Here is a 115,343-nt window from a genome sequence, read left to right as displayed (position 1 = left end):
GCTTGCGATCGGCGACGATGGCAATCGAGCTTGGAAACGCTCCATGCCAGGACGAAGCGTCGCCGGACCGGTCATCGTGGGGGACCTTGTGGTTTCGACGAGTTCGTCCGGCCCCGATGAAGAGGATTTGTTCATCACCGGGTTGAACCTGTCCGACGGTGTGACCCGGTGGGAGCAACGTTTCCGCGCCACCGGTCGCCCCTATTTCCACCCCACCAGTGCCAACGCCGCTCCCTCGCCGGCCAGCGACGGGGAACGGATCGTCGCTTTTTTCAGCAGCAATGACCTGGCCTGCGTCAGCGTCGACGGTCAATTACTGTGGTATCGCGGCCTGGGTCGCGACTATCCCAAGACCGGCAATGACGTCGGCATGGCGTCTTCGCCGGTGATCGCCGGGGACACGGTAGTCGTCCAGGTCGAATGCCAGGGCGATTCGTTCGCCGCCGGGATCGACCTCGCGACCGGTGAAAATCTTTGGCGGATCCAACGACCTGCGATGTCGAATTGGTCGTCACCGGTCGCGCTATCGACGGGCTCGTCGTCACCGACCGTCATCTTGCAATCACGCGAAGATTTAATCGCCGTTGACGCCCGCTCGGGTAAAGTTCAATGGAGTTTCGACGAAGGACGCGACGCGATCGCGTCGGCGACCGTTGTCGGTGATCGTTTGCTGTCCCCCGGCGGGGATCTGATTGCTTACCGGCTCACCGGCAAGAACGAAACGCCGACGGAACTTTGGCGTGAAAATCAGCTCTCCCCGCGAAACGCGAGCGTTGTTTCGGACGGCGAACGGCTCTACTCGCTCAAAGGGTCGGTGTTGTTACGAGGTGATCTGGAAACCGGCGAAATCGTGTGGAAAACCCGGCTTTCAGGTCTCGGCTCGACTTGGGCGACCCCCGTCGTGGCGGAAGACCGAATCTACGTTTTCGACCAAACCGGGCTGGGGTTAATCATCCAAGACGGTGGCGATGAAGCCGAAATCACGACGAAAGTGCAATTGGAAGAGGGTGTTCTGGGAACGCCAGCGCTCGCTAACGGGAAATTGGTCGTCCGCAGCAAAACGATGCTGCATTGTTTCAAATAATCTGAATTTATTGATACAAATAACATGGATTGCGGCGGACATCGTCACCGCTCGGCCATTATAACAGTCACACAATCTTGGTAAGTGCTTCCGTTTTTGCCGACAATGTAAATTGGTTGGCAAGGTTGGGCGGAATCACGATCTATCTCAACGCTTTTGGAGTCCCTCATGAAACTGTCTCGAATGTTTGCTCTGGCCTCGGTTTGTTGCCTCGGTTTGGTCGCCGCCCCGGTATTCGCAACCGACGGTGCGTCGGTTGAAGGCGAAAAAACTTGCAACAGCAAGACTTGCGCGGACAAACTGGTCAGCACCAATGCCAAATCCGGCGAATGCCCCTCGGCGTGTGCCGTTCAAACCGCGATGGCCAAGTTGCCCAAGATGACATTCCTCGTCGGTGACCAAGAAACCTGCTGCAGCGAGTCGGCCGCCGCGTTGGCAAAATCCGCCGAACAACCGATCCAGTACAAGGTTGGTGACGACACCTTCAAAACCGAAAAAGAAGCGTTCACGACTTTGGTGACCAAGACCGAAGCGATGGTTGCCGCCTTCACCACGCCGTCGACCTGCCAAGTTTCAGGCAAAACGACGATCGCCGGAAAGAGCTGCCAGTGCCCCGTCGAAGCCGGAACGTTGGCCAAGAAAGTTGAAGAGGCAACCCAGTTGGTTTCGATGAAGTATAAGGTTGGTGAGGAAACCTGCAGTTGCCCGAATTCGGCCAAAGCCATGGCCAAGGAGGCCGGCGTGACGCCGACCTATGTTGTCAACGGAACCGAGACTCATTGTGAAATGACCGCTCGTTTGACTTTGGCTCGTGCCAAGTACGAAGCCGCCGTGAAGGCACTCGCTTCGACCAACGAAGCCGCCGAAGCCGGTTCGGAATCCTAGTCGATCAAGACACACTGTCGATCAACACGAAACGCGCGATCTTCCGATCGGGCGTTTTTTTTTGCGCACCTAACCAGTAACCGCATACCCCGATTAGCCGATGGGCGTGAGGGCATGTTGATTGAATCGTAACCCGAAGCGTGAGCGAGGGATTCATCGCCATTAAGTCCTTTGTATGTATCCCTCGCTCACGCTTCGGGTTTCGATGAGGACTAAATCAACAGCCCGGTGAGTGAGGGATTCATCGCCATTAAATTCTTTGTATGTATCCCTCGCTCACGCTTCGGGTTTTGATGAGGACTAAATCAACAACCCAGTGAGCGAGGGATTCATCGCCATTAAATCCTTTGTATGTATCCCTCGCTCACGCTTCGGGTTACGATGTGGACTGAATCAACACGTCGTCACGCGTCGGGTTACGATTAGATCAAAATCCCGCAAGCGCTGTTCGGCTATTGACCTCGTAATCGGTCCCAATTGACGAGACCGTCAAAAGTAAAGATTGGTGGAGCCTTGTTGGATTGGTAATCCGAAGTGAAAGTCGGGATTAGGCCAATCGCGTTCAATTCACGCGAATCGCTGCAATCACGGATGCAGCGTGAGTGCCGCGTCGACGGAAAGTCGACACCCCTTTCTATCCACGAAACAACATCAAGTCGGCCGCCAGGGTCACCTTCATCGCGTCGATCGATTCCAATCGCGATTGCTGCGAATGCCTGACGCCTCGATAGGTCATTGCCATCGCGTCGGCGATGGCGTCGGTTTGCAAGTTCACCGCTACGGCCCAGTTGATTTGCTCAACACATTCCAGCCCGACGTCGTACATCTCGTCGACGATGGCCTCTGCTCGACTGCGGCGATGCCCCGATTGCTGAACCCGTTCGCGTAGTTCGATCAAGTCTTCTTCGCCGGGCACTGCCACAATCAAATCCCCGCCCGGTTTCAACGCCCGGCGGATCTCCGTCACCGGTCGGCGACCGAACAGCGAAACAATTCGATCCACACTCGCATCGGCGACCGGTAATACTCGATCCGCGTTGGCCAGCACCCACGTGGCTTCCCGCCAATTTTGGACTGCCAACCGGATCGCCCGTTTGGACAAATCAATGCCACAATAGGATTGCGGAGAATTGCTAAATAGAGCCGGACCGAACGATCCTTCGCCGCAACCGAGGTCCAACGTTCGCTGATCGGGCTCTCCATCGTTCGTCCAATGACGAAGCGTTTCGATCAGTCCGTCGGCGTAACCACGTCGCAACCAACGATGCCGAGCCAAGACCGCTTCATCGCAATCGCCGGGATGTTTGGACTTGCGATCTTGCGGTTGCAATAGATTCCAATAGCCCTGCTTGGCGCGGTCGAAATGATGGCCGGCTTCACAAGTGGCCCCGGATTCGTTGCGTTGCAGAATGTGTTGACAATCTCGCACCGTACAACGCAGTTCAAACATCATTGGTTGGCTTGGCCTTTGATCGTTCGCTGGGCCACTTCCCAAGCTTCGAGGAGGTGTTCTTGGTACTCGGTCGGTGTCAACAAAACATCCCGATCCTTCGCATCGACCTCAAACTCCAACATCCAACCGTCGATGTACGGGGACGCATTGATCAGCGCCGGGTCGTCGAGGACGGCTTGGTTGATGGTGATCAATTGCCCTTGAACGGGCGAAAACAAATCGCTTTCCGCTTTCTTACTTTCGATCGAACCGATACCGCTACGAAGCTTGACCGGGCAAGGCGGTTGGACCGTCCAGTCCAAAAAATAAACATCTTGCAGCAACCTCACCGCGTACGCGGTCAGCCCGAATCGAAACATCGCGGGATGCTCAGGATCGGGTTCGCCGGACGCGGAAATCGGCAGCGCCCACATGTGATTCTTGGCATACTTGTAGTCGGCCGGAAAGCTCGCCTCGAACTCTCCCATCGCGAATGTAAATGAATCACTACTCATGGCGAGACGGTCGCCTCCACATCGGTTTCACCATGGACATACCCCTGTGGAAAGACACGTTCGAGCTTACTGCCGGGGTTTCGTTTCCAAAGTCCGGTGCGTCCGACGACGGTACCGATCCGCGTCACTTGCGTCTCCAGTGCATCGGGTGGTAAGTCGGCAAGGCGTTGCGCGTCGTCTGCGGAAACGGTGAAAATCAATTCAAAGTCTTCCCCATCGCTCCAAGCGTGTTGCAGCGGCGATCGACCGGTCGTTTGAGCCAACTCGTTCGCGGCCTGGGAAATCGGGATTCGTTCGATATCCATTTCGATGCCCACGCGACTGGCCGCGAGCATCCGGTCCAGATCCAAGCTGAACCCGTCGCTGACGTCGATCGCCGCGTGCACGTCGACGTGTTTTCGCAATTGTTCGGCCAATCGAATTCGTGGGACCGGCCGCAGGTGTCGCCCCAGGATACTGCCACCGAGCGAGCCCGAGACGAAAACAGCATCCCCTTCGACGGCGGCACTGCGGAGCCACGGCCCCGTCACCGTTCCGAGCATCGTAACACTGATCGACAATACGCCATCGTAGGTCGATAGATCGCCTCCCGCGATTGCGACGCCGTACTCTTGGCAAGCTTCCAAGATCCCCTCGTAGACTTCGCCGGCGATCTCGGTGGCGTTGTCTTGGGGAAGTGCCAACGTGACTAGCGCGGCGGTCGGGCGAGCCCCCATCGCGGCGATGTCGCTGAGGTTGATCGCGATCGATTTGTAGCCGATCGACGCGAGCGGTTGGGATTCGCTAAGAAAATCCACTCCATCGATGATCTGATCGGTGCAGGCAACCTGTTTCACCTCTGAATCACCGACGGCATAGACGGCTGCATCGTCGCCGATGCCAACGTCGACCTGGGGCAACCCGCGAGTGCGGCCGCGGAGATAGGCGAGGAAAGACTGTTCCATGAATTCAGACAACGAAAAAGCGGGATTCAGAGTAAACGAAAGCCGAACTCCCTTTCGGCAACCATCCATTGTGGCCCGAAGACGCTGAATTGACCACGGCCCATTTCGAGGTTGCGTTACCAGCCCCGTCGATTACGAGAGCCGCGTTGACCGGCGCGGCGGGCGTGATCGCTCATCGCGCCAGCGGCCGCGTGGGCCATCGCATTAATCATCACCTGGGTCATCGGATGGGTGGCGACCGACGTGATCTTGTCCATCGTGGTTGGTCCCCAGCTTTGCAAGCGCCGGATCGATTGCCAAAGGTCCTCGATGTCGGCGGCGTTGCGGGCTCGGTCGACGAATCCGGCGACGTCAAGCGATTCAGAGAATTGACAGTTTCCGCGATCGTAACCAGACGCCCGGAACCGCTGCGTCAAGCGACCGACCGCTTCATAAACTTCCTGTCCCAGTCGAAGTCGTTCGTCACACTCGTCGGTCGTTCGATCGGTGCGAGTCATCTCCGTTTCGATGCCGCGGAGTGAAGCGACGATTTGATCGTCCGTGATCTCGGGCGTTCGCCGCGCCTCTTGCCGCAAGTCATCGGACGTCGATTGCGCTAACATGTTGCGAAAAACACTGATCGCTTCGGCGTGAAATTCACATTGGGGGGCCTCTAAACGTGTCAATTCGCTTTGGGTCGTTTCGCATTGACGTGAGGCTTGATCCAGTTGCGTCACGATCGACTCCCGTTCTTGACGGAGCGATTCGGCCGTTTGGATTTGCGAGAGCAATCCGCACTGCTGAGCGGCTTCATCTCGGTGGCGATCCAATTCGTCCAAGACCGTGTCAAGAGCCAACCGGTCTTCGGCGATCACCGTCCGCATCGTCGCTGGCGTCGTGGTCAGGTAATCGTAGTTGCGTTTGGATTGTGGATAGTCGACTAGTTTCGCGATCCATCGATCCATCCGGCGGTTGACGCCTTTGTGTTCGTACTTCGGAGTTCCGTAATGGCGATCGAGCAAGTAATTAAAAAGACGACACGATTGATATGCCGGCAGTTTTCTCGCGGCGTCTTGGCTGATCTCGTCCAAGTTCGCTTCGGCCCGTTCCAACGCGGCTTCGGCCATCGATGCGTGTTGTGATAACTCGATGAATTGCGGGTTCTCGCGAAGTGCTTTTTCAACTTGGTCGGCAATCTCTTGTTGTTGCTTCTCGGCCTCGTCCAAACGTGTGTTGAGTCGAACGAGTTCGTCTTCGAGGTGGCTGCGGATGCGATTCTGGTCTTGCAAATCCGCTTCGTACTCACGAACGCGATTTTGTTTTCGCAGCAAAATTTCCCGCATCGTCGGACGGATCTCGGCCCACGTTTCTTGGATCGACTCGGGCGTCAGGTCAGGCAGGTAGTACGTCGCCAGCTTGGTTAGCGTGTGCTCACGGTCGTCCTCGAGTTTTTCGCGTTGGACTTCGATTTGGCCCAATTCACCTCGAATCCGTTCCAACTTGGCCGCCGTTTGGTGATAGGCCGAAATCAATTGTTGATGAACATGGGGTCCGGGAATCGGCATCGAGGCAAACCAACAGCAATGAAGAATGAAGCAGGAGCGTCCGGTGAACGGGAAAAAGACACGTATAGGTTAAAGGAACATCCAAGTAGGTTAAAGGAACATCCAAGACCAAGCGACGCCGAGGGCCACCGCCCCTGCGGCAATCCGATAGCGGTTGATCCAACAGTGAGCCAGAAACGTTTGAATACCTTTGGGTGGGCCTTGGTAGACGTGGCGACCGGCGAGATACTGGTCGATCGCGGCGTCGATTTCCGCCTCGGTGACTCGGTCGCCCGACAAGGCCGCCGTTCGCATTAATTTTTCACGAAGGCGGACGCGGACCTCGTCGTGGCGGAACATCTCTTCGGCGGTCTCACGCTGTTCCCGCATCTCGCGGGCGACGTCCATCACACGCAACGTCTCGGCGATCGTCATTTCTTCGCCAGGCATCTTGGTTTGCGCGCGGCGACGGTTCAGTTCCGACATCGATGCCGGCTTCTGAGTCGGGGCGGGAGCCTGGGCCTGAGCGGCGGAACCACCGGGACGTGTCATCATTCGGACTCGGGATTAAGTGAAGGGCCATCAGCGACAAAGCACCAAGATAACCCCAATGGCTGATTGCCTGCTAGCGTTGGGAAGTTTAACTTGTCAGTCTCAGTAAATTGATGGCCTCGACGACGAGGGACAGCCCCTTTTCGGATAGGCGATTCAAGTCACGTGTCTTCCACCGTCATACGAGAATTTGGACATGAGCTCGCAAGCACAAGCCAACGCGCCCGAACCCTCCGCCGCCGCTCAGTCAGCTCCCCCCCGAGAACAGCTTGACACGCGGTCGACTTCGATGCGTGATTATCTCGATCGGGCTCTCGACACGCTCAAGAAGTTCGGAAGCGAAAAAAACGAAGCCCCTCAAGAACTGATCAGCCTGCTCGAAGGCGTCAAGCATCTCGACGAAGCGAAGGTGCTCGCGATCGCCGAGGTGATCAAGCACATGAGTTCGTTCAACGCGTTGGTTCGCGAGAACATCGAAAGCGTCGAAATCGGTAACCGATACATGGACATCACTCAGATGTTCGATTCGATTCGCGACGACAGCAAACGCTTGATCGCTCAGCTCGACGACGGCAAGATCAGTGGCACCGAGAAGGTTTCGAACTGGTGGATGAAAATGCGACGTGGGACACCGAGTGATCGATTCGAACAAATCATCGAAGTCTACGGCGCGGTCGCCAAGGACACGAAAGATGCTTTGAAGACCGAAGAGTTGATCATGGACGCCTACATCGATTTCCGCTTCGCACTCAAAGAAGCCGAAGTCTTGTCCCGTGAGTTACTCGATCAGCAGGTGCCGATCCTCGAAGCGGCCAAGAACGGACTGTCCGACGCGCAGAAAGCTCTTGACGAGTACGCCGGACAAGACGAAGGTGGCAAGAGCCAATTGGAACTGCGTCGCGACGAAGCTCGTCACCGATTCGAAGAAGAAGACAAGACCTACCAACTGCTCAAAGACATCGCCGAAAACTTAGAGATCGGTTACGACGTCGGCGAAACGCTGATCACCAAATTGAAGCAGACGCACGATGTCAAGGAACGCGTCTTCCGCCGTGCCGTGACGTTCTTCACCACGAACGAACATGTCTTCACGATTTTGGGAACGGTCTACACTAGCCAACACGGACTCCACGAGGTCACCCAAGCGACCGAAGCGATGAAGGAAGGCGTTAACAAAGGGCTCGAAGACATCGCAAGTTTGGGACGAGAGCTCGAACGGGCGGCGCTCAAGGCGGGCTACGGCAGCACGATCGATCCGGAATCGGTCCAAAAGCTTGTCGACTCGATCAGCGGTTTCCAAATCGAATCGCTGCAAATGATCGCCGAGCTTCGCAAAGAAAGCGAAGAGAGCACCAAGGCCATCCGCAAGAGCGTCGAAGAGGGTAAGAAGAAGTACCAAGAAACACTCGGGCGTTACGCTCGGGGTGAATCCCTGGTCGGTTGAGGCCGCTTAAGCATCGCGTGAACAATCAGTGGCATAGGCTTCTAGCCTTTTTATATCCCACAAGTCCTCATGTATTGCTCCCCTGCCAGCTCGTCTGGTAGGAAGCCGAGGTGGGCAAGCTAGACATATTCACCCACGAGACGAGCTCGTGGGGGTCAAAAAAGATGTGGGGCATAAAGAGGCTGGAAGCCTATGCCACTTCCCGCGTCGAGTCATGAAGCACGTCTTGCATTTGGGATGCAAGGCGTTTCATGTTGCTTGATGTGAACGCGCTGGTAGTTATACCGTGCGCTCGTGCTGGTCATTCGCCCTGACGTTCATTGACGGTTCTTGTTTTCAATCGAGCCGCATAAACGCGAGCGATGTCGGCCATGTAGTGCGTCAATGGACATTGAGCGGCTCTGGATAGGTGCTTTTCCGCGATCGCAAGGTCGTTTTCGGCGTCGGCGATCAAGCCGATGTAGAGATCGCCGTAGAGCGATGCATTAACATAGCCAGACGTTCCCTGTGTTTTTTTGACCGCTGAATTGATTGCGTCGAAATCGCCCCCGGACAGTCGCTGAAGAATTTCTTTCATAGGGACTCGTGTGTCACCTGGGGCGGGCAACACGATCTTGCGAGCGGTGGCCACGTCGTTCGCTTTGGCCACACATAGAAAATGCCAAGCTGCGTTCTCGACGTCGCGCGGGTTGACGATTCGATGTTTCTCAAACAGGGCTTTGGCATCGTCGAATCGCCCGACGAAAAACAGTGCGATGCCGTGTTGCCAGAGATAGGGTTCCAACTCAGGCCGCATGTCAATGGCTCGTTCGAACTGCGTGACTGCCTGATCGCAATTGCCACCCCGCAGCAACGCATCGCCCAAGCGAACGATCGCGTCGGGGGTGTCGAGCGTTTGATTTTCGAGCGACTCGCGAGCAGCCTGGATTGCGGATTCATGCCGAGCTTGGTGTTCCGCCGATTCATCCGCGTGGGCGGCATCCACGACAACCCACCCGATCAAAAAAGCGACCAGTACAATCACGCGATAGGAACGAATCATCACACACCAACGGCTTGGGGACATGGAAGCCGGCAACCTCCGCCAGCTCGCTCAAAGGTTTGTCAGCATACCGTATCGCCAATGATCATCACAGAAAGAATCGGTCTCAAAGGATTCGCCAGTCGGAGTTGATTGCAAGCCAACACCGCCGGGTCCTGAAAATGGGTTAAGTCTCATCAGGGATGGGGGTTGTCCAGCAAGGCCTGTGCGCATCGGTCAGATTGAACCCCACCGATCACCGAGATCGACTGACCGGTAAGGCGGATCATTTCGACGCATCCAAGTTGAAGCGTTTGGTAGCCTGCCTCCGCCACGGTTTGTCGGCTGGCACCGAACACAATCGCATCGACGTTCGCATTGGCGGCCGTCGCCGTACACATGGGGCAGGGTTCTGCGCTCGATACAAGCACATATCCCGACAGGTTTGGTTTTCCGATCGACCGACAAGCTTGGTCGATCGCATTGATCTCTCCGTGCCGCGAAGGTTTCGACGAACTTTTCACGGTGTTGCATTCGAGCGATAAACGATCACCTTGAAGGGAAAACACTCCGGCCGCGAAGGGGCTTTGCTGGCGCATTATCCCGCGTCGCAGTTCGTCAAGTACCTGGTCCATCCACTCATTGAGCAGCCAATGATGGTTCTGCACTTTCCCTCGCTTGCCGAAACGAACGAGCGTTTGAAGGACGAGGTCGCACAGCGTCAAGAATCGCAACGACGATTACAGGAGGCCAAAGAACGTCACGATGCCTTACTCGAGGGGACTCGCAGTATCGTATGGACGACCGATCCGGCTGGTCGCTTCGTCGATCCACAGAACTCGTGGGAACGATATACGGGGCAGGCATTTCAAGATCATCGTGAGTTTGGTTGGCTCAATGCGATTCACCACGATGATATGCCGGACTTGAAACGCCGTTGGCAAGAGGCCGTTGACTCACAGACCCACTACCAATCAGGTGGGCGTATTTGGCACGCCGAATCACAAACTTATCGCTCTTTTGTCGCCGAGGCGGTCGCGATCAAGAATCAAGATGGGACCATTCGCGAATGGATCGGGACGGTCAGCGACATTGAGGACCAACAACAGGCGGAGGTGGCGCTCAGCATCGCACAGCAAAGGCTGTTGGAGCAAAAGCATGAACTGGAGTTGATCTATGAAGCTGCGCCGGTTGGTTTGTCTTTAATGGATCGCGAATACCGATTTCTCCGAGTCAACGAAACGCTCGCGAGGATCAACGGAATTTCAAAGCAAGAACATATCGGAGAACGGGCCGACCGCTTGTTACCCGATCTGCACGAAAAGCTCTTTCCGATTTATGAGGAAGTCTTTCGGACCGGCCGACCGAAGCTCAACGTCGAAATCGTGGGCAAGACGCCGGCGAGCGAAGAGCCGAAAACATGGTTGGCGAGTTATTACCCGCTTGAACTTCCAGGCAACGGTGATGACCTCAGCAAAAACGATCCGCACGGAGAAATCGCCGCGTCCCGATCGGTCAGGGCGGTCAGTGCGATCGTCCAAGACATCACTGATCGCAAGCGAACGGAGACTCGGTTGATCCAAAGTGAAGCGGCGGCGGGAGAGGCTCGAACGACTTCGAAATCGCATTGACCACCAGTGAACAACGCGTGGGATGTCGAACGCATTGACTTGACTCGATCGATTCGAAACAAGTGAACCGCGGATTGATCTTGATGCGAGAGCCTGTTTCGAGTTATCGCTGGAGATTGAAGTCCTTCGACCGTTCCACCTATCACGACGGAAGCCGCACGATGCGTCGGTCCTCGCTCCTGATTCCATTCTTGTTCTTGCTGACGTTCGGCACCTTGGGCCTGAATTCGACGCCGCTTCAGGCGGATGAGTCTTCCGAGGGCGGCCAAGGCGTGGTTGACGATCCGTATTTGGTCTTTGTTGCCGAAGAAACGGCTCATCTGCGATGCGGCCCGTCGGGTGAATATTATCGCACCGATCCGCTGCGACACGGACAAGAACTCGAGGTGTATGTGGAGACCGCCGAAGGTTGGCTGGGTGTCCGGCCGACGGACGACAGTTTTTGCTGGATTCCCGCTGAAACGGTGAAGTTGCTGAACGAACAAGATGCCGATTCTCGCGGCGTAATTCGTCCGACAGCGATCGCAGGAAAAGCCGTTCAAGCAGAGGTCATCGAGAACAAGACCGTCGCCTGGATCGGCACGAATCTGGGACGCGCTCGCCGATATCGATGGCAGGTTCAATTGGGCGAAGGTGAGATCGTTACCATCCTCGGGAGCAGCGAACGCGACGGTCCCGACGGACCACAAATTTGGTACCGCATCGTCCCACCGTCGGGTGAGTTTCGCTGGATCCATCGCAGTCAAACCGTCACAACCGCCGAAGAGTTGATCGCGGGCTTGCGAGATCCGGCAACGACACAAGCGAACGAACCGATCGAGTTCCTGCCCGCCGGTCCGACCGTCGTGCAAGCGAGTTTGGAAACCGATACCAATCCGGTTGAAATGCACCCGCGACCGTTGCGTCAGGTCTCCGATGAGCAACCAGAGTCGCGGGATTCAGACTTATCGATCGATGAAATCGAAGATCGCATTGATGCGCGACAGCGACGTCGTCTCGAACCGCTCGACCAACAAGCGGAAATCGATGCGATGCCGATTCAATCGAACCAACCTGAGCAAACTGGGCACGTGAATCATCATCCTCAGAGCTTTTCGCAACGAGTCACCGACGGGTTGTCGGCACTCATTAACGGTCGACGCGCCGACGGCAGCCAATCCGAACCGGCATCGCAACCCATGCCGGTAGGGCAATTTGAATCGAGTGAACGTTCTAGCCGCCGGGTCCCAGATCTGGTTCCGATCGGAAGCGGAGTTGTGGCCACCACCGCCCCTGACGCGACTACCGCTTTTCCGGCCGCTTCCTCGCCGATCTCTCCTGTCCAGCCAATGGTAACTCAAGAGGATTTGGCGTCATCGTCGACGCCGAAAACGGTCAACGCAACGGACCAGCCAGGATTGCGCTCGAATCAATCTCAAGTCGCGTTCACATCTGTACCGCGTTTAGTGACCCCCGCCAATACGCCCATCCAACCGACCGCAGCTTTCGCGGGCGATCAGTTTGCCGGCGATCAATTTACCGGCGATCTTCCTCGCGATCCTACCGTGGCGACGTTGGGAGTTCCTTCCGCGATGTCCGTTTCCGCTAACCCCACCGTAATAACACCCGGAAGTTTTCCACCTCCGGCCCGGACGCGAACGATCACCGCCGAGCAGCTCGATGCGGTTCGTCAAAGCGTCGCGACGGCGGCGACGGAATCGTTGCCGATGGAGCTTTCCAAGTTAATGGCTCGAGGTGCTTCGGCTCCGGAAATAGCCGTTGTTGCCGAGGCTGCTGAACGTCAGGGTAATCGCGAGTTAGCGATTCGAGCACGTGATTATCAGTTACTCGCCCGTCGCCGGGACGGTGACACCTTGATCGCTGGTGCGGCACTTTCGCTTCCTCCATCGGAGACAAATCGGGGTGTCATTTCGCAAACGTCCTTCACGCCGATCTTCTTTCCACCCCAACAATCCGTTCAACCCCATGAATCGCAGTCCGGTGCGTCCGCCGATCAAGTAGCCTTTAAGGCGACTGAACCAGTTCACCAGCAATCCGGACTCCTCGTCGAAGTGTATTCGGCGGATCCGAGTCGGCCGCCCTACGCGATCACCGATCGCGGAGGACGCACAATCGCTTACGTCACACCGGCTCCCGGCGTGGATGTCAAACAACATCTCGGAAGTGAAGTGCGTTTGAGCGGTGAGAGCGGTTATCTTCAAGGTCTCGACACGCCGCACATCCTTGCAATCGCGGCCGAACGTTTGATCCGATAGTCAGTGTGACCGGGTCAGTTCACCGAACCGATCGGCCGTGATCCACGAAAGATCTTTCCAATAGCCCGTGTCATTGGGTTGAGGCGGTCCGAGCGTCGTTCGGCCTCGCGTGATGATTTGATTGATCGCGTTGGTGAGCCGATCAACGACCTGTGGATGTTCCTTCATTTGATCGGACTGTTCGCCGCGATCAACGGCAAGGTCGTATAGCTCCCCTTTTTTCTTGGCAGAGAGCAGTATCAATTTCCAATTACCATCGGTGATCGAATAGCGACCGTCGTTGCCGTGATTGATCAGTGGCAATCGCTCATGTTTCGAGTCAGCATCCGTCAATACCGATGCAAAACTGTGGCTGTCTTCCCCGGCATTGTTTGGCAAAGGTACCGCGATCAATTCGGCGATTGTCGCTAACACGTCGATCTGTCCGACCGGACCGTCCCAACTTCGTGAGGGTTGTTTGATTCCGGCCGGCCATCGGACAAAGAATGGCACTCGGTGGCCGCCCTCGTAGACAGATCGTTTTCCTTCGCGTAGTCCACCGCGACTATCGTGGTTATGCTGTTTCTGATCTTGAGTCCATCGATTTTCGGGACCGTTGTCGCTGGTGAAGACGATCAGAGTGTTGTCATCGATCCCACCGCTTTCAAGGAATGCCAAGATCCGACCGATATGGTGATCGGTTTCAATCAAGAACTCCCCGTAGGCACCGCACTCACCCAGGCCGTGGTATTCCGGCAGGGGGCACACTGGATAGTGCGGCGAAGTATAGGGCAGATAAAGAAAGAATGGCTTATCGTGTTGGTCATCGATGGTCTTGCTTTTCATCCACTCGATGGCTTTGTCGGTGAACCGGGTTAGACATTGGTTGTCGATGAAGTCCGGAGCGACCTCGAATCCTTTACGTCCCAGGCTTTCTTGGGTTTGATCGGTCGTGACATCATAAGGCGGTGCGATTCGATAATCCAAATAGCGAGGGTTCGTTTTCTTGTTCGTCAAGAGTGTCGGTGGAGTCGCCGCATGACGGTTTTCGAACCAAGCTAAAACTCCGAAATTCAATGACGCGGGAACGCCATAGAAGTAATCGAAACCTTTGTCCAACGGCATGTCTCGCACCGGTTGAGACCAATCGCGACTATCGGCGGTTCCAGGAAAGTCCATGCCCAAGTGCCATTTGCCGACGATCGCGGTGTGGTAACCGTTTTGTTGAAGCAGTGATGCGAGCGTCATGCGACCATCGGCGATCAAACACGGTGCCTCGGCGCCGAATACGTTCTGTTTGAGCGTCGTCCGCCAACAGTAGCGGCCGGTCAGTAAACCATATCGTGACGGTGTACAAACCGAATCGGAACTATGGGCATTAGTGAACGTGATGCCTTCGCGAGCGAGGCGATCCATGTGCGGCGTTTGGAACTTCGCATTCGGATTCAACGCCGACACATCGCCGTATCCCTGATCGTCGGTGTATATGACGATGATGTTGGGGCGACGCCCCACCAAGCAATCGGAAGCTTCGTCCGCAAAACTGATCGTCTCAGACACGGTACACTGTCCAAGGACGCCGATTATCAACAAGATGCAAAAACGATAATATGGGAACCAATTCATGACTACGGAAAACTCGGGATGGGTTCAAGCGGGAACGAGCAAGCAAAACACCATGTTAACAAATCACCGAGCAAGGTAATCATGAGCGTTGAAACTGTATGAACATCGCAGTCATTGGGGGCGGGGTGATCGGATTGTCGGTTGCCCATCGCTTGGTCGGTTTCGGATGCAAGGTAACACTCTATTCGCCTCAACCGATTGAGCATATCACGTCATCCGTGGCGGCGGCGTACTGGGGGCCCGTTTGGATTGGCGAATACGACCGCCAATGGGCGGTCGATACTTTGGCCGAGTTTCAGCGACTCGCGGCTTTGGACGTGCCCGGAATCAGCGAAGTGGAGTTCGATAAATGGATGACCGACGACGCGGTCGAGGCGTTGAGTCTGACCACCGATCAAACGCATTGGTGGCGAGACCTGCCCGGAATTGATTTTCGAATCGAACCGTTTCCCTCCCGAACCAAGTTGCATGTCGATGGCGCGGATATCGCTTTCACTCATCGTATTCGTTTCCGCAGTATCGTCGCTCGTATGCCGGACTATCTTCGCTGGCTCGAGTCAGAACTGGTGTCATCAGGCCGGGTTGCGATCGAGCGACGCCGGATCAAATCGCTCGATCAATCTTGGGATGGATTCGATTATGTCGTCAACTGCACCGGCGCGGCCGCGAAATCCCTGTGTGCTGATGACCCGTCGACGGCGTCGATGAGGTTGGTGGCCGGCCATGCCGTCTTGGTGCATGCTCCAGGAATTCGCGTCGCCAGGTTGTTCGCCGGCGGACCGCTGGTGGGGCGACCGGTATACGTTGTGCCCCGTGCCGGTTCGGTTTCGGATGTTTTGGTCGGTGGAACAGCAATCGAAGTCAACGAGCCGATTGACTTTCGTGAGCCGATCACATTTCAGTTAGACGATCAATGCGCCGCCGTCATATCGCGAGCCCGGCAGTACGTTCCGGGATTAGAAGCAGTGGCCGAGCAAGCTCGTCTGGTCGGTTTGCGTCCGATTCGTGACGCAGTTCGCATCGAACGAGACTCGAAACGATGCAACGTCGTTCACTGTTACGGCCACGGCGGATCGGGGATGACGCTGTCGTGGGGGTCCGCAGATCGCGTTTGTGAAATAATTGATCTTGTCAGTTCGATAACTTGAGCGATACTTTGAAGTTGTCGGCGGTGATCCTTGGTGATCAGTCAAGATGATTCACCGCATCTACTTTGAATCCATGGCACACCAACCAACCACCCGCCATATTTTCTCTTTGGGATCGCTTCCCGATTGGCGTCGCCGTTTCGTCGATCGAACTTTGGTTTGTTTGGTTTTTCTGGCGGCGGCGATCCAGGTTCTTCCGGTCGGTTTGGCTTCATCGGCTACCGATCCAACCCAACTGGAATCAACGGCTGCGGATGGTCTGTCACTGACGAGAATCGTTAAGGTTGCCGGATCTTGGACCACTCTACCGACGTTATCCGCATGGTCGGTTGTTGCCCGCTGCATTGATGGTGAGCGTTTTCAACATTGCAGTGCGGCGTACCTGAGCCTGGCGGCGATTTCGAGTCGGCCTTCGTGCTGTATCGGGAAACTTAAGGTTGGCAGTTCAGCGATTTGTCGGCGAACTCTCGTGGATTTGAACGTGCGATTGCAGATTTAGGAACGATTGTCGTTCCTCATTTTTCAATCGACATTCATCTTCATCATTCACGAAAGTTAGCTCTATGTCTGCGCGCAACCACAACAACCCTTCTCAAGCATCATCGCGTTCCTCCTCCGGAGCCCGGCGATCCGGTTCTGAAGAAGCGGCACTTGATCCGGTGATCAAGCGAGCGGGACTTTTGATCCAGAAACACGATTATGCCGGAGCTGCCAATCTATTATCGGCGGCGGGGCGAGACTCTCAGTTTCGAAACATGCTCGGCGTGTGTTTGATGCGAATGGGGAAGGTCGATCAAGCCGTCGATGTTTACCGTTCGTTCGTCTTGGTCCCCGGAACCGTCTTGGAACGTTCCGACGTCAGCAACGCAAGCAAGCGAAACTACGCAACAGCATTGCTATTAAAGGGGTTCCCCAGCGGAGCGTTGTCCGTTTTGACCGAGATTCGTGATCCGAATCATCCAATGGCGGAGCGTTTGTATTTGGCGATCCGGCAATGGGAGCGAACGTTGACTTGGTTCCGCTGGCTGGACTGGAAACTCAATCGCGTCGAACCTGCGAAGTGTCGAATTCCACTTGCGTTTGAGCCCGGCGAGTTTGATTTCGAAGTTCAGACTCAGCCGCCCATCGGCCCGGAGAAATCTCGCAAGGCGTATTGGAAGCTCGCCGCATAACTTGGTATCGGGAATTAGACGTCGTCCCCACAAGGTCGCAAGACGCGGTACAATTTCCGCGTCACTTCCCGCTACCTAAACTGGAGACCCCATGGACGCCAAGACTTTGATTCGCCAAACCATCGCGACTACCGAGATGATTTGCAACACGTACTTAGCTGACCTGACGGATGAGGATCTGTTGCATCGTCCGGTGGCCGGTGCGAATCATATCAATTGGCAATGGGGGCACTTGATCGCTTCGGAGAAGATGCTCGGCGACCTCGTCAAACCGGGGGCGATGCCATCGTTGCCCGAGGGATTCGAAGAGAAGTACGGCAAGGAAACCGCTGCAGTCGACGATGCCGATCAATTCGCGACCAAGGCAGAATTGCAAGCGGCTCAGCAAACTCAGCGTGAAGCGTTGATGGCGTTACTAGACAATTTGAGCGTGGAAGAATTGTCCAATCCGGCTCCCGAACAAATGGCGGCGTTTTTCCCCAATGCGGCGTCGCTGATTCTGTCGGCTGATTCGCACTGGATGATGCATGCCGGCCAGTGGGCGGTCGTCCGTCGAGCACTCGGCAAGCCGCCGTTGTTCTAACGATTTCGGGTTCGTCTGCATCGTAACCCGACGCGTAAGGTTTGAACTTGCGTTTTTTTTTCGTAACCCGCTGCGTAAGCGAGGGGTGAGTCAATATCAATGATCCCTCGCTGACGCTTCGGGTTACGATTAAATCAACAGGCCGCTAAAGGCGAGCAACTGGGAAATTGATTTCCGATATTGGTGCCGGTCGGCCGTAGAGGAAACCTTGTCCGAGTTCGAATCCTAATTGACAACAGGTTTCGTGCTCGGCTTCGGTTTCAACGCCTTCGGCGAGAGTGGTCGTGCCGGCATCTTTCGCAATACGAATCAACGAACACAGAAGATCCTGGCGATTCTTTGAAGCGCTGTCGATGTCCCGGATCAGTTGCATGTCGAATTTCAAGACGTCCGGCGGGACTTCGACGAGTTCTAAGAGTCGGCCTTGTCCGGCACCGAAGTCGTCGTACGACAACCCCATTCCGAGTTCGGTAATGAGCTCGCGCAGCGCACGCATTTCTTCAAGCTGAGTGACGGCACCTTCGTGGACTTCGATCATGAAGTGGATACCGGGGAACTTCTCAGCGAGCGTCACCAGCGAATCCCTCAAACGTTCGGTACCGAATTCGACCGGGTGCGTGTTGAGATACACCTGCGAATCGAATCGATCGATTTGGGCCAATAGTCTTGCCGCCTCATCCCGCATCAACTCGCTCAGTCCGGCTTCCTGCCCCAAACGTTTTGCGACTTCGAACATGGCCGCTGGGTTTTTCAGTTCGGGCAAATTGCTTCGTGCGAGAACTTCATAGCCAGGTGTCGACAACCGGTCCATGGTGATAATCGGTTGCAAGTTGGGAACGACGGCTCGCTCGGATAGCAAGCGTTCGAAAGTTAAGAGCGTTTGGGCCCATGGGATCAAGCCTTCTTCCATGGTCCCGTCGACCACGTTGTCTTCCATCACACCCACGCGGAAAACCGCGTTGGCGAATTGCAGAAGATCGCCGTCTTTCAAAGTGGCGCGATGAACGGGCGACCCATTGTGGTGGGTGCCGTTAGTGCTGCCGAGGTCCTGCACGTGAAGGCAATCGTTCTCGGGCCATACCTTGGCATGCTGTTTGGAGATCGACGCAACCGCGATGCAAACATCCGCTTCGTCGGATCGCCCGATCGTTACCGGGCGTCCGGGTAACTTGATGGTGCGTTTTTGATGGTCGCCGCTTCCGTATTCGGTGAGCGTCCACGTGACATTGTTTTTGATTTCGTGGGAAAGAATCATATTCGCTTTACTCGCAAGTTCGGGCATCCTGGTAATGCCACCGATTCGATGGTGCTGGTTTCGTTTTGAAGTCGCTCGGCCACACTCGGATCGGTGTAGACGACCTCCGTAATCAACGTGTCGCCTCCGGCGAGTTCGGGAAGCGACATCGCCGCTCGGACGGTACCGCCGAAGTAATCGAGTTGATTGTTTTGGGTGGTGACGAGGGTTGGGCCGCTGTGAATGCCGATTCCTAGTTGGATACCCAAATGCGTATCCTTTTCAGTGATCGGTGTGTTCGAATCGGACAGTGCCACTCGAATTCGTTGAGTCGCGATCACGGCGTTGTCGCGGGAAAGGAAGCAAGCCAGCAGACTTTCGCCGATCGTCTTGACCACTTTGCCGCCACAGCTTTCGATCGTTCGATTCAAAAACTGGTGGTGTTCCAGGATCGCGGTGTAGGCTTCGGCGTCGCCCATCACGGCGTAGAGATCATCGACATTGTTGATGCACGTCGCCATGAACGTCATCGTTTCCGTTGCGATCGGATTGTCGCTCGCAAATTTTTGGTGAGGAAACAGCTTTCCAAACAATGGATTCGCTGACGCCATCGCGGCTGTGATGACATCATCACGAGGAATCATTCGCTCAACCCGAACGACATGCAGTTGATCGAAGTCATTCTCAATTGTGAATGTCTGGCGTCCCGCGCGCAGCTTAGGTGTATGCGTCCCGTGTCCGAGTGTCGACAACGAGATATCGAGCAATGAGGGTGCGGCCGTTGATTGCACCCGGATCGATTGTGTCTGGGGCAGTCTCGGTCCGCGGATGAGGTAGTCGCCCGAGGACAGGTCCAGTGACAGATTGAGGCACTCACCCGGCTCGATGCGGACTTGTGCGAGAACGTGAGGGGAATGCTCCGGTCCACCGATGCAGTATTGTCCGGTGTTGACCTCGCGGATTTCAGGATGTGCCTGGAATACCATCTCGATCGAGCCGGCGAGGTTTGATTGGAAGTCGACGTCACAAGCTTCGCAGTGGGTATGCGAGTTCACGGTTGCCAACTGGTCAACCGAAAGGGCCGAAACACGGCAGGTCGGACACAACACTTCCCAGCGTAGATTCAGGATTCCTTCTCCGGCGGCGATCAAGCACGCGTCAATGAATTCGCGGCTTTCAATGCCGAAACGATCGGCCAACGCGATCGGTCGTAACTGAGCAAGTTCTTGCGCTGAAGAATGTCGCAGTACGGATTCGAGGATCGACGCGACATCAGGTGAAACGCCCGCAGCGATCACTTTGTCGAGACGTTGTTGCAGACGAGTTGCGTTGGGTTTGGCGAGCGGTGGGATGGTTCGGTAGGCATCGATGCCCTGGTCTCGCGGAAGTCGTCCTTGCACGGAGCGATCCATTCGTCGATAGACGCGATCGAGATGACGAAATCCTTTCCAATCCGCCTCTATCTTAGTTAGCACGCGGCCGAGTAAATTGCGAGGCTCGATGCGAACCTGATGAGACAACACCGTGCCACCATCGGGACGTTCCTGCATGGTGACAATGCTCATGAACCATTTGAAGGGACCGGTTTCGAACTCACGCAAGATTCCCATGCGTTGGCCTTCGATCCATTCGAACGGATGTTCTTCCCATGCCACTTTGACTCCACCCAAGGTGAACGATCCGAACTTGCGAAGCCCCAGTTCGGGATCCTTCACCGTTTGATAGTCGACCGATGGCAGACCGATCGCTTCGTTCAAGCGTTCCGTGTTGGAAACCAGTGGCCACAATTGAGCGGGAGTGCTATCGAGATCCCATGTGACGGTTTTTTCCCAAACACGTCCATCGAGATGACTCGCGGGGAGCTTGGGATGCGCTTCCATTTGCGACGCTTCACCACGCAGGACCTGAAGTATTTCAGTCAGCAACTGCCCCGCATCTCCGAATCGATCGTTCGGATTCTTGGCTAGCGCCCGTTGCACGATCCGCGCGGTCGCATCACTGACGGTCGCGTTTCGTTTCTGAATCGAAGGTACCGGATCGAAGCAGTGCATCGCCGCCAGTTTCATGAAGTCGTCCGACTCGAACGGGACGCTGCCTGCAAGCATTTGAAACAAGGTGATGCCGATCGAATACACGTCGGTCGCCGGCCCAATCGCGCCAGTGGATTTACACTGTTCAGGCGACATGTATTTGGGCGTTCCGATCACCGATCCGGCAACCGTCATCTCCATCGATTCGCTTTGGTGAACGTGACGTGCGATGCCGAAGTCGGTTAGTTTCAGCGAGAAATCCTCGATCGGATGCTCGGCGAGCGGTTCATCGCCGAACGCTATGTCATTACGTAGTTTCAGTAGAACGTTTTCAGGTTTGATGTCACGGTGGATCACCTCGCGAGCATGTGCGTCAACGAGCGCTCGAGCGAGATCGGCGGTGATTTGCAGTGCGACCTGTTCTGGAATCGCCGACCGCTGCGCCAACCACGCTTTAAGATCAACGCCTTCGATGAATTCCATCGCCAAGAAGTGATGACCGCTGTCCTCACCCACTTCGATCAGTTTCGTAACGTGGTCGTTTTGAACGTCCGCCAACAATCTGGCCTCTTTGCGAAATCGACGAACTGATTGGGCGATGTCTTTTCCCGTGCTCCGCAGGACCTTCACGGCGACGGTCTCGCCGCTCGCTAAGTCGGTTGCTCGGAACACGGTCCCCATACCGCCTTCACCGATCTTATCGTCGATTCGAAACCGTCCGAGTTGATGGCAGACGGTCTCGACGGAGGAATGATTTGCCGATCCTCCGACATGCATACGGCTGGTTCCTCCTGAACCGATCGGCATGGGCGGGATGATCACCACGCCGGTTTGATCCATCGAAGGCTGTTCGTCTTGAACCGGCTTCAGGATGGATTTCCATTGCCTGAGCGTGGGCGCGTTCGCATCGTCGGTGGCGGCATCGGAATCTTTGATCCAACGTCGCAGTATCGCACGACTTCGACCGCCGATCAAATTTGCCGCTTCGGCGTCCGACGATTCGACGATGCTGAGCAACAGACGCCTCAACAACGTATGCAAATGTACTAGATCATTCTCGATCGAACATTCGCCCGCAATCACATCCTCGTTGAATTCGGTCGCCGTAAAGTCAATGAAGACTTGAGGATTGCGATCGGCGCGAGCAACAAGAATATTTTTGTCCGAGAAGTTCCCATGGCACAAACCAATGCGATGCGCTGCCGCGCAAGCATCGATCACCGTGACCGCAATCACGTATCGTTCGATGGAAGTGAGGTCGTCCAAATGAACAGACAAACGATCTGCCAACGGATCGAGCCCGATGGGAACGGCCAACTTGAACGAAGCAGGCGTGCCAGCGCAGTCATGCTCGACGACCGGTCGAATCGATGGGTGGTTGAGGAGTTCGAGTCGATTGAGTTGTGATTCGACCTCAGCGATACGTTCGATGGACGCGCTGGAGAGCACCCGAACCTCGACGCAAGTTCCGTTGGGATGATGTTCCAGCAAAGATTCGCCGTCGGTCCCTGTTGTCAGGGGCTTCAGACGCACGGGTAAGAATTCGACGTTGATCGTTTGATCGGCACTCATCCCAACTTCACTGATAATTGACCACGGCAATTTCGCTCGGTGAAGTGTTCGCCGAATTTGACGCCTGGGCAAAGAAATTGGCCTGACGCCGTGTCAATAATCGAGAGTCATTCTGATGCTAGGGAAGATGCCGGTTGCTTCGAATCACCCCGTAATATCCGTACACTGCTCAAGGAACGAGATCGACCGCGAACGATGTGGGCGCGGCGACGGAGAGAAATGGTGAGTACTGTCTTCGGTGAGCTACCTTGGCGTTGGTGAAGGGATACCACGCGATTCCGAAGAATGCGTCCACGGTTCCGGAGTCCGCAGGCAGGATGAGATTGGTTTCGCCGTAAAGGGCGAATGAATCATTCAATGGTGCCACAAAATCAGCGCCGATCACAGCGTCATTCTCGCGCGACGGTGCCGCGCCAAAGGCTGCATTGGACTCTCCGTGTTCGTCGACCAGTCCAAACCACCACGTCGATTGAACTCCCGTTTCAAAAAAGTGACGAACGAAGACACTACCTTGATTGATACTGCGCAGTGTTACCGGATTGCCTAAGTATTCTGCGGTATCATCGAAGGCACGAAAGCGACCGGTGACTCCGACCTGAGTTTGACAGGTGATGTCATAGCTTGCTCGCGCTCGAAACTGTCCCAGCGATGTCGTATCAAAGCCGTCTTGGTAAAGGTAATCAAAAACACCACCGAAACCCCATCGTCCGTGCCGCTGAAATAATCCGAACGTGGTAAAGCTTTGGAATCGGTTGGTGTCCTCTCCCATTAATTCAAAAACGCGAACCGCATTATCGGTGGTCGTGACCGCCGTTCCGATTTGATATCCGATGCCATAAGACTCGATCAGTGGCGCGGAAAAAGCGGCACGCAGTCGCACACCGAGATCCGCGTTAACACCAAAGTCTTGTGGCTGCTTGGAACCATCGATCGCCGCAAACAATGAGAGTTGCTCGAGAAAATTCGAGTGAGCCGATTGATGAGGCGTTGGTCGATGCCCCACTAATTGAATCGTATCGACCTGACTGCGACTCGTCGTCGGTGTGTCCATCAATGAGAGCCCGGTGGCGAACGTCTCATCGAGCAAATCTTCCGCGTTGAGACAGTAGCATTCCATGCACGCACCGAGGATGATCAACTTGACCAAGTGCATGCAAAAGATCTGAGAGCGTTTAGGTATCACGGCCAACGACCTGGTCAAAAGTTCATGGAATTGTCGACAGCGACGTTTGCCCGCTTTACTCGTTCGCTAACGATCAATTCGGCATATCCGATCGGGTGGTTTGACCGTCACAAAGAATCCGATGCAGCCAGATGCGAATCGGCCGAGCCAATCCGCACAACCGTCAAGCACGCCTGTGGTAGTTGGCCCGTGAATTTGAACTAGCTGAGCTTTTGAATACCGGCGGTTGGGTGGATCGTACGCCAACCTTTCTTGAAGAATTCTTTCATCGGCATCCGTTTCAAACAGGCGACCGCTTGCTGTTTGAAGCGATAGTTCACGCGTTGCCATTTCGAGTCAGTAATGATTCCGAAGGCAACTCGCGAAGTCGTTCCGGTTTGTTTTTGTTTGTACGGTTGTTCCCCGTAGCCCATGTCGATTCCGTCGATCCCGTGCAGGGTTGCCGCGCGTACTATTTCAGTAAAGAGCGCCGTCCCAGGCGAGCATCGCGAGAACGCAGGATCGTAGGTCGGAAACCAATAATGCAATTGGCCACGCTCGATCATGCCGATATGGGCGGCGACGACGTGGTCACCTGCCCGCAGCACCGATAGCAAGCCTCGCAATGACTCGTCGGCAAAGGACATTGAATCGCAGGATTGGGTACCCGCGAGCATTCCCGGTTCGTGGAGTACCTGTATCAATCGACGTGTCCAGTCGGGCAAAAACAGATCCAGGATATGAGTCCGCTGGTATTGAGCCCGCTTCCAAGTGATTGCTTGTTCGAGCACATCCGGACAACGGCAGTCGATTTCCAAACGAAGCGGACCGAATTCTCGTTCGAGCTTCCGTGTTTTTTGGCCTTGCTTGCCGATCGTGCGGTGTTCTCTTTCCAGCCTTCTCAAAAACGCCGGTGAATCACCTTCGAAGTCGGCCCGAAATGCCTTCACTTCCTGTAGTCGATAGTCGGAGATCCAAGAAGCTTCGGCCTGAATGATCGCGTGCAACTCGAAGGCAGCGACGTCACAGGCTCGCATCCACTGGGACCAATCGATCCGCTCGCTCGCCAAGCCGATCACGTTCTGAGCATCGTTCAGGAAGCGACCTACCGGCAATCCGATCCGCCCGATCCGATGAAACGGCAGGAACCCGATCGCATCAGCAGCATCGGATGAGCACGCGTCGGAAACCGGACCCGAAAAAGCCACGGCAACCAACACGTCGCCTCGGGCGGCCTGAACGGCGGAAGCAAACCGAGGTGAAAAGAACGGGTGGTCTCGATGACCGGATGATTCGGCAAGCGAGTCTCGGCGGACCGACTCCCATCGCTGAAGCATGGCCGGCGATAGTCCGGCGAAGGGAAACACACGGATTTGCGCCGCAGTAACGATTCCGTTGTCTGCGTAGCCTGCCCTTCGGACGGGGGGCGAAGTTCGTTGGATCGACACTCCGCCCAGTTGGTCGTTGTCGAGCTGGCCGATTCCCAACGACAAATCGCTCATTGCCGAAAAGCCAATGTTAGATAAGGGAGACCACTATCGACGTGTTTTTTTGACTTTGGCACCGCCTTGGCGAACCTTAAATTTGGGATTGCTCTTGCAGATCACGTAAATGCGACCGCGACGTTTGACGACTTGGCAATCGGGGTGGCGGTACTTCAACGCACCAATGCTACTAACAACCTTCATGGAATGTATCTCAAAAAAAGAACAAACGTGAGTTTTGGGGGTGAGGGGCACGCAGGATAGCGAATTTCTCGCCGTCGACAACGCCAACTCAACCGTTCCGTTGCAACATTCCTCGGAAGCTGGGAATGAGGTCCTCGAGCGAAAACAGGCAGAACGACCATTCGCGGCTAGCCAAAATGGATTCCTCGGCCTCTTGTTGGTGCAATCTTTCCAGTTCAGCGAGCAGTTTCGCTCGGCGCGGTTCTAAGATTCGAGAAATTTGCTGATTAACTGCTTCGATTTCTTGCTGCCATCTTTGCTTTCTCGGCCAGTTCTTGGCGTGCGGATCACTCGGGTCAGCGTGATCGTCCAATTCGTTCAGGAGACCCGTTTTCAAGGAAACTAGGCGGTCGGTCTCTTGGCTACCTCCGTCAAGGAAACGTTCGCCCTGGTAGTGGGTGTCGCGGATTTGACGTTGAAGGTTCGCAACTTTCATCGACCGGTCGTCGTCGATCGTTTGGCCAGGCAGACGAACCGTGGCCGAAACGACCTGAAAAGCGGGCGGCACGACGCCAAAGAATTGCTCGATAATGCGATCGGCGAGTTGATCGTATTTCCCACCGCCTATCCCGTGCAGGAATAAATCGCTGAGTACAAGTCGGGCGAACATCGTCGTGACGAGCGCCCGGGGACGCAGTTTGAACTCGGGCGAAGCCGCGTCGACCAACATCTCTGCCGCCGCATCCGGGTCGCCGGCAGGAACTTCGACGGTCATTTCCCTTTCGGGCGAACGGTCGCTGATTTGTAATCGGCTACCCACGCGGCGAACCCAAACGCCTCGTCGTTGAGGCGAGTCGTTGCCATAAACCCACAGCGGCAGTTCCCACCACTGCGAAAGATTCCCGGCGTTGGGATCTCCGACGTCGGGTTTGGCGAGATTGGGAACCGGGTGCGCGGTGCTGCGGATTCCGTGCCACGCCCGATAGTGCTCAGCGGCGGCGTTATAGATTTGATGAAAACGCTCGAATTGATCGATGATCTCCATCACGAAACGGGCAAACGGCAAGCCTCGAACGGCCACACCGAGCGGAATCTCCAGTGTGTTCCAACCGAGTTCGCCTTCCAACGCATGACGGGCCTGGGCCAGGGCACAACCGGCGATCTCGCAACGCCGGATGGCGTCTCTCGCGTGCGGCCACAACGACGTGACCAACGGATCGGAAACGATCGGCGAGATCGCGTGCTTGACTTCACGTTCGAAAGCATCGAATTGACGCAGGTCGCGGATCTTGGCTTGCTCAAACGGCATTCCCATGCCGCCGGCGTCGTAGTTGACGGTCGTTGCCCGCACACGGCCGAGCGAATCGTGATTCGGGACCCGGATCGAGCGACTCGAGGCGACATCGTTGTCGATCACCAAGTTAATCGCATGAGCGCCGGTGTCCGAACCGATCTGATCCAGCGCAAAATTCTTGAACCATACGCCTGGATGGAAGAGTGTTGGCTGATGTCCGGCCATCACAATCGGGCGACTTGCGAACGGATCGATCTCGGGAACGTTTCGATAGACCGACGTGTAACGAATCGCGTCGTCGAGAAGTTGCCGCCGGGCGGTTTTGATCAACTCGGTCCAAAACTCGGAACGAATCGCCGGTCTGACCTCATGAGGTTTGGCCGAGGCCTCCTCTTGCTGGCGGACCAGGTTGTGCTTCAGCCACAATTCGGCGTCTTGAATCGGCGGATCGAGCAATGCAGTTCGATCCTCACGCGTGGCACGAAAAGACCGATAGCCGGATTCGTTTTTGACAACCGGTGTTACATCGGTCAGGTCGGCTGGGAGACGCGAATCGGAAATGGCGGGCGGATTCAAAATAATGGGTCTTCGGCAAAAACGTTTCGAAGCTGGATAAGGTCGCCTGCGGTCACTATCAGATCAAGTCAAAAACGTCCCTCAATCGCTGTTGAAGTGCAAAAAGAACGCCGAAGTGTCCGCAAAATCAGTAATTGCCTAATCCGTTAAATCAACAGACCGTTTCGCGAAGGGCCCTCCCTCAAACCATTAGAACCTATCCGAAAAGGGGTCTGACCCTTTGGAGGCGAGTCGTTTTTCATTCGTTTGAGGGTATCGCCGGAGAGGGTCAAACCCCTTTTCGGATAGTTGCTTAAGGCCAGTCCGGGTCGGTCACCGAACGATTCAGCGTCGCCAAGCGAGACTGCACGTCCAACAGTCGCTGCCACGCGGACTGTTTGAGCATGACTTGTTCGGTGCTTTCGTCCGTCTCGGCCGTCTCGATCAAACGTTCCAATCGGTTTTGCAAGAAGTCCAAAATCTCACAAAGCTGAGCCTTTTGCCCAGGCGTCAGATCGTCGGGGATTGCCGGCAATTCTTCGACTTGGAGAGCGTCGACCGGCATCGGACTTTCCGGTTCCTGGTGCAATTCCACCGCGATCGATTCATCGGAGGACTTGATATCCCGGTTCAGATTGGCCCCGCCGCCCATCAAACGCAACCGTTCGGCAATCTGCTCCTCCGAACCGAGCAGCAAGAGACTGCGTCCGACCGCGATCAAATCCCCATGGCGAAGAATCTTTAACTGGCACTCCGTTCCATTGACTTTGGTGCCGTTGGTGCTGTCCAAATCGGTCAGCACCAGACGATCATTGTCGCGCTGGATCTTGAGGTGACACCGGCTGACCCGCTCGTCGTTAAGCTGGATATCGTTGCCTTCCTCGCGTCCGATCGTCAGCGGCGGCGTGATCTCCTCGAACAACTTACCGCGATCGGCACCGTGCAGCACTTTGATCGTTACATTCGTCACCGATTGGCCTCGATCGAGAAGTCGTGAAGAAAAGGGTTCATTGGGAGAAGTCAATGAATTCTACCACGACTATAAACGCGTCAATGGCCGTCGTCGCCCGCAAAGGCGGTTTTAAGAGGCAAATTTTACCTTCTAGTGGACTTGGGCGATCACGCACTTCAGATAGTCGCTTTCAGGGCACGAGACCGCACATGGGTGGTCCGGTGAGGGACCGAGCGACCGGAGCAAGACGAGGTCACGGCGTCGTTTGCGACCGACATCGACCAGCATGTTGAGGAAATCCGCCCGAGAGACGTGCCCCGAACAACTGCACGTCACCAAAATTCCGCCCGGTGACAGCAGATCGACGGCCGACATGTTCAATCGAGCATAGGCCCGCAACGCGGCGTCGACTTGGCGGCGCGACCCGGCAAAACGGGGCGGGTCCAAAATGATCGCGTCAAACTTTTCGCCACGTTGCCCACGTTCTTTAAGGTCGTCAAAGCAATCGGCTTTTTCGAACCGAACCTGGGTGAGCGAGTTCGCGGCGGCATTGTTTCGTGCCAACTCGAGGGCTTTCTCGCTACTGTCGACGCCGATCACTTCGCTCGCACCGGCCAAAGCGGCCGACAAGGCGAAACCGCCTGTGTATGTGCAAACGTCCAACACGCGACGGTCCTTCATGTACGAGGCCGCGATGGCATGGTTATCTTGTTGGTCGAGGTAGCCGCCGGTTTTTTGGCCCTCTCGCAGGTCGATCGCCATTTTCAAATCGTGGTGGCGATACCACACCAACGCGGATTCGCCGGAGTGGACCATCGTCGATTCGTCGGACGGCTGCTCTTGAGACTGCTCGTCGTCAGAAGGAATCCCTCGACTCCATGACTCGATTTGAGCGATCCAGTCCGGCGAAACCCCTTCGTGTTTTGCCGTTGCGGCGTCCATCCGAACGACCACACGCGTACACGGCGTGCCGTGTTTCTCCGCGGCGAGCAAGATCTGGTCGATCAAAAACTCGCCCCGCGAAAGCAGCGCCGCAGATGTGAATTGGATCGACAAACAATCGGCGTAGCGATCGACGATCAATCCGCTCAATCGATCCGATTCGCTGAAAATCAAGCGTTCGCCGCCTTCGGCGATGCTGCTCGCTGTGTCGCCGTCGGTCGTGGTTGGGTTGCCTTGCGCCGACAGGGCTGGGTTCGGGCGCACTGGAATGCGGGAGGTGAGACGGCGGCGGGCTACCGCCTCGTCGATCCGCCGGGCGAACAAATTGTCATCGATATGCTGGTCCGGCTCAAAACTGTACAGCCGCAATCTCAGACGGCTGGCCGGGTTGTAAAGCCCGCGAGCGATCCAGTTTCCATCATGGTCGAGTAGTTCGGCAGTTTGACCGAACGATTCCGCCGGAGCTAGCTCGGCGTCGGATGGACCGGATTCAGATTCCGGGTCGTTTGCGGGTTGACCGGCACCGACTGGACGATCGGCACCAACTGGACGATCTTGCAATGCCGTGGCCAGCACCCACGGGTGCCGTGAAAGAAACGGGAAGTGCCGATTCGGTTTCGTTCTTAAAATGATAGGTTCCGACGCGACAGTTGGGCCTGCTTCGGCTTCGGAGACGGCGGAGGATGGGTCAATGGAATGCGTCACAGGGATCAGTGCTTAAGAAAGCGGCGGGCGGGCGACGTGACGAAATGTCATGTCGTTGGTGAATCGGCCAAGAAACTAGGCTCAAAAACAAAATTTTGCGAGACGGGCGGTTTGCCGAACCTTGCCGATTCGGCAAAATACGCAGACTGCCAAGTCACACGTTCGCCGCTTCTGGTCATCAATCGATCGATTTGTACGAAGTTGACGGCTAGGACGATCCGATACTGCTGCCAATCGGCAATCCGTCCCGATCGTAATTTCCTGCCCAGTGAATCATTAACAAACCAGTGAAAAGGTAAACTCATGCACGTCGTCGCCGAACCCTGCTCCGGATGCAAGTACACCGATTGTGTCGTTGTTTGTCCCGTGGAATGCTTCTACGAAGGCGAACAGATGCTCTACATCCACCCGGAAGAGTGCATCGACTGCGAAGCCTGCGTTCCCGAATGCCCCGTCGAAGCAATTTTCCACGAAGACAACTTGCCCGAAGAGTGGAAGCACTACATCGAGATCAATGCCGAAGAATCGGAAAAATGCGAAGTGATCACCGAGAAGCAAGAGCCCTTGGCGGATAACTAGTTTTTCGTCGAAAAGTGGCGTTAGTGAAGTGAGCCGACGCCGCTAGCGGGCTATTGATTTAATTAGCCGTACCGCGTTAGCGGCGGTTTACACGGCCGTTAACCGGGGCTAACGCCCATCGGCTAATGGTTGTCATTCGGTATACGACTAAATCAACAGCCCGCTAGCGGGCTATTGATTTATTCCTCATCGTAACCCGAAGCGTGAGCGAGGGATACTTGAAAGAGAATTGATGGCGTTGGATCCCTCGCTGACGCATCGGGTTACGATTCAATCAACAGCCCGTAAACGCGGTACGGCTAGTTAAATCAACAGCCCGCTTGCCGGCATCTTGCGACTCCGGCTATCCATTCATTGAACCGCACTGAGTCACGAGTATGCCCCGTGAAACCTCTTGGAGACGGCGTTTCTCCGCTGCGGTTCCTTGGATCCGAAGAGCTGTTTTCCTGCTTGTCTTGGTCGGATTGATTGCCGCCACCAAGGAGTCGCTTCTTCGGTGGCAAAATGAAACGGAAACGTTGCGAGGCCAGGTCGATGCGTTAATGGACCAGGCATCCATGGAACCGAACGTAACCCGCCGAGCCGCACTCGTTGCTGAGGCATCGCGGCGGGAGAGTTTGATCCCTTCGTTGGGCAATTTGCGTTGGCCGATGATCGCGTGTTCCGGATTGTTTTATACGCTCGGCCTGCTCCCTCCATGCTGGGTTTTGTTTCGGTGTTTATCGGCGCTCGGTGTGCCTTGCTCGCTCGGCCGGGCATCGGCCGCTCAACTGCTCGGCCACGCCGGAAAATACATTCCTGGTAAAGCGATGGTCGTCGTGCTTCGGGTCGGCGCGATCACTCCGGTCATCGAATCGACTGCCGGTTCGACGGCCTTGATCGCCTCTGCGGTGTTCTATGAAACGTTGTTGATGATGTCCGTCGGAGGTTGGGTCGCGGGAGTCTTGTTGTGGACGTCCGAATTGCCAATTTGGGTGCGAGCAATGGCCGCCTTGATGGCGATCGGCGCGATCGTTCCCGTCTGCCCACCGTTGATGCGGCGTTTGATCGCGCGAGTTCAAAAAGGAATCGATCATGAAGACGTGCTGGCAAGGCTGTCGTGGAGCTTGCTCGTCCAATGCACGATTGCTTCGCTTTTCTCGTGGCTGTTGATCGGCCTTTCGTTCACTCTCTTGATCGCCGCCATACCAGCGTTTGAGTCGATTGCGATCTTGCCATCGGTTGGATCGCTGTATTGGACCGCGACCTCCGCGATCGCACTCGGGATGGTCTTGGGGTTTGCTTCGCTATTGCCCGGTGGTGCGGGCGTGCGTGAGTTGGTGACGTTGCTCATCCTATCGCCGGTGATCGGGGCAACGCACGCGTTGCTCGCCGTGATCGCCGCACGCTTGATGTTTATCCTGATAGAGTCCATCCTAGCGGCGTTTGCGTCCTTGCTGATTCGACGGTCGGCAACACTCTCTATCCGCATGTAGTTTCGCTTTGAATACTTTGATCGATCACGGAATTCCCGCGCTCAAGCATTCGTTCGGTTTCTTGCCTTTCAATAAACCCAAGGGCATGACGTCGCGAGATTTGGCCAACCGAGTCCAGCGGCGACTTCGCCGCGAAACCGAGAACCGTGCGCTCAAGGTTGGCCATACCGGAACACTCGACCCACTCGCTCAAGGTTTAGTCGTCCTCGCCGTCGGAGCCGCTACGCGATTGACGCCGTGGATGCTTCGTCCGACTAAGCGTTACCTCGCGATGTTTCGGTTGGGAGCCTACAGCGAATCAGGCGACCTGGAAGAGCCGGTCATCGAATTGCCAGATCCATGCATACCGACGCGAGATCAGATCGAACAGTCGCTGAAGCAATTCCACGGTTGGATCGATCAAACACCGCCGACGCACTCGGCGATCTGGGTCGGGGGTGAGCGGGCACACGAACGGATTCGCCGAGGCGAAGCGATCGAGATGCCGACCCGCCGTGTTTGGATCGGTTCGATTGAGTTAGTTCGTTACGAATACCCCATGATCGAACTGGATGTCGTCTGTGGCTCGGGGACTTACCTGCGATCCCTCGGAATCGATCTCGGTATCGCGTGTGGCACCGTCGCCGTAATGACGGATCTTTCTCGTACTGCAGCCGGAAACTTTGATCTGGAATCCGCCATCGATTGCGTTCCTCCCAACGACCCACCGCCGATGGACGGAAAGTCGACTCGATACGGTTTGACCCCGATGATGAATCTCGGGCGAAAAGCCGTGTTGATGAACGATTCATTGTCACTTGTCGATGGATCACAGGTCAATGAAACACAGGTCAATGAAACGCAGACCGCCGCATCGCCGTGGCTGATTGATTACCTCGTTCCGCCGATGATGGCCCTCGGGCATATGGCTCAATTAAGACTTGACGCCGTCGACGCCCAAAGGGTCCGCAACGGATTATTTGTCGAGGGCGACGCCGATCCGCCTTTGCACACGCAAGTCCCGCCACCGGATCCGATCACGATCGACCGTCCGGACGCCTCCCCGATCCCCGCCGAGATCCTCACCGTGGATCCCCGGGGCGAACTTGTCGCGATCATGCGTCGCAAGCGAAATCAATGGGCCCCCTTCCGAGTCTTTGCACCCACCACTGCGACATCGGGCGTTTGATGAGTTATGATGTTGTTCCATCCCACAGTCCTCCCTCCTGAATCCCCGCTACTCATGAAATCCCACCACATTGCCCTCGCCCTGGTCGCCGTTGCTTCGCTCTCCGCCCTGGGTTTGAAGGTCGGTCAAACTCCAGCCGAACAGATGCAAACCTTCGCGTCGGCGTATCTTGAAACGCTTGACGAAAACCAACGCGAAATCACCTTAGAGAAGTTTGATTCCCCCGAACGAGTCGGATGGCACTTCATCCCCAAAGACGAACGCAAGGGGTTGTTGCTCGGACAAATGAACGATGCCCAGCGCACTGCGGCGTTGCGTCTGTTGCGATCGGCACTCAGCGAAGCGGGGTATTTCAAAGCCAACCGGATCATGTTGCTCGAAGAGGTCCTCAACGAAATGGAAGCGGGCAAGGGACGCTGGGAACGCAATCCGCAGCGTTATTACGTGACCTTGTTTGGTAACCCCGGTGCCTCCGGCGAGAACGCGGAATCGAATCGTTGGGGATTGAGTTTCGAAGGTCATCACCTATCACTGAATTTCGTTTGCCGTGGCAACGAAGTGGTCGACAGCACTCCACAATTCTTGGCGGCCAATCCGGCTACGATCATGAATGAAACGTCCGTCACCCTAGGCAAGGGGACCGCCGTATTGAGCCGCGAAGAACAACTCGGTTTTAAGTTGATCAACGCGATGGAATCGTCGCAGCAGGGCAAGGCATTGGTCGCCGAGGAAGCCCCAGCGGAAATCCGTTTCGCCGGCGAGCCTCAGGCCACCGTCGGCGAGCCTGAAGGGATCGCCTATTCGGATCTGGACGCAGCCCAACAGTCCGTGCTCAAAGAACTGGTTTTTCTCTACACCGACATCGCCCCCGAGGCGGTTGCCAAAGGACGTCGCGAACAGATCGCGGCCGACGGATGGGACCAAGTTCGGTTTGCTTGGGCCGGGGCGACCAAACCGGGCATCGGACACTACTATCGTGTCCAGGGGAAACGCTTCTTGATCGAATTTGTCAACACGCAGGCCGATCCGGCGGGTAATCCTGCCAATCACATTCACAGTGTCTATCGAGATCTCAGCGGTGACTTCGACTTGCCCATTCAATGAAGCTCTTCAAGCCGCCACCGCGGCGTGAACTATTTCGTCCGCCTACGCATCAGCGCACGTCGATCGTCGATTTGATCAGCTTGGTGACGGCGTGCGCGTTTTTCTTCGGCGGCATTCGCGTCGCCGGCGTGTACGGGGCGACGATGGGGTGGTTTGCTTTGCAGGCGGCACTGGGCCGGATGAGCCAACGTACGAACTGGCAAGTTGGTGCGTTCGGCGGATCGCTCGCGTGCATGGGGATGTTAATGGGCGCTTGGTTGTTCGATGGTCGTGTTCAACCCATTGCGTCGTACTTCCAGCATAAGCCTGGGCCTAGTGCGTTCGTCGTTTCGCTGCTGTTTTGCATTGCCATGGCGATGGGCGTGTCTTTTTATCTGCCTCGAGATTCGGGGCAGATAAAAGTCGATCTCGTAGGCACCGCCATGCTTGCGATCAGCGCCGCCGCGTTGATCGCTTTCTTGACGATCGGCACGAAGTGAGTCCGATGACCCGATCTTGAGGTGGTGCTTGGCGATTGCATCGCCGCATCGGGCTTAGAGTTCGGACGCAGATGGTGGTCCGCTTAGATCCAGTTCGACTTCGATCAAAGATATTTTGCCTTTTCGGCCCATGAGGGACTGCGATTCCTCCCGAGTCAGCTTCAGGCCATCTCGTTCTTCTGTTTCGCCATTGGTTTGATGGATCCGCATTCTAGCGGCCTTTCCCGCAAGATAGCGAATCGGAGTTTGGCAGAACGTGAATGCGAAACCGCCGGCAGGAATCAATGCTTGAACTCGCAGACTTGAGAGATCGAAGTATTCCATGACGCCATCGGACTGAAGCAACTCATAAGATTCAAAAAACGCCGGATCGAAATGAATGCAACCGTGGCGCACACGTAGGCCGAGTTCATGCCAACGCGCCAAGATGTCTTCTTTGACTTGGCCGGTCATGCCTGGCTGTTGGACTCCGCGTTTTTCCGGCGTATGAGAATACGGATCCTGCGGAAAGCCGCCGTACTGCCGGGGCGTTTTATGGATTCCTAGTCCGGCGCGTATCTCCCGATAGTGCTTCAATAGTCGTTCAAGCGAACGAGCGCCGCTCTCATCGAGCGGTTCTGACGATGGCAAACATTGCTCGATCACGGCAAGAGCCAGTTTGGAAACCATGTGCCAATAAATCGACCCGAGCCCCTCGTAACCAAAGAAGGTTCCCGAACGGCCGGTAAAGAATCGATGACCGAAGGTCGTTTCCCAAATGTCGGTGAGTTGTTGGCGTTCGGACTCTACTAGCTCCCGATACTCTGATTCGAGCGCAAGGCGATCGAGCGCGTCCGAAAGGTCATTCGCATTTCGAAAATCGCCTTGGAAATGAACTTGCCCGTTGACATCTTGTCGAACGATTGACGTGTTGCCGAGTTGAATCATTCTTGCGATCAAATCGGACTGCGCGACCATGTCGTTCGGGAGGCAGTTCTTGTCCGCGAATCGAGCAAGCTGGCGGTCGGGATAAAGCAGGTAGCTTTGTTGATCGGCGCGGTACAACCGGCTCGATCTTAACGCGTCAAGCAAGCCAGCGGATTGCTCCATCGATAGCAAGCCGCTGTTGAGAACGGCAACCTGCCCTTCGAGCATTTCGTGGAGATGAGAAACCGACGCGGTGTCATCGCCCAGTTGTAAGAGGTTGTAAGAGTGATAAAGACCATCGTCACGTCGGTTCGCGTGGATGGTTTGGTCAATCAATTGACGTGCGTTTGCAAATAATTGAACAAGGGATGTAACCGTTACAGCGGTCATCTCACCGGAAAAACCATTACGGTAAAGTGACTGCCGGTATTCACTGCCGGCGTTGGCAAACGCATTTAGCATTGAACGACGTTGCCGGTCGTCGATCCGCAGTGAATCGCCGGCGAGAAACTCACTTATCGAGTTTGCGATGTTCGATGTAAACTGACCGACAAGCTCGGAAACAAGAATTGGCTCGTTCGAACGAGCTGGTCGCTCACTGAGCCAGTCGATCAAGAACGTAAGGTAGCGACGCAAATAACAAGTTGTCACTACCGAAAGACCTCGACCGACTAACGCGTTATTGGCATCGTTCCATTCAGGACGTTGGGTGTTCAACCAGATGCCACCGCCGGGTACGAAGTTGCTGATTTTCACCAACGCGGGAACCAACAGCTTCTCGAGCAATGAAACGCGAACTAGGTCGCCATCGGCAGTCCCGAGCAGCCTGCCGTCGGCTCCGATCTCCGATACACGCTCGGCAATATGAGCGTCGAGGCGCTCATCGAAATCAATGGTTTCGAACGGGTCGTCACAGATTTCGCGGTGGGACCGAATCCGATAGGGAATGTTGGCGTATACGCATTGTTTTCTATCCAATAACGCATCGAGCCGTTCGGGAGTCGACGCGTGAGCCTGTTGCAGTAACCGCAACAGGTAGGCGATTTGATGATCGCCCCAGTATCCGATATTGGACCAAGGGTTGTCCGGTTCGGGAACTTCCCATTCAAAGCCTGCCTGGGTGATACGGTACGGGTTGTAGCCGTCCGCACCGGTCGCATTGACAAACCGCAAGACCATGTTGACGGCGTATTGTGGAAACGAAACCGAGAGGGCTTCCCAATTTTGGAAGATATCTCGCCAGTTTCCTTGATAGGACAGTCGTGGCTCGCCGGAGTCTTCCGTCAAGTCGATTGAAAATCGATTCCACGGCCGCGTCGGATCGCCATGACGGCGGCTGAATCGAAACGGCAAATATTCCGATGCGATTCGGGACAAGTCCACATCGCCTCGTCGTTCGATTTGATCCAAGAACGCATCGAGTTCAAGATGATCCGGCATTGTTTCGAGGTACTCGCTGTTTCGCTCGGCCACTGCTCGATTGGCGTTTCGCAGTTGCTCGCGAAAGTTCACCTGAGGGATTTGGTATCCGTCGGCTGGCAGACCGCCCCGCATCACATTGAACAGGACGTTGGATTGGTGACGATCGATCCGTCTCAGGTCCGATCCGCATTGTCGACCGTCTGCATGTGAAATGATCTTGATGAGTTCGGCTTCGGTGTCATTGACGTCGGCTTCGACCTTCGTTGCGAGATCGTCGTTATCGAGAATCAACCGTTCGAGTTCAAATAGATCACTGTGGTCGCGATCGACATCGGCGATCAAGCTCCAACGTCGCGATTCGCCTGGTGATAGATTGAAGCAATCCGAGAGGACGTAGGCGTGACGTTTGCCGCGGGATTGAATCTGCGGAGGCGGTGTAGCACCATGGCGAAAGCTGTTGAAGTGATCATCGGATACCGTGACCGTCGCCGACGCGAGACCTTCATGCCATACGAGAGTTGCCCGCAATCCTTCGCTTGGTTCGGCGCGATCAGTCGGGATCGAGCTGAGATAGTGAACGCCAACGTTCGAGTCGGGCATCAATTCACTGCACTTGTAGGCATCGGCTAGGTTGCTGTACTGCAGTTGAAACTGGGTGCTCAGACCGCTCGGCATGAGATTCTCAAAACCATCGGACAGCTCGATCGCGACCTCCTCTTCGCTTGCGTTGAGCAATTCACAGGAACGTATGAATCCAAAACGCCGCCCGAACGACCAGCCATATCGAAACACCAAGCCGAGAGAATGATTTCGTTCCTCGAACAGAAATCGATTCCCAATCATGTTCTTGTACAGATTCTGCGAAATGCCACTGGCGAAGTGGCGGGGATGCGAATGGGGCTCCCAGATCTGCTTGCATTGATAATCCGATTGATCGGTCAGCGAACCCGAGCCAATGCGGATCAGCGTTTTTGGACCGGTGCAATGAGCCAAGTCCAATAGCTTGTCGGACGGGTAGTATGGAAACAAAGCCGAGTCAGGATTCCGGCGACCCGCCGTCAACGCTCCGCAGCTCGACAAGAACATCCAATGATCGCCGGCGCTGACACCGCTCATAAAGAACGTAGGCATGCGATGCATATCGGAGATCTTGAACCACCGCTGTCCTTGCATGATGACATAGTCCGTGGAGCATTCCGATGTTACGGATAAAGACATGTTCGACGCACTGGAAACGGGAAAGGGCACTGGGCAAGAAAGCGAGGGTGGAAGATTCATCGATTCGATGGTTATCAGTTTTCCGCGTGCAAGGCCGGGTCAATGGCGACGGAAGATTTCGTGTGATTGGCAAGCGTTCGACCTCGTTGCAGATCGGATTGGATTCGCAGGTTGGTTTTTCGGTCGATGCCGTAAAAGCACAATGAGATTCCGGCTGCGGCGATAAACACCGCTGGGACGACGCTCATCATCCAGCACAACCCCTGCATGGTTTCAGCCGATTGAATCTGCTCATTCCCGTCGATCGGTGAGACGTACCGGAAATAGTCCAACGCAAACCCGGTCATTGCCGCACCAACGGCGCAGCCGAGTTTTTGTGAAAACGTGGCGGCGGCGAAAATCAATCCGGTCGCCCGACGCCCATTTTGCCACTCCGAGTAGTCGGCGATGTCGGCGTACATGGCCCACAACAAAACCGGGATCGGACCGCCGACGAATGCGGTGGCGACCTGCAAGCCGATCATCCATCGGATCTGATCCGGCTCGAGAATTAAAAATGCGGCCGTAAGAACGGCCACGGCCAAGTTCATTGCGATCATCAGCGTCTTTTTGCTGAACCAAGCCGCCAAGTGTTTGGTCAACAACATCCCGGCGATCGCCGCAAAACTCCCGGAGACCCAAAACGTCGTTGCGATCGTGGCATCGCCGCAGTAATACTTGAAGTAGTACAAAACAGCCCCGCCCCGAATGAACAAGCCGGTCAATTGCAACAGCCCGAATGCGAACAGCACCATCCATGGGCCGTTGCGAAGCAAGTCATGGAAGTCCAGCCCGAATGAGGAAACCTCGTCAATACGCCGCAGTCGCAACTTGCTGATCTGACGGACGATCAGCGAGAGTAAGCTCAAGGCCAAATAACTTCCCGCGATCCACGGTAGGGCGTCGACTGAAAAACCTGTCGCCAAACAGGCCAGTAACGCCAGTCCGACGAGCAAGACTTGGTGTAATCGCAAGCTGGTCAAGACAAACTTCAGATCCGCTTGGTAGGTCGACAATTGCTCGCTGGCAGGCTGAACTCGTTCTCGCGTGGTTGCGAAGGTGATCAGAAACAGAATCACCGCGAGCACGGAAAAGACCGCCATGGTTAAAAAGAAGCCACGTTGCTCGTCGATGACCACGTCTTTCATCACTCCATCGACGAGAACCGATTCGGTGCCTCCGAAATACGCGACCATGGCAAGCGTCCCGTACTGGACGATCAGTCCACCGACGAATGCGGCGACAAAGCGATAGGTCGATACGCTGGTTCGTTCGATCGAATCCGCTGAGATCACGCCCATCAACGCACCGTAGGGAATGTTGATCGCCGTGTAAGCCATCATGACCAAGGTGTAGGTTACGTAGGCATAAATCAGCTTTCCTTGTGGTCCCAAATCGGGCGTGTAGAACGTCATCATGCCGGTAATCGCAAAGGGAATCGCCATCCACAGCAGGTAGGGCCGAAACCGTCCCCAACTCGTTCGCGTTCGGTCCGAGAGGTAGCCCACTAAAGGGTCATTCAGGGCGTCCCAAATCCGGGTGACCAACATCATCGTGCCGGCGGACTTGGCCGAGATCCCGAACACGTCGGTGTAGAAGTAAACCAAGAAGAATTCGAACGTCTTCCAATAAAGGTTCGAGGCGGTGTCACCCAATCCATAGCCGACTTTCTCACCCACACTCAGCCGTTCGGCCGATCCGCTGGATGGTTCCCTATCATCGCCGGAAGTCGCGTCAACGGGCGGGTTCGAGGGTTTCGCCACGAAGGCGTCGTCGACCCGGTCGGCGCGTGTCGAAGGGGGCGTGTTGGAGGGAGTCTGGGTCATGAGACGGCCGAAATCGGGGGCGAACGACTGGCTGGGCTGCAACTCGTTGCAAAAATACTACCCGCAAAGGGTACCGATCTGGCCCTAAGCGACGGATACCGTATACTCCTATGCAAGCGGTTGCAATGGAAAACGCTCAAAAATCAACCAAGCGAGTATTTTGAACAATTTTCACTGCAACCGGTTGCAGCAAACTTGTCGGTTGTCTAGTATTTAGCTGAAACCGGTTGCAGGTCGGTTTTTCCACCCCACACTGTCAAAGTGATTTATGAAACTTGCCGGAACCACGATCAGCGACATTGCTCGGCGCGCGAACGTTTCCAAGAGCACCGTTTCACGAGTGCTCAACGATAAATCGGTGGTGAACCAACAAACCCGCGAGACGGTGCTGAGCGCCGCCGCTTCGCTCGGCTATCAAGCGAACATGTTCGCCCGCGGTCTGGCGAGTGGTCGCTCGATGACCGTCGGCGTGGTGACACAAAAGATCGGCAGTCCTTTCTATGACATGATGATGCAAGGCGTCATCCAAGGCTTCACCGGAACCGGATACTCGCCTCTGTTCGTCGACGGCCAATGGGAAGAAAGCACCGAACTGGAAGTCATCCGAGCGTTGCTCGGTCGACAGGTCGACGGATTGCTGTTGCTCGGTGGTGGTTTGCCCCAGCAAGACCTCAACGAGCTACAAGAGCAGTTGCCGACGATTGTGGTTGGAAAGGAAATTCCGGGTTGGCAAGATCGTTGTGTCTACATCGACAATTTCGCGGGTGCTTATGATGCGACGAAACATTTGCTTGACTTCGGGCATCGAAACATCGCCATCGTTCGCGGCATCATCGAGCACCAAGACGCGGTCCGACGTTATGAGGGCTACACCGCAGCCCTTCAGGATGCCGGACTGCGCGTCGACCCCGACTTAGTGCTCGACGGAAATTTCACCGCTCAATCGGGGATCGTCGGCGTCAACTCCTTGCTGATGCGAGGCAAGGCGTTCACGGCGGTTTTCTGTGCCAATGACATGGTCGCCTATGGAGCCCGCTTGGCACTGCAGCGTCAAGGAATTCGCGTCCCCGACGACGTTTCGATCGTCGGTTTCGACGACCAAGCTGAATCGGCATTCGTGACCCCACCGTTGACGACCGTTCGGCAACCCGGAGTGGAAATGGGTGCGGCTGCGGCGCGAGGTTTGGTCAAGGTCATCCAAGGCCAAGACTGCGAACTGCCAGTGCTCCGTCCCAAACTCATACTCAGAGAATCCGTTTCAAGAATCACAATCCCGTAGCGAGAATGATTCCGAATGTTTCGCGATCCTCCAGCACCTTTACTGAAGTCCGATTTTATTGAGTCTGTTACTTTTCATCTTACTAGGTTTGCCTATGGTTGCTTCGAGCATGGCCGTTTGCCCGTTTTTTGACCGTATGTTTTGTTGGTCGGTGGTCTCCGTATCGCCACCCTCCGGCCGTAATGTTTGCGGCTATTCGTATCGTTTTTCCCTCCCCATTTAGAAAGATTGACTAATGTTTGATCGTCAACCCCGCAGGACAGGCTTTACGCTTGTCGAACTCTTGGTCGTGATCGCGATCATTGGAGTCCTCGTCGGTCTCCTGTTGCCCGCCGTCCAAGCCGCCCGCGAAGCCGCTCGTCGAATGAGCTGCAGTAACAACTTCAAGCAAATCGGCCTTGGAGTTCACAACTACCATTCGGCCTACAACCAGCTTCCAACCCAAAAAGACGGTACCCTGGACGCCGCTACCGGCGCCTGGTGGGACGGCACCGACATTGCAAACCAGCGGCAGCTTAGCTGGCTGGTTTCCCTGACGCCGTTCGTGGAGCAGCAAGCCATTTGGGAGCAGATTTCGAACCCACTTGTCGGACGCACCGACGGTGGTACCGGTTGCCCTGGCGGCAACAATACATGCCCTTGGCCCGCCATGGGCCCCAAGCCGGACCCATTCAAGTTGACCTACGCTCCTTACATGACCAACATCCCCACCCTCCGATGCCCGTCCGATCCAGGCGTAGGCTTACCTGGCCAAGGTCGCACGAACTACGGTGCCTGCCTTGGGGATTCGATGTACAGCGTCGAAGTCGGGTCGACCGGTGGAAATAAGCTGGAAGGGAACGACACGAATCGAGCCCAGGACGGTCGTGCTGGGTGCCGTGGGATGTTCATGAATCACCAAAAGATGGCCTTTCGAGATGTCCTTGACGGACTCGCCAATACGGTCATGGCTGGCGAGCTCGCGACGGACCTTGGTGATCGCGACGTTCGTACTGACGCTGTTTTGTCACAGAATGCCGCCAGCAATCCTCCGATGGAGAACCCCAAGGCTTGCGATGGGCTACGCGATCCCGCACGCCCGCAGTTTTGGCTCGATACGGCCCAGACCTTCAGCGGCGTACGGGGTACCGAGTATGGACGCGGCTATCAGTGGGCTAATGGTGAGCACTACTACACGGGCGTCATGACGATCCGTCCACCGAACTCAGAAATGTGCTACGGTGGTGACTGGGCCGGGCAAGAAGGTATCGTCACTGTGAGCAGTCGCCACCAAGGCGGAGCACACGTGCTGATGGGTGATGGTGCGGTGAAATTTATCACCGATTCGATTGAGGCAGGGAACCAGAATAACGGTCAGGTTGGTCAGCCCTTCACTGGAAATCGTCGCCCCGGCTCGATGAGCCCGTATGGACTCTGGGGAAGCCTTGGTACTCGTGCCTCCAAGGAAGTGATCCAAGAAGAGTTGTAGGCTCATCTTTGCCGTAACAATCGATTGCTCCCGAGCGTCCACCGACGTTCGGGGGCTTGTTGCGGGCTGTCGGTTTAATCTTCATCGTGACCCGACGCATTCGCAAGGGATACCTTCAGAATATGGCGTTGAATCCCTCGATGACACGTCGGGTTGCGATTGTTTAACGGACCACTAATCGGTTACCGTTTTTTTCCAGCTGTCCTACTTACTGTCCCCAAGATCTGATCATGACTAAGACGATTCACCTGGCTTTTTTCGCCACATTTCTACTCGCCACATCCGCTTTTCCCGGTTGCGGGGGTGGAGGCCCTGAAGTGGTAGAGGTTCCAGTGCTGTCGGCCGAAGACGTCGCGAAAGCCGAAGCGAAGCGTGCCGAGTATGAGAAGCAAATGAAAGAGTCCAACGGCAATTAATTTGGCAGTTGGTGAATGAGCATTTCCGCTCGGCCAAGCAAGTCAGCCGTTGTTGGTCTCTGCAGCAATGGCTGGTTTGCGTTGGCTGTAACCGTATCGATTGGTTGCCAAGACGGCTCCGAGAGACTCGTTGTGAGTCAGGAGGAGCGTCCTACGCCCTCTCTAGAGCGTTTGTCTCTAGCAGTCGAGAAAGGTGATTGGGAGTCCGCTCAGTCGCTTGCTCATTTGGTGTTACTTCAGCACCACGACGATCCAGACGCGTTGCAGATGGTCGCCAAGGCCGCTCACGGCAACGGCGACCTGGACGTCGCGGCCGATTTGATGCAAGACGCCTGTCTAGCCGATTCTTATGCCGATCCGGAACTCGCCAAGTTAGCAGTCGCGTCGCTGTTGCAGGCTGGGCGAATTTTTGATTCGATCGAACTGCTTGAGCGTGCCGTCGAAGCGCAGCCCGAGGCATCTCGACTCCGTCGGATGCTCTACCAGATGTGCTGGGCGGTTGAGGACCGCACGCGAGCACAACCTCACGGTCGTTATCTCATTCGGAGTCGGCATTTCGATTTTGACTTACTCCTTGAGTTGAGTGCTAACGAGCAGCGAGACGAAAACGCCGAGTCGCTTACGGAAATGGTCAGACGCCATCCGCAAGATAAGCGACCACTCATCGCTGAGGCACGAGTTCGGTTTGATCGGGGCGATTTTGACACGGCTGCTGAGCTTCTGTTCGAGCTCCTGCGAACTCATCCGTCTCACGCACCAGCGATCGCACTGCTGAGCCGCGTCTTGGTTGATTCGGGCAGGCACAGTGAGTTTGTTGAGTTGGTGAGTTCAGCACCGACAGAAACAGAAATGCATCCGTTTTTTTGGCTGGCAAAGGGGGATTGGTTCGCCGGCAAAGGGCTAACGGCTCATGCTGCGCGGGCCTATTGGGAGGCGACATTACGGGGCCCCGAGTTGAGGTTGCCATGGCTCCGGCTTCTAACTTCATTGAAGCAAATTGGACAACCTGCCTCAGGGCTCGATCCATCGCAAGTCGACGCGATTGACCAACGTGTCAAGCTATTGACCATGTTTAGCCAAACCCGAGCCGAATTCGTCAAGTCAGGCACGAAGTCTCCACGTTTGGCTATTAAAATCGCGAAGATGCTTCATGAGCTTGGACGGCCATGGGAAGCTGAAGCATGGGCGTCGATCGCGATTCTTTTGTCCAGCGATGAAGACCTGCAAGACGTTCGCCAGGCACGTCTGTCGATCATGAAGTCGCTCAGTCGAACCACGCCATGGCAAACCACGGCCTCGCATATCGAGCTAGAGATTAATTTGGTTCACCTTCCTCTGCCCGATATTGGCCAGAACCACCGTTCTGATTTAGCCTTCAAGGGAGCAGCTGTCTCGACCGCTTGTTCTTCAGTGCCAATCTCGTTTGTCAACGAAGCCGAAGCCAGGGCGCTCGTGTTCTTCGGGAAGACGGGAAGCCAGTTGCACAAACCAGGTGTTGGGTTCTATCAAACCTTGGGATGTGGCGGGGGGACGATCGACTTTGATCGCGACGGATGGAGTGACCTGTATTTGGCTGCCGCTGGCGGGACGCCTCCAACAAGAGATTCGCAATCCAGTTCGCTTTGGCGAAATCAAGACGGTGTTTTTCAAAGTGTTACCCTTGAGTCGTATGCTACGGATGCCGGTTTCGGGCAAGGGGTTGCTGTTGGTGATGTCAACGAGGACGGCTTCGCGGACTTGTTGTTGATGAACTACGGCCCCAATTCTTTGATGGTAAATAACGGAGACGGTACCTTTTCGAATGCAACGGAAAGTCTTGGCGTTACCAACTTCGAGCTGGAATGGTCCTCGAGCGGTGCGATTGCGGACATTAATGTTGATGGATTAGCTGATTTAACGATTCTGAATTATGGCGCCGGGCTCGAGCCGGTGACACGCCGGTGCCTTCATCCCACCACAAAGATCCCGCGAGCCTGTTCGCCGCTGGTATTCCCTGGTGTCGCGGATCGATTCCTTTTCAATACCGGTTCATCTATGGGTGGCAGCGTCACGTTCGTCGACCGCACCTCGCAGTGCAGTGCGCCTTCGATCGTCGGGAGGGGGTTGGGTTTGATAGTCGGCTCCTTTGAAGCCAATGTTCGACTCGGGATCTTTGTCGCCAATGACATGAACAGTAATCATTATTGGAGCAAGCCGAGCGATGGAGAATTGCTGCTCGATGAAACGGGAATCATGAGGGGCCTTGGATCTGATGATCGCGCGCCCGCTCAGGGTTCGATGGGAATTGCAGCCGCCGACCTTGATCGTGATGGTGATCTAGATCTCTATGTCACCAATTTTCAAGGTGAGTCAAATACTTACCATGAGCAAGTGGGGGGGCGGATTTTCCGTGACCAAACAAATTCGCTGCAGCTTGCCCAGCCCACCATCCCGCTGGTTGGTTTTGGAACTCAAGCAATCGATTTCGATAATGACGGGACCTTGGAGCTAATTGTCCTTAATGGGCATGTCGATGACTTTCCTGGAGACGCATCGAGCTCCTATGCGCAGCCGATTCAGGTCTTTCAACGCCAATCGAACGGCGTTTTTTCCTCGATCACCGAGTCCATTGGCGGGGAGTATGCAAGCCAGGTTCATGTTGGTCGAGCTCTCTGGACGATTGACGCGAACCGAGACGGCCGTACCGATTTTGTCGCAACCCACCAAACCGAACCAGTTGCCCTGCTCATCAATCAGACCGAGAACTCTGGAAACTGGATCTCACTAAAGCTTGCCGGGAGGTCTTGTTCGCGAGATGCGATCGGCAGTCGGGTTGCGCTTCAATGCGGTGATTGGGTGGCAACAGGATTTGTCACGGCTGGCGATGGTTACCTTTGCAGTAACGAACAGATTCTCCATTTTGGTTTGGCCGATCAGGGGGCCTGCCGTTTGGAGGTGACTTGGCCCGACGGTTCGGTCGACCTGATTGATGGTCTCGATGTCAATCACTGCTGGCTATTGACCCAAGGCAGCTCACAAGCTTTTGAGCTTAGGTGACTTCTTAACGCTTCAGCTCGAACGGTCGTTCTTGATCCTGGACGACTAGATAAGCCCCGTCTACAGTCATCGGCTCGAGATCTTGGGAACTTCCATCTGGCCATTGAATGGAGACTTTTGCAAGAGATCGGTTTTCGCCAATGCCGAAGTGAACCAAGGATTCGTTCTTGCAGAGAAACCCATCCCCCGATGCCACCGAGCCAATCCATTCCTGCTGTTCGGTCTCGACAATAATACGGGCGCCAATGGCGTCTCGCTCGCATGTCGTCCCCACCAACCGAAAAGCGATCCAGTGATGGGAGGTTGTCGATTCATTCAATAGCAAAGCAGTTGGCCCGAGCATATCGGTCACAATCAGATCGTTTTTGCCATCGCGATTAAAATCGAGTGTTGCCAGCGCACGACCAAGATGGGGTTCTTGGGTGTAGTCGCAGTTTTCGATGGGGGTCTGCTCAAAGCGGCCGGCGCGATTCGCAAATAGTTGAAACGGCTGCTCGAATTCCTGACCACGGTGTCTGAGATCTTCGACATGACCATTGGCAACGGCAAGGTCAGGCCACCCATCGTTGGAGTAATCAATCGCCTGGGTCCCAAAGCCAACTACCGGCTTGCTGTCATCGGCCAAGTTGAACTGCACGTTGAGATCACGAAAAAATCGCGTGCCCCCCATGTATAGGCTGACCGGTTGGTCCGCAAAATTGGTGACGTGCAGGTCGAGCGTTCCACTGTGATCGAAGTCGCCTACGGCGATCCCCATGGCGGCCGTCGCCGAACCGACCGAGCCGAAAGCGCAACCGAACGGGATTGCTTGGTCGATCAATTGATCTTGATCGCCGCGTACCCAAAGTTGGTTGTTGCGGACATCGTTGGCGACGAATATCTCGTTGCCAGGAAGGTCCGGCAGGATATCTGTCAACACGAGCCCCAAGCCGGTGCATGCCTGCTCCTGCGAATCGCCGACCCACTTGGTTTGCCAATGTCCGTCATCGTGATTGATGTAGATCTGATCTCGCCCGGCTTGCAGACTCAGTGGGGCAATCGCATCCTGCGGATTGCCCTCGCGATCCAATTCAGGGCGTTTCGTGATTTTTGAATCTCGGGCATAACTCAACGCGAATAAGTCGGGCAAATCGTCACCGGTGACATCGCCCATCGCCAGCGACGTGCTAACGCGAGTCAGGTCTGGGGTTTCGTCGAGTGGCACCTTGAGGAAGGTTCCGTCACCCTGGTTGATCAACAACACGTTCGTGCCAAGATTGGCAACGGCCAAATCCGCGAACCCGTCTTGGTTCCAATCGCCTGCGGTAACGCCGAGGCTATAGGAGGCTTCGGTGGTGCGAGCAGGCGAGGTGACATCGCTCAGTTTTCTTTTCGATTGATCGCGTTGATGACGGTAAAGTTGGTCAGACTTGACGGCGACGAAGCCTTTCGGGTCAGCGGCCCCTTGGGCCAAATAGAAATCCGGTTCGCCATCAAGGTCATAGTCGAGGACGGCAACGCCGCCTCCAAAGGTTTGGTAAATCGCGAATGCTTTGCGAGGCGGATCAGTTGCAATCATGAAGGAATGGGCAAGACCGACATCGGACGACACATCGCGGAACGTGGCCGGGGTGACGGGCACGTCCACGTTGGTCTTGTCCAGGCCGCGCTGGGTGAGGCGTCCCGTGACGATCAATGGTAATGAAGACAATTCCGTATGCCCGAAGTCCATCCCACACCAGATCTCTTTTCGGGTCGGAAAATCATCGTTTTCGACGACTAATCGCCGCATAGACATTTGCAGTTCGGCCAGCCGTTCTTGGTCGCGAGCATGCGACGCTGACATGGATCGCCACAACAAGGCTTCTAAATGGCGGTCTGCCGAGTCCAATTCTTTGGCAAGCTGCTCGAATGATTCGTCCGATGGAGCGTCCGCCGACGCGATCGCATTGCTGCTCCGTAAAATGCGAGTCATCAGCGCGTATCGTTCGATCCAAACGTCGGCGCGATCGGGTTGTCCGATCGATCGCAAGCATTGAAACATTCGTCGGACCGAATGCATGTCGGTCGGGTCCAACCGGATCGCTTCAGCGATCGCCTGTAAAGCGGCATCGTACTTCGTTTCGCGTAACAGATAGGTTCCGATCGCGGCCCAGTAATCGGGATACGCTTTGAGCTCTTCTGAACAGTGTGCCAGCCAAAGGTTTAATCGCTCGTCGACTTGGGCTTCCACTAGGGCGCGACCGTGGAACGCGATCATCCCATGGGATGCTTGGCCCGACGCGACGAAAGGCTCAACCATGTCAGCGGCCTCCAAGTACCGGCCATCGGTAAACAACTTTCTCGCGCGGCTCAGCTCGCCGATCGGCCAGTAGGGGCGGCCATTGCCGGGCGGCAGCATGCCGGGAGGATCGTACATCGCATCGGATTCTACGATCAATGCGTGCAGTTCTTCTTGCATCACATCGCCGCGTTGACATAGCTCGCGAATGAAACGCACCGCTTCGTGGCGACGCCCTTGGCGGTTGTAAAGGTATGCCAATTGTCGCCGAGCGAGACTAACGCTGGGATCCAACTCAAGAATTTTCAAGTACCGAGATTCGGCCTCGTCGTATCGAGCAAGTTCAAAACACCAGCCCGCCGAAACGCCTAGCGAAGGCAAGCCGGCCTCGGGGTGTTCCGGAGGTATCTCTGCAAGCAAGGCAATCGCACGCTCGAGATCACCCATGGCTGCCGAGGCGTTTGCGAGATGAAAAACCGCTTCGTAATCGTCGGGGTTCTTGAGCAAGAGCGGGCGCAGGACCACCTCAACCTCCGCAAAACGGCCCTCATCCACCAACGCCACTACGCGATGAAAACGCTCGTGCCGATCATCTGAAAGGGGGGGCGTTCGGGCGGTCTCCGCGATCACTTCGTCAGTCGGCGTAGTGACGGGGGCGTTCGTTCCGCCGCAGCCGCCCGACAACACGAGCAGCAACACGAGCAGCAGCGACAGGACAAGGTTCAGCCGATGCAGAGGAGAAAGGATAGAAGTCATGGCATCGAATTTTACCAAAATGCGGCTTCTCCGACGTCTTCGAATGGGTTTAATCGTGCCACTACTCGGCTTGGTCGATCAGTGCAAACTCGATCGACTTGATTTGCTTTTTCGCGGCGTCGGCCGGTTTCCAGAACCAGCCTTGCGGGTCCCAGCACTGGGCGAAGGCAACCGTATCAACCAGTTTCTTGTAGGCCTTGATGGCGTCGGCGGGTTTGGACTGCTTTTCAAGTGCTTGGCCGATGATGAAGTAGCAGGTCCCGACATCGTTGAGTGCCCACTTGCTATGCACCGCTTCTTGGTCCGAAGACGGTACCGGTTCGGTGAGCGATTTTTGCATTTCGATCGCTTCTTGGCCGTGCCGCTTGATGCACTCTTTCGCGTAGGCGATCGCTTTGTCGTAGTTCTTGGCGTTGAACGATTCCCACGCGGCGGTGGTCAGTTCTCCCGAGGTTTCCTGCGGGAACGAGACCGGCACCGCCTCCTCCGCTTGACCAGTGCCTCTGAACAGGAGAGTCATGGCGAGGGTCAACAACAAACATCGGACGATTCGAGACTTGGAGTTCATGGGGGACTTTCGTTTCGTGAGCAGCAAAAAGTTACCTCGGCCCGCCCCGGCGGCGGTCGAGTAATCCGAAGGATCTGTGTGACAAGATACCAGCCTTCGATAGCGATTGCAATTTTATGCACAAAAAAATGCGCGGCGATCATTGATAACGACTGACGCATCATTTCGGTGGTGGACCCGTCGACTTGCCTTCGCGGACCAAGCAGTCGAGCATGATGTGTTGTGCCGAGCCGAAGCGTTTGTTCACAAGGTCTTGCAATCGCTGGGCACCGATCTGGCCGATTTCGTAGTAGGGGATTTGAGCCGTGGTGAGCGTGGGGAGTCGCTTGGGAGGTTCGATGCCGTCAAATCCGGTGACGGAAACGTCCCGGGGAACACGCACCCCGTTTTTCTTGAAGAACTTGATCAAGCCGTAGGCTTCGTGATCGGCGGCGCAGACCCACGCGGTGACGCCGTAGCGAGTCCGCTGGAGGGCGGCTTGATGAAGCTGTTCGAGCGACATTTGTTCTCCGGTTCGCACGTTCAGTTCGTTCGCCGGGTCGAGGGCCAAGCCCAGTCTCAGCATTTCCTCGACGTAGGCGGAGTGCCGCCGAAGGGCCCAGTTCGCGTCGACTTCGTAGCGCTGCGTCAGGAAGCCGATTCGGTAGTGCCCCAGTGACGCAAGCTGTCGTACGATCGCCGCGATTCCGCGGTGATGATCCACATCGACGCAATTGACGGGAATTCCGCTATACTGTTCAACGAGCGAGACCACCGGCATCCGCGTGCCCAATTCATCGACGATCGATTGCGGGAACGGATAAATCAACAACGCTCCGGCCGACGCGTTCTTTTGTAACGAGCTGATCGCGGCGTACGAAGGATCGTCGATTTCACTGTCGCCGGGCGATACATAATGAATCTCTAGTTCGCGATTGCGACGCTGAGCAAAATCGCTGACGCCGGCCAACAATCGCTCTCCAGGGCTTTCGTACTGTTGGTCGAGATACTCTTCCAAGCGTGTACAAATCAGAACCAAGAAGCGAGGGTTTTTCGGTGACCGGCGTGGTTTGCCTTGGCGTTGTTCTAGGTGGTTGTATCCGAGCGCGGCTGCAAGCTTGAACACCTTCCCGCGGGTTTCCGGATTGATGCCGGGATGGTTTGTGAAGCAACGCGAAACCGTCGCGCGGGAGAGGTTCAACCGGTCAGCAATGACTTGTTGGTTAACGGATTTTGCCATGGAGAAGTTTCTTGCTCGTTTGCGATGTTTGCCGATTGCATTAATGCAATTTTATGCACAAAATATCAAGAGTGGAAACCGTTCCTCCTTTTCTTTCAACTTTCCCCCTCAGGTTGATCAAGTGTTGCACCGCCTTCCGATTCGAACAAAGGTGCTGGTCGGCATCTTGATGGTCTCTTTCGAAAGTATGACGCTCACCTGCACTCGTGCGGACCAGACTGTGGCTGTGAAAACAACGGCGGCGACGTCCGCAGTAGAGACAACGATCGTGCTCAACGACGACGGCCACTACACGTTGATGCGAGATGGCAAACCGTATTTCATCTACGGAGCCGGAGGAAGCGAGCATCTTGATGTTCTGGTCGAACATGGCGGCAATTCGATCCGGACCTGGGGAATCGAGTCGCTCGAGCAACAAGTCGATGGGGTAGCGTTGCTCGACCGCTGCGAGGCACTCGGCATCACGGTGTGCGTGGGACTATGGATCGGACACGAGCGTCATGGTTTTAACTATCGCGATCCGGTTCAACTCGACCAGCAGCGCGAGGCGGTTCGACAAGCGGTTCGCAAATACAAAGACCATCCAGCCGTGTTGATGTGGGGGTTGGGTAATGAGATGGAAGGCCCGGACTCGAACGAGCCGACGCCCCACATATGGAAGGAGCTCGATCAACTCGCCTCGATCATCCGAGAAGAGGACCAGTCTCATCCGATCATGACGGTGATTGCCGGCTCGTCCCCGGTGAAGGTCAAAGGCATATTAGAAGACTATTCCAATGTCGATATATTGGGGGTCAATTCGTATGCGGCCGCGTCGAGCGTCGCCAGTGAGATACAAGCCGCCGGTTGGAAGAAACCGTTCGTGCTGACTGAGTTCGGCCCATCGGGACACTGGGAAGTTCCCACCACGTCATGGGGCGCGGCGATCGAACCGAAGAGTCGTGAAAAGGCGGCGAGTTACTACGTCACGCAAACGATGTTGATCGAAGACGCCAAGGCGATCTGTTTGGGAAGCTATTGTTTTGTTTGGGGGCAAAAACAAGAGAAGACGTCGACGTGGTACGGCATGTTCTTGCCGACCGGCGAAAAACTTCCGCAAGTGGACGCGATCAGCCGAGCCTGGACGGGTAAGTGGCCGACCAATCGATGCCCACGCGTCGATCCGATCCAGTGTGAATTCGTCAACGCAACCGTTGCCCCGGGGGTGTTGGTCAAAGCAAAGCTTCCTGCCGTCGACCCGAACGAGGACTCGATGACTTGGCAGTGGATCGTGCAAGCGGAATCCACTGCCGCAAGCGTGGGTGGCGATCGGGAACCCGTCCCGCCCATTTTTGAAGAATGCATCATCGGACAAGATGGCGATGAAGTCACCCTGCGGACGCCTGCGCAGCCGGGTAATTACCGGCTGTTTGCGATCGTCCGCGACGGACGCGGTGGCGCCGCCGCCGAAAACGTTTGTTTCCAGGTGACAGGTGTTTCCAAGTGAAACGGTGAACGCTTTGGGTGCCAGTTGCCCTGGGGTTTGCATGTGGCGACGGCTTTCAGTCGCTGTTTCAGGACTTGGCGACTGAAAGTCGCCACCACGGCCGCGACCAGTCCAGTACTTGACTTTTCCGATCCGATCACTAGGATACTAGTGCTTCGGTTCTGGAGATGTCGGCTGTTCGCCTTCGATCTACCCGCTTTCGCCGAAATCATCCGCCTGGACGCTGTTTCACCGATCACTCTTGGTGAAACCGACGTCTTAACGCTATCGCGGATGCGACCCATGATTTGATTCGTCGGTTGTTTTTCGGTCCCTCCCCCCCCCCCTCCCTCCATTTAGTGAGATTTCGTGATGTTTGCCATGACTTTCGCTTCCCTTATGTTGCTCGGTTTCGGTTTCCCTGGCGCTCCGGAAATGATGATCGTTCTGTTGATCGCGTTGGTGCTTTTCGGTGGTGCTAAGCTGCCAAGCTTGATGCGAAACCTTGGCCGCAGTGCCAATGAGTTTAAACGCGGTATGGCCGAGAGCGTCGACGACAACGACGATGCGGCCAGCAAGTCCGAAAAGGTCTGAGATGTTTGGTCTGAGTCCTTTTGAGTTGTCGGTCATCGGCATCATTGCGGTGGTCTTGTTCGGCGGTAATCTTCCCGACGTTGCGCGGAAGTTCGGTTCAACCTACGCGCAGTTGCGACGTAGTTTGCACGACGTCCAACAGCAATTTCGTGAAGCTCAAGCGGAGGCCAGTCGCGCGATGACGATTGAAGACAAATCGCCGACCAAGACAACCTATCACGACGAGGTTGACGAAACACCTGAGCCGTCCGCCCCGAAGTTCAAGCCGCCCCAATGAGCTCGCCTTCGCCTCCGTTTCCTGCGCCTCCGTTTCGCGTCGGGCTCGGTTACGATTCGCATCGACTCGGCCCGGGTGGCCCGCTTCGGATCGGCGGGATCTATATCGGGGATGCGTCTGCAGGCGGCGTTCACGCGATCGGTCATAGTGACGCCGACGTGGTTTTGCACGCGCTGACCGATGCGTTGCTCGGCGCGATTGCTCAAGGTGACATCGGGAGATTGTTCCCCAACGATGACGAACGAAACCGCGATCGAGATAGCCGAGACTTTGTGCTCGCCGCGATGGAAAAGGTGAAGCGATCCGGTTACTCGATTAACAATGTCGACGCGGTCATCTTGGCCGAGCGTCCCAAGATGGCACCTCACATCGATTCGATGCGAGAACAAATCGCCAACATGATCGAATGCCCGATCCAGTGCGTTGGATTAAAAGCCAAAACCGGCGAAGGCGTCGACGCAGTCGGCCGCAGCGAAGCAATCGCAGCCCGAGTGATTGTGATGTTGGTGGCAGTTAGCGGTTAGTGATTGGCAGTTAGCGATTGGCAGCCGGGTCTCCGTCGAAGCGACTGCGACCCAGCCTACTCTTCAATCTTCAATCTTCAATCTTCAATCGTCAATCGTCAATCCTGCCACAAGATGACGTAGGCGATGGCTTGGGTTCGGCATCCGCCTAGGCTTAGGTGAATGGTGTCGACGCCGGCGTCGTCGGCGAGTTCGCTGGCGACTCCGCCGAGTGAAATGGTGGGGCGTTCACCGGGGCGGGTTTGGATTTCGATGTCCGTCCAACTGACCCCACGCCGTTGACATCGTAAGGCTTTGAAGACGGCTTGCTTGGCGGCCCAGCGGCGGGCGAAGTGTCCTGTCGCGTCGGGGAGTTGGGCGCAGTGGTCGATCTCGGCGGCGGTGTAGACGCGTTCGAGGAATTGTTCGCCGTGTTGTTGGATCATTTGTCCGATTCGGGCACATTGGACGATCTCGGTGCCGACTGCCACGATCGCCATGATGTTACCGTAATCCGCACGCGGTACGAGCCCGATCGACGACGGCCGCCGCCACCTCTCGAGCCCGTTTGGCACCGGCATCGAGGATATCGCGGACCGAGTCGAGGTCTTTTTCCAATTCGTCCCGGCGGGTTCGCGCCGTTTCAAAGTGGGTTTCGCTGACTTCGGCGACCGCTTTCTTGATCTCGCCGTAGCCGAAACCGCCGGCCCGGTACTTCGCTGCCATCGCTTCGACTTCGGCCGGCGTGGCGAACAATTGATAGAGTTCAAAGAGATGGTCCCCTTCGGGCTCTTTGGGGTCTTCCATCGGTCGCGAGTCGGTAACGATCCGCATGATTTGCTTGCGGATTTTCTTGACGTCGCCGAACAATGGTAGTGTGTTGTCGTAGCTCTTGCTCATTTTTTGTCCGTCCGTGCCGGGCACTTTCGCACCGACGTCGAGCGTCTTGGCCTTGGGCAGAACGAACGTCTCACCGAACGTGTGGTGAAAACTACCCACAAGATCTCGACAGACTTCGATGTGCTGGATTTGATCGGCACCGACGGGAACGATTTGTGAATCGTATGCCAAGATGTCCGCCGCCATCAGCACCGGATAGGTGAACAAGCCCGCGTCGGCGGACAAGCCTTTTTCCTTTTTGTCTTTGTACGCATGACAACGTTCGAGCAGTCCCATCGGTGTGCCCGTCATGAGCAGCCACGTCAGTTCAGTGACCTCGGGAATCTGAGACTGGACGAACAAAGTCGCTTTGTTCGGATCAAGGCCGAGTGCCAGCATGTCCAATGCGGTATCAATCACGTTTTGGCGTAACTGGTCGGGGTGTCGAACCGTCGTCAACGCATGCAGGTCGGCGATGAAATAAAACCCGTCGTTGTTTTCTTGCAGATCAATGTATTGCCGGATCGCGCCGAAATAGTTGCCCCAGTGAGGTCGACCGGTCGGCTGGATACCCGAGAGAACACGCATGTTGAAGATTGAAGATTGAAGATTGAAGATTGAAAAGTAGGCTGGGTCGGAGCCGCTTCGGCGGAGACCCGGCAGTGATCCACGTACCGACGCGATCCATCTAGTCTCTAAGCGATTCGCGTTGTTCCTAATTCGCCGACGATACCCCGGACGATCGCGCGGAGTTTTGGTTCGGCTTCGTTGGCCGTCGCGATGATTTCGGCCACGTTGGCGGGCTTCAACGCGTCGGGTAAACACATGTCGGTGATCACACTCAGTCCGACGACCTTCAGGCCACAGTGAATCGCCACGATTGTTTCGGGCACGGTACTCATTCCGACCACATCCGCTCCTGCTTGGCGGAGGAATCGGTATTCGGCTCGCGTTTCCAGGCACGGTCCGGCGACCGCCACGAACACGCCTTTGTGGGGATGAATGCCGGCGCGACGGGCGACGGCGATTGTACGATCGATCCATTGTTGGTCGTACGGCTCGCACATGTCGGGAAACCGTGGGCCCAACCGATCGTCATTGATCCCGATCAAGGGGTTGCCACCCATCAAGTTGATTTGATCTTCGATGACCATGATGTCCCCGTTTTGGAAGTAGGGGTTCAAGCCACCGCAGGCGTTCGAGACGATCAGCAGTTCCGCGCCGAGTTCCTTGAAAACGCGTACCGGCAATGTGATGTCTTTGAGGTCGTAGCCTTCGTAAAAGTGAAAACGGCCTTCCATCGCCATCACGGGGACGCCGCCGATTTTGCCGATCACCAACCGTCCGGCGTGCCCGGTCGCGGTGGAGGTGAGGAAGCCGGGAATGTCGCCGTACGCGAGCGTGGCGTCGACATCGATGTCGCCGACGAGTCCCCCCAGGCCGGTGCCGAGGATGATGCCAGCCTGCGGCTTGATGTCAGAATGTTGGCGAATGAACGCACAGGCGGCTTGGATTTTGTCGTGAAGTTCGAGCATGAACGTGGCGGCGTGAAGGAAAATGGGTTTCGGAATACTGGGCTAAAAACGGGGCGGTGTCCAACTGTTTCCCCAAACGTTGTATGTTACTGGACCGATGCTTTGAAGCGGACCCGCCGATTGAAATTTCTGTCGCTTCCGATTCGATTCTCTTCGCTTTATTCCCTGTATTCGCCACACCGCCATGACCGCACCTTCACCTGACGTTTTCGAAAAGCTCGCGTCGTTTTATTTGGGCCGTCACTACGACCTCGCCGAAGGCAAGTTGCTCGACGACTTGTTGATGTACGACGCCAAGGATTTATGCACGCACGCGATGTGCGTCGGGATGACCGGCAGCGGCAAGACGGGGTTGTGCCTGTCGCTGCTCGAGGAAGCCGCGATCGACGGGATTCCGGCGATCTGCATCGATCCGAAAGGCGATCTGACGAACCTGATGCTGGCGTTTCCCAACCTGCAGGCGGAGGACTTCAAACCGTGGCTGGAAGCCGGCGAGGCGTCCCGCAAAGGCATGGACTTGGACCAATTTGCCGAGTCGACGGCCAAAAAATGGAAAGAAGGCTTGGCGTCGTGGGGGCAAACGCCCGAGCGGGTTCAACGATTCAAAGACGCCGCCGATGTCGTCATTTACACACCTGGCAGCAACACCGGGCTGCCGTTGACGGTGCTCAAGAGTTTCGATGCCCCGCCCGCTGAACTGATCAATGATGCCGACGCGATGCGCGAGCGGGTGACCGGGGCGGCGTCGGGATTGTTGACGCTTTTGGGGATGGAAGCCGACCCACTGCTTTCCCGTGAACACATTCTGATTAGTTCGATTTTAGACCACTGTTGGCGGGGCGGGCGCAACGTTTCGGTGGGCGACTTAATTGGTTTGATCACATCGCCGCCGATCACCCGCGTCGGCGTGCTCGACCTTGACTCGTTCATGTCTTCGGCTGATCGTGGCAAGCTGGCCATGACGCTGAATAACTTGCTCGCTTCGCCGGCATTTTCGACTTGGCTTGAAGGCGAGTCGTTATCGATCAAGAAACTGTTGCACACACCTGAAGGGAAGCCACGGTTGTCGATCATCTCGATCGCCCACCTGAGTGATTCCGAACGGATGTTTTTCGTCACGATCTTGCTCAACGAAGTCCTCGCGTGGATGCGCACGCAATCGGGCACCAGTTCGTTGCGTGCGTTGCTTTACATGGACGAAGTCGCCGGTTACTTCCCGCCGGTAGCCAACCCGCCTTCAAAGCCACCGATGCTAACGCTGCTCAAGCAAGCCCGCGCGTTCGGGCTCGGGGTGACATTGGCAACGCAAAACCCGGTCGACTTGGACTACAAAGGTTTGTCGAACATCGGCACGTGGTTCTTGGGCCGCTTGCAAACCGAGCGGGACAAAGCCCGGGTTCTTGAAGGGCTCGAGGGAGCCTCCGTCCAATCGGGTAAGCCGTTCGACCGGGGCGAGATGGAGCGGATGCTCGCTTCACTGGGTAGCCGCGTGTTCTTGATGAACAACGTTCATGACGACGGACCGAGCGTTTTTCAAACTCGCTGGGCGATGTCGTTTTTGGCCGGACCGCTCGCCCGTGACCAAATCGCGGACTTGATGTCCGATCGCAAAGCGGCTCTGGCGGCCGACCGCGACAACCAAAAGGAATCTGTCGGCAAAGCCGCCGCCACGCCGACGCGGCCGATCCTTCCTCAGGGTGTCGCCGAAGCTTTCGTGTCGCCGAGTCGATACGTTCGTGGCCAAGGCCGGCGGATTTACCGGCCCGCCATGCTCGGTGAGGGGACTCTGCATTTTGTCCGAAGCAGTGCCGGCGTCGATAGCTGGGTCGATGTCAAACACCTTCTCAAATGCGGCAACGGCGTTCCCAAGGACTTATGGGAATCGAGTGTTGAGATCGATCCAGACACAGATTGGACCGATCAACCCGACGACACCTTTGAGTTCACCGACCTGCCAGACGAACTACGTGGCGTTGCGAACGTCAAAGCGATTCAAAAGCAGTTCAAGGAATTTCTTTATCGACACCATCAAATGGATCTTTTCCAAAGTCCGGTGTTGAAAAAGTTTGCACCTGCCGGACTCAACGAAGTCGAAGCGAGGTTGCATTTTCAACAAGCCGCCCGAGAGCATCGTGATACCGAGATCGAAAAACTGCGTCTGAAGTATCTCAAGTTAATGAAGTCTCTCGAACAGAAGATTCGTACCGCTGAAGAACGTGTCGCAAAGGAATCCGAGGAATACGACTCCGCAAAAATGACGTCGTTGATGGACTTCGGTTCGTCTTTGATAGGCGCCTTCATGGGCCGGAAAGTGGCCAGCCGCACGAACGTTTCGAAAATGTCGACTGCCGCCCGTGGGGCGACCCGTGCGGCCCAACAACGCGGGGATGTCAAGCGAGCCGAACAAGCGTTAGAGCAACTTCGTGTGGACATGGATGACTTGAACGCGCGGCTCGAAGCAGAGATTAACGACTTGACGCGGCAATACGAATCAGAGAATTTCGAGCTGGAGATCACCCAAATCCCGCCACGGAAAAGTGATCTAAAGGTCAACGATCCTACAATCCTTTGGACCCCTTGGCAGATCGAGGGCGAGAATGACGACGAGGGTGAAGCGATGCCGTTGTTCTAGCCATCACCATTGTCAACCCGATCAGTGACGACGTGCCAGCCACTTAAGGTTCACGCCGTTTAACTACGTGTGTACGGCGAATCTGTCTTAGAACGTGTTTTAAAAAGGGGTCTGACCCTCTCCGGCGAGGCCAAAAACCCAATGAAATCGACTCGCCTCCAAAGGGTCAGACCCCTTTTTAAAACACGTTCTTAGCTCGACGCGGTTTGTTCGAAAATCAAGTAGGCCGTGTAAGCGATGTATCCGGCGAACAACAGGACTCCTTCGCCTCGAGAGACCTGGCGGCCGGTGAGAAAGATGGGAAGGCATACCAATGCCACGAGGATCATCACAGGAATATCAAACCGGATCGCTGAATCCGTCACGCCGACTCCGTTGGGAGAAACGATCGCCGATAAGCCGATCACACACATGATATTGAACAGATTGCTGCCGACGACGTTCCCGACGGCAATGTCGCGTTCACCACGGATTGCAGCCATCACCGATGTGATCACTTCAGGCAATGAGGTGCCCGCCGCAATGATCGTCAAACCGATTACCAATTCACTCACGCCAAAGGATCGCGCGATCGAGGAACTGCCGTTGATCAACAGACGTGACCCGACCGCAAGCAAAACTAACCCGATCAGCAAAAGGATTCCATCGACGACGAGGCTCTTTGCGGGGGTCGAGTATTCCTGAGCGAACTCGTCTTGAATGGCTGCGGTCTCGCGGCGACTTTGGCGGATACACCACCACGTGTAAGAGACGATGCCGGTAAACAACAGGACGCCATCGATCAAAGAAATTCGGCCGTCGTAAGCCATCGCGCCGAAGACGATCGAAGCGAGGACCATGAGCGGTAGGTCGCGACGTATCAGAGAGCTTGCGACCGCCAAGGGAACGATCATCGCGGATAGACCTAGAATCATCAATATATTGAAGATGTTGCTACCGACGACGTTGCCGATCGCCAAATCGGGCTGGCCGGCCAATGCCGATTGAACCGAGACGGCCAGTTCCGGGGCACTCGTTCCGAATGCGACGACCGTCAATCCGATCACCAGCGGTGAAATGCTCAATGCCGCCGCTAATCGGGACGCCGATCGCACCAGCAGCTCGCCGCCACCGATCAGCACGACCATACCACCAGCAATGAGAAGGATATCAGTGATCATGGAGGGGAAATCAAGCTCAGTAATTTTTTCATGTCGATCGGCTTAAAGCAAAACGATCCGACTTCATCTTCCAAATTTTCCGGTGACCGTTGATAGCCCGTTACCACGACGACCCTAACGTCCGGCCGCAGACGACGGATTAAGTCGATCACCTTACGGCCATCTCCACCCCCGAGCTTCAAGTCGACAATCGCCGTACTGTAGGTCGATTGATGGGCTTTGCGGATTCCTTCATCTTCGCTACGTGCGAGATTGACGCGATAGTCGTGATGGCGAAGGGTTTGCCACAAATTGTCACAAAATTCTTCGTCGTCATCGACCACTAACACGATCGGCTTTTGCAAAGCTTCGTCCATCATCGGGATCAGCGATCGAATGTCGACGGGTTTTCGCAATACCTTCCAAGCGCCCGAGTCGTAAGCGGCTTCGACGCCGTCGTCGCCCGCGAACGCGGTGATCATGATCGCAACCAACTCGGGCTGCAAGCGGCGTAGTTGTTGGTAAAGCTCGACGCCGTTCATGCCCGGCATTAAGTAGTCCAACAGAGCAATGTCGTAGTCGACGGTCTTGGCGAGGTTCAGTGCCGTTGCCCCATCGGGTGCGATGTCGACTTCATAGCCCAGGTCTTCCAGAATGTCGCGAACGTTTTGGCGAATGTCACCATCGTCGTCAACGACTAGCACACGTGTCGTTTCTTGGTTCATGTTTCAATCTTGTCGGGGGACGGTCTTTTCGGGGGACGGTGGACCATATGCGGGGAACTCGATTCGAAATGTCGTGCCCTCCCCGAGTTCGCTGGTGACAGAGATCTGACCGTCGTTTTTCTCGATGATGGCTTTTGTGATGGCCAACCCCAACCCCATCCCTCGCGCTTTGGTGGAGAAGAACGGATCGGTGATCTTGGCAAGATGCTCTCCCGCAATCCCGGTTCCATTGTCGGACACGGTGATCCAAACGCGATCAGGTTCGACACGTCCGCCGCGAATGGTGAGTGTACTGATTTTGTCGGCTTGATCACTCATCGCATCACGAGCGTTGCGAAACAAGTTGCGAAACACGATCGGCAATTGTCGGCCGTCGACGCACGCCTGTAACAGGTCGCCGGTGGCTCGGGCTTGGTTGAGCTGATTGTCGATCGTCAAATGAGCAGGAAACGAAACCGAATCGAGAGTCTGGGCAATCAACTCGCTCAAATCACACGCTTCGCGCTGCGGAGTGGGCAAGCGGGCGACGTCGGCCAGCGCGGTTACCACGTTGTCCAATACCGTCACTTGTCGGTCAATCCGTTCAAGATGCTCGGTGAGTTTTTCGGGAGTCAGTTTCTTGGCGTGTTGGATGTAGTAAACGGATGTCTTGACGGTGTTGAGCGGGTTGCGGATCTCATGAGCGATGCCGCCGGCGATCTGTCCAAGCGTCGCCAATTTTTCCTTTTGAACCAATTCCGCTTGAGCTTGTTCCAGTTGGGCGGTTCGCTCTTGGACGTTTGCTTCGAGTACCTCGTTGGACCGCGCCAATTGATCTTGAACCGCTTTGAGGTCAGTGATGTCTCGAAGGATTCCCGTGAAGAGGGTTTCGCCCTCATGCTGAATTTCGCTCACCGCCAGGTGCAAGGGAAATGCGGTCGCATCTTTTTTTTGGCCACTGACTTCGCGTCCGATGCCGATGATATTGCGTTGACCGTGCTCACGGTATTTTGCCAGATACCCATCGTGATTTTCGCGATACGGGGAAGGCATTAGCATCCGGATGTTATGACCGATGATTTCGTCGAGTCGATAGCCAAACATCCTTTCAGTCGAAACGTTGGCGGCGCGGATGATTCCCGAGGCATCCATGATGATGATCGCATCGACAGCCGTATTCAAAACGGCGGCTAAAACCGCTTCATGCTGATAGGTCATATCGGGCGATTTCCCATCCAAGGTGCCGAAGGCAGATGAATCGAGAATACGGCACCGCCGCTGGCGGGAGGCTGGCCGACTTCGATTCGACCGCGATGCGCCTGTACAATTCGCTGGACGATCGCCATTCCTAAACCGGTACCCGTGCTCTTGGTGGTGTAAAAGGGTTCGAACACTTTTTCTCGCTGCTCGATCGACAAACCGGGTCCGTTGTCGCGAACGGTGATACACAGTTCGTCGCCTGGTCCCCGGTTACAATCGACCCAGATTCGAACCGGATCCGTCGCCGCCGCAAGCGAGTTTTCGAACAAGTTACGGAAGACCTGTTCGATTCGCAACACGTCCAATTTGACGGTCATGTCGCCTTCGCTATGCGATTCGATCAACGACACTTCACGGCCTTGTCGGGCCACCTCCAAGTGGCGCCAAACACGCGTCCAAATTTCCGGCAGACTGGCATGTTCTAAATGCAAGTGAATCGGCGCGGCGAACGAGCGGACTTCTTCGAGCAGATTGTTCAAGTCGTGGGTGGCCCGTTGGATCGAATCCAAATCGCGCCGGGCGTCGGGATACTGTTCCAATTCCAATTCGAGCATTTCCAATCCGGCTTGGATCCGCTGCAACGCATTGCGACTCTCGTGCGCCAAGCCAGTGATCGTTCGGCCGATCGTCGCCAATCGCTCCGATTGCAACGACTGCTCTTGAGCGGTCAGCAAATCCGTCACATCGACGCCGATGCCAAGTACCGCATAGGGTCGTGAATCATCGTCCTTGAGAGTCGTATTGGACCAACGGATTTGTCGCTGACGTCCGTCTCGGGTTAGGATCGGGTTGATGATGCCGCTCGTTTCAACGTCGCCACTGGTATCTAAGAATACCTGACGAAAGCTTTGCCGATCTTTCGGAGGTAGGCATTGATCGAACCAATCTCGCCCTAAACAGGTGGCCAATGTCCATCCGGATATTCGTTCGAAATACGGGTTGAAGCGAATGATCTTGCCCTTCAAATCCAACACCAGCACCACCGCTTCGGCAGTACTCAAAATAATGTCCGCGAATTTTTGTTCCCGCAACAACTCATTTTCAATATGTCGTCGCTGCGCAATCCGTTCGACACTCTTACGGAGCGCCTCCGGGTTGATGGGCTTGAGGATGTAATCGGTCGCTCCATCGCGAAACGCAGCGATCGTGCTGTCCATGTCCGCATACCCTGTGATTACGATGATTTCCGCTGCGGGAACCAATGCGTGCAATTCCGGCAAAAAATCGTCTGCCGAACCGTCGGGTAATCTCCGATCAAGCAACACGACGGTGACTTGCTGATCTGTCACGATTTGGCGGGCCTGGGCCAACGATCCGGCAAACAAGACTTGATGTCCATCAAGTTCCAGAATGTCGCGGAGACTGCCGCAGGTGTCGGGGTCGTCTTCGACCAAAAGAATCGTTAGTTCATAGTCCATCGGTAGTTCGCCTTGTCCCAAGAGGGCGTCGGGACTGACGCCTGTAGTGACACCGTCGGTTCCCGACTCGTCTCCATCCGGATGCACGCGACATGCCCGCACGTCACGCGCGGAGTCGGATCGAGGATCGGGAAAAACAGCCATCGGGAAGAATTCCTTGGGGGCGAACGATGATTCCAAAACTTAACCGGTCGACCGATGCGACAAAATAGCAGGCGATTTGTCCCCGATTCTATTCTCACGCTCCTAAAACGGGTGGTGCGGATTTCCCATGAACACGCTTGTAATGTGCGTATTCGCACGATACCGTGCGTTGCGGCGCGCTGGTTGAGTGTTGAATTGGCGGTCGAATGACAAAATTCGTGGGCAGACTGGTTGCCTCGTCAAAGCAAAAATTGGGCGAAAACCCGTCATTTGCGTTACCGGGCACCTTTGCCGTTGGGCAAGCTCAGCTTGGGTGGCTCCGCTCCTGTCCGCCATGGAACACGCTTCGCTAACTTTCTTGGAGACCGCTCCCCGTCTTACCTATTGAAGCCATGTCTGATTTGCCCATTAAACTGCTGCTCGTCGAAGACGAAGACGACTTCCGGGACACCTGCGCGCGCTGGATGCAACGCAAAGGACACGATGTGACGGCCGTCGCCAGCGGAGCTGAGGCGCTTGGATTGTGCGAAAAAGAAGTTTTCGAAGTTGCCGTCTTCGACATGAACATGCCCGGCATGTCGGGAATGGAGCTGCTACAACGCGTCCAGCAGGCCCGCATCGAGATGGAGGTGATCATCCTCACCGGCCAGGGGACGATCGAATCTGCCGTTTCGGCAATGAAACTCGGGGCTTGCGATTATCTCACCAAGCCCTGCGCGCTAGGTGACCTGGAACATCATTGTCAACTCGCCCGTGATCTGGGATTGCTACGAAAAGAGAATCGTCAACTCAAGGCATTGATCTCGCGAGACCGTCCGAAGGTCCCCTTGGTCGGACATTCCCAATCGATGATGAGCGTGATGCGCGTGGTCGAGAAAGTCGGACCGACCGATAAGCCGGTCTTGATCCAAGGTGAGAGTGGAACCGGCAAAGAAGTAGTCGCTCGCGCGATTCAACAAGCCAGCCTCTTACACGATAAGCCTTTCGTGACCATCAACTGCGCCGCCTTGCCGGAGCAATTGGTCGAAAGCGAACTGTTCGGTCACCAAAAGGGTTCGTTCACCGGGGCAACTGCGGACAAACCGGGCTTGTTTGAGATCGCCGATGGCGGCACATTATTCATCGATGAAATTGGCGAACTGCCGCCGGCGTTGCAGCCCAAGTTGTTGCGGGTACTCGAAGACGGATCGATGCGGCGGATCGGATCACACCGGGAACGACGCGTTCATGTGCGGATTATCGCGGCAACGAATCGGGATCTAGCCTCGGAAGTGGCCGAAGGTAATTTCCGAGAAGATTTGTTCTATCGCATCAATTTACTCTCGCTGGAACTTCCGCCGTTGCGAGAACGAGAAGGCGACGTCGATCGATTGATCGAGCATTACCTGACACGACCTTGGCGGATTGACGCGGACGCCCGTGAAGCTCTTCGTGGCTATCATTGGCCTGGAAATGTTCGTCAACTGATCAACGTCTTGCAACGGGCGATGATCTTGGCCGAAGGTCACGACATTACTGTTCACGATTTGCCCGACGAAATTCGCAACGACGCCAACGGCATGCGGATCATCGATCCGTCCTCGTTCCGCTCGGTCAAATCTGATTCGCTTCCGCTATCAACTTCCGGTTCTAGTACGCTTTGCGACGACTCGATGTTGAAGTTAGACGACATCGCCAAAGCTCATGTGCTCGAGGTTCTTGCACGAGAAAACGGCAACAAAGCCCGGGCGGCACGTAAGCTAGGTATCCACCGCCGTAAACTCTATCGGCTGCTCGAACGTTTCGAGGCCACCACGGATGAGCCGCAGACTGAGTCTACGACGTCTACTTAGCATCGCGTGAACATTAAGTGGTGGCGACTTTCAGTCGCCAAACCCTGAAACGTCGACTGAAAGTCGACGCCACGTTAAGAATCCATCACTTATTGTTCACCCGATGCTTAGTTGCTCTAAAACGCCAAACGCGAGCGAAGACGTTCGGGTAGGCATTCATAAAGACGTGTCCGTTTGTTTTCATCACGCCAAATGAACCAAGCTAAGGTTCCTGTCACGATCACGGCAAGCCATGGTGATACCAACAACGTCAGTGGCAAAGCGGACAAAATCGGCAATTCGGCTCGTGCCGGATAGTCATAGACCGCCATCGCGAACCATATCGCAGTCATGGTCACGCCATGGGCAACCAAGGTTGCCGTCACTGCGCCGGTCAAACCGTAGGTCGGTATCAAGACGGCGTTGAGTATTAGATTGGCAACCAAGCCCACCGCCATGGCCACTGCGATCGATCGCCCCTTCTCGGCCGTCAATAAATAACATTGACCGATCATCGACAAAGAGTTCCATATGCAAAAACATAAAGCCATCGGCATCAGTTGCATGCCGTCAGAGTACCTCCCTTGCAGCAGCACACCGAAAACGAACGGCCCGGCGAGTATGGCAAACGCGCTGCCCATCGTGAATAGCGTTGAGACCGCAAGTAAGACATCACCCACCCGTGTTTTGATCGCATCCCAGTTCTTTGCTTCCCAATCCGACGACAAGTAGGGCATTAACACGCCCGCGATCATCATCGCAACGCTTAATAGCATCATCGGAATGATGCGCCCCGAATGATATTGGCCAACCGCCGCTTGCCCGATCGATTCCTTGACTGACGCAAGAAGATCCGGCGCTAAACCATCGGGAATCGGTAGCATGTGCAAGATCATGTAACGATCAACCAATTCAAACGCGTTCCCGATTAAGTTGGTCATCCACAACGCGAACGCGTAAGGGGCTAGGCGTTTGATCATCACACCGACTCGAAGATCGCCGGACACCTGATTGATTTCCGCCGCGTTTTCTCGATCCATCGGTGCCGATCGAATCGCCGATCGCCAGTTGCGTTTCAACGATAGGTTACCTGGAATCGTGGCCAGCACACACGCCAGCGTGAACATCCACAACACGCCGATGAACTCACCACCGCTGAGTAGCCAGCCCACACTGAGCAACGTGAAGCCCACGCCATGGATGAATTGCATGAGTGATACGACGCGGACCTGTCGCAAGGAAGCGTTCAGATCGGAAATGAAGTTGTAAAAGATCATCCCCACGACGGCGACACCAACCGCGTAAATCAAACCATCGGACTGCGTCTGTAAGAAGATCGCATAACTAAACCACGACGGCGCGATCAACATTGCTAATACAAATGCCAGTGTGCAGCCGATGGTCCCGATCGCGATCCGGCGAACAAATAGCTGCAGTTGTCCTTTGATCCTAAAGTGCTCGGTGAACTTTGGTAGAACCCCCGGGATCCCCAGCAACATCACCGGCGTGATCAACGTCAGGAAATCGAAGGACATCGACCAGCGTCCGACATCGGTGTCGTCCATCAGCCGGCAAAATGCCATTCCTCGGATAAATCCGATCCCGCGACCCAGGATCGTCATCAGTAACATCACCACCATTCCGACCGCCAACGAGTCGACGCGGAAGTCGCGTTCCACTGAACGGGTAGATGGGTGGACCGAGGGCGTTGAAGCAGCTTGGGTGCGAGCAGGATTCATTCAAAAGCGTTCCTTGCAATTGATGGCCCGGACGGTTCATGGCCAAGCTTACTCAGCGGACTCCCATCACCGCCAATCGATCCTGACGGTTATGATGATCGTTCCACTTTATACTCACTGATTGCGCGAAACCTTTCATGCCAACCGAATCCCCTTTCTCGATGGACCTGTTTCATTTTCTCGATGACTTATCACGTCACAATGATCGGGAATGGTTCCAGGAAAACAAACTACGTTATGAACAGGTCGTCCGCGAACCGGCCCTCGAGTTCATCGATCAACTCGCCGGGCCGTTGAATCGTTCCGCGCCCATGTTGAAAGCGGTTGCCAAACGAGCTGGTGGGTCGCTGATGCGAATTCACCGCGACACACGCTTCTCTCGCGATAAGACCCCCTATAAAACGAACGTCGGGATCTCATTGCGACATGAGGCCGACGGAGACATTCACGCACCTGGCGTTTACATCCATTTGGCATGCGATGAATGCTTTGTCGGTGCGGGATGTTGGCGACCACAGCGCGAAACCTTGGCCGCGATCCGACGAGCGATCGATGAACACCCCTCAGCGTGGAAAAAAGCTCGCGACCAAAAGAGCTTTCGAAGATCGTACGAATTCGCCGGCGAATCGCTAAAAACATCGCCACGCGACTACTCGAAAGATCACCCGATGATTGATGACCTTCGTCGAATCGATTACATCGGTGTTGCCAACTTGACGCCTCAGGACTTCATCGCCCCTGACGTCGTCAAACGCGTCGTGCAATTGATTCGGGATGCAAAACCTCTGATGACGTTCCTATGTGACGCCATCGATGTGCCTTATTAACAGACCAGCGACTTCCGAACAGCTCCTCACCCGCCGCGCACGTCGTGCAGTTCGACTTTGAAATGCAACGTCGCGTTGGGAGGGATGGAACCGGGCGAACCCGCCGCGCCGTAGCCCAATTCCGATGGAATCTCGAGCTCGATCATTCCACCTTCACTGACCAATTGCAAACCCTCGGTCCATCCGGGAATCACATTTTGCAAATTGAACTTCGTCGACTCGCGGCGGTTGTACGAACTGTCGAATTCCGCCCCGCTGTCGAGCCATCCTTCGTAGTCAACGGTAACGAAGCTTTGAGGACGTGGCTTATCGCCACTTCCGCGACGCAGGATGCGATACTTCAGTCCCGACTCGGTTGTCGTGAACTCTTTCGGCGCGTCAGGATCCTCAGGACCTGGCACACTGCTGCGGCCCGACGGAGAACATCCCGAAACGAAAAACGCGAGCGTCAGGAAACCAGCGATCGAGCATTTGAAAAGGTCCATCATTACAATCATTCAGGGTAAAAAGAAATACGAGCGTTTACTCGCCGCGTCGAAAATATTCCGTCGGATAAGGAGCCGACTCCGTTCGGTCAGGGTGTCGCCACGGGTACGTCTTTCCCCGGTCTTCGAGGAGCGGCATTTCCATCCCGTTTGAATCCGCCATCATGGCCCAAAGCTGTTCATTGAGTGATTGTACCCGGTCTTGATGTTCAGGTAAGTCAATCAAGTTGTTCATCTCCGACGGATCGGATTGCAAATCGTACAGTTCATCGCGATCCCAACGACCGTGGCAACGAATGTACTTGTAACGGCTGCCCAGGATCGCGTGCAGGGTTGGTGTTTGCGGGTAGTTGCGTTCCCAATAGTACTCATACAGAACCGTCCGATCGGCAAACATGCCTGGTTCGCCCGCCGTCAAGGCTTTCCAAAAACTCGTGCCGTCGGTGTGAGGCAAAGCGGCCGCGCCGGCGGCTTCGAGGAGAGTCGGCGCGATGTCGATGTTCGCCACCAATCCGTCGAAACGGATTCCCGGCGGGATGGACCCGGCCCCCATCGACGCCGGTGCGACCATCAACAGGGGCACCTTAGCGCTTGCTTCGTAGGCGACCCGCTTATCGATCAAGCCATGGTCACCGAATTGGAATCCGTTGTCGCCCATGTAGACGATGATCGTGTTGTCGGCGAGGCCTTGTTCGTTCAGAAAGGAACGCAACCGGCCCACGCTTTCATCGACCGCGAGCAGGGCTTCGCAATAGCGGCGGTAGTAAACTTCAGGACTGAAATCAGACAAGTTGTAACCAAAGTCTGCACCGTGGCGGCTGTTGCGTTGATCCCTCACCCACATCGGTAGTTTCCCGTCGGCCAATTGTTCAGGCGTGGGCACAGCGATCGGATGCGGTTGTTGATCGTAGCGACCGCGATGCCGATCGGCGGGGACGAAATCCGAATGGACCGCCTTGTGGCTGACGTACAGAAAAAATGGTTTGGCCGGGTCTCGCTTTCGTAACCAATCGATCGAGTAATCGGTTAGTTCATCGGTGATGTATCCCTTTTGATTAACGCGTTTTCCGTTGACGTTGAAACCGTCGTAGGTCGTTTGCGGAACCTCGCGGGTCGTGCCGTGGCCGTCGGGAAAATACGTGCCTTGTCCTTTGAACGCGACCCAGTGATCGAAACCACGTTGCGGGTCATCGATCTCACCGCCCATGTGCCATTTGCCGATGAACGCGGTTTGATACCCGGTCGCTTGCAACTGCTGCGGAAAGAACGTTAGTGTCGGATCGACGGGATGATAATTATCGACGACGCGATGGTTGTGAGCGTAAAGCCCCGTCAAGATCGAAGCGCGGCTGGGCGAGCACAACGACGTCGTGACATAAGCCCGCGTCATCATCGCTCCGTCGCGAGCCATTTGATCCAGGTGCGGCGTTTCCAAATAAGGATGTCCCGCCGCGCCGAAACAATCGAACCGGTGGTCGTCGCACAAGACGAAGAGGATATTCGGCGCAGGTGTGGGCTGCGCATTGGCCGTGCCGAGCCATCCCACCACCAACAAAGCGAACCAACGTTTGGAAATCATCAAGCCGTCATCTCAAAAAGTAGGCTGGGTCGAAGCCGCTTCGGCGTAGACCCGGCAATTCACTGCCATTTATTCGACCCGAGAACAACGATTCTCCTCGCGGCCATCATCCTCTCTGCCATCACCCACGCACCGGCATCCGGACGACATCGCCGTCGACGACGTCCAAGCCTTCGATCGCTTCGACCGCCAATCGGGCCGCGCCTTCGCTTGCTTCATGCGTCATGATCACCAAGGGCACCGTCGGGATGCCGCCGTCGTTCTGGTTCTCGCAGGCGACGTCTTCGTGCTGGATCACCGACGAGATCGAGATCGCGTGTTGGGCGAGTACGCCTGTGATGGCCGCCAGCGTGCCCGGATGATTGGCAACACGTAATCGGAAGTAATATCGCCCCCGCAGTTTGGCGACGTCGCGCTGGACTGCTCGGGCCGGTCGGTCTTCGGAAAAGTACTCGAGGGTTTGGAACGTAATCGGAGTGCGGCCGACGGCCATGTCGATCACATCGGCGACCACCGCCGACGCGGTCGGCATTTGGCCTGCGCCCAAACCGTGATAGAACACCGGCCCGACCGCATCGCCGACGACACGGATCGCGTTGTACGCGTCACGAACTTCCGCCATCGGCGTGCCTTTGCGGACCAGGGTCGGGCCGACGGAAAGTTCCAGTTCGCCGTCTTCGAGCCGAGCCGTCGCGAGCAATTTGATTCGATAGCCGAGCCGACCGGCGAAACCTAAATCGGCCGGGTCGAGCCCGTCGATGCCCGATCGCGGGATGTCACGCCAATCCACCGTCGCGCCGAACGCTAAATGCGACAAGATCGCTAGTTTTTGTGCCGCGTCGGTGCCGTCGACGTCCATCGCCGGATCCGCCTCGGCATACCCGAGCTGTTGAGCCAATTTGACGGTCTCGTCGTAGCCGACGCCCTTTTCGTCCATTTGGGAGACGATGAAGTTGCTCGTCCCGTTGAGGATTCCCTCGAGCGACAAGATCTGATTGGCCGACAAGCACTGGCTCACGTTGGCAATGATCGGAATGCCCCCGGCGACGGCGGCTTCGAACGCGATACTGCGACCGAGTTGGCGGGCCCGCGTGAACAATTCACCGCCGTGTTCGGCGAGCAAGGCCTTATTCGCCGTGACGATGTCCTTGCCCGCTTCCATCGCACGCAACATGACTTCCCGCGCCGGACTCAATCCGCCCATCAACTGAATCACGACGTCGATACTGGGGTCGTCGAGGACTTCATCGATCGAATCGGTCAACACGCCGGCGGGTAAATCGATACCGCGTGGTTTGTTCAAATCACGCACGACGGCTTTGGACAACCAGATCGTTTTGCCTGCGTGCCGAGCCGTCCGGTCGCCATGATCGATCAACAACCGAGCCACCCCGGCACCCACGGTGCCCATGCCAATGATTGCGACGTTGGTTCGGTTGGATGTAGACATGAATCGTAAGGATTGAGATGTGGAGAATGATCGGTGGCGAGAGTTTAGTTGGTCGACCGCATTTGTGGGACCCGTGAGTGCGAGGCATGCTCGTCAGCTTGTTAATTTGCAACTTCTTTCCAACCGTGGAGAGCTTCAGCTAAACTACGGTTCGTCTTCACTTGATCATCCCATTTTCGACGGGCTTCCTTTCGTGCAACTTAAATGTCCCGGATGTTCACGCGCGTTGAAGATCCCTGATTCCGCAGCGGGAAAAGTCGTCAAATGTCCCTGCGGCAAACAGCTCCGAGTTCCCGGCGGGCAGCCTCAGGGGGCCGGCCAGCGACCCACGGCCGCTCCAGCCACATCTGCCCCGCGGCCGGCGGCCGCATCCGCTAGCGGTCCCGCTTCGGCAGGAGCCGGGTTTGGCGGTTTCGATGCAGGGATGTTTGACGAACTCACCGAGTCCGACATGCGGCCGGTCAATGTCCCACGGGCCGCCAACGCTCTGGCACCCCAGACAAGCGCGGCAACCAATCCCTACGCGTCCCCGGCGTCATCTGGAGCAGGAAACACGGCGGCCGGCGGTTACTCTGGAAAACCCAACGCCTCCCAAAACCAACGATTGATCAACTTCTTTCTCGATAACATCATGCTACAGCTCGGATCAGTCGCCATGGGAGTTGTGGTTGGGCTGGTGTGGGTCGTTGGTAGCGGCGAGGGAGAACAGCAGGATCTATCCCAGCAAATGAACTTCGCGATGGTGACCAACGCGATCGGTTCCGTCATGTTTTTGCTTTACTACGCCGGAATGGAATTTATTTTTGGTGCCACACCGGCCAAGTTCCTGACCGGAACACGCGTGGTTTCGAACGACGGTGGAAAGGCCGGCTTCGGCAAAATCCTCGGCCGAACGTTTTGCCGCTTGATTCCTTTTGATGCTTTTTCGTTCTGTTTCGGCGACACCACGACCGGATGGCACGATACTCTTTCTGGCACGCGGGTTGTTGATATCAACCGGTAACGATTGATTGGCCATCGGGCACACTCGTCCTTGGAAGGTTGGCTCGGAATGAGCCGATTCTTTCCACCGCGACGGGGCGCGCAAAAAGAAACCGGGATGCCTTTCTGAAAAGGCATCCCGGTTTCGCTGTCAGCCGTGACATTTATCGTTCGTTGCGGGATCGATTCGGATTGCTCGCATCCGTGCATTTCATCGACGTGGAAATCCTTCCCACGTCCTCGGTCATTTCGTACGAACCGAATCACAAAAGATAGGCATCCGTGCCTGGCAAAGGTCGGTCCATCGACCCGATGTGATTCGTTTCGGCATGAAAGTCGGCAGGTCGGGACCTGCTTTCCGAGTTCAATTACCGATCAATCTGCGACGTAACGTTCTCTCCATAGCAAAAGACGAGAATTGAAAAGGATCGCGTTCTCAGGCGACCAATTGAAAATCGCTCGTGTCGGTTTGGTCGCCGTGATCGAGTCGGTCACGAACGGCGTCGACGAATTCTTCGAAAATACGGATGTCCAGTGCGGAGGCGGCTTCAGATTCCGGATGGAATTGGGTGCCGATCGCGAACCAGTCGATCATTTCGCTCTCGATCGCCTCGATCACTCCGTCGGGGCAACGTGCGGTCACGCGGAAACCGGGGGCGACTTCGTCGATCGCCATGTGGTGGCGGCTGGTCACTCGGATTTCGCCGTCGCCATAAACGCGTCCGACCAGCGAGTCGCTGACCACGTCGAGGGTATGACGATGGTTGGTGTCTTGGACGTCGTAATGCGGGACCGCCGAAGGGAGGTCTTCTTTGATGTGCAAGAAAAGATTGCCGCCCTGTTGGACGTTGATCAGTTGCATTCCGGTTCCGATCCCGAACACGGGCATCCGACGTTCGGCGATTTCGGCCATCAACATCCGGTCGCTTGCTTCACGTCCGGGATCGAGCGGACGGACGCTCGGATGCAGCATGAACCCATCGTTTCGCGGGTCCAAATCGGCTCCGCCGATAAACAGGAAGCCATCGACGGCATCCAAAACACGGTGAGCCGAAGGCTCATCCACTTGAGGCGGCACTAGGATCGGAACGCCTCCAGCCTTGATGATGGATTTGTAGTATCCTTCGGCAATGTAGGCAAATGCGGGGGTCGTCCGGGCGGCGGCGCGGAAATCAGCATTCAAGCCAATCAGGGGCTTGCACGGCATCTGAAGGTCCTCTTCGATTCGAGCAAAAAATTGGACCGTCGGCAAAAAACCTGAGTCGATCAGGATGATTCAGAGGGAACGTGGAATGGGATTCAAAAAAAGCATCCGAGGCGGCCGTCATGGCTCCATCGCCCGAGTTGTTTTTGATTCACTCCGATCACGCTGCCAATCCCGCCAAAATCGGGGGCGTGGTGATCCGATCCGAACTGGTTCTCTTTCGCTTCGGGGGTGGAGTCGGGCAGCGTGGCGACGTTCGACACGTGTGACGGGCGGAAAGTTAGATGGGCCGCCACACCCAATCCAGCGCAATCGACATATTGAGAATTTACGGCGAAGATTCGCTACAGGTAGTGCTAGCAAACGCAAGGATTGCTAGCAAAAGACCGCTGGTTTGAACGATTTGAGCCCATTTTGAGGGCTCGCCAAACAGGATGCAGGTCGATCGGCCGCGTCAACGTGCCGTAGGACGGGAAAGCAACCACGAAATGAATCGCGGAAACTTTCTCAAGATGCATTCGAAGCCATTCCAGTGTCACATTGCAGCGTCATTGCACAAAATGATTGCTTATGACCCATGCCGCCTCTTTCTCACACCGCTGCCCATCGGTGCCAGAAATCAATTCTTCGTGAGAACAATCGGTCAAGATGTCGCGTTGAAACCCTAAGGAACGTTAAGCTACAGTCCTGAGATACCGCTCGCATCGCCCGCCTTACCGTTCCTCACCCGCCTCACTGTTCTTCCGCCCGCCTGACCGATCTAGCATCCTGCCTTTGTCCCGCTGTCCCGCCTTCCCTTTTGCCCCGTTCATGTCTTTTATGCCGACCATCCGTTTACGTACACCGCTGCTCGATTCGACCGGGCACGTGCCAAGGGGGCGCTCGGTTCGTGGCCTTTTGATCGAGAGCATAAGGCGCAAGCGGTCTGTTGATTTAGTCGTATACCGAATGACAACCATTAGCCGATGGGCGTTAGCCCCGGTTGGCGTCCGGTTAACCGCCGCTAACGCGGTACGGCTAATTCAATCAACAGCCCGCATGCGTCGTGCGTTCGGTCTTTTTTTGCTGGTGGTTGTCGGGTTGCTTGGTGGAGGTTGTTCGTCCGAAGCTCCCATCGTTACTTACCAAATTCCCACGACGGTGCCCGCCGCGTTGGCCACCGAGGACACGCGGATGCTCGCCGCGATCGTCCCCCAAGAATCGCAGGCTTGGTTCTTTAAGGTGATGGGAAGGCAGTCGGCAGTCGATTCGATCAGCGAAGCGTTTCGCAGCTTCGTTGAGAACGTGAAATTCGAAGACGGCGTCCCGGTGTTGGAGAATTTGCCCGACGGTTGGCGTCGTGGCGCCGATCGGGCGATGCGATTCGCTTCGATCGATATCGATACTCCGACGCAACAACTCGACGTCAGCGTCTCGCAATTGGGCCGGATGGACGATTGGGAGAAATTGGTCGCGATGAATATCAACCGTTGGCGCGGCCAAGTTGGACTCAAAGAAAGCGAGGAGAAGTGGGCGGGTGCCACGGTTTTCCAAACGCAAGTGCAAATCGACGACACACCCGCAGTGTGGTTGGACGTCACCGGTCGGCCGGACTCGTCAGCGGCGCCGATGGGCGGCCCGATGGCGGCTATGATGAGCGGGGCTGGGCCGATGAGCGGGGCTGGGCCGATGGCTTCGGCCGCATCCGGGGCGGGCAACGACGATCCCCACGCGGGTTTGCCACGCGAAGCACGGGAGGCGATCGCTTCAGGCGAATTGAAAGCACCGGGATCGAAAGCACCAGCGAAAACTCAAGACGAACCACCGAAATTAAAGTTCGACCGTCCCGAAGGTTGGCGTGATGGCCGGATGAGTATGATGCGATTAGCGGCGTTCAATGTCGGCCCGGAAGATCAAACCGCCGAGGTCACTGTGATCACCGCCGGCGGCGATCTGCGAGGCAACGTCGCCCGATGGATGGGCCAGATTCGACAATCCGCTGTCCCGGACGAAGAGGTCGATGCGATGCTCGAAAATGCAGAAAAACTAAAAGTTGACGGACGCGATGCGCAGCGGTTCTTGTTACTGCCGGACTCCGAGGAAACGACCGACGAATCGAAGGCCCCAACGGCGATTGATGCGACAATCGTCCCGATGCAGGAGGGTTTCAGTATGTTCATCAAGATGACCGGTCCGGTTGAAATCGTCCAAGCTCAACGCGAACAAATGAGAACGTTCTTGGAATCCTTGCGTTTGTAACCATAGACGACCTGTTCCAGTTTGGGCCGTTAATCAAAGACGCTCCTTCACTATCACTTCCATTTTCCCACGTCCTAACATGGCCACCGTCACCGACGATTTCCCGACCGATGCTCGCAGCGGTCAAACCGATTGGGCCTCGGCCGTCTCTGCCCAAGGCATCATGAGTGCTTTGGGTTCGCTCAAGATGACCGTGGTGCTGTTCGCGCTCTCGTTGATCTTGGTCCTTGTCGGCACGCTCGCTCAAGACGAACTGAACATGCAGGAGGTCAAGTCACGCTATTTCATGACTTGGGTCGCGATGATGCACATCGACGACTTTTTCCCGCAGGCATTCTTGCGTCACGACAAACCCATCCCGGGCATCATTCCGTTTCCCGGTGGCGCGATGATCGGGATGTTGTTGATGATCAATTTGGTCGCCGCCAAGATCACCCGATTCCGATTGCAAGCATCGGGGACGAAACTGGTCGCAGGTTTGGCTTTCTTGGCTACGGGCATCGGCATCGCCGGTTTGGTCGTGATGCTCGGACACAATGACGACGGTCTGCAAGGCACACCGCCGATCTCTTACGATCGGTTGTGGGCGATTATCTTGGCGGCGCTTTCGATCAGTGCGGTCGGCTTAGTTCTGGCGGCGACGACGGCCAAAACGCAAGTTTTCCGATGGTTGGGAATGGCGTCGGCGGCATTGCTTGCTCTGTATGTGATTTATTCGCTTTCGACCGGCGTGCGGATCGGTGATCCTGGTTTGCGGATCGTCTGGCAATTGGCCAAGGGCCTCGGTGCCGGGCTGGTGATGTTGATCGGTTGCCAATTGGCGTTCGGCAAACAAGGCGGCAACGTGTTATTGCACCTGGGCGTGGGCTTGTTGATGGTCGGACAGTTTGCTTTTGGCGACCGTCAGATGGAACAACGCCTGAGTCTCGTCGAAGGCGAATCGACAAACACGTTCGTCAACTTGGACGAAGTCGAATTGCAAGTGATTCGCACCGAGGACGACGTCCAGCACGTCACCGCGATTCCCGCATCGAGATTGGTCGCGTCGGCCGAGAACGATACCCTGATCACCGACCCGAGACTTCCTTTCAAGGTCAAGACGCTCGAGTACTTTGATAACTCGAACCTGAAAGACCCGACCGACTCGAACGTGGCAACGAAGGGCATCGGGCTGAGCGCCGCTGCGGTTCAGATCAAGAAGTCCGGCGGGGCGGCGATGGAGATCAACTTGCCATCGGCTTACGTCGAATTGTTAGATGCCAAGAACGATGAATCGTTAGGTGTTTTCTTGGTCAGCCAACAGGTCAATGACCGCGAGATGTTGATGCCCGACGGACGAACCAAGGATGTTCTCGATTCGGTCACGATCGCGGGCGATGACGGCGAAGAGCAAACATACGAGTTCGGCCTGCGTCTGCATCGTGAGGTCAAGCCCTACTGGGTGCAGCTCGACGACGTGCGACGGGTCAACTACAGCGGCTCGGACACGCCGCGCGACTACTCTTCGTTTATCCGGATCATCGATACTGAAACCGGCGATGATCGCAAAGAACGCGTTTGGATGAACAACCCGTTGCGATATCGTGGCGAAACGTTTTATCAGTCCAACTACACGGCGCTGCCGGGTGGCAAAGAACTCACTGGCATTCAAGTCGTTCGCAATTCAGGCTGGTTGATCCCGTACGTCGCGTGCAGCATCACCGGCCTAGGAATGCTCGTACACTTCTGGGGGACATTGACACGTTTCATCTCCCGACGTCGACGCGAGACCGCCAATGGTCTGGTTGGCGGCCATGATCCCTTCGACGCATCCGATGCCAATGCCGAAGGTGCGACGGTCGACGCCGCCTCGAAGCATCGTCGTCAGTCGTTACCGGTCGTGTTGTGGATCACCGCGGTTGCGGCGTTGGTCGTTTACTGTTTGTTGCCCGTGACCGCGATTCAAAACATGCGTCGACCGAGCGAACGCGACGCCACGTTTGACTATGCCGCCGCCGGTCGCATTCCCGTTCAAGTCGGCGGACGGGTAATGCCCTTGGATGCCTACGCCCGCCAGACGCTCAAGGCGATGACGAACAAGGATTCGCTGCCGATCGAACAAGCCCCCACCAAAATCCGCGAGCGTGTCGACTCTAAGAAAATGACCGCAGTTCAGTGGTTGATGGAAGTGGCCATCGACAGTAACGACATCCGACGTTTACCTATGTTTCGGATCGACGCCGAAGCGATCCGGTCCGAATTGGATTTGGAACGACGCGAAAGCAAACTGTACTCGTTGCAAGAGATCGGGGAGAACCTCGATCGCTTCACGGAACTGGTTAAGGAAGCTCGCGGCAAAGACACCAAGAACCAGGACTTCAAAGACAAAAAACTGATCGAGTTGGACATGCGGACGCGGCAGTACACGCTCGCCGCCGCTGCGTTCCGTTTGCCGATCCCCGATGAGATTCCGGAGAGTTTCTTCCCGGAAGGAACCAGCGAACAAACGCGACAGTTGTTCGCTTTAAGACAACTCGAACAGCGGATGGAAAGCCTATCGCAGATGCAGGCTCCGGCGATCATTCCGCCGCCGACCGAGGAAGCGGTCTCGGACGAAAAACAACCGGTATGGACCGCCTTCGCTCCCGCGTTCTTTGACATGGCCAAGAACGGCTTGGGCGAGTCAGAATCGGCCGCCGGTATCCGGTCGTTTGGCGAGATGATTCGTTCCTACGGCAATGAAGACGCGTTGTCATTCAACGAAGCCGTTGATTCGCATCTGGCGGCAGTGCAGTCTTATCCGATTTCGGGCTACGATCGATTTGCGGTTTCGTTGGAACGTTGGCTCGGTGGTGCCGCACCGACCTCCGTGGCCACGGGATTGTACATTTTGGCGTTCATCCTGGGTTTGATCGCAATGGCGATCGACTCACCACGGATGAATACCGCTGTGTGGGGAACGCTCGCGATCGCGTTCCTAGTGCACACACTGGTAATTGCTTCGCGTGTTTACATCACCGGCCGCGCACCGGTCATCAATTTGTACTCGTCGGCGATCTTCATCGGTTGGGCGGCGGTCTTGTTCGGTCTCGTGGTCGAACGGATCTTCCGTTACGGGACCGGGAATTTGCTCGCCGGATTTGCCGGTTTGTTGACGCTTCGCGTGGCCGATTATTTGACCCTCAACGTGGGTCAGGCTGAAACGATGGGGGTTTTGCAAGCGGTCTTGGATACGCAGTTTTGGTTAACGACGCATGTGATCAGTGTTTCGCTCGGATATGTTGCGACGATGGTTGCGGGGATGCTCGGCATCGTATACCTGATCGCCGGATGGATCAGTGCGAGCGACCGCGCGAAACGCGATCTTTATCGTGTTATCTATGGTGCATCCTGTTTCGGGATCCTGTTCAGCTTCATCGGCACGGTACTCGGTGGCCTTTGGGCCGACGATTCGTGGGGCCGTTTCTGGGGCTGGGATCCAAAGGAAAATGGCGCCTTGTTGATCGTCATCTGGAACGCGTTGATGTTGCATGCCCGTTGGGACGGGATGGTCAAGGCACACGGTTTCGCGTTACTGGCGATCGGTGGAAACATTATCACGGCGTGGAGTTGGTTCGGTACCAATGAATTGGGCATCGGTTTGCACAGCTATGGCTTCACCGAAGGCATGCTCTTCAACCTGGCGGTATTCTTTGGTGTACAAGCTCTGTTCATCGGAGCCGGATTGATATTCCGGGAATCCGATGCAAAGAACATCACGCTCGATAGTTAAGCGAAACACTAGTGGTCTGTCACAGCTAAACATTAGGGTTCGCTGTAGTGGATCTTGTTAAAGATCCGACCGCATTAGGGTTCGCTGTAGTCGATCTTGTTAAAGATCCTTTCAGCATGGGATCTTTAACAAGTTCCACTACGGTCTACACGAAAAACAAGGTGAGCTGGAATACTAGTCGAGCAATAACTCATCCGCCGGACTCCATCGCAACGTTTCCATCGCGTGCTGTGACATGCGTATTTGATTGAACGACGGGTCGACGATCGGTTGGATCATCGCCTCGGTTTGGTTTTGTAAGTCGATCCGTTGTCCGTCGGCGGTTTGCAAGACAGGGTAGGCGTATCCATTGATGGGACGACGAATGACACTGGCGATGAGATCGCCCACACGGACTTGGCTACCGAGAGGGAACAAGGATTCAACTCTCAAGAACGCTTTGACAACATCAGGATCAAACATCCGGTGCCTGGCTTGGTGCAGAATCAGGCCGAGTGCGTCGTGTGGGACGAGTGCTTTTCGGAAACTAGTCCCCAACGTCAATCGCAAGTAGGTATCGCAGACGTTGAGGATGCGAGCGTAAGTGCTGATCCGTTTGCCTTCGATTCCGAATGGATATCCCGAACCGTTGTATTGTTCATGGACCTGTTCGATCGCGGTGAGTACCCCGTGGGGAATGCTGGAGGCTTCCTGCAAACAGGTCACCGACACCGTCGAGTGTTTGCGGTACTCCCAGATTTCGTCGTCATCGAGCGGTCCACGACCTGGCATCGTGAGTTCTGGGTCCATCACAAACAATCCAATGTCATGCAATAAACCCGTTGTACCGATTTCCAGGATCGAGGGCCCGTCGAGTCCCAGTTCGGTTCCCACGGCCATTCCCAAGACGCCTAACTTGACGCTCCGGTCGGTTAACGAAATTGCGGTTTCGGCGGCAACCACGTCGGCTACGGTTTGATCGTGATCGTCGATCATGGCGGTCGCGAACGCACCCGACAAATTGGACAGGGCTTCGACAGTTTGCAGTTTTCGATCCATCAGTTCCAAACCGATTTGCTCGAATTGGTCGCGTGCCAACTTCATGTGCCCGCGCAGAACTTCCCGGCGGGATTGGTTATACGGTTCATGATGACGATCGACGAGGTTGTCCTTCAGCGGCACACCTTTGGGCCACTTCGATGGATGTTCCGCTTGAAAAGCTGACGCGGTCGATTTTTTGGGACGAACGTGCGATTTGCGACGTGCTTCGGCACCTGAATCGTGACGCGAGAGAGCTTCGACATCATCAGCGCGGACCGCCAGTTCCCCGATTTCACGGTCTTTCAAACCTTGAATCAGTTCGGCGGTGATCTTCGTACCTGCCCCCAGAAGGAGCAGGCCGTTGTCGTCCTCAAGAGGAAAACGACAGATGGCACCGACTTGAAGTTCATCAATCGGTAGGGATACCATGTCGCTCTTCCCTCTCGCGGCGGTGGCCACGTTAATCATTCCTTGCCCTAAATGATGGAAAAAGCTGCGACGCGACTCCCCGTTGGTACGGTCGGTCGCTAATGTTTGACCCTAAAAGGTAGGTTCAAAATGAGCACAAGCAAAAAAAAGGTTAGGATTTTTTATAAAACGGTTTCAGGGGGCATCCGCATGATCAGCTCGTCGCAAACATTCCAGTCCCGGAGAGGTGTCATCGGGGGTGGCATCGTTGGGTTGGCGACGGCATTGCATTGGATGCAATCCGAACCAAGCATTCCCGTGGATGTCATCGAAGCCGAACCGGAAATCGCCAGGCATCAAAGCGGGCATAACTCCGGCGTATTGCATTCGGGGATCTACTATCGCCCCCGCAGCGAGAAGGCCATCTTGTGCCGCGAAGGAAAAGCCAAGATGGAATCGTTTTGCAGCGAAAACGGTATCCGCTGGGAAAGATGCGGCAAAGTGATCGTCGCCACTGACCAAAATGAATTGGCTTCCTTGGAAACCATCGCCGAGCGCGGACGCGAGAACGAAGTCGAGTTCGAACGCATTCATACTGATCGTTTGCGACAACTTGAACCGTCCGTTGCCGGGATCGCCGCGATCCATGTCGCCGACACTGGCATCGTCGATTACCGTCAAGTGTGTGCAGTGCTCCGTAACAGAATTGTCAGCGGCGGCGGCAGGCTTCTCCTCAATCGACGGGTGACGCGAATCGATTGTCACGACCGCAATGTACGTTTGGGTTTTGCCGACGGCGCGGATTGGCACGGCGACGAAGTGATCGCATGCGGCGGTTTGCATAGTGACCGGTTATACCAATTGGCGCTGCGAAACTCCGCACCCGGCCAGGACGCTCGACTTGACCACGACATCCGGATCGTGCCTTTTCGAGGTGAGTATTACCAGCTCATCGCTGATCGCCGACACCTTTGCCGCAACTTGATCTATCCGGTTCCCGACCCGCGTTATCCGTTCTTGGGCGTTCACTTCACGCGAATGATCGGTGAGGCCACCGGTGACGCGATCAGTGAAACGGTCGATCCGGTTGAATGCGGCCCCAACGCGGTGCTGGCGATGTCGCGCCACGGTTACACATGGTCCCAAATCAACGGGCGTGACCTGATGGACACGTTGGGCTTTACCGGTTTTCGCCGCTTGGCTTCCCAACACTGGCGAATGGGAATGGGTGAGATACACCGCTCGCTCCGCAAGTCCGTCTTTGTTCGATCGTTGCAGCGACTGATTCCGGCGATCCGCAGTGAAGACCTCATTCCGGCTCGAGCGGGTGTGCGTGCTCAAGCGGTCAGGGCGGACGGAACGATGGTGGACGATTTTCTATTCCGACGAACGCCACGAATGACGCACGTGCTTAACGCACCCAGCCCAGCAGCAACGGCTTCGTTCGCGATCGCCCGCCGCATCCTGGAGGTCCACCGGTCGGTGGGAAGTGAATCGTCAAGTTAATGCTTCCTTCCTATTGGAAGTCTGCTCAGCCGTGACAAAGTTGGCGACGCCTCGTCGTTGAGCGGCACCTTTTCTCTCATCAACGCCCCACGGCGTTCGAGTTCATCCGGCAGCGTCGAAGATCGCGGCTAAGATTTCGTCGGTTTGTGAAAAATCGCTGAACAACCGAGTCGGGTTTTCCCCGCCGAGAGTGTCCAAGGAATATTGGCCGGTAGCAACGGCGATGGTTTTCGCGCCGATCGCTTTGCCGCACCGGATGTCCGCAGGCGTGTCGCCGACGACAACCAATTCTCGAACCTTGGTTCCGTATCGACGCCGAACGATCTCAGCGGTACGACGCGCCAAGTCGTCGCGGTCGATATGCAGGTCGCCGCCGGAGATCCACGAAAACCAACGGCGGAGGTCGAAATGTTCTAGTTTCCGGGTTGCCGTCTCTGGAAAATTCCCGGTCATGATAGCCATGGAGGTGTTGTCGCGGCGGGACATCGCGGTAAGGAGTTGCCGCACCCCCGGTAGGACAATCCCGCCCTGCCGTGTCAGTTCGCCACCTATTAAGCTAACGTACCGCTGACGCAATCGCCCGCAATGTTCGATGCTCGGTTCGACTTGATTGAGTTCTAGAAGCTCGATCGTCAGACTTCGGTCGGTCCGGCCCGCAAACGTGACGCGGGTGTTTGGGTTAGCAACGCCAAATTCCTCCGACAGGGCACGCGAAAGAGCTGACGCGCCGACGCCGTTGGCCGACAAAAGCGTCCCGTCGATATCAAAAAGAAATACTCGCACGTCGTGCCGGTTCTCGTTTGAAAAGTATGATCAGTTCCCCCGTGAGTCTTCCATGAGTGTCCCAGAGCCGAACTCGTCTGCCCACCCCCGTGCGGACGCTCAGGAAGGCGGTCCAGCGCCGCACCCTGACGGAACGTCGAAACAGACTCCGAATCAGGAACTCGACAAGAGTGCGCAGCGGGTCCGCGAAATGTTTCGCCAAATCGCTCCCCGCTATGACACGATGAATCATCTGTTGTCGCTCAACATCGACAAATGGTGGCGAAAGAAAGCTGTTGCCCGATTGAAAGTGCAGGGCGACGATCCGATTCTCGACGTGTGTTGCGGCACGGGCGACTTGGCGATTGCGATCGCGGAATCGGTCGACACCGATGTGCAAGTCATCGGCAGTGATTTCTGCCATGCGATGTTGGAGATTGCTCGCGATAAAGAAGACGCCCGCACGCTCGATGCGCGTGGCGGTTCGGGGCGTAAGACGATCCCGTTCTTCGAAGCCGATTCGATGTCGCTTCCGTTCGCGGAGAATCATTTTCAATGCGTCACCGTCGCATTCGGATTGCGAAACATTGCCGATACCGACGCGGGACTCCGCGAGATGGTTCGCGTATGCCGGCCGGGCGGGCAAGTCATGGTGTTGGAGTTCTCGCAGCCGTGGTTGCCTATCTTGAAACAACTTTACGGATTTTACTTCCGCTACGTGTTGCCCAAGGTCGGCCAGATGCTCGCCCGCAATGACAAATCGGCTTACGAGTACTTGCCTGCGTCGGTCGGCCAGTTTCCCAGTGGCGAGGCGTTGGCACTACGACTCAAAGACGCGGGGCTGACCGATGTAAAATACTACGCGTTGACGCTCGGAGTCGCGACGATCTACTGCGGGAACAAACCGGTCGACGCGGAGACTGGCAAAGAACGAGAAAAATGTGGTGGCGACTTTCAGTCGCCAAGTCCGGATACGTCGCCCGCCCAATCTTCACTTGTTTCCAGGCTCCGGCCTGGGAACACACTGTCTTGGAGGCTCCCGCCTCTCATCCCCGGTTCGGCAGACGGAGCCTGCGGGGCATTGCGTTCCCAGGCGAGAGCCTGGGAACGAGCTTGTGTGCGGTTGCGGGTGGCGACCTCATGAGTGATTTACCACTTGCTGCACCGGGGAAATCGCGTCGCAAGCGAATCGTCGTCGCGATCACCGGTGCCAGCGGCGCGCCGTACGCCGTGCGTTTGTTGCAGGCCCTTCGTAGCAGCGAGGATGTCGAAGTGCATTTAACGCTCAGCCAATCCGGCGTCGCCGTGATCGGTCAAGAACTCGGATTGAAACTCGACGTTCGGCGACCGAATTTAGATGCGCTGTTGACCTGCGTTGCCCCATGGTCAACGGAGAAGCCCTATCGACTCGACAGCCCTTTGGGGTATTCGGGCGACGATCGGTTTTTCTTTCATCAGTTCGATGATTACATGACGCCGATCGCCAGCGGTTCGTTCATGACCGACGCGATGGTGATCTGTCCTTGCAGCGGCAGTACGCTCAGTGGCGTGTCGCGGGCTTCGGCGTCGAACCTGATCGAACGGGCCGCCGAGGTTCACTTGAAGGAACATCGCAAACTCGTTTTGGTGCCCCGCGAAACACCGATGAGCGTTTTACAAATCGAGAACATGCACCGGTTGGCCAGTGCCGGCGCGGTGTTGTTACCTGCCATGCCGGGTTGGTACCACAACGTTACCCGACTGGAGGACTTGGTTGATTTCGTCGTGGCCAGAATCTTAGATCAAATCGGTGTCGAGAACCGAATGATCCAAAGATGGAAAGACGATCCATCGGATTCGGAGACGAACCCGTGAACCGGATCGAACATTGGCTCGGACTGATCCGATTCAGTCACACGATCTTCGCTTTACCGTTCGCGATCCTCGCCGCGTTTTTGGCTTGGTCGACGCCACTGGCGTTCGGCTCGAACGAAACGCCCGCGATTCGCATGTGGGATATTGTCGGGGTGTTGTTGTGCATGGTGTTCGCCCGATCGGCGGCGATGGCGTTCAATCGTTTGGTCGATCATCGCGTCGACGCGGCGAACCCGCGAACGGCGACGCGTCATTTACCCGCCGGCGTGTTGTCGCGTCGCAGTGTGACGGTGTTCACGGCGGCGTGTTGTCTCGGGTTTGTCGCCTCGACATTGTTTTTTCTGCCCAATCGTTTTCCGCTATTCGCCTCCGTCCCTGTACTCGCGTTCCTGTTGGGCTATTCACTGGCGAAACGGTTCACCGCGTCGGCGCACCTTTGGTTGGGGGTCGCGTTGAGTTTGTCGCCGATTTGCGTTTGGGTGGCGATCCGTGGCGGTCAATCGGGCGTGTTCAGTGATTATGTCGAGATTCCGATGCTGCTCGCCGCCGCGATCGCGTTCTGGGTGGCAGGCTTTGACATCCTTTACGCGTGCCAAGATGCCGAGTACGACGCGTCAGCGGGATTGCACAGCGTCCCGGGGCGATTCGGCGTTGCCGGGGCGATGCGAATTGCGGCGGCGTCGCATCTGGTCATGTTGGGATTCCTCGCGGCGCTGGCGGTCTACGGTCGCGCGTCGGGGTTAGGCGGGGTGTTTGCGTCGGCGGTCGGCTTGACAGCCGCCCTGGTCCTCATTCAGCATTGGCTGGTCCGGCCGGACGATCTCAGTCGGGTCAACGCGGCTTTTTTTCAAACCAACGCCGTAATTAGCCTCGTGCTGCTGGCGGCCGGGGTGATTGATTGCTATTTGTGAATCCAGTCATGCTTACGACGGTTAATTCAATGACCCTCGTTCCCAGGCTCCCGCCCGCTTTATCCTACACATCTTTTTGACCCCCACGAGCTCGTCTCGTGGGTGAATCAGGTTGGCAAGCTAGACACCGACGCCCTCCCAACCATCCGCGTTTAACTTGTGCTCGCCGCTTCAAGCGGCGAGCACAAGTTAAACGCGGATGGTTGGGGGAACTGCGGCTTGTGTCTAGCTTGCCAACCTCGGCTTCCTGCCAGACGAGCTGGCAGGGGAGCAATCCATGAGGACTTGTGGGGTATAAAGAGGGCCGGAGCCTGGGAACAAGTACTCAAGTACATACCTTTACACTTTCCAAATACATCCATGATTGCTGCTGAACGAGACGCACGGTTCCGTGAAATTCGCGATAAGGTTGAAGCCGAAGAACGCCTCGACCTGGAGGACGGCTTGTTTTTGTACGAGCCCAATGTGTCGTTGCAGGCGATCGGCGAGTTAGCCAATTGGGTCCGCGAGCGGAAAAACGGCAACGTCGGCTATTACAACATCAACACTCATTTGAATCCGACGAATGTTTGCGTTTATCGTTGTCGATTTTGCGCCTTTCGCAAGGACCTTCGCGACGAGAACGGCTACGCGATGTCCGACGAACAGATCTTGCACCGGGGACGCGAGGCGACCGCTAACGGTTGCACCGAAATGCACATCGTCGGCGGATTGCACCATCAACGTAAATACGAGTGGTATCGCGGGATCATCTCGCTGCTCAAAGAGAATTTCCCACAGATCCATCTGAAGGCTTGGACCGCCGTGGAGATCGATTGGTTTCGGTTCCAAACCAAGAAATCGTTTCGATGGGTTTTGGAGGATATGCGTGAGGCGGGGCAAGGCAGCATGCCCGGCGGCGGAGCGGAGATTTTTCACCCCGAGGTTCGCGATCAACTGTGCGAACACAAGGCCAACACGCCGTCTTGGATCGAGATCCACAAGACGGCCCACGAGATCGGTATGAAAACCAATTGCACGATGCTTTACGGGCACGTCGAAAAGGCTTATCACCGGATCGACCACCTGATGCGATTACGGGAACTGCAGGACAAAACCGGTGGGTTTCAGGTGTTCATTCCGCTCGCGTTTCACCCGGAGAACACCGGCTTGTCGGATTTGAAGAAGCCGTCCGGGTTGATGGACTTGCGGACGATGGCGGTCAGCCGATTGATGCTCGACAACGTGCAACATATCAAGGCGTACTGGATCATGTTGGGCATTGAGACGGCTCAAACGGCGCTCGCCTATGGAGCCGACGACCTGGACGGAACGGTGCGGCATGAATTGATCTATCACGATGCGGGGGCCCAGACGCCAGAGTTTTTATCGGTCGATGAGATTCGGCATTTGATCAGCGAGGCGGGCCGTGATCCGGTCGAACGGGACACGACGTATCACCGCGTGATCCGGGATCCGAACGATTTTACCCAATGGCACTCTGGGGCGAGTGTGGATGTGTCCACTTCAGAAGTCGTCGCTTGCTAGACCTACGTTCGTGTTTTTCACCAAAAACGGCGTGGAAACTGTCCATCGCGTCTAGGATTCTTTCCAAAAAGGAACTGGCCGAATGAGGGATGTTCGGCGAAGATGGGGAGATGATGCGAAACACTCCCGTCCCGCACAGCTCAGTTTTGGTGTCCAAACCTGGTTCATTATCAGGTTGTGGGCTCTCGCGCCGGTGCTCAACAAGTGATTTGCCGAGATGCTTTCATAGTGGCTTCACGATGGTGGAGTTGCTGGTCGTGATTGCGGTGATCGCGATATTGATCGGTTTGTTGTTGCCAGCCGTGCAGGCTGCCCGAGAGGCGGCGCGGCGGGTCCAGTGTTCGAACAATCTGAAACAGATCGGCTTGGCACTTCATAATTATGAGTCGACCTACCGCAAAATCCCTTGGGGTGCCAAAGGCGGCTGGGGGCATAGCTGGACGACGGACATTTTGGCGTTTTTGGAACAGACCGCATTGGCCGACACGATCCCCTACGGCGAACGGGGTGGGGCGACCGGTGGCTTGTTGGAAAGTCAGCGTTTTCGCGAGTTGGCTCGAGCGCCGGTGATGGCGTTTCGATGCCCGTCGCAATACGGGCCGATTGCGATGGCTGAAAGCGTTGATCAAATCACCGGCCGCGTGCTCAATAGTTATTTGGGCAACGGCGGCGGCAACGTCGGCAAGGACGATTACTCCCGCAACCCGCTCGTGAACATCCCCGAAGACGTTGGTTTCGACCAAGGCGATGGGGTTTTCCTTGCGACCGATTTTTGCCACATCACATCGGCAGCGACGCCCTGTGACAACCGGCCCGAACGGCCGAACTTGGCATTTCCGGACATTGTGGATGGACTGAGCAATACCGTCATGGTCGGTGAGACTCGTTTCATCGAGTTCGATGCCTGCGGCACGTGCGATCATTTCATGCTTTACCATCCTCAAATTGATACGGCCCTTGGAGCGCCCAACGGTGCCGACTTCTCCGAGGCATTGGGATCGTTGCAATACCCCTTTAATCTCGACGTCATCGAAGGTGCTGGTTGGGCCGAAATCGAGATCTCGATGGGCAGCTACCACCCCGGCGGTCTGCATCTTTTAATGTGCGACGGCTCGGTGCGATTCGCCAACGAAGCGATCAACGATGACGTTCGTCACAAGATCGGATCCCGCAATGGTCACGAAGTGATCGAGGCGGATGAGTTTTAGAGATTCGTTCAACACACTGCTTTGCACGTAACGGCATGTTGATTGAATCGTTTAACGGCAAGCCGCAGGCGATAGACCTTGAGAACGCAGACGCCTGCGGCTTGCCGTTAAACGAAAACGCCCAATCGTGCGCTAAACCGACAGACCGCTAGCGCCGTAGGCTCACTAAATCAACACGCCGTCACGCTTCGGGTTATCACATAGATCACAGCGGGCGGACGACCGAGGTGCTGCGGTAGTAGTCCATGAGCGTTTCGATCGAGAGTACTCCGCCGCCGAGTCCGCTCTTGTTGACGCCTCCGTAGGGGACTCCTTGGGCAAAAACGTTATGCGCGTTGATCCAACTGTTGCCCGCGATCATCGCCTCGGCAACCCGTGCGGCTCGCGATTCGTCTTGAGTCCATACGCTATTGGCGAGTCCGTAATCGGTGTCGTTGGCCATCGCGATGGCTTGTTCTTCGGTTTCAAACGTCGCCAAGAATGCCACGGGGCCGAAGATCTCTTCCTGAGCGGCGACGTTGTCGAGTGATCCGGCCAGCAGCGACGGCTGCACGTAGTTCCCGTTTTGCCCTTCGACTTCGGCCGCCCCTCCTCCGCACAAACACTTGGCTCCGGCGGCTTGTCCTTTTTGAATGTAGCCGAGAACGCGTTCACGTTGTTTCGGGTTGACGACCGGCCCCATGTCGCTGTTCGGGTCGAGCGGGTGGCCGATACGAATCGTTTTCATTTTATCGATGCAGTGTTGAACGAACTCGTCGTAGATGTCTTTTTGAATCAACCAACGCGTCGCATCGCAGCACACTTGACCGGTGTGGAATGTGATCGCCCCGACGAGTTTTTCCGCAGTCGCTCGGACATCGACATCGTTGAACACGACGGCGGCTCCTTTGCCACCGAGTTCCAGTTTGACGGGTACCAGGTTGCGTCCACACGCTTCGCCGACGAGACGTCCGACTTCCGGTGAACCGGTGAACGACATGCGTTTGATTTCGGCGTTATTGGTCAGTGCCGCTCCGGCAGTCGCGCCGCGGCCGGTGACAACATTGATCACACCGTCGGGGACACCAACTTGTTTGGCGAGCCGGGCCAAGTAGATCGCCGACAAAGACGTGTCTTCGGCGGGCTTGATGACGACGGTGTTCCCCGCAGCCAGTGCGGGTGAGATGCCCCATCCGATCAACAGGAACGGAAAATTCCAGGGGAAGATAAAGGCACAGGCACCCCAGGGTTGGCGAAATTTCCACGCTTCATGGCCGGCGACATCGAGCTTGACTCTCGGCTCGACGTCGCGGTCGAGACTCACGAAGTAACGCAAAGTGTCGACCATGTTTTGCACGTCGCCTTGAGCCTGGGCTTCGATCTTGCCCGCCTCGAGTGCTTCGATCTGGGCGATGATCGGTTTGTGTTGTTCGACCGCGTCGGCGAGTTTCAGCAGGATCGCGTATCGCTCCTCACGAGGCAACGACGCCCAAGCCGGGAAGGCCTCGTTGGCGACACGCACCGCCGCGTCGACTTCGTCGGCACTGAGATCCTGGATGTCCGCGATCTTCTCGCCCGATCCCGGATCGAGCGTCGCGACGGTCTGGCCATTGGCGGAAACCATATCTTTTCCGCCGACGAAACTCGCCAAAGGACTGTTGTTGAGAAACGCTTCGACTTCGGGGAGTAATTCGATTTGGGTGATCGTGCTCATGTTCGGGTCTGATGATTCTCGAGTGAAGAGGAAGTTAAAGGACGGATCGCTAAGCTTATTTTAACGTTTGGTCGATGGTCTGTGGTTCTTGGGGTGTCCCAAAAAACAGGCATTGGATGCAATGCAAACGGGCGATACGGGAAAGCAGGACGTTGATTTTGCGAAAGTCAAGCGAAGAAAATAAAAAAGTTTTCGTCGTTAACGGCGGGCGTTGCTCCAACAGGCGAGTTCATTGGGTGGCGACGTGCCGAAGCGAAATCGTGGTGAATCGGCCGAGCTTGGCGGCCTAATCCTTGCATCGCGAATGGATGGGGGCTTTAAAAACGAGCGACACGAATCGCTCCGTTTGACGGTGAATTCGATAGCGGTAATGAAACGCACGAGCACGACGCTCGTCTCGCTGCCTGCTTTGGACGCCAGGGATGGCCAGTGACGAACTAGTTCGCGAAGTGTCGCGAGCTTTGTGACTGAGACTGTTTCCCTTCTTCCGCGTAACCATTTGCAGGATTTCTGATTCATGAGCACCACACTTGCTCCTCCGCCAAAAACTGGCAACTCATCGTCCGGTGCCGCCGCCGGCACCAATCATGCTCGTAGTGCGGGGTCGCCCCGCCAAGCTGCGTTATCGGCAGCCATCAATTACGCGATCTCGTCGCCGCCGATCGTGTTCGAGGACGTGCCTCCTCAGGAGTACTACGGGTCGAACGTGTTCACCAAATCGGTGATGAAGGATCGACTGCCTAAAACGGTTTTCAAGTCGTTGATGAAGACGATCGAGTCGGGCGAGAAACTCGATCCGACTTCGGCCGACATCGTCGCGTCGGCCATGAAGGATTGGGCAGTGGAAAAAGGGGCGACACACTACGCCCACATTTTTTATCCGTTGACCGGATCCACGGCCGAGAAGCACGATAGTTTTTTATCCCCGACGAGCGACGGTAGTACTCTGTCGGAGTTCAGTGGCAAACAGCTCGTCCAGGGTGAACCAGACGGGTCGAGTTTTCCGACCGGCGGCATTCGTGTCACGTCTCAGGCTCGCGGCTACACGATTTGGGACGTGACGAGTCCGGCATACATTCTGGAAAATCCCAATGGCACGACGTTGTGCATTCCCACCGCGTTCGTTTCTTGGTCCGGCGAAGCGCTCGACAAGAAAACGCCGGTCTTGCGTTCGATGCAAGCACTCAACATTCAGGCTCAACGAATCCTGAAATTGTTCGGGCATGCCGACGGAGCGTTCGTGGCATCGACGGCCGGTCCGGAGCAAGAGTATTTTCTTGTCGATCGACACTTCTATTTCGCCCGGACGGATCTTGTGACAGCGGGTCGAACGTTGTTCGGTTGCAAGCCTCCCAAAGGCCAGGAATTTGACGATCACTACTTTGGTCATATTCCTGAGCGTGTGTTGGCGTTCATGCTCGATGCCGAACGACAGTTGTTCAAATTGGGCATTCCGGTCAAAACACGGCACAACGAAGTCGCTCCGGGGCAGTTCGAGGTTGCGCCGGTGTTCGAGTCCGCAAACTTGGCGGCCGATCACCAGCAACAAATGATGAGCACGCTGACCAAGACCGCCGAAAAGTATGGCATGGCGTGTTTGTTGCACGAAAAACCCTTCGCCGGCGTCAACGGTTCGGGAAAACACGTGAACTGGTCGTTGGGCAGTAGCTCCCAAGGCAACATGCTCGACCCCGGCGAAACGCCGCACGAGAATGCACAGTTTCTTGTCTTCTGCGCCGCAGTGATTCGAGCCGTGTATCGGCATCAAGGTTTGTTGCGTGCGGTCGTCGCCTCGGCGGGCAACGATCACCGACTCGGGGCGAACGAAGCCCCGCCGGCGATCATCTCGATCTTCCTCGGTGACCAATTGACCGACGTATTCAATCAGATCAAAACCGGTGGTGCGAACTCATCACTGAAGTCGGGAACCTTGACGGTCGGCGTGGACGTGTTGCCGCCCCTTCCGAAGGATTCCGGCGACCGCAACCGAACAAGCCCGTTCGCGTTTACAGGCAACCGATTTGAATTCCGAGCCGTCGGGTCGGAGCAATCCATCGCCGGTCCGTTGGTCGCGATGAACACGATCATTGCCGAGTCGGTCGACTACTGTGCGACCAAACTAGAAGCTGCTACGGCAGGCAATCCAGACGAACTCAACGCAGCGATCCAGTCACTATTGACGGAAATTATCACGGAGTGCTCGAGCATCCTGTTCGACGGTGACGGCTATTCCCAGGAGTGGCATGAAGAAGCCGCACGCCGCGGCCTGAAAAACTTAAGAACCGCCGCCGACGCGTTCCCCGAGTTGGTTAAGCCGGAAGTCGAAGAACTGTTCGAGAAGTACGGTGTGCTGTCGAAGCGGGAACTTCACAGCCGTTTTGAAACCTATCAAGAACAGTATTGCTTGAAGGTCGATGTGGAGGCCAATTTGGTGATCAGCATGGCGAAACGCCAGATCTTCCCGGCGGCGATCCGGTATCAATCCGAGTTGGCCTCGACGTGCGCGAATTTGAAGCTAGTCGGGTACGAGTTCGATACCGACACGCTCGACTGCGTGACGTCTCTGGTTAAGGATCTGCAAGACAGCGTGGCCAGTTTGGAACACGCCGTGGCAGACGACCAATGCCAAACGATCGGTGATGAGGTTCGTCATCGTTGCGATGTCGTGCTGCCGTTGATGTTGGCCGTTCGACGCTGCGTCGACGCTTTGGAAGGTTTGGTCGCTGACGACCTTTGGCCGTTGCCAACCTACCAAGAAATGCTGTTCATTAAATAGCGGATTGTTACTTCGCGTCCGACGCTTCATCGATCTTGTATCTCGATGACAGCGTCGAGACGACTTGGGCAACCGCTTCACGGTATTCCGGCGGCGAGATCACCTCCGCATCGGCTCCCAAGGCTAGCACTTTGGGTAGTAGTTCGCGGGGATGAGTCGCCGGTACCGTTAAGATAAAGTCCGTCGGTTCGTTGGGACCGCCTGACGTTGATTCGATCGGTTCGAGACGTTGATCGGGATGCCATGGGTCTTCTTTTAAGTAGGACGCCGATCGTGGGCCGAGTCGAATCTGCACCTGCGTCGACGACTCACCGGAAAAGATCCCGATGCTCTTGGATAGGAAGCGATTCAAATCGACTTTCTTATCTGGTTTGAAATAGTCGTCCGTTACGGTTGCCTGTTGAAATCGGTCGAGTTTCCAATTCCTGAGCCGTTCCGAGGCATCGGTCACCTCGGGTGCTGCCGCGACGACATAGATACTGCTTTGGTGTACTGCCAACGCATATGGCTCGATCCGGCGTCGGCTCGCTTCCCGCCCCACCGACTTGTACTGAATTTCGACGACACGATGTTCGAGGATGCAGCGTGTGATCGTCTTGAGCATTCCCGCTTGGGCCGCGTAGGTTTTTGAAGGCGTGCCGGACACGTAAAGCACTTTGCGATACCTTTCGTAGTGCTCGTAGACGCCTTCCGGGATCGCCTCTTGGACCTTGTTCCAGAACGTCTCGATGCCCTGCCAATACTGTGTCCCCATCAACGGCGTCAGCAGTTCGCGGCCGATGGCGAGGGCAATCAGTTCGGTCGCGGAGAAAGCGATCTCATGGACAGCGGTATGGTTGCGCCCGAGCTTGTAAATTCGGCCGCGTTCGACCATGTCATTTTGAATATCGTATCCGGCCGCCTGCAGCGCCTCGATATCTCGACGAACGGTTCGTCCGTGCAGGGTCGTCAAGCCCAGATCGGCGACCAGATCGCTGCGAAGCTCTTCGATCGTCCGGCCGAACCGGGAAAACTCCAGCAACTGCAATAACTTGTGCTGGCGAATGAGTTGTTCGTTACGAGCCACAGGCAAATCCGTCCTTGGGGGTGAGTCGGTCGAGAAGCATTAGCTTAGCGGGTTTAGGTAAGTCTGCCCAACCGGTCTTCTCTCAGCATCGGGCGCCGCGACATGTTATAGTCCAATCTCCCCACCCGCTTGTTTCCTCTTTGATTTCCCTCCCGCCGATGTCCCCTTCCGCCCGTTTTTGTATGATCGCTGTGGCGATCGTTTTGTCCTCAATCTCCCCAGTTTCTGCTGCGGACGGTAACAATGAATCGAGGCCCAATTTCGTCCTGATCATCGCTGATGACGTCGGTTTTCGAGACATCGGTTGCTACGGGAGCCCGGATGCTCGCACGCCGCGTTTGGACGCATTGGCCGGCGAAGGCCTGCGGATGACCAACGCGTTCTTGACGGCGAGCAGTTGCAGTCCCAGTCGGGCGTCGATCATCACGGGTCGCTATCCACACAACAACGGGCCGGCGTGTGAGCTGCACAAACCGATCCCCGGCCATCTCCCTTCGGTTACCGGAATCCTACGCAAGGCGGGCTATTTCACGGCTCTTTCGGGAAAGAACCACATGACTTGGACGGGTGTGCCCGACGGTGAAACGGCACCGACGCCGGCTTTCGACCGGATCGACAACGGCAAGCCCACCGAAATGACCACTCGCAACGGTGGCGGCCATGCCCGTTGGGTCGATGCCGTCAAGGACCGCCCGGTCGATCAGCCGTTCATGCTGTGGTTGGCCAGCTACGACGCGCACCGGGCTTGGGACGCCGACGGACAATGGGATGAGGCTGCCTATGGACCGATGCACCGCCCCGAAAGTCTGACGCTGCCGCCCGCTTTCATGGACACTCCCGAGACCCGCCAAGACTTTGCTTCGTATTTGAACGAAGTCACACGATTTGATCACTTCGTGGGCGAAGTCGTCGATGCTTTGAAAAGCGAGAAGCTTTGGGACAATACCTACTTATTTGTCCTCGCTGACAACGGTCGGCCTTTCCCGCGCGGCAAGACTCGGCTCAACGACGACGGGATGCAAACCTTTTTAATTCTAACCGGTCCCCGAATTTCGCAGCCGGGGACAAGTTCAGATTCGCTGGTCAGCGTGATCGACATCGCGCCGACGATTACCGAATTGGCCGGGATCGATCGACCGGAAACGTTCCAAGGTCCTTCGATGGTTCCGTTGTACGACGATCCACAAGCATCGATCCGGCCGTTCGCGTTCTCCGAACATAACTGGCACGATTACGAAGCACTCGGTCGAGCCGTTCGCGACCAACGATACCTTTATATCGAAAACGATCGACCCGAACTTGCGTCCCAAGGACCGGCGGATTCGGTTCGCAGTCCGACGCACCAGGACCTTCGTCGCGCCGCCGGCCAAGGCGTGAAGTTGTCCGATGCCCAAGCCGACGTGCTCCGCGCACCACGTCCTGCGCGCGAGCTCTACGACCGCAAGTCGGATCCCTATCAAACCAACAATTTGATCGATTCGAACGAGCACACCGAGGTTCAAACTCGACTAACCGCCGCGATGAAAACGTGGAGAGCCGAAACCGGGGATTCCGTTCCCGATTCGATCACGCCAGACAAGTTCGATCGCGATACAGGCGAGTCGCTCAAACTCGGGAAGAAACGGGGCAGCCCGTCGGATCCTCCGCCGCCGGGCCACGATCGCGACGCGATGCACGTGAACCGGGAAGGAATCTAGAGCTTCAAACACATTTGATTTTAGGGTGTCAGCAACGTGGCTCGACGGTCCTCCGTCGAGAATCACGGTGGAGACCACCGTGCCACGATGATAGACAAAGCACTAGCCAAGTCCCAAATTAAAAGTCACTCGTTAAGCGACCGCAGGAACGCTTGGACGACCGGACGGTCGGTCAAGCGGGGATTCACGTGCGGGCGTTTCTGCAAGAGTAACGTTTGCGCCTCCTCGGGCGTCATTCCTCGATGGGCGATCAACCAACACAATGCGACCGTGGCACTGCGTGCTCGCCCGGCTTTGCAATGGATATAAACCAGTTCTTGTCGCTCGACATGCTCCTGAACGAATTGAACACCCATTTGAAGATTTTCAAGCGACGGATGCGTGAAGTCAGTCGTGGGGATGTGCAGTTGCTCGATCCCATATTGGTCGTATTCGATGACCGGGCCGGCGTATTCCTCGCAAGTATTCACGACGGCCTTGACGCCGATTTGTGACAATCCCATGACATCGCGGCGAAAAGGTCTCGCCCCGACGATCACAAACTCATCGATGCCGTCGTACCAGTTTCGAATCTTGAGGATTCGCCCCAGCAATACGTTCCAACCCAATGTCGGATAGAACACACTCGACGCATACACACGGTCCCAAAACCGGGGAGGTGGAGGAGCGGGCAATCCGAGTTTCGGGGGCTCATCATCGGACATACCACGGTTGGGTAAACTCATAGCAATTCGTTATCAATCAAACGTGTGTTTCCGATTCTTGCGGCGACTAGCGCGATTGACTCGTTCGGACGGGTGATCGAATCGGTCGGCGGCAACAACGTCGTTCGATTCACCACCACCGCGTAGTCGACGTGATCGCAAACGGCGAGTTCGGCTTTCATGACAGCCTCGATCGTCGCGATGTCGCGTTCGCCTGATTGGTTCAAATTCTTAGCTGCCGTAAGTGCTCGGGAAAGTGACAAGGCCCGTTGGCGTTGCTCGTCGTTGAGGTAGCGGTTGCGACTGCTCATAGCTAAACCGTCCGATTCGCGGACGATGTCACAGCGGATGATTTCGATCGGCACATTCAGGTCGCGCGTCATGTCCTCGATCACGCGAAGTTGCTGAAAGTCTTTTTGGCCAAAGAACGCCCGATCGGCTTGCGCGATCTGAAATAATTTCATGACCACCGTCGTGACACCGCGAAAGTGTTCCGGTCGTGACTCACCTTCGAGTGGCAACGCGACCGGCGGCGGGCTGACATAAGTTCCAAATCCCGAAGGATACATCATCGATTCGTCGGGAAGGAAAACCGCATCGACGTTTTCACGCTCGAGCAATTCGAGATCGCGTTGGAGCGGACGCGGGTAGCGTGTGAGATCCTCGCCGGCGGCGAACTGCGTCGGGTTTACGAAGATCGTCGCGATGCAAAGATCACATTCGCGTTTTGCGCGACGCATCAAAGCGAGGTGTCCTTCGTGCAACGCACCCATGGTGGGGACCAATCCGATCGTTCGATTCTGGCGACGCTGTTGAAGACACCAATGCCGGGTCTCATCGATGTTTGAAAACTGTTGCACTGTGTTTAAAAACCGTTTTACTGGGCGATCGCCGTCAGATCGTTTCATCGTCGGGGGCGTCTTGGCCGGTGGCGTCGTTTAAGACTTCTTCGGCGACGTAAATCGGCAATGGCGGGTCGAAGGTGACCGCGACAGCGATCGCGTCACTCGGGCGGGCGTCGACCTCCACCAATTCGCCCGACGACCGACGCAGATGCAGTTGGGCAAAATAAGTGTGCTCGGACAGGTCGCTGATAACGACTTGTTCGATCGTGGCATCGAGTGCCTCGGCGACCGACACGATCAAGTCATGCGTCAACGGGCGTGGCGGAACGTAGTCATGCTTAACCCGACGGTCGATGTTCGTCGCCTCAAAGATTCCGATCATGATGGGGAATTGTCGTTCACCATCAACCTCTTTGAGGTAGATGACTTGGTTGTCAGTCAGCTCGGAAATGATGATCCGAGCAAGCTGCATTTGAACGCTCATGAGATTCCGCCCGTGGGTGACAGCCGAGAAGTGGGAATCGGATCAGCCGCCGGACTTATCCGAGTCGTGGCTTCTCCGTCACATCATCATACCGCGTCGATGGCCCTTGCACCAAGTGGCGGCGACTTTCAGTCGCCGTATTCGTGCACGGCGACTTCAAAGTCGCCACCACCTATAGCCTACCGCTCGAGGCGGAAGATGGTCGTCCCAAGCGGTGGCAAGGTTGCCTGGATACTGTCGGGACGTCCATGGTGAGCCACTCCGGTCGTTTCGCGGCCGGGATAGTTACCCACATTCGACCCGCCATAGGCCTCGCTATCGCTGTTGAACACCTCTTTCCAGAACCCCATTTCAGGAACGCCGATTCGATAATCAACACGGGGAACCGGCGTGAAGTTACTGCACACCAGCAGCGGGGCATGACCTTCGCTTCCCTTTCGCAGGTACACCAACGTGCTGTCTTGAGAATTTTGGCAATCAACCCACTCAAATCCTTCGCCACTGAAATCGTGATAATGCAGGGCTGGGTTTTCGATCACAAGTTTGTTCAAGTCCGCAACACATTGTTGGACTCCGCGATGCGTCGCGAAATCGAGTAGTTCCCAGGTCGGTCCGTCGTCGGCATTCCATTCGTTCCACTGAGCCAATTCACCGCCCATGAACAACAGCTTCTTGCCCGGGTGCGTCCACATGTATGTGTAAAGCAATCGCAGGTTCGCGAATTTCTGCCACATGTCGCCCGGCATTTGGCTGATCAACGATCCTTTGCCATGAACCACTTCGTCGTGCGATAGCGGCAGCATGAAGTTTTCAGTGAAGGCGTAGATCAGACTGAACGTCAGCTCGTTCTGATGATATTGGCGATGGATCGGTTCGTTTCGCATGTAGCGCAACGTGTCGTTCATCCACCCCATGTTCCACTTGTAGGTGAAACCAAGGCCGCCGTCGTAGGTCGGGCGTGAAACGCCCGGCCATGCGGTGGACTCTTCGGCGGCCGTGACGACGCCGGGGTGATTTTCGTGAACGGCGATGTTGAACTCACGCAGGAAGTCGATCGCCTCGAGGTTCTCGCGACCGCCGTAACGGTTCGGCACCCACTGGCCATCCTCGCGGCTGTAGTCGAGGTAGAGCATTGATGCGACGGCGTCCACGCGGAGTCCGTCGATGTGATATTTATCGAGCCAGAACAACGCGTTGGCGATCAGGAAGTTCTTCACTTCGTTGCGTCCGAAGTTGAAGATCATCGTGCCCCAGTCCGGGTGTTCGCCTTGACGCGGATCGGCGTGCTCGTACAACGCCGAGCCGTCAAACTGCCGCAGCCCGTGATCATCTTTGGGGAAGTGTGCGGGCACCCAGTCGATCAACACGCCGATGCCGTTTTGGTGCATGTGGTCGACGAAGAACATGAAGTCCTCGGGGCTGCCATGCCGACTCGTCGGTGCGAAATAGCCAACGCTTTGATAACCCCACGAACCCGTGAAGGGGTGTTCGCTGATCGGCATCAATTCGATGTGGGTGAAGTTCATCCGGTGGCAGTAGTCCACCAATCGCGTCGCCAAGTCGCGATAGTTCAGCCAACCGTGCGTGCGACCGGGGCCTTTCTGCCAACTACCCAAATGGACTTCATAGACGTTCATCGGTCGGTGCATCGCGTCGAACTCGGCGCGTTGTTGCATCCAGTCGCCGTCGCTCCACGCATAAGTATTGATGTCCGAGATAATGTTGGCCGTAAGAGGCGGCAACTCGGAGGCGAACGCCAGCGGATCGCACTTGTCCATCCATCGCCCGGACTGGGACTGGATGCGAAACTTATACTTCTGCCCCGGTTTCGCGTGGGGGACAAAGACTTCCCAAATGCCCAGGCTGGGCATTACCGACGCGGCGTTCTGCCGGCCGTCCCAGCCGTTGAAGTCGCCCACCGCTTGGACGGACTTGGCATTGGGTGCCCAAACGGCGAAGTTGACGCCGGCGACACCGTCGACGGTGCGAAGCTGGGCCCCGAGCCGCTCGTACATGTTGTGGTGCCGACCTTCACCGAGCAAGTACCGATCAAAGTCGGTGAACATGCTGGGGACGGCATAGGGGTCGGTCGATTGAGTCGTTTCGCCTTTTTTGTCAATCATTTCAACTTTGTAGTGATTCTTGGTGGATTCGTCGCAGATGGCTTCAAAAATGCCTTCAGGGTGAACGCGTCGCATCGGCCGTTTCACGCCGTTGGCCGAATCGATCACCCACATCGATTGTGCGTTGGGTTGAAAGACGCGGATCGCGGTCGCCTGAGTACCACGATAGTTGATCGGGTGAGGTCCCAACAAACTACCGGGGTCAGACATGTTACCATCAATGAGCGACTGGAGGCTGGAGAGCGAAAGCGTGGTGTTCATGGTGGGTTCGATTGGACGTTCGATGTTGAGCGGGCGGTGTTGAGCGGGCGGTGTTGAGCGAGTGGGCGCGTCGTGGAAACGTTGGTTGGTCGTGCGTTGGAGTTACTTCAAGCGTTGATCGAGCATCGCGATTTGTTGGGCGCGGTGGCTCGTGTCGACGGCCGACCGCAAGACCCAATCACGCAATCGATTGGTGCCGCTGAGGTGCGGAGCGGGCACATTTTGTTTGCGGTGAGTGAATGAGATCCGGCTTTCGGAATCGCCCAGGGGGGCGGCAGCCGGACTCTCAGCCGTGGCGCGTGACAGGCCCGCCGGGGCGGGGACCGAATCGGCCGGGTCGGTTCGAATCCATTGGGTGCTGTCACCATTGGGGCGGCTGACCATGCGAGCGGTCAACAGACACGCTTGGACCTCGTGGATCCCCAACGCGTGATCGATCCTCCGCCACAGATCGGCATGTTGGACTTCGACGCGGCGACCAAAGTGGTCCCACACAAAATCGCTGCGCCGCCATCTCGGTAATGAATCGGTCAGCGAGCGAATCAGGTAGCGGTTATGGGACAACAACGTCACGCTTGCTGAACCGTCGATCGCCTCGAGGCCTCGGACGGCCGCCAATAGTGTCAGTCGGTTCAGATCGCCCGGTTCATGGTCGTCGGCTTCCAAAACGGGAACTCCTTGAGCAGTTTCGATCGCAAATTGCCAGCGACCGTCGTCCAGCGTAGTGCTTTGGGCAGACACGACAAGCAACAATGATGCCAACGGCGCGGGACCAGCACTCGATGCCTGAGTCGGGCGGTGATCCTCCCCTTCGATCGCTCGAGAAATCGCGTCTTCAGCTTGTCGGAGGTGTCGGTCGATCTCATCAATGGGGTTCATGGCGGCAGTTTTTCTTGGGTTCATCGAGAAAGCTGACGCGGGTCCCTCCGCGGTGAGCGAGGCGATATCCGGTTGCCTCACAAAGATGGTTTCGGTCCAGATCGCCTCTACAGAAAAGTCTGCCTGACCAAAAAAGCCAACGTCGATCAACAGGGGTAGCTACAATCGGCACAAGCGGCGCGACTGACTTCTTTTGAACGCGCTCTTTTCACCCAACGGAGATACTGGAATGACTGAGGCTTCTGAGCCGCCCTTCAGCAAAGAAGAATTGCAGATGGCGATGAAGGCGTTTCGCAAGCGGATCAAGCTGATGCGATTGGACGACGAATCGAGTTTGGGTTACGGTCCGATGTCGTCAGGCTCGCGGTCATCGATCGCGGCGATCCGTCCACCGGATCAGTATCCGCCGGCGATGTGGCGATACTTGGCCGAGCAAGGCAAGCTTCGGCGAGAAACCGGCGGACTGTACGCGCTGGTCGAATAGAACGACGTACATCCCTGGCTGACGCGCATCCCAGCCCGACGCGCATACAAGCCCGGGCTTGTATTCGGTACGTGAACAATGTCAGGTGCGGATGTGCCGTTAGGCGGGGTTGCCTTTCGAAGATGCGGGCGAGCCCAACAAAGCGACATGGACGCTTAATTAAGGAGCAAGCCGCATTCGATTGGGCTTCATGCGACATAGCGAATAGAAACCCACATCGCAAAAAAAAACCGGCAGGTTGTCTCCATCGAGACCCCCTACCGGTTCAATTCGGCTACAGCCAGTCGGCGGCAAAATGGAGCCGCTGGGAGAATCGGACTAGCCTCGGCGTGCTACTGCACTTGCCTTTAGTTGGCTAGGACGAACCCTAAAAATGATCCCTCTGCCGATGTGTTTGGCTGAGCCTGACAAGCCTCACAAGGCTTGCTGACTGCATTCTAGGCGCGAGGCCTATCACAGCAAGATGAATCGGTCATTTTGTCGGCAAACTTCATTCAAAACGTAGGCTGGGTCGCAGCCGCTTCGGCGGAGACCCGGCACTGCGGTTAGTTGGCGGTTGGCGGTTGGCGGTTGGCGGTTGGCGGTTGGAGGTTGGAGGTTGGAGGTTGGAGGTTGGAGGTTGGCTGCCGGGTCTTCGCCGAAGCGGCTACGACCCAGCCTACTCTTCACTCTTAACTCTTAACTCTTCACTCTTCACCCGGCCTACGAAAGCATTTGGATTCGGCGGCCTTCCTGGCTGCTTTGTTCGGCCGCTCGCAGGATCGCTGAGGCGGCAAAGGCGTCTTCGAGGCCGCTCAAGTTTCGGACTAGGCTGGTAACGGCACGGTGAAATTGACCGAGCATTTTCTCACCCACTGGTGTTTCCCCGTCGAGCGACTCTTGGTGGCGGCCGGCGTCGTCGAACCAAACCAACGTTCCAGGCAAATCGATGAATGCGACGCCGTGTTGGCAACAAACCTGCATTCCCGCAGGTGGCCGAAAGCCGATCGCCTCTTGCCATTTGGCGGGGATGTAATTGCCGCAACTGATCTGCGCAGTGACCGCCGATGGAGAGGGGTTACTTGGTTGGCCGTTCGTCGGTGGTGGATCATTGGGGGTGCGAGAACCGATCACTCCCGATGCGGCGGTCGATTCTCGTGAGGTCGCGAAATTTGCGGGCGTTTCCCAGATTTCGGCGGCGGCGGCGGGCAGTTCGACTGATGTGGCCGCTCGCCCGGTGTTGAAACGCAGGCTGAGAGCGCGATAATCCCACGGGTCGCTTGGCAGGCAGTTCGCCGACATCACACTCTCGCTTTGACCCGCCACGACGTAGGAGCACCAATCGATCAGCTCGATCAATTCGGATCTCATTTGCGATCGCGTTTGCTCGAACGTTTGTTGCTCGGGCGAACTGATTCGCTTGTGGCAAAACAACAGCCTCGGTCGGCCCAAGCTGGTCGCGATCAACTCTTTCAGCCGCAAAGTTGCCGGGGCGAATCGCTTGGGGAAGCTCGCCATGAACGCGATCCCTGATTCTTCAACGCACCGTCGAAATGGGGCGTCACCGACCGGATCGAAATCCAAACCACTGGCCCAATAGATCGCCTTGCCCGCCTTGCACGCGGCCAGCGCCGGGAGGTGTCCCAGCCACGTCGGTTCGAGTATCAGCACGGCGTCGATATCGTCGCGATGAACCATCGCTTCGAATCCGTCGACCGGATCGGCTTGGAATTCGGAAACCGCGTTCTCGGCCAATTTAGCGACTGTGCAATAAATCGCCCTAACGTCAAACCGTTCGGTCAACATCCGCAAAGCAGGACGATGCATGGTCTGCCACTGTTCACCTAAGCCGATCAGACCGACACGAAGCTTCACTGATTACGTTTCCATGACTGTAAAAGTAGGCTGGGTCGAGCCGCCGCGGCGCAGACCCGGCAGCTCAGTTTCTGGCCCGATGCCCACTCATTCGACGTGGATGAGTTTAGCAAGAATCGAAGCCTTTGTCTTCAGTCCAACGTCACCTCGGCGTAGGTCTCTTCGCTTTCCCAAAGCCGTACCTTGAAGGCCGATGCACCGGTGTCGGCCAGTATTTTCGGGCAGACGAATTGCAAGAAGTGTTTTGCCATGTTCTCGGCCGTCGGGTTCGTATCGAGTTCATAGATCCGATGCGGGTGGGAACTGCGAATCGCGTCGAGACCGTTTTGGTCTTGTTCCCACAACACAAAGGCGTGGTCCCAATTCTCATCGATCCAACCTTTGCAACGCATTTTGAGCTGTTTGAAATCCAGTATCCGGCCGACGGCGTCTTGTTCTTGGCCAGTGACATATACCTCGAGGACGTAATTATGTCCGTGCAAGTTTTGGCATTTGCCTTCGTGGCCTACCAGCCGATGGCCGGCACAGAACGAAAAACGACGCATGATGGAAATCGACACGATCGGAAAACTCCAGATGATAAAGCAGGGCAAACGACTTCGTGGGCGAAAGCGACACGATCCCCGACGGCGGACAGATGGGGGCCCAAACGTAGCGGAAATCCGCAGCGGTTTCGAGTTGCATCGGCGATACAAAATCTCGCACCGTTTCTGAGTTCCGATTATGCTACCCGTTGGATTATGCTCGATAGGTCAAGGCTAGCGGGCTGACGATTTAATCGTAACGCGACGCGTCAGCGAGGGATTGAACGCCATTCAATTCTCTGTAGATATCCCTCGCTAACGCTTCGGGTTCCGATGCAGATTTAATCAACAGCCCGCTAGCGGATTGGCGTCGATCGAAAGGATCGGAAAGCTTCTTTCCGATTCGATCGCTTGGCGACTGCCCATTTTGATGCCATACTGGGCCTTCGCCTGCCTTTCCCGGTTGCTAACGGAGGATGTCCCCGTCGGTTCCGGTGATCCCCTCCCCGCCTTCGTTTCACTACTGCCTGGAGACCGTTCTCGGTGGCCAAAATTCTGTTGTTCCCATTACGTTTGGCCGTCGGATACGGACTTTCGCCTCGTGTGCTCGGTCAAATCGCGGTCGCCATGTTGGTGATACTGCGGTTCACGGTCGGCTACCACTTCCTCAGCGAGGGGACGGAAAAGTATCGCGCCGGCGATTGGACGGCCAAACCGTTTTTCGCCAATGCGAAAGGCCCGTTTGCCGGTCAGTTTCGCCAACTCGTTTGGGACAACGACGGAACGGTTCGTCTGGATAAAGATCAAACTTTGATCGTGTGGGCGACTTACCGTGATCGGATCGCTAAACATTTCGGTTTCAATGAAAAGCAGGTCGCTCTGGCACAGGATAATTACGCGAAAGCGGTCCAGCAGTACGAGTACGTCGTCGAATTGGCCGCCAACGACATCCAAGAATTCCAGCTCGGATTGGGTCGGATCGATGATTTGGACAAAGATCCCGTCCGTAGCGGAGTCGACTCTCTGGCGGGGCAACGAGAATCGGTACGTCGCGAATTGACGCAAAAGATCTCGCCGGTTTTTGACCAAATCGACATGATTTGGGAAAACTACGAAACCGCCCAAAACCAGGTCGCCACCGACGAACAGCGGCAGCGACATCTTGCGTATCAGTTGGTGAGACCGCGAGTCGCCTTGATGGATACGAGCGTCATCGACGGTTTGGTGCCGTACTTCGACATGACAATCGGTTGGCTATTGATTTTAGGGCTTTTCACTCCCGTTGCTGCGTTGGCTGCGGCAGGTTTTCTCGGTTCAGTCTTTCTAAGCCAGTACCCGCCGACGACCGGACCGGGCTCATCCAATTATCAGTTGATCGAATGCTTGGCGTGTTTGGTCCTCGCTTCGACGGGCGCGGGCCGATTCGCAGGCTTGGATTTTTTCCTACACCTGCTCGTTCGCAAAGTCCACAGTAAGCCTTCGCACGCTTAACCCTACGCACTGGATGCCCCCACGGTGGCGTCCGCTTCACCTCAACCCGCACCCATCCCTACTTGGCACTCGATAGGAGTGAATTTTCGTGGTCGATAAACTCTCTTCAGACCAACGCAACGTTGGCGAACAAAATTACTACTCCGCTGTCGGTAGCTACTACGACGTCAACCGGCGCGACTTCCTCCGCGGTATCGTGGCGACCGGCGCGGTCAGTGGCGCGGGGTTGGGCGCGGCGTACTTCGGTTACGGTAAGGTCAAGGACCCCGTCCGGGTTGCCGTCATCGGTACCGGTGACGAAGGCAACGTGCTGATCGGTGGATGCAACCCGGATTACGTCGACGTCAAAGCGATTTGTGACATTCGACCCTACAGCCAACATCGTGCCTTCCACGGTGACTGGTCGAGTCCCTCCGCTTTGCAACGCCGTCCCGGACTGATCAAAGTCGCCGGTTACAAGGACGAAGCCGAAGCACGCAAGAACGTTAAGGTTTACGACGGCAGCAACGGCGGCATCATGGAGTGCCTGGACAACAAAGACATTGAAGCGGTCATCATCGCCTTGCCGTTGTGGTTGCACGCACCCGTCGCCGCCTTGGCGATGGAACGCGGTCTTCACGTGCTGACGGAAAAATTGATGGCCCACAACGTCGCCCAGTGCAAAGTCATGTCGCGAATGGCCGCCGAACTCAAAGACAAGGATGGCAACCCGCTGCACTTGGCGACCGGTCACCAACGCCACTACAACGTCAAGTACGAGAATGCGGTCAACCTGATCCGTTGGGGATTGCTCGGCCAATTGCACCATATCCGCGCTCAATGGCACCGTGGCAACTTGCCCGGTGGCGACAGTTGGTCGATGCCGATTCCCGGTGGCGAAATGGTCGACGGCAAAAACTTCGATCGAATCGCCAAAGACATCGACCATCGTCGGAAGTTGCTCAAGGAGTCGTCCGATCCGGACGAAATCGTGCGACTGCAACAAGAGATCGCGTTATGGCAAGCGTGGGATGCTGACAAGAACGTCGACCCGAAGGATCACGGTTACACGGACTTCTCCGTCGGCGACAAGATGTTCACCGCGATGGAGGAACTGCACCGCTGGCGATTGTTCCAACGAACCGGTGCGGGCCTGATGGCGGAACTGGGCAGCCACCAACTCGATGCGGTCAGCATTTTCTTGAGTTCTTTGCGTGACGATGGCAAGAAGGTGCATCCGCTCAGCGTTCACGCCGTTGGCGGACGGCACATCATGCCCGTCGATCGCGAAGTCGGCGATCACGTGTATTGCATGTTCGAGTTCCCCGGCCCCGAGTACTCCGAAGCGTTCAACGTCGGTTACTACGATCGCGTTGAAAAATATCCCAACCCCAAGAGTCCCGGAAACGGACCGGTCGCCGGTTACGAAACCGATCCGAACAAGAAGGTTGTGGTGACCTATTCGTCGATCAACGGCAACGGCTGGGGCGGTTGGGGTGAAGTCGTTATGGGCACGAAGGGGACTTTGGTTCTCGACAAAGAAACCGACGTTTATCTTTATCGTGACAGCGACACGAGCAGCAAAGTCGGCGTCGCGAAGAAAGCCGGCGGTTACGCATTGGACACCTCGGCATCGGGCGATTACTCAGCACCGGTCGCCCAAGCCGCTTCGTCCGGTCCGGTCAGCCGTGGTTACCAAGAAGAGATCGAACACTGGGCCTATTGCATCCGCAACCCCGATCCGGAGAACAAACCGCGTTGCTATCCGGCCGTCGCGATGGGTGACGCGGTCATCGCCTTGGGCACCAACGTGGCGCTCAAGCGAGCCAACCGTGGCGAGAGCGGTTACTTGAAATTCGAAGAAGAGTGGTTCGACGTAGACAGCGATGCAACCCCCGACGATAGCGATATCGCAGCGGAAACGAAGTTCATGACCAAGCCGGTCGCGTAGCGATTGTTCGCAGTTAATAACCATTTCAACAGCCGTAGTGCACTAGCGGGCTGTTGTTTTAGATGTTTTGGTAACCCGAATGACAACAATTACCCGATGGGCGTCAGCCTAGGCAGTTCAAAATTCGGTGTTGACTCGTTGTTTTTCCTTTTTCTCCCAGCAGTTTCTTGTCCACCTGTGACCTCTCCCGAACGCAGTTTGGGGGAGGTCGAGCGACGACGTTCAGGAGTCCGCGAGGGAGGGGGCACGGGCGTTGTTTGGTTGGATCGGCTTGGTTTGCCCTGGGGATGCCCCCTCCCGGATCTTGCTTCGCTCGATCCGACCTCCCCCAGCTTTGCTGGGAGAGGTGACAGGAAGTTGCGGATAATGAAAATATCGCGATACCAAATTTTTGAACAGCGCAGCGTTAGCCCCGGTTGGCGTCCGGTTAACCGCCGCTAACGCGGAACGGCTAATTCAATCAACAAGTCCGGTTAACCGCCGCTAACGAGGTACGGCTAATTCAATCAACCAGCCGCTAGCACGTGGTTGGTCTAGAATCAATCTTGACTTGGCAAGTCGTTAGAGTGGCCACCCCCGCTCGACTTCTTGAGGTACAATGGGGCGGTTAATGTACGAGTAGCCTTTTCGGAGTTCCGTCTTTGCCGCCTCCCAATCCCGTCGCCCCACTGCCTGCTGGGATGCCGCCCGCCGGGATGCCACCGGCTTCGCCCGGACACATCGACGTAACGCCCGTTGCCGAACTCGCCAAGCGGGTGATCGGTAATGTTGAATTGGCGATCGTCGGCAAACGTAAGCAACTGGTCTTGTCACTTGTTGCCTGGTTGAGCGGAGGGCACATTTTGCTCGAAGACGTCCCAGGCGTCGCCAAGACGATGCTCGCCCGTGCGCTCGCCAAGAGTCTCGGTTGCCAGTTCAAGCGGGTACAGTGTACGCCCGACTTACTGCCCACCGATGTGACGGGCACGTCTATTTTCAACCAAAAGGACTCGGAGTTTGAGTTTCGTCCCGGCCCGGTGTTCACGCAAATATTGCTGGCCGACGAGATCAACCGAGCCACGCCGCGAACGCAGGCTTCGTTGCTCGAAGCGATGGCCGAAGGACGTGTGACCGTCGACGGAAAGACCTACACGCTCAAGCCGCCCTTCCTCGTCATCGCGACTCAGAACCCGGTCGATCACGAGGGAACGTTTCCGTTGCCCGAAGCGCAGCTGGATCGGTTCTTGATGCGATTTTCGCTCGGGTATCCGACCGTCGAGGAAGAGATGCGAATGCTGGATATGTTGCAACGCACCCATCCGGTGGACACGATCGGTGCGGTTGCGACGGCGGAGCAGCTCGTCGAAGCTCAAGCCCGGATTCGAGAGGTCCACGTCGATCCGCGGGTTCGACACTACATCTTGCAGGTCGTTCACGAGACGCGACACAACGAACACTTGGCACTCGGTGGCAGCCCACGTGCGACGATCGCGTTGTTTCGTTGTGGCCAAGCGATGGCGGCGATTCGCGGACGGAGTTTTGTCCTGCCCGACGATATCAAGAAAATCATCGCGCCGGTCATGAACCATCGGTTGATCATGAGACCCGAGAGTCGATTGAGAAAACTAACGACGGAAAAAATCCTCGAAGAGATTCTTGGCGAAATCGCCGTCCCGACGATTCAATCATAAACGACGCCGTTTTCCATGAACGATCCTAACGCGTCTTCTTCGACAACGACGTCCTCTTCGAGCACGTTCACCATCGTTGCGATCTGCGCCGGCGTGTTGGTCCTTGGCATGATCGCCGGTGCAGGATTGTGGATGACGGCGGCGATGACGGTGGCCCTTGTCGTCGCTGGCGGAGCGTATCTCTCGTCGGAATGGTCCGAGAACGTCGTCGCGGTCCGCCAGGACGGACTACCGTCGATCGACGAAGCGCCCACCAATGATGATCCCGAAAGCGGCGATTTGGCCGTTCGCATCGGGTCCAAGATCCCGATCACGGTTGCCGTAACCAATCGGGGCAAACTTCCTGTCGCTTGGGTTTTGGCGGAAGATCTTCTGCCGCGTTTGACGGCGACGGAGAACGAAGAATCCGACTCGGCGAGCGAATTGTATCGGGCCGCTCCCTTGACCATCGATGGGCCACGCTTGCAAGTGCTATCGCTGTGGCCGGGGCAGACGAAGTATTTGCGATACACGATTCATTGTCGACGACGCGGTTACTATCAAATCGGTCCGACGGTGTTGGAAACGGGCGACCCGGTCGGCATGTACCGTCGTTTTCGCTTGGGTACGCGGCCGGTGTTCGTGACGGTGCTTCCAAAGATCGAATTGTTGTCGACCTTCGAAATCGGTTCGCGTCGTCCCATCGGCGAGATTCGTATCCGCGCAAATATCATGCCGGACCCGACCCGCTTGCGAGGCATTCGCCAATGGCAGATCGGCGACCCGATGCGAAGTGTCCACTGGGCGGCAACGGCGCGAACGGGAACGTTGCACAGCAAGATCTATGAGCCTTCATCGGTGATCGGTTCGACACTGATCTTGGACATGCACGTCGACACCAACCCCGATCGCCATGAACCGTTTCGAACGGATTTGGCCATCACAGCAGCGGCGTCGATCGCGGCGGCATTGCACGACGCAGGTGAACCGTTTGGTTTGGCAACCAATGGACGCGACGCGGCCGATCGAGTTCGCGAGGAGGGTTTCCGCGGCGACCACCGTGTCAGTGATCCGTTTCGACAGCGGTCCAGTGCCGGGGAAGCGGCCAAAATGAGCGTCACGAACGACCGCTTGCGACCGGTGATCATCAGTGTTGAACGAGGCCCGGTTCATCTGCAAGCGATGATCCGAACGCTCGCCCGACTCGAACGAACCGACGGACTGACCCTTGCGGAATTCTTGATTGAATCGGAATCTCGTTTGTCCAACGAGACCACGCTGCTCGTCATTTTGCAACAGGCGCCACCCGAAACCATCGGCGCGCTGGTTGGTTTAGCTCGACGTGGTTGGGCGGTATCGGTGATCATGAATTCATTGGACCTCAATGAATATACTAGCGTCGCCGGACCACTGATGGCCGAGAACATTCAAGTCTCGCACTTATCGGACGAACGCAGCATTCTGGACGTGTGTCGACAGCAGATGATGCGGTCATAGCGGCATCAACGCGATCGTGTGATCCGCAATGCTTCCTTCAAGATATCCCGTTCGCGACGAACCCGCTCCAGTTCCGCTTCAAGCTGTTCAATCTGTTGCTCCTGCCTCGCGATCAAATTGGATTGATCGTCGGATTCAAAACTTTTCTCTGGAACGGCGACCGCATCATTCGAATCGTGATACACCAAACGGTATTCAAGAAACACAACGATTGAGGCACCGGTCAAAAGCACGCCGCCAAAGATGAGATTGTCTCGTAGCGTCCGTTTCCGTTTCGGTTTGTTTTTTTTCCTGAGTTGGGAACGAGACGGTTTGGTGGATTCCTCGTCGTGCAAACCTGCCCTTTCGACCGAGTAACGATGGGATCGCAAAACGTCATCGGCTGATTCGCCGGCGGGAGTCGCATCGGTTCCGAAGTAAGCTCCAAATTTCGACTTGGTGAGTGTATCGCCATCGGCCGCCGGTGCTGTATTTTCCTGCAGTCGGCGGCGCATTTCAGGATCCTCGACCCGTAACGCAACGGCTTTGCTTTTCGCTTTGGCGTAGAGACTAACGTGCCAGAGTAATTCGAATAGAAGCGGTGGCGTGCCTGTGACAGCTCGCAAGTCAATGATCACGCGGCGGCCGGGGACATCGATTGCCCGTTTGAGTCGATCGCGCAGCGCGATCACATCAAACGGCTGTCCTTCGTTCCAACGAACGACAATGAGTTGAGGCGGCGGGGCTTTGGCCAAGGAATCGGTCGTGGGGGCAGCGGAAGACTTCCTCTCAATTCCGGGCCCGCTAACGTCAGTAGTGACCTCTTGTGCCGACATCGTCGGACCCGCATGATCGCTAATAACGGTTTCAGAAATCAACGGTTCCGAAATCGATCCCGGCCCTACCATCGCGACGGGCTGATTCGAGTCGACGATCTTACGTTGTGACTGGCTCATCTCCGAACGCTCGGATTGGTGTAAGGTATACGATCCACCTAAATTGGGGTCCCTTCATGAGCAAGATTAGGACCTGTCCACGTCGAAGTAAACGATGTGTTATCGAGCACGCATTTAATTCACGGTTTCTTCATTGCTTGCCAATAGATGACAGTGCGTTCGAATGCGGACAACGGCCACCTCGGAGGCGCGAGTCAAATCGATGAGTTTCCCAAAAATCACGGATTCAAGATCGCTTCGATTTGTTCAGGATCGATCTGAGGCAGTTCACTCGACTCGGTCAGTCGTTTGCGATCTGATTCGGCGATTTGGTCGACCACCTTTTGAAAGCGAGGGTTGTCGGGCAAACTTGTTCGACCCAACCTGGCTTGCGCCATCGCTTCGGCCGTACGTCCTTGGCTGAGCAAATAGTCGATCAACTCGAGCCGGAAATTGGCTTGGTCGGGGGCGAACCGAATCGCGCTGAGGTAGGCCTCGATTCCTTTTTCGGGCGATTCCAAAAAGAAGTAAATCTTGCCCCGCAGCGCCTCGCAAGCGGAGCGTTGGGACATCGACTCGCCCGCATGGCAGCGAATGATCTCCAAACATCGACGCAAGAAACGAGGGTCGGGATTTTGCCACGAGAGATAGCTCGCGGCGGCCCGCTTCATCGCTTCGGAAGTTTCCGGAATTGCATTGACGACGTCCGCGTCGGGGAAATCTTTCAGGCGATTCATCACTTCGGTCGCGTAATTCGGATTCGTCGTCAACGCTCTGCGAAAGGCCGTCTCGGCTCGCGTCAGATCACCTCGCAGCAGCGACTCAGTTCCCAGCGTCATCAGCCGTTGTGGATTCCCGCCGTAGAAGGTTGTTAAATGTTCTACCGCGTGATCGGCCATGGTCTCAGGTGACTGCGCTGAATTCGGTACCAACGCGAGAGACTCGTTTCCGCTGCCGGGTCTCTCGTGAAAGACGATTGGTTTGAGCCGCAAGAGATCTCCGCGTGGTGCCTGCGCCAGCGGACAATCTGCCAGCGATGCCAAACAGGTTTGCCATGCATTGAGATAGTGGCGGTAACTCGGCGGGTTCCCACGCCGCGGCACGTTGGCTTTGGGCGGATACGGCAATTCGCGATTGACCAAACTCGTCTGGGCGAAAACCTTGGACAATTCATCGGTCGTCCGTGGCTTCCATTCTAACGACTCGATTAAGCGGCCCCGGTCCTTTTGAACCGTCGCAAGCTGTGCGTAAAGATAGGGCGTCGGTCGGATCGAGAGTTGCTCGACCAAGACTTCTTCCATTTTCTCAAGCGAATCCGGATTGAGTCTCCATTGCGTGTACTCGTCGCGTAGACGATTCAACATCGATTGAGCGATCGCGTCGTCGCGCAGACGTGGCATGACCAACCATCCCACCACCGACGCGGCGATCGCCACCGCCGCCGTTGAGACGAGTGACCACGAAACTCCGTTTCTGGTTTCCGCCTTCAAACGAATACGCGGCTTTTCCGGCTCGGGCGTGTCGAACGCTCCGTGATCTTGGATTACCGCCGAAGCACCACCATTGGCAAAATCTCGCGACACCACCGCTGTCGACAACAAAACGACGGCGAATAGATTGGCCGGCATCGCCAAGCCGAAGTCGAAAAATTGTGATACGACGACAGCTGCGATCATGTACCAGCACGCCACGCGTAGCCCCTGATCGAGCGGATCAACCGATAACGCTAGACGATTCACTGAGATCAACAGAAACCCCAGCATCATTGCGGCGACCAAAACTCCAATCGCACCGGTTTCCACGAACATCTCCAACCACAAGTTGTCGGCGTGTTCGAACCACGCGCCCGCCGAGGCGTCTTGGTAGGGTAAGTATGCGTATCCGTAAGTCGAAACGCCTGAACCGCCCGGCAAATAAGCCATCGCGGCTTTCCATCCGTCCTGCCAGTGAGTCAGTCGGCCGTCGCTTTGTAAAGTGTCCGCTTCCGCAGAGATCAATTCCATCCGCTGGAGCGATTCCAAGTTGAGTTGCATCGGCGTGACCAAGATTGCCACCGACGCGGCCAAGACCAGAAACAAAACGGGAATACTGAGCAACCCCCGGCGCGGCCGAACGTAGCCGAAGGCGAGTACCAAGCCGAAAATGGCCGCGACCAAGCCGCCCCGCGAACCGTTGATCAACAGTCCGGCCGAACAACACGTTCCCGACAACAATCCGGTCAGCGACTCTCGATCGGAAATCAACGCGACCAAATCATTGAACTCAAAATCGGGATCGTCCAACTCGATTTGATGAAGCGCCATCATCCGCCACGACAGCAACCCTAAACTTGCCGCAAGCCCCAGGTTCAACATCAGTGCTGCGTTGTTGCGATTGACAAACCCCGCAAACGACGTCGCCTTGGGACGGAAAATCCACAAGTCCGCCGTCGGGTCCAACTTGCGATAAAAACCTAAGATGGCAACGCTTGCCCCGGCAATGGCGATCGCACTGAGCAGCATTTTCAAACGGTTGCGACCGTGGAAGACGATCGATCCGGCCCAGCAAAGTGGTAGCAAGATCGTTAATAACGCTGCGACATGGGCCGTATCGCCGGGCGACACCGAAACGGACATTTCCGCATCCACTTCAGACGCGTCCAAGAACGGTTCCAGCCAACGCGTGTAGGCCTCATGAGACCCCGGGCTTATCCAAGAAACCAATCCCGCCGGCATCGAGATCGACTGAAACCACGCCCAACCGACGAGCAATCCAAGTGGGATCAGCAAGCGGTGCTGCATCAATCCCGACGACGCCGTTGAATCGGTCAGCCCGGCGACGGCGAGTACCGCCGCAACAAGCACACCGATCGCGGCGACGTATTGACTCCAGTGGTAGATGCCACCGAAATCAACCGCCAACAGCATCGGCAAAATGACCAAGATGAGAGCGGCAGCCCACAATAAAACAGAACGAACCCGATCCACGCCAAATTCCAATCATACCGAGACAAGGTCAAACACGCCGAAGCGTCCCGCTCCGCTGCCAAACGTTTGACGTCCTCTTTATCCCAAAGATCGCAAACGAAAGCGACCCGATCCGCAACTTTTCCGAAAACGAGATGCACGCCCACCCCTCGGCCGGACGGTCGGTCGCCTCCTTAGGCGAGCGGCAGAAAAAAATCTTCCATGGGTCGTAGCTGGATTCGCAAGAATTCAGAAATCACTGAATTCCAGCTACGGTATATTGCCTCCAAAGGGTCAGACCCCTTTTCGGATAGGCTCTTAACTCGCTCGTTGTACCAAGGACACGGCATGTCGAATGATCGGTAAGACGCAGTGTGTCATGCCTGTCGTCACCGCGCCGGTCGAGCCCGGCAAGGCAAAGATAACCGTCCGACCGATGCGACCGGCCGTCGCACGACTGAGCATCGCCTTGGGACCGATTTCGGCAATCGACAGCGAGCGGAAATACTCGCCAAAACCAGGCAAGCTTACTTCCAATAAACTTTCGATCGCGTCGATCGCCAAGTCTCGAGGCGCGATCCCGGTGCCGCC

90 protein-coding genes (2 of these 90 cut by a window edge) are annotated in these 115,343 nt (G+C 56.1%); 42 read left to right on the top strand and 48 right to left on the bottom strand.

Translation table 11 applies throughout. From position 1 onward, the window contains the following. Together Pla100_RS08065 and Pla100_RS08060 are read left to right on the top strand one after the other, a co-directional pair. A protein-coding gene (locus Pla100_RS08065) for an outer membrane protein assembly factor BamB family protein (protein ID WP_146577131.1) crosses the window boundary here: on the top strand, positions 1 to 1,084 show its 3' portion. 200 nt of this gene lie to the left of the window's left edge; the window shows 1,084 of its 1,284 coding nt (coding positions 201-1,284); the start codon falls outside the window, past its left edge; the stop codon is at positions 1,082 to 1,084. A 168-nt stretch (positions 1,085 to 1,252) separates the two neighbouring features. After that, positions 1,253 to 1,969, top strand: coding sequence for a hypothetical protein (locus Pla100_RS08060; RefSeq protein WP_146577130.1), 717 nt, complete (start codon positions 1,253 to 1,255; stop codon positions 1,967 to 1,969). Positions 1,970 to 2,603: 634 nt separating this feature from the next. Here Pla100_RS08060 and Pla100_RS08055 read toward each other — a convergent pair. The 5 genes from Pla100_RS08055 to Pla100_RS08035 all read right to left on the bottom strand — a co-directional run bounded on the left by Pla100_RS08055 (position 2,604) and on the right by Pla100_RS08035 (position 6,938). After that, the gene (locus Pla100_RS08055) at positions 2,604 to 3,422 is read right to left on the bottom strand and encodes a methyltransferase domain-containing protein (RefSeq protein ID WP_315853453.1); all 819 of its coding nucleotides are present in this window, start codon (positions 3,420 to 3,422) and stop codon (positions 2,604 to 2,606) included. After that, complete coding sequence (locus Pla100_RS08050; RefSeq protein WP_146577129.1) at positions 3,419 to 3,916, bottom strand: glycine cleavage system protein H; 498 nt, start codon at positions 3,914 to 3,916, stop codon at positions 3,419 to 3,421. The genes Pla100_RS08055 and Pla100_RS08050 overlap by 4 nt, the downstream gene beginning before the upstream one ends. Further along, positions 3,913 to 4,860 (bottom strand): thiamine-phosphate kinase, encoded by a 948-nt coding sequence (gene thiL, locus Pla100_RS08045; RefSeq protein WP_146577128.1) that lies wholly within the window; start codon positions 4,858 to 4,860, stop codon positions 3,913 to 3,915. Before thiL ends, Pla100_RS08050 begins: the two co-directional genes overlap by 4 nt. A 116-nt stretch (positions 4,861 to 4,976) precedes the next feature. Next, positions 4,977 to 6,404, bottom strand: coding sequence for a hypothetical protein (locus Pla100_RS08040; RefSeq protein ID WP_146577127.1), 1,428 nt, complete (start codon positions 6,402 to 6,404; stop codon positions 4,977 to 4,979). A gap of 90 nt (positions 6,405 to 6,494) precedes the next feature. Further along, a complete protein-coding gene (locus Pla100_RS08035; RefSeq protein ID WP_231602828.1) occupies positions 6,495 to 6,938 on the bottom strand; it encodes a DUF6384 family protein in 444 nt (147 codons plus the stop codon). Positions 6,939 to 7,131: 193 nt separating this feature from the next. Between Pla100_RS08035 and Pla100_RS08030 the strand changes: the two genes are divergently transcribed. Continuing rightward, a complete protein-coding gene (locus Pla100_RS08030; protein WP_146577126.1) occupies positions 7,132 to 8,379 on the top strand; it encodes a cell surface protein in 1,248 nt (415 codons plus the stop codon). A gap of 301 nt (positions 8,380 to 8,680) precedes the next feature. On the opposite strand, the gene Pla100_RS08025 is transcribed toward Pla100_RS08030, so the two are convergent. Together Pla100_RS08025 and Pla100_RS08020 are read right to left on the bottom strand one after the other, a co-directional pair. Next, complete coding sequence (locus Pla100_RS08025) at positions 8,681 to 9,421, bottom strand: tetratricopeptide repeat protein (RefSeq protein ID WP_146577125.1); 741 nt, start codon at positions 9,419 to 9,421, stop codon at positions 8,681 to 8,683. A 176-nt stretch (positions 9,422 to 9,597) separates the two neighbouring features. Continuing rightward, the gene (locus tag Pla100_RS08020) at positions 9,598 to 10,035 is read right to left on the bottom strand and encodes a nucleoside deaminase (protein ID WP_146577124.1); all 438 of its coding nucleotides are present in this window, start codon (positions 10,033 to 10,035) and stop codon (positions 9,598 to 9,600) included. An 18-nt stretch (positions 10,036 to 10,053) separates the two neighbouring features. Between Pla100_RS08020 and Pla100_RS08015 the strand changes: the two genes are divergently transcribed. Next, positions 10,054 to 11,031 carry a PAS domain-containing protein gene (locus tag Pla100_RS08015; RefSeq protein ID WP_146577123.1) on the top strand — a complete coding sequence of 326 codons (978 nt, stop codon included), beginning with the start codon at positions 10,054 to 10,056 and terminating at the stop codon, positions 11,029 to 11,031. 161 nt (positions 11,032 to 11,192) lie between these two features. Next, complete coding sequence (locus Pla100_RS08010) at positions 11,193 to 13,286, top strand: hypothetical protein (RefSeq protein WP_456238268.1); 2,094 nt, start codon at positions 11,193 to 11,195, stop codon at positions 13,284 to 13,286. On the opposite strand, the gene Pla100_RS08005 is transcribed toward Pla100_RS08010, so the two are convergent. Next, a complete protein-coding gene (locus Pla100_RS08005) occupies positions 13,287 to 14,825 on the bottom strand; it encodes a sulfatase family protein (protein ID WP_231602827.1) in 1,539 nt (512 codons plus the stop codon). A gap of 164 nt (positions 14,826 to 14,989) precedes the next feature. Between Pla100_RS08005 and Pla100_RS08000 the strand changes: the two genes are divergently transcribed. From Pla100_RS08000 to Pla100_RS07985, 4 genes are all read left to right on the top strand, one after another. Continuing rightward, complete coding sequence (locus tag Pla100_RS08000) at positions 14,990 to 16,039, top strand: FAD-dependent oxidoreductase (RefSeq protein WP_146577120.1); 1,050 nt, start codon at positions 14,990 to 14,992, stop codon at positions 16,037 to 16,039. A gap of 46 nt (positions 16,040 to 16,085) precedes the next feature. After that, positions 16,086 to 16,538, top strand: coding sequence for a hypothetical protein (locus Pla100_RS07995; protein WP_197167767.1), 453 nt, complete (start codon positions 16,086 to 16,088; stop codon positions 16,536 to 16,538). 64 nt (positions 16,539 to 16,602) lie between these two features. Beyond that, positions 16,603 to 17,211 carry a tetratricopeptide repeat protein gene (locus Pla100_RS07990; protein WP_197167766.1) on the top strand — a complete coding sequence of 203 codons (609 nt, stop codon included), beginning with the start codon at positions 16,603 to 16,605 and terminating at the stop codon, positions 17,209 to 17,211. A 91-nt stretch (positions 17,212 to 17,302) separates the two neighbouring features. Continuing rightward, on the top strand, positions 17,303 to 17,794 hold the full coding sequence (locus tag Pla100_RS07985) for a DinB family protein (RefSeq protein WP_146577118.1): 492 nt from the start codon (positions 17,303 to 17,305) through the stop codon (positions 17,792 to 17,794). Between the two features lie 145 nt (positions 17,795 to 17,939). Here the strand turns inward: Pla100_RS07985 and Pla100_RS07980 are convergent, their stop codons facing one another. From Pla100_RS07980 to Pla100_RS07940, 9 genes are all read right to left on the bottom strand, one after another. Further along, on the bottom strand, positions 17,940 to 19,049 hold the full coding sequence (locus Pla100_RS07980; RefSeq protein ID WP_197167765.1) for an EAL domain-containing protein: 1,110 nt from the start codon (positions 19,047 to 19,049) through the stop codon (positions 17,940 to 17,942). Beyond that, entirely contained in the window at positions 19,046 to 22,630 is a 3,585-nt protein-coding gene (locus tag Pla100_RS07975; protein ID WP_146577116.1) for a protein kinase domain-containing protein, read from the bottom strand. The genes Pla100_RS07980 and Pla100_RS07975 overlap by 4 nt, the downstream gene beginning before the upstream one ends. Before the next feature lie 169 nt (positions 22,631 to 22,799). Next, complete coding sequence (locus Pla100_RS07970; protein ID WP_146577115.1) at positions 22,800 to 23,783, bottom strand: DUF6666 family protein; 984 nt, start codon at positions 23,781 to 23,783, stop codon at positions 22,800 to 22,802. A 230-nt stretch (positions 23,784 to 24,013) separates the two neighbouring features. Beyond that, positions 24,014 to 25,294, bottom strand: a complete 1,281-nt coding sequence (locus Pla100_RS07965) for a GNAT family N-acetyltransferase (RefSeq protein ID WP_146577114.1) — start codon at positions 25,292 to 25,294, stop codon at positions 24,014 to 24,016. Positions 25,295 to 25,327: 33 nt separating this feature from the next. Next, positions 25,328 to 25,480 (bottom strand): type B 50S ribosomal protein L36, encoded by a 153-nt coding sequence (gene ykgO, locus Pla100_RS07960; RefSeq protein WP_068259038.1) that lies wholly within the window; start codon positions 25,478 to 25,480, stop codon positions 25,328 to 25,330. An 88-nt stretch (positions 25,481 to 25,568) separates the two neighbouring features. Further along, positions 25,569 to 27,329 carry a hypothetical protein gene (locus Pla100_RS07955; protein ID WP_231602826.1) on the bottom strand — a complete coding sequence of 587 codons (1,761 nt, stop codon included), beginning with the start codon at positions 27,327 to 27,329 and terminating at the stop codon, positions 25,569 to 25,571. 292 nt (positions 27,330 to 27,621) lie between these two features. Continuing rightward, entirely contained in the window at positions 27,622 to 28,278 is a 657-nt protein-coding gene (locus tag Pla100_RS07950) for an FHA domain-containing protein (RefSeq protein ID WP_146577113.1), read from the bottom strand. 132 nt (positions 28,279 to 28,410) lie between these two features. Beyond that, the gene (locus Pla100_RS07945) at positions 28,411 to 29,907 is read right to left on the bottom strand and encodes a class I SAM-dependent rRNA methyltransferase (RefSeq protein ID WP_390620572.1); all 1,497 of its coding nucleotides are present in this window, start codon (positions 29,905 to 29,907) and stop codon (positions 28,411 to 28,413) included. Between the two features lie 47 nt (positions 29,908 to 29,954). After that, positions 29,955 to 30,212: a hypothetical protein gene (locus tag Pla100_RS07940; protein WP_146577112.1), complete on the bottom strand. Its 258-nt coding sequence runs from the start codon at positions 30,210 to 30,212 to the stop codon at positions 29,955 to 29,957. Between Pla100_RS07940 and Pla100_RS07935 the strand changes: the two genes are divergently transcribed. The 5 genes from Pla100_RS07935 to Pla100_RS07910 all read left to right on the top strand — a co-directional run bounded on the left by Pla100_RS07935 (position 30,211) and on the right by Pla100_RS07910 (position 34,712). Beyond that, on the top strand, positions 30,211 to 30,486 hold the full coding sequence (locus Pla100_RS07935; RefSeq protein WP_146577111.1) for a ferredoxin family protein: 276 nt from the start codon (positions 30,211 to 30,213) through the stop codon (positions 30,484 to 30,486). The genes Pla100_RS07940 and Pla100_RS07935 overlap by 2 nt on opposite strands. Positions 30,487 to 30,863: 377 nt before the next feature. Beyond that, entirely contained in the window at positions 30,864 to 31,961 is a 1,098-nt protein-coding gene (locus tag Pla100_RS07925) for a UPF0104 family protein (protein WP_146577110.1), read from the top strand. A gap of 7 nt (positions 31,962 to 31,968) precedes the next feature. After that, positions 31,969 to 33,129: a tRNA pseudouridine(55) synthase TruB gene (truB, locus tag Pla100_RS07920; RefSeq protein WP_231602825.1), complete on the top strand. Its 1,161-nt coding sequence runs from the start codon at positions 31,969 to 31,971 to the stop codon at positions 33,127 to 33,129. A gap of 54 nt (positions 33,130 to 33,183) precedes the next feature. Beyond that, the gene (locus Pla100_RS07915; RefSeq protein ID WP_146577109.1) at positions 33,184 to 34,233 is read left to right on the top strand and encodes a DUF3500 domain-containing protein; all 1,050 of its coding nucleotides are present in this window, start codon (positions 33,184 to 33,186) and stop codon (positions 34,231 to 34,233) included. After that, entirely contained in the window at positions 34,230 to 34,712 is a 483-nt protein-coding gene (locus Pla100_RS07910) for a hypothetical protein (protein ID WP_146577108.1), read from the top strand. The genes Pla100_RS07915 and Pla100_RS07910 overlap by 4 nt, the downstream gene beginning before the upstream one ends. A gap of 54 nt (positions 34,713 to 34,766) precedes the next feature. Here the strand turns inward: Pla100_RS07910 and Pla100_RS07905 are convergent, their stop codons facing one another. Beyond that, positions 34,767 to 38,171, bottom strand: coding sequence for a hypothetical protein (locus tag Pla100_RS07905; protein WP_231602824.1), 3,405 nt, complete (start codon positions 38,169 to 38,171; stop codon positions 34,767 to 34,769). 161 nt (positions 38,172 to 38,332) lie between these two features. After that, on the bottom strand, positions 38,333 to 40,123 hold the full coding sequence (locus Pla100_RS07900) for an MFS transporter (RefSeq protein WP_146577106.1): 1,791 nt from the start codon (positions 40,121 to 40,123) through the stop codon (positions 38,333 to 38,335). 268 nt (positions 40,124 to 40,391) lie between these two features. Here Pla100_RS07900 and Pla100_RS07895 point away from each other — a divergent pair, with 268 nt between their 5' ends. From Pla100_RS07895 to Pla100_RS07880, 4 genes are all read left to right on the top strand, one after another. Continuing rightward, positions 40,392 to 41,402, top strand: coding sequence for a LacI family DNA-binding transcriptional regulator (locus Pla100_RS07895; protein WP_146577105.1), 1,011 nt, complete (start codon positions 40,392 to 40,394; stop codon positions 41,400 to 41,402). 235 nt (positions 41,403 to 41,637) lie between these two features. Continuing rightward, entirely contained in the window at positions 41,638 to 42,870 is a 1,233-nt protein-coding gene (locus tag Pla100_RS07890) for a DUF1559 domain-containing protein (RefSeq protein WP_146577104.1), read from the top strand. Between the two features lie 230 nt (positions 42,871 to 43,100). Next, positions 43,101 to 43,286: a hypothetical protein gene (locus Pla100_RS07885; protein WP_146577103.1), complete on the top strand. Its 186-nt coding sequence runs from the start codon at positions 43,101 to 43,103 to the stop codon at positions 43,284 to 43,286. Positions 43,287 to 43,457: 171 nt separating this feature from the next. After that, positions 43,458 to 46,322: an FG-GAP-like repeat-containing protein gene (locus Pla100_RS07880; RefSeq protein WP_231602823.1), complete on the top strand. Its 2,865-nt coding sequence runs from the start codon at positions 43,458 to 43,460 to the stop codon at positions 46,320 to 46,322. 4 nt (positions 46,323 to 46,326) lie between these two features. On the opposite strand, the gene Pla100_RS07875 is transcribed toward Pla100_RS07880, so the two are convergent. The 3 genes from Pla100_RS07875 to Pla100_RS07865 all read right to left on the bottom strand — a co-directional run bounded on the left by Pla100_RS07875 (position 46,327) and on the right by Pla100_RS07865 (position 51,125). Next, positions 46,327 to 49,338: an FG-GAP-like repeat-containing protein gene (locus Pla100_RS07875; protein ID WP_146577101.1), complete on the bottom strand. Its 3,012-nt coding sequence runs from the start codon at positions 49,336 to 49,338 to the stop codon at positions 46,327 to 46,329. Positions 49,339 to 49,399: 61 nt separating this feature from the next. Then, positions 49,400 to 49,906: a tetratricopeptide repeat protein gene (locus Pla100_RS07870; protein WP_197167763.1), complete on the bottom strand. Its 507-nt coding sequence runs from the start codon at positions 49,904 to 49,906 to the stop codon at positions 49,400 to 49,402. A 160-nt stretch (positions 49,907 to 50,066) separates the two neighbouring features. Next, on the bottom strand, positions 50,067 to 51,125 hold the full coding sequence (locus Pla100_RS07865) for a LacI family DNA-binding transcriptional regulator (RefSeq protein WP_146577100.1): 1,059 nt from the start codon (positions 51,123 to 51,125) through the stop codon (positions 50,067 to 50,069). 187 nt (positions 51,126 to 51,312) lie between these two features. Here Pla100_RS07865 and Pla100_RS07860 point away from each other — a divergent pair, with 187 nt between their 5' ends. From Pla100_RS07860 to ispF, 4 genes are all read left to right on the top strand, one after another. Continuing rightward, on the top strand, positions 51,313 to 52,611 hold the full coding sequence (locus tag Pla100_RS07860; RefSeq protein WP_146577099.1) for a glycoside hydrolase family 2 TIM barrel-domain containing protein: 1,299 nt from the start codon (positions 51,313 to 51,315) through the stop codon (positions 52,609 to 52,611). Positions 52,612 to 52,971: 360 nt separating this feature from the next. Next, the gene (locus Pla100_RS07855) at positions 52,972 to 53,184 is read left to right on the top strand and encodes a Sec-independent protein translocase subunit TatA/TatB (protein ID WP_231602822.1); all 213 of its coding nucleotides are present in this window, start codon (positions 52,972 to 52,974) and stop codon (positions 53,182 to 53,184) included. 1 nt (position 53,185) lies between these two features. After that, the gene (locus Pla100_RS07850) at positions 53,186 to 53,461 is read left to right on the top strand and encodes a Sec-independent protein translocase subunit TatA/TatB (protein ID WP_146577097.1); all 276 of its coding nucleotides are present in this window, start codon (positions 53,186 to 53,188) and stop codon (positions 53,459 to 53,461) included. Further along, positions 53,458 to 53,985, top strand: a complete 528-nt coding sequence (gene ispF / locus Pla100_RS07845) for a 2-C-methyl-D-erythritol 2,4-cyclodiphosphate synthase (RefSeq protein ID WP_146577096.1) — start codon at positions 53,458 to 53,460, stop codon at positions 53,983 to 53,985. The genes Pla100_RS07850 and ispF overlap by 4 nt, the downstream gene beginning before the upstream one ends. Before the next feature lie 98 nt (positions 53,986 to 54,083). On the opposite strand, the gene acpS is transcribed toward ispF, so the two are convergent. The 3 genes from acpS to Pla100_RS07830 form a co-directional block, all read right to left on the bottom strand. Further along, entirely contained in the window at positions 54,084 to 54,464 is a 381-nt protein-coding gene (gene acpS / locus Pla100_RS07840; RefSeq protein ID WP_146577095.1) for a holo-ACP synthase, read from the bottom strand. Positions 54,465 to 54,468: 4 nt separating this feature from the next. Next, positions 54,469 to 55,431, bottom strand: coding sequence for a tryptophan--tRNA ligase (gene trpS / locus Pla100_RS07835; protein WP_146577094.1), 963 nt, complete (start codon positions 55,429 to 55,431; stop codon positions 54,469 to 54,471). Between the two features lie 107 nt (positions 55,432 to 55,538). Next, the gene (locus Pla100_RS07830) at positions 55,539 to 56,378 is read right to left on the bottom strand and encodes a purine-nucleoside phosphorylase (protein ID WP_146577093.1); all 840 of its coding nucleotides are present in this window, start codon (positions 56,376 to 56,378) and stop codon (positions 55,539 to 55,541) included. Between the two features lie 184 nt (positions 56,379 to 56,562). Here Pla100_RS07830 and Pla100_RS07825 point away from each other — a divergent pair, with 184 nt between their 5' ends. Further along, the gene (locus Pla100_RS07825; protein WP_146577092.1) at positions 56,563 to 59,010 is read left to right on the top strand and encodes an ATP-binding protein; all 2,448 of its coding nucleotides are present in this window, start codon (positions 56,563 to 56,565) and stop codon (positions 59,008 to 59,010) included. Positions 59,011 to 59,201: 191 nt separating this feature from the next. On the opposite strand, the gene Pla100_RS07820 is transcribed toward Pla100_RS07825, so the two are convergent. Genes Pla100_RS07820 through Pla100_RS07805 form a run of 4 tightly spaced genes read right to left on the bottom strand, consistent with a single transcriptional unit; the run spans position 59,202 to position 63,675 of the window. Then, positions 59,202 to 60,170, bottom strand: coding sequence for a calcium/sodium antiporter (locus Pla100_RS07820; protein WP_146577091.1), 969 nt, complete (start codon positions 60,168 to 60,170; stop codon positions 59,202 to 59,204). Then, positions 60,167 to 60,874: a response regulator gene (locus Pla100_RS07815; protein ID WP_146577090.1), complete on the bottom strand. Its 708-nt coding sequence runs from the start codon at positions 60,872 to 60,874 to the stop codon at positions 60,167 to 60,169. Before Pla100_RS07815 ends, Pla100_RS07820 begins: the two co-directional genes overlap by 4 nt. A 3-nt stretch (positions 60,875 to 60,877) precedes the next feature. Continuing rightward, positions 60,878 to 62,071, bottom strand: coding sequence for a two-component system sensor histidine kinase NtrB (locus tag Pla100_RS07810; RefSeq protein WP_146577089.1), 1,194 nt, complete (start codon positions 62,069 to 62,071; stop codon positions 60,878 to 60,880). Next, entirely contained in the window at positions 62,068 to 63,675 is a 1,608-nt protein-coding gene (locus Pla100_RS07805) for an ATP-binding protein (RefSeq protein ID WP_231602821.1), read from the bottom strand. Before Pla100_RS07805 ends, Pla100_RS07810 begins: the two co-directional genes overlap by 4 nt. Before the next feature lie 392 nt (positions 63,676 to 64,067). On the opposite strand from Pla100_RS07805, the gene Pla100_RS07800 reads away from it, so the two are divergent. Next, positions 64,068 to 65,507: a sigma-54-dependent transcriptional regulator gene (locus tag Pla100_RS07800; protein WP_146577088.1), complete on the top strand. Its 1,440-nt coding sequence runs from the start codon at positions 64,068 to 64,070 to the stop codon at positions 65,505 to 65,507. Positions 65,508 to 65,623: 116 nt separating this feature from the next. Here Pla100_RS07800 and Pla100_RS07795 read toward each other — a convergent pair whose 3' ends face one another. Further along, complete coding sequence (locus Pla100_RS07795) at positions 65,624 to 67,225, bottom strand: lipopolysaccharide biosynthesis protein (RefSeq protein WP_146577087.1); 1,602 nt, start codon at positions 67,223 to 67,225, stop codon at positions 65,624 to 65,626. Between the two features lie 137 nt (positions 67,226 to 67,362). Here Pla100_RS07795 and Pla100_RS07790 point away from each other — a divergent pair, with 137 nt between their 5' ends. Beyond that, positions 67,363 to 68,052 (top strand): DUF2461 domain-containing protein, encoded by a 690-nt coding sequence (locus Pla100_RS07790; protein ID WP_146577086.1) that lies wholly within the window; start codon positions 67,363 to 67,365, stop codon positions 68,050 to 68,052. 26 nt (positions 68,053 to 68,078) lie between these two features. On the opposite strand, the gene Pla100_RS07785 is transcribed toward Pla100_RS07790, so the two are convergent. The 3 genes from Pla100_RS07785 to Pla100_RS07770 all read right to left on the bottom strand — a co-directional run bounded on the left by Pla100_RS07785 (position 68,079) and on the right by Pla100_RS07770 (position 71,566). Continuing rightward, positions 68,079 to 68,549 carry an FKBP-type peptidyl-prolyl cis-trans isomerase gene (locus Pla100_RS07785; RefSeq protein ID WP_390620571.1) on the bottom strand — a complete coding sequence of 157 codons (471 nt, stop codon included), beginning with the start codon at positions 68,547 to 68,549 and terminating at the stop codon, positions 68,079 to 68,081. Between the two features lie 25 nt (positions 68,550 to 68,574). Beyond that, the gene (locus Pla100_RS07775) at positions 68,575 to 70,116 is read right to left on the bottom strand and encodes a sulfatase family protein (RefSeq protein WP_146577084.1); all 1,542 of its coding nucleotides are present in this window, start codon (positions 70,114 to 70,116) and stop codon (positions 68,575 to 68,577) included. A gap of 121 nt (positions 70,117 to 70,237) precedes the next feature. Beyond that, positions 70,238 to 71,566, bottom strand: a complete 1,329-nt coding sequence (locus Pla100_RS07770; RefSeq protein ID WP_146577083.1) for a homoserine dehydrogenase — start codon at positions 71,564 to 71,566, stop codon at positions 70,238 to 70,240. A gap of 226 nt (positions 71,567 to 71,792) precedes the next feature. On the opposite strand from Pla100_RS07770, the gene Pla100_RS07765 reads away from it, so the two are divergent. Continuing rightward, complete coding sequence (locus Pla100_RS07765) at positions 71,793 to 72,569, top strand: RDD family protein (RefSeq protein WP_231602819.1); 777 nt, start codon at positions 71,793 to 71,795, stop codon at positions 72,567 to 72,569. A 414-nt stretch (positions 72,570 to 72,983) separates the two neighbouring features. Here Pla100_RS07765 and Pla100_RS07760 read toward each other — a convergent pair whose 3' ends face one another. Then, a complete protein-coding gene (locus tag Pla100_RS07760; RefSeq protein ID WP_146577081.1) occupies positions 72,984 to 73,754 on the bottom strand; it encodes a gamma-glutamyl-gamma-aminobutyrate hydrolase family protein in 771 nt (256 codons plus the stop codon). A 119-nt stretch (positions 73,755 to 73,873) separates the two neighbouring features. Between Pla100_RS07760 and Pla100_RS31515 the strand changes: the two genes are divergently transcribed. The 3 genes from Pla100_RS31515 (at position 73,874) to ccsA (ending at position 79,740) form a co-directional block, all read left to right on the top strand. Beyond that, positions 73,874 to 74,020 (top strand): hypothetical protein, encoded by a 147-nt coding sequence (locus Pla100_RS31515; protein ID WP_231602818.1) that lies wholly within the window; start codon positions 73,874 to 73,876, stop codon positions 74,018 to 74,020. 679 nt (positions 74,021 to 74,699) lie between these two features. Then, positions 74,700 to 75,989 carry a hypothetical protein gene (locus tag Pla100_RS07750; protein WP_231602817.1) on the top strand — a complete coding sequence of 430 codons (1,290 nt, stop codon included), beginning with the start codon at positions 74,700 to 74,702 and terminating at the stop codon, positions 75,987 to 75,989. Positions 75,990 to 76,068: 79 nt separating this feature from the next. Further along, positions 76,069 to 79,740: a cytochrome c biogenesis protein CcsA gene (gene ccsA, locus Pla100_RS07745; protein WP_146577080.1), complete on the top strand. Its 3,672-nt coding sequence runs from the start codon at positions 76,069 to 76,071 to the stop codon at positions 79,738 to 79,740. A 174-nt stretch (positions 79,741 to 79,914) separates the two neighbouring features. Here the strand turns inward: ccsA and Pla100_RS07740 are convergent, their stop codons facing one another. Continuing rightward, the gene (locus tag Pla100_RS07740; protein WP_231602816.1) at positions 79,915 to 81,189 is read right to left on the bottom strand and encodes an HD-GYP domain-containing protein; all 1,275 of its coding nucleotides are present in this window, start codon (positions 81,187 to 81,189) and stop codon (positions 79,915 to 79,917) included. 189 nt (positions 81,190 to 81,378) lie between these two features. Here Pla100_RS07740 and lhgO point away from each other — a divergent pair, with 189 nt between their 5' ends. Continuing rightward, positions 81,379 to 82,674, top strand: a complete 1,296-nt coding sequence (gene lhgO, locus Pla100_RS07735; RefSeq protein ID WP_146577078.1) for an L-2-hydroxyglutarate oxidase — start codon at positions 81,379 to 81,381, stop codon at positions 82,672 to 82,674. A 102-nt stretch (positions 82,675 to 82,776) separates the two neighbouring features. Here lhgO and Pla100_RS07730 read toward each other — a convergent pair whose 3' ends face one another. Beyond that, complete coding sequence (locus Pla100_RS07730) at positions 82,777 to 83,457, bottom strand: HAD family hydrolase (protein WP_146577077.1); 681 nt, start codon at positions 83,455 to 83,457, stop codon at positions 82,777 to 82,779. 52 nt (positions 83,458 to 83,509) lie between these two features. Between Pla100_RS07730 and ubiE the strand changes: the two genes are divergently transcribed. The 5 genes from ubiE (at position 83,510) to Pla100_RS07705 (ending at position 88,936) form a co-directional block, all read left to right on the top strand. Further along, positions 83,510 to 84,580 carry a bifunctional demethylmenaquinone methyltransferase/2-methoxy-6-polyprenyl-1,4-benzoquinol methylase UbiE gene (gene ubiE, locus Pla100_RS07725; protein WP_231602815.1) on the top strand — a complete coding sequence of 357 codons (1,071 nt, stop codon included), beginning with the start codon at positions 83,510 to 83,512 and terminating at the stop codon, positions 84,578 to 84,580. Beyond that, the gene (locus Pla100_RS07720; protein ID WP_146577076.1) at positions 84,577 to 85,290 is read left to right on the top strand and encodes a UbiX family flavin prenyltransferase; all 714 of its coding nucleotides are present in this window, start codon (positions 84,577 to 84,579) and stop codon (positions 85,288 to 85,290) included. Before ubiE ends, Pla100_RS07720 begins: the two co-directional genes overlap by 4 nt. Next, positions 85,251 to 86,201 (top strand): UbiA-like polyprenyltransferase, encoded by a 951-nt coding sequence (locus Pla100_RS07715; RefSeq protein ID WP_231602814.1) that lies wholly within the window; start codon positions 85,251 to 85,253, stop codon positions 86,199 to 86,201. Before Pla100_RS07720 ends, Pla100_RS07715 begins: the two co-directional genes overlap by 40 nt. 360 nt (positions 86,202 to 86,561) lie before the next feature. After that, positions 86,562 to 87,728, top strand: a complete 1,167-nt coding sequence (gene mqnE / locus Pla100_RS07710) for an aminofutalosine synthase MqnE (RefSeq protein ID WP_146577075.1) — start codon at positions 86,562 to 86,564, stop codon at positions 87,726 to 87,728. 149 nt (positions 87,729 to 87,877) lie between these two features. Further along, on the top strand, positions 87,878 to 88,936 hold the full coding sequence (locus Pla100_RS07705) for a DUF1559 family PulG-like putative transporter (protein ID WP_390620581.1): 1,059 nt from the start codon (positions 87,878 to 87,880) through the stop codon (positions 88,934 to 88,936). A gap of 205 nt (positions 88,937 to 89,141) precedes the next feature. Here Pla100_RS07705 and Pla100_RS07700 read toward each other — a convergent pair whose 3' ends face one another. After that, positions 89,142 to 90,629 carry an aldehyde dehydrogenase family protein gene (locus Pla100_RS07700; RefSeq protein ID WP_146577074.1) on the bottom strand — a complete coding sequence of 496 codons (1,488 nt, stop codon included), beginning with the start codon at positions 90,627 to 90,629 and terminating at the stop codon, positions 89,142 to 89,144. Between the two features lie 517 nt (positions 90,630 to 91,146). Between Pla100_RS07700 and Pla100_RS07695 the strand changes: the two genes are divergently transcribed. Further along, positions 91,147 to 93,405 (top strand): glutamine synthetase III family protein, encoded by a 2,259-nt coding sequence (locus tag Pla100_RS07695; protein ID WP_146577073.1) that lies wholly within the window; start codon positions 91,147 to 91,149, stop codon positions 93,403 to 93,405. A gap of 7 nt (positions 93,406 to 93,412) precedes the next feature. Here the strand turns inward: Pla100_RS07695 and Pla100_RS07690 are convergent, their stop codons facing one another. Continuing rightward, positions 93,413 to 94,471, bottom strand: a complete 1,059-nt coding sequence (locus Pla100_RS07690) for a helix-turn-helix transcriptional regulator (protein ID WP_146577072.1) — start codon at positions 94,469 to 94,471, stop codon at positions 93,413 to 93,415. Between the two features lie 158 nt (positions 94,472 to 94,629). Here Pla100_RS07690 and Pla100_RS07685 point away from each other — a divergent pair, with 158 nt between their 5' ends. Beyond that, positions 94,630 to 96,168: a sulfatase family protein gene (locus tag Pla100_RS07685; protein ID WP_146577071.1), complete on the top strand. Its 1,539-nt coding sequence runs from the start codon at positions 94,630 to 94,632 to the stop codon at positions 96,166 to 96,168. A 125-nt stretch (positions 96,169 to 96,293) separates the two neighbouring features. Here Pla100_RS07685 and Pla100_RS07680 read toward each other — a convergent pair whose 3' ends face one another. The 5 genes from Pla100_RS07680 to Pla100_RS07660 all read right to left on the bottom strand — a co-directional run bounded on the left by Pla100_RS07680 (position 96,294) and on the right by Pla100_RS07660 (position 101,464). Then, complete coding sequence (locus Pla100_RS07680; RefSeq protein ID WP_231602812.1) at positions 96,294 to 96,893, bottom strand: phosphatidylglycerophosphatase and protein-tyrosine phosphatase 1 family protein; 600 nt, start codon at positions 96,891 to 96,893, stop codon at positions 96,294 to 96,296. Next, a complete protein-coding gene (gene panC, locus Pla100_RS07675; RefSeq protein WP_197167761.1) occupies positions 96,890 to 97,732 on the bottom strand; it encodes a pantoate--beta-alanine ligase in 843 nt (280 codons plus the stop codon). Before panC ends, Pla100_RS07680 begins: the two co-directional genes overlap by 4 nt. A gap of 34 nt (positions 97,733 to 97,766) precedes the next feature. Beyond that, complete coding sequence (locus Pla100_RS07670; protein WP_146577069.1) at positions 97,767 to 98,201, bottom strand: bifunctional nuclease family protein; 435 nt, start codon at positions 98,199 to 98,201, stop codon at positions 97,767 to 97,769. Positions 98,202 to 98,380: 179 nt separating this feature from the next. Beyond that, on the bottom strand, positions 98,381 to 100,585 hold the full coding sequence (glgB, locus tag Pla100_RS07665; RefSeq protein WP_146577068.1) for a 1,4-alpha-glucan branching protein GlgB: 2,205 nt from the start codon (positions 100,583 to 100,585) through the stop codon (positions 98,381 to 98,383). A 102-nt stretch (positions 100,586 to 100,687) separates the two neighbouring features. After that, complete coding sequence (locus Pla100_RS07660) at positions 100,688 to 101,464, bottom strand: ribonuclease H family protein (protein WP_231602811.1); 777 nt, start codon at positions 101,462 to 101,464, stop codon at positions 100,688 to 100,690. Between the two features lie 229 nt (positions 101,465 to 101,693). On the opposite strand from Pla100_RS07660, the gene Pla100_RS07655 reads away from it, so the two are divergent. After that, complete coding sequence (locus Pla100_RS07655) at positions 101,694 to 101,948, top strand: hypothetical protein (RefSeq protein ID WP_146577066.1); 255 nt, start codon at positions 101,694 to 101,696, stop codon at positions 101,946 to 101,948. A 702-nt stretch (positions 101,949 to 102,650) separates the two neighbouring features. Here the strand turns inward: Pla100_RS07655 and Pla100_RS07650 are convergent. Next, positions 102,651 to 103,802 carry a Gfo/Idh/MocA family protein gene (locus tag Pla100_RS07650; RefSeq protein ID WP_146577065.1) on the bottom strand — a complete coding sequence of 384 codons (1,152 nt, stop codon included), beginning with the start codon at positions 103,800 to 103,802 and terminating at the stop codon, positions 102,651 to 102,653. A gap of 131 nt (positions 103,803 to 103,933) precedes the next feature. After that, positions 103,934 to 104,347 (bottom strand): 6-pyruvoyl trahydropterin synthase family protein, encoded by a 414-nt coding sequence (locus tag Pla100_RS07645; RefSeq protein ID WP_146577348.1) that lies wholly within the window; start codon positions 104,345 to 104,347, stop codon positions 103,934 to 103,936. A gap of 522 nt (positions 104,348 to 104,869) precedes the next feature. On the opposite strand from Pla100_RS07645, the gene Pla100_RS07640 reads away from it, so the two are divergent. From Pla100_RS07640 to Pla100_RS07620, 4 genes are all read left to right on the top strand, one after another. Then, on the top strand, positions 104,870 to 105,817 hold the full coding sequence (locus Pla100_RS07640; RefSeq protein ID WP_146577064.1) for a DoxX family protein: 948 nt from the start codon (positions 104,870 to 104,872) through the stop codon (positions 105,815 to 105,817). Between the two features lie 88 nt (positions 105,818 to 105,905). After that, positions 105,906 to 107,747, top strand: a complete 1,842-nt coding sequence (locus Pla100_RS07635; protein ID WP_146577063.1) for a Gfo/Idh/MocA family protein — start codon at positions 105,906 to 105,908, stop codon at positions 107,745 to 107,747. A gap of 680 nt (positions 107,748 to 108,427) precedes the next feature. Further along, positions 108,428 to 109,417 (top strand): AAA family ATPase, encoded by a 990-nt coding sequence (locus Pla100_RS07625; protein ID WP_390620580.1) that lies wholly within the window; start codon positions 108,428 to 108,430, stop codon positions 109,415 to 109,417. A 15-nt stretch (positions 109,418 to 109,432) separates the two neighbouring features. Continuing rightward, entirely contained in the window at positions 109,433 to 110,893 is a 1,461-nt protein-coding gene (locus Pla100_RS07620; RefSeq protein WP_146577062.1) for a DUF58 domain-containing protein, read from the top strand. Between the two features lie 5 nt (positions 110,894 to 110,898). On the opposite strand, the gene Pla100_RS07615 is transcribed toward Pla100_RS07620, so the two are convergent. From Pla100_RS07615 to Pla100_RS07605, 3 genes are all read right to left on the bottom strand, one after another. Beyond that, the gene (locus Pla100_RS07615; protein WP_146577061.1) at positions 110,899 to 111,828 is read right to left on the bottom strand and encodes a hypothetical protein; all 930 of its coding nucleotides are present in this window, start codon (positions 111,826 to 111,828) and stop codon (positions 110,899 to 110,901) included. A 218-nt stretch (positions 111,829 to 112,046) separates the two neighbouring features. Continuing rightward, positions 112,047 to 114,773: an O-antigen ligase family protein gene (locus tag Pla100_RS07610; protein WP_315853451.1), complete on the bottom strand. Its 2,727-nt coding sequence runs from the start codon at positions 114,771 to 114,773 to the stop codon at positions 112,047 to 112,049. Between the two features lie 297 nt (positions 114,774 to 115,070). Then, positions 115,071 to 115,343: the 3' portion of a MogA/MoaB family molybdenum cofactor biosynthesis protein gene (locus Pla100_RS07605; RefSeq protein WP_231602810.1), read on the bottom strand. Its footprint extends 270 nt past the window's final position; only the last 273 of its 543 coding nucleotides appear in the window; the start codon falls outside the window, past its right edge; it ends in the stop codon at positions 115,071 to 115,073.

The organism is Neorhodopirellula pilleata, assembly GCF_007859915.1.
Classification (GTDB): domain Bacteria; phylum Planctomycetota; class Planctomycetia; order Pirellulales; family Pirellulaceae; genus Rhodopirellula; species Rhodopirellula pilleata.
The sequence above is the reverse complement of the archived record's forward strand: the minus strand, read 5'-3'. Positions and strand labels throughout refer to the sequence as shown.

Coding starts and splice junctions, on each gene's coding strand:
- Pla100_RS08060 (WP_146577130.1), top strand. CDS start 1,253: ATGAAACTGTCTCGAATGTTTGCTCTGGCCTCGGTTTGTTGCCTCGGT.
- Pla100_RS08055 (WP_315853453.1), bottom strand. CDS start 3,422: ATGATGTTTGAACTGCGTTGTACGGTGCGAGATTGTCAACACATTCTG.
- Pla100_RS08050 (WP_146577129.1), bottom strand. CDS start 3,916: ATGAGTAGTGATTCATTTACATTCGCGATGGGAGAGTTCGAGGCGAGC.
- thiL (WP_146577128.1), bottom strand. CDS start 4,860: ATGGAACAGTCTTTCCTCGCCTATCTCCGCGGCCGCACTCGCGGGTTG.
- Pla100_RS08040 (WP_146577127.1), bottom strand. CDS start 6,404: ATGCCGATTCCCGGACCCCATGTTCATCAACAATTGATTTCGGCCTAT.
- Pla100_RS08035 (WP_231602828.1), bottom strand. CDS start 6,938: ATGATGACACGTCCCGGTGGTTCCGCCGCTCAGGCCCAGGCTCCCGCC.
- Pla100_RS08030 (WP_146577126.1), top strand. CDS start 7,132: ATGAGCTCGCAAGCACAAGCCAACGCGCCCGAACCCTCCGCCGCCGCT.
- Pla100_RS08025 (WP_146577125.1), bottom strand. CDS start 9,421: ATGATTCGTTCCTATCGCGTGATTGTACTGGTCGCTTTTTTGATCGGG.
- Pla100_RS08020 (WP_146577124.1), bottom strand. CDS start 10,035: ATGGACCAGGTACTTGACGAACTGCGACGCGGGATAATGCGCCAGCAA.
- Pla100_RS08015 (WP_146577123.1), top strand. CDS start 10,054: ATGATGGTTCTGCACTTTCCCTCGCTTGCCGAAACGAACGAGCGTTTG.
- Pla100_RS08010 (WP_456238268.1), top strand. CDS start 11,193: ATGCGTCGGTCCTCGCTCCTGATTCCATTCTTGTTCTTGCTGACGTTC.
- Pla100_RS08000 (WP_146577120.1), top strand. CDS start 14,990: ATGAACATCGCAGTCATTGGGGGCGGGGTGATCGGATTGTCGGTTGCC.
- Pla100_RS07995 (WP_197167767.1), top strand. CDS start 16,086: ATGATTCACCGCATCTACTTTGAATCCATGGCACACCAACCAACCACC.
- Pla100_RS07990 (WP_197167766.1), top strand. CDS start 16,603: ATGTCTGCGCGCAACCACAACAACCCTTCTCAAGCATCATCGCGTTCC.
- Pla100_RS07985 (WP_146577118.1), top strand. CDS start 17,303: ATGGACGCCAAGACTTTGATTCGCCAAACCATCGCGACTACCGAGATG.
- Pla100_RS07980 (WP_197167765.1), bottom strand. CDS start 19,049: ATGATTCTTTCCCACGAAATCAAAAACAATGTCACGTGGACGCTCACC.
- Pla100_RS07975 (WP_146577116.1), bottom strand. CDS start 22,630: ATGAGTGCCGATCAAACGATCAACGTCGAATTCTTACCCGTGCGTCTG.
- Pla100_RS07970 (WP_146577115.1), bottom strand. CDS start 23,783: ATGCACTTGGTCAAGTTGATCATCCTCGGTGCGTGCATGGAATGCTAC.
- Pla100_RS07965 (WP_146577114.1), bottom strand. CDS start 25,294: ATGAGCGATTTGTCGTTGGGAATCGGCCAGCTCGACAACGACCAACTG.
- ykgO (WP_068259038.1), bottom strand. CDS start 25,480: ATGAAGGTTGTTAGTAGCATTGGTGCGTTGAAGTACCGCCACCCCGAT.
- Pla100_RS07935 (WP_146577111.1), top strand. CDS start 30,211: ATGCACGTCGTCGCCGAACCCTGCTCCGGATGCAAGTACACCGATTGT.
- Pla100_RS07940 (WP_146577112.1), bottom strand. CDS start 30,212: ATGAGTTTACCTTTTCACTGGTTTGTTAATGATTCACTGGGCAGGAAA.
- Pla100_RS07925 (WP_146577110.1), top strand. CDS start 30,864: ATGCCCCGTGAAACCTCTTGGAGACGGCGTTTCTCCGCTGCGGTTCCT.
- Pla100_RS07915 (WP_146577109.1), top strand. CDS start 33,184: ATGAAATCCCACCACATTGCCCTCGCCCTGGTCGCCGTTGCTTCGCTC.
- Pla100_RS07910 (WP_146577108.1), top strand. CDS start 34,230: ATGAAGCTCTTCAAGCCGCCACCGCGGCGTGAACTATTTCGTCCGCCT.
- Pla100_RS07905 (WP_231602824.1), bottom strand. CDS start 38,171: ATGCCTACGTTCTTTATGAGCGGTGTCAGCGCCGGCGATCATTGGATG.
- Pla100_RS07900 (WP_146577106.1), bottom strand. CDS start 40,123: ATGACCCAGACTCCCTCCAACACGCCCCCTTCGACACGCGCCGACCGG.
- Pla100_RS07895 (WP_146577105.1), top strand. CDS start 40,392: ATGAAACTTGCCGGAACCACGATCAGCGACATTGCTCGGCGCGCGAAC.
- Pla100_RS07890 (WP_146577104.1), top strand. CDS start 41,638: ATGTTTGATCGTCAACCCCGCAGGACAGGCTTTACGCTTGTCGAACTC.
- Pla100_RS07885 (WP_146577103.1), top strand. CDS start 43,101: ATGACTAAGACGATTCACCTGGCTTTTTTCGCCACATTTCTACTCGCC.
- Pla100_RS07875 (WP_146577101.1), bottom strand. CDS start 49,338: ATGACTTCTATCCTTTCTCCTCTGCATCGGCTGAACCTTGTCCTGTCG.
- Pla100_RS07870 (WP_197167763.1), bottom strand. CDS start 49,906: ATGAACTCCAAGTCTCGAATCGTCCGATGTTTGTTGTTGACCCTCGCC.
- Pla100_RS07865 (WP_146577100.1), bottom strand. CDS start 51,125: ATGGCAAAATCCGTTAACCAACAAGTCATTGCTGACCGGTTGAACCTC.
- Pla100_RS07860 (WP_146577099.1), top strand. CDS start 51,313: ATGACGCTCACCTGCACTCGTGCGGACCAGACTGTGGCTGTGAAAACA.
- Pla100_RS07855 (WP_231602822.1), top strand. CDS start 52,972: ATGACTTTCGCTTCCCTTATGTTGCTCGGTTTCGGTTTCCCTGGCGCT.
- Pla100_RS07850 (WP_146577097.1), top strand. CDS start 53,186: ATGTTTGGTCTGAGTCCTTTTGAGTTGTCGGTCATCGGCATCATTGCG.
- ispF (WP_146577096.1), top strand. CDS start 53,458: ATGAGCTCGCCTTCGCCTCCGTTTCCTGCGCCTCCGTTTCGCGTCGGG.
- acpS (WP_146577095.1), bottom strand. CDS start 54,464: ATGGCGATCGTGGCAGTCGGCACCGAGATCGTCCAATGTGCCCGAATC.
- trpS (WP_146577094.1), bottom strand. CDS start 55,431: ATGCGTGTTCTCTCGGGTATCCAGCCGACCGGTCGACCTCACTGGGGC.
- Pla100_RS07830 (WP_146577093.1), bottom strand. CDS start 56,378: ATGCTCGAACTTCACGACAAAATCCAAGCCGCCTGTGCGTTCATTCGC.
- Pla100_RS07825 (WP_146577092.1), top strand. CDS start 56,563: ATGACCGCACCTTCACCTGACGTTTTCGAAAAGCTCGCGTCGTTTTAT.
- Pla100_RS07820 (WP_146577091.1), bottom strand. CDS start 60,170: ATGATCACTGATATCCTTCTCATTGCTGGTGGTATGGTCGTGCTGATC.
- Pla100_RS07815 (WP_146577090.1), bottom strand. CDS start 60,874: ATGAACCAAGAAACGACACGTGTGCTAGTCGTTGACGACGATGGTGAC.
- Pla100_RS07810 (WP_146577089.1), bottom strand. CDS start 62,071: ATGACCTATCAGCATGAAGCGGTTTTAGCCGCCGTTTTGAATACGGCT.
- Pla100_RS07805 (WP_231602821.1), bottom strand. CDS start 63,675: ATGGCTGTTTTTCCCGATCCTCGATCCGACTCCGCGCGTGACGTGCGG.
- Pla100_RS07800 (WP_146577088.1), top strand. CDS start 64,068: ATGTCTGATTTGCCCATTAAACTGCTGCTCGTCGAAGACGAAGACGAC.
- Pla100_RS07795 (WP_146577087.1), bottom strand. CDS start 67,225: ATGAATCCTGCTCGCACCCAAGCTGCTTCAACGCCCTCGGTCCACCCA.
- Pla100_RS07790 (WP_146577086.1), top strand. CDS start 67,363: ATGCCAACCGAATCCCCTTTCTCGATGGACCTGTTTCATTTTCTCGAT.
- Pla100_RS07785 (WP_390620571.1), bottom strand. CDS start 68,549: ATGATTGTAATGATGGACCTTTTCAAATGCTCGATCGCTGGTTTCCTG.
- Pla100_RS07775 (WP_146577084.1), bottom strand. CDS start 70,116: ATGATTTCCAAACGTTGGTTCGCTTTGTTGGTGGTGGGATGGCTCGGC.
- Pla100_RS07770 (WP_146577083.1), bottom strand. CDS start 71,566: ATGTCTACATCCAACCGAACCAACGTCGCAATCATTGGCATGGGCACC.
- Pla100_RS07760 (WP_146577081.1), bottom strand. CDS start 73,754: ATGCCGTGCAAGCCCCTGATTGGCTTGAATGCTGATTTCCGCGCCGCC.
- Pla100_RS31515 (WP_231602818.1), top strand. CDS start 73,874: ATGGCTCCATCGCCCGAGTTGTTTTTGATTCACTCCGATCACGCTGCC.
- Pla100_RS07750 (WP_231602817.1), top strand. CDS start 74,700: ATGACAACCATTAGCCGATGGGCGTTAGCCCCGGTTGGCGTCCGGTTA.
- ccsA (WP_146577080.1), top strand. CDS start 76,069: ATGGCCACCGTCACCGACGATTTCCCGACCGATGCTCGCAGCGGTCAA.
- Pla100_RS07740 (WP_231602816.1), bottom strand. CDS start 81,189: ATGGTATCCCTACCGATTGATGAACTTCAAGTCGGTGCCATCTGTCGT.
- lhgO (WP_146577078.1), top strand. CDS start 81,379: ATGATCAGCTCGTCGCAAACATTCCAGTCCCGGAGAGGTGTCATCGGG.
- ubiE (WP_231602815.1), top strand. CDS start 83,510: ATGAGTGTCCCAGAGCCGAACTCGTCTGCCCACCCCCGTGCGGACGCT.
- Pla100_RS07720 (WP_146577076.1), top strand. CDS start 84,577: ATGAGTGATTTACCACTTGCTGCACCGGGGAAATCGCGTCGCAAGCGA.
- Pla100_RS07715 (WP_231602814.1), top strand. CDS start 85,251: ATGGAAAGACGATCCATCGGATTCGGAGACGAACCCGTGAACCGGATC.
- mqnE (WP_146577075.1), top strand. CDS start 86,562: ATGATTGCTGCTGAACGAGACGCACGGTTCCGTGAAATTCGCGATAAG.
- Pla100_RS07700 (WP_146577074.1), bottom strand. CDS start 90,629: ATGAGCACGATCACCCAAATCGAATTACTCCCCGAAGTCGAAGCGTTT.
- Pla100_RS07695 (WP_146577073.1), top strand. CDS start 91,147: ATGAGCACCACACTTGCTCCTCCGCCAAAAACTGGCAACTCATCGTCC.
- Pla100_RS07685 (WP_146577071.1), top strand. CDS start 94,630: ATGTCCCCTTCCGCCCGTTTTTGTATGATCGCTGTGGCGATCGTTTTG.
- Pla100_RS07680 (WP_231602812.1), bottom strand. CDS start 96,893: ATGAGTTTACCCAACCGTGGTATGTCCGATGATGAGCCCCCGAAACTC.
- Pla100_RS07670 (WP_146577069.1), bottom strand. CDS start 98,201: ATGAGCGTTCAAATGCAGCTTGCTCGGATCATCATTTCCGAGCTGACT.
- glgB (WP_146577068.1), bottom strand. CDS start 100,585: ATGAACACCACGCTTTCGCTCTCCAGCCTCCAGTCGCTCATTGATGGT.
- Pla100_RS07660 (WP_231602811.1), bottom strand. CDS start 101,464: ATGAACCCCATTGATGAGATCGACCGACACCTCCGACAAGCTGAAGAC.
- Pla100_RS07655 (WP_146577066.1), top strand. CDS start 101,694: ATGACTGAGGCTTCTGAGCCGCCCTTCAGCAAAGAAGAATTGCAGATG.
- Pla100_RS07645 (WP_146577348.1), bottom strand. CDS start 104,347: ATGCGTCGTTTTTCGTTCTGTGCCGGCCATCGGCTGGTAGGCCACGAA.
- Pla100_RS07625 (WP_390620580.1), top strand. CDS start 108,428: ATGCCGCCCGCCGGGATGCCACCGGCTTCGCCCGGACACATCGACGTA.
- Pla100_RS07620 (WP_146577062.1), top strand. CDS start 109,433: ATGAACGATCCTAACGCGTCTTCTTCGACAACGACGTCCTCTTCGAGC.
- Pla100_RS07615 (WP_146577061.1), bottom strand. CDS start 111,828: ATGAGCCAGTCACAACGTAAGATCGTCGACTCGAATCAGCCCGTCGCG.